The 115343-nt window shown below is 56.4% G+C and carries 97 protein-coding genes, 2 pseudogenes and 1 riboswitch (2 of these 100 cut by a window edge); of the genes and pseudogenes, 36 read left to right on the forward strand and 63 right to left on the reverse strand.

Going from position 1 to position 115343, the window contains the following annotated elements; genetic code table 11:
• Positions 1-164 carry the 5' portion of a hypothetical protein gene (locus AC1RKC_RS10530; RefSeq protein WP_116691740.1) on the reverse strand. Its footprint begins 151 nt before the window's first position, so the window shows 164 of its 315 coding nt (coding positions 1-164); the start codon lies at positions 162-164; the stop codon falls past the left edge of the window.
• A gap of 588 nt (positions 165-752) precedes the next feature.
• Positions 753-905, reverse strand: a pseudogene (locus AC1RKC_RS10535) (VENN motif pre-toxin domain-containing protein); the annotation flags it as partial.
• Between AC1RKC_RS10535 and AC1RKC_RS10540 the strand changes: the two are divergent.
• A complete protein-coding gene (locus tag AC1RKC_RS10540) occupies positions 862-1062 on the forward strand; it encodes a hypothetical protein (RefSeq protein WP_020828631.1) in 201 nt (66 codons plus the stop codon). The pseudogene AC1RKC_RS10535 and the gene AC1RKC_RS10540 overlap by 44 nt on opposite strands.
• A gap of 40 nt (positions 1063-1102) precedes the next feature.
• On the opposite strand, the gene AC1RKC_RS10545 is transcribed toward AC1RKC_RS10540, so the two are convergent.
• From AC1RKC_RS10545 to AC1RKC_RS10565, 5 genes are all read right to left on the reverse strand, one after another.
• Complete coding sequence (locus AC1RKC_RS10545; RefSeq protein ID WP_020828632.1) at positions 1103-1465, reverse strand: DUF596 domain-containing protein; 363 nt, start codon at positions 1463-1465, stop codon at positions 1103-1105.
• Positions 1462-1758 carry a hypothetical protein gene (locus AC1RKC_RS10550; protein WP_128865732.1) on the reverse strand — a complete coding sequence of 99 codons (297 nt, stop codon included), beginning with the start codon at positions 1756-1758 and terminating at the stop codon, positions 1462-1464. Before AC1RKC_RS10550 ends, AC1RKC_RS10545 begins: the two co-directional genes overlap by 4 nt.
• A gap of 17 nt (positions 1759-1775) precedes the next feature.
• A complete protein-coding gene (locus AC1RKC_RS10555) occupies positions 1776-2303 on the reverse strand; it encodes a hypothetical protein (protein WP_144079322.1) in 528 nt (175 codons plus the stop codon).
• A gap of 141 nt (positions 2304-2444) precedes the next feature.
• Positions 2445-2909: an SMI1/KNR4 family protein gene (locus tag AC1RKC_RS10560; protein WP_493092456.1), complete on the reverse strand. Its 465-nt coding sequence runs from the start codon at positions 2907-2909 to the stop codon at positions 2445-2447.
• 5 nt (positions 2910-2914) lie between these two features.
• Positions 2915-3196 carry an HNH/ENDO VII family nuclease gene (locus AC1RKC_RS10565; RefSeq protein WP_235437192.1) on the reverse strand — a complete coding sequence of 94 codons (282 nt, stop codon included), beginning with the start codon at positions 3194-3196 and terminating at the stop codon, positions 2915-2917.
• Positions 3197-3336: 140 nt separating this feature from the next.
• Here AC1RKC_RS10565 and AC1RKC_RS10570 point away from each other — a divergent pair.
• Positions 3337-3633, forward strand: a pseudogene (locus tag AC1RKC_RS10570) (AbgT family transporter); the annotation flags it as partial.
• Between the two features lie 45 nt (positions 3634-3678).
• Here AC1RKC_RS10570 and AC1RKC_RS10575 read toward each other — a convergent pair.
• The 6 genes from AC1RKC_RS10575 to AC1RKC_RS10600 all read right to left on the reverse strand — a co-directional run bounded on the left by AC1RKC_RS10575 (position 3679) and on the right by AC1RKC_RS10600 (position 17349).
• Positions 3679-4254: an Ail/Lom family outer membrane beta-barrel protein gene (locus AC1RKC_RS10575; RefSeq protein WP_020828635.1), complete on the reverse strand. Its 576-nt coding sequence runs from the start codon at positions 4252-4254 to the stop codon at positions 3679-3681.
• Positions 4255-4494: 240 nt separating this feature from the next.
• The gene (locus tag AC1RKC_RS10580) at positions 4495-5028 is read right to left on the reverse strand and encodes a hypothetical protein (protein ID WP_020828636.1); all 534 of its coding nucleotides are present in this window, start codon (positions 5026-5028) and stop codon (positions 4495-4497) included.
• A gap of 104 nt (positions 5029-5132) precedes the next feature.
• Positions 5133-5570 (reverse strand): hypothetical protein, encoded by a 438-nt coding sequence (locus AC1RKC_RS10585; protein WP_020828637.1) that lies wholly within the window; start codon positions 5568-5570, stop codon positions 5133-5135.
• A gap of 8 nt (positions 5571-5578) precedes the next feature.
• Entirely contained in the window at positions 5579-15082 is a 9504-nt protein-coding gene (locus tag AC1RKC_RS10590) for a hemagglutinin repeat-containing protein (protein WP_493092457.1), read from the reverse strand.
• 10 nt (positions 15083-15092) lie between these two features.
• The gene (locus tag AC1RKC_RS10595) at positions 15093-15623 is read right to left on the reverse strand and encodes a toxin-activating lysine-acyltransferase (protein WP_020828639.1); all 531 of its coding nucleotides are present in this window, start codon (positions 15621-15623) and stop codon (positions 15093-15095) included.
• Between the two features lie 10 nt (positions 15624-15633).
• Complete coding sequence (locus AC1RKC_RS10600) at positions 15634-17349, reverse strand: ShlB/FhaC/HecB family hemolysin secretion/activation protein (protein ID WP_493092458.1); 1716 nt, start codon at positions 17347-17349, stop codon at positions 15634-15636.
• 580 nt (positions 17350-17929) lie between these two features.
• Between AC1RKC_RS10600 and cscK the strand changes: the two genes are divergently transcribed.
• The 6 genes from cscK (at position 17930) to AC1RKC_RS10630 (ending at position 25262) form a co-directional block, all read left to right on the forward strand.
• The gene (gene cscK, locus AC1RKC_RS10605) at positions 17930-18859 is read left to right on the forward strand and encodes a fructokinase (RefSeq protein ID WP_262016782.1); all 930 of its coding nucleotides are present in this window, start codon (positions 17930-17932) and stop codon (positions 18857-18859) included.
• A 229-nt stretch (positions 18860-19088) separates the two neighbouring features.
• Positions 19089-20498, forward strand: coding sequence for a carbohydrate porin (locus AC1RKC_RS10610; RefSeq protein ID WP_128864568.1), 1410 nt, complete (start codon positions 19089-19091; stop codon positions 20496-20498).
• A gap of 64 nt (positions 20499-20562) precedes the next feature.
• On the forward strand, positions 20563-21933 hold the full coding sequence (locus tag AC1RKC_RS10615; RefSeq protein ID WP_020828643.1) for a sucrose-specific PTS transporter subunit IIBC: 1371 nt from the start codon (positions 20563-20565) through the stop codon (positions 21931-21933).
• Complete coding sequence (locus tag AC1RKC_RS10620) at positions 21933-23342, forward strand: sucrose-6-phosphate hydrolase (RefSeq protein WP_493092495.1); 1410 nt, start codon at positions 21933-21935, stop codon at positions 23340-23342. The genes AC1RKC_RS10615 and AC1RKC_RS10620 overlap by 1 nt, the downstream gene beginning before the upstream one ends.
• 21 nt (positions 23343-23363) lie before the next feature.
• Positions 23364-24407 carry a LacI family DNA-binding transcriptional regulator gene (locus tag AC1RKC_RS10625; protein WP_020828645.1) on the forward strand — a complete coding sequence of 348 codons (1044 nt, stop codon included), beginning with the start codon at positions 23364-23366 and terminating at the stop codon, positions 24405-24407.
• Positions 24408-24443: 36 nt separating this feature from the next.
• A complete protein-coding gene (locus tag AC1RKC_RS10630) occupies positions 24444-25262 on the forward strand; it encodes a shikimate 5-dehydrogenase (protein WP_261158761.1) in 819 nt (272 codons plus the stop codon).
• 50 nt (positions 25263-25312) lie between these two features.
• Here the strand turns inward: AC1RKC_RS10630 and AC1RKC_RS10635 are convergent, their stop codons facing one another.
• The 4 genes from AC1RKC_RS10635 to exbB form a co-directional block, all read right to left on the reverse strand.
• Positions 25313-25606, reverse strand: coding sequence for a type II toxin-antitoxin system RelE/ParE family toxin (locus tag AC1RKC_RS10635; protein WP_261158762.1), 294 nt, complete (start codon positions 25604-25606; stop codon positions 25313-25315).
• A complete protein-coding gene (locus tag AC1RKC_RS10640) occupies positions 25606-25866 on the reverse strand; it encodes a type II toxin-antitoxin system ParD family antitoxin (protein ID WP_046372621.1) in 261 nt (86 codons plus the stop codon). The genes AC1RKC_RS10635 and AC1RKC_RS10640 overlap by 1 nt, the downstream gene beginning before the upstream one ends.
• A gap of 138 nt (positions 25867-26004) precedes the next feature.
• Positions 26005-26427: a TonB system transport protein ExbD gene (exbD, locus tag AC1RKC_RS10645; protein WP_020828649.1), complete on the reverse strand. Its 423-nt coding sequence runs from the start codon at positions 26425-26427 to the stop codon at positions 26005-26007.
• A gap of 3 nt (positions 26428-26430) precedes the next feature.
• A complete protein-coding gene (exbB, locus tag AC1RKC_RS10650; protein WP_493092459.1) occupies positions 26431-27405 on the reverse strand; it encodes a tol-pal system-associated acyl-CoA thioesterase in 975 nt (324 codons plus the stop codon).
• 458 nt (positions 27406-27863) lie between these two features.
• Between exbB and metC the strand changes: the two genes are divergently transcribed.
• The gene (metC, locus tag AC1RKC_RS10655; protein WP_261440274.1) at positions 27864-29060 is read left to right on the forward strand and encodes a cystathionine beta-lyase; all 1197 of its coding nucleotides are present in this window, start codon (positions 27864-27866) and stop codon (positions 29058-29060) included.
• Between the two features lie 154 nt (positions 29061-29214).
• Positions 29215-29877 carry a DedA family protein gene (locus AC1RKC_RS10660; RefSeq protein ID WP_046372619.1) on the forward strand — a complete coding sequence of 221 codons (663 nt, stop codon included), beginning with the start codon at positions 29215-29217 and terminating at the stop codon, positions 29875-29877.
• 27 nt (positions 29878-29904) lie between these two features.
• Here the strand turns inward: AC1RKC_RS10660 and AC1RKC_RS10665 are convergent, their stop codons facing one another.
• Positions 29905-30825 carry a LysR family transcriptional regulator gene (locus AC1RKC_RS10665; protein WP_261136113.1) on the reverse strand — a complete coding sequence of 307 codons (921 nt, stop codon included), beginning with the start codon at positions 30823-30825 and terminating at the stop codon, positions 29905-29907.
• Between the two features lie 108 nt (positions 30826-30933).
• On the opposite strand from AC1RKC_RS10665, the gene AC1RKC_RS10670 reads away from it, so the two are divergent.
• A complete protein-coding gene (locus AC1RKC_RS10670; RefSeq protein WP_020828654.1) occupies positions 30934-31962 on the forward strand; it encodes a zinc-dependent alcohol dehydrogenase family protein in 1029 nt (342 codons plus the stop codon).
• Positions 31963-31982: 20 nt separating this feature from the next.
• Here the strand turns inward: AC1RKC_RS10670 and AC1RKC_RS10675 are convergent, their stop codons facing one another.
• Positions 31983-32870, reverse strand: a complete 888-nt coding sequence (locus tag AC1RKC_RS10675; protein ID WP_218167687.1) for an AraC family transcriptional regulator — start codon at positions 32868-32870, stop codon at positions 31983-31985.
• A 222-nt stretch (positions 32871-33092) separates the two neighbouring features.
• Between AC1RKC_RS10675 and yqhD the strand changes: the two genes are divergently transcribed.
• A complete protein-coding gene (yqhD, locus tag AC1RKC_RS10680) occupies positions 33093-34256 on the forward strand; it encodes an alcohol dehydrogenase (RefSeq protein ID WP_020828656.1) in 1164 nt (387 codons plus the stop codon).
• 268 nt (positions 34257-34524) lie between these two features.
• The gene (dkgA, locus tag AC1RKC_RS10685) at positions 34525-35349 is read left to right on the forward strand and encodes a 2,5-didehydrogluconate reductase DkgA (protein ID WP_046372615.1); all 825 of its coding nucleotides are present in this window, start codon (positions 34525-34527) and stop codon (positions 35347-35349) included.
• 48 nt (positions 35350-35397) lie between these two features.
• Here dkgA and AC1RKC_RS10690 read toward each other — a convergent pair whose 3' ends face one another.
• The 13 genes from AC1RKC_RS10690 to AC1RKC_RS10750 all read right to left on the reverse strand — a co-directional run bounded on the left by AC1RKC_RS10690 (position 35398) and on the right by AC1RKC_RS10750 (position 52356).
• Entirely contained in the window at positions 35398-36846 is a 1449-nt protein-coding gene (locus AC1RKC_RS10690; RefSeq protein ID WP_129941663.1) for an amidohydrolase family protein, read from the reverse strand.
• A 151-nt stretch (positions 36847-36997) separates the two neighbouring features.
• Positions 36998-37795, reverse strand: a complete 798-nt coding sequence (locus AC1RKC_RS10695; RefSeq protein WP_048759795.1) for an alpha/beta fold hydrolase — start codon at positions 37793-37795, stop codon at positions 36998-37000.
• Between the two features lie 384 nt (positions 37796-38179).
• Positions 38180-39583, reverse strand: coding sequence for a GH1 family beta-glucosidase (locus tag AC1RKC_RS10700; RefSeq protein ID WP_392457815.1), 1404 nt, complete (start codon positions 39581-39583; stop codon positions 38180-38182).
• Positions 39580-39909, reverse strand: a complete 330-nt coding sequence (locus tag AC1RKC_RS10705; protein WP_020828661.1) for a PTS lactose/cellobiose transporter subunit IIA — start codon at positions 39907-39909, stop codon at positions 39580-39582. The genes AC1RKC_RS10700 and AC1RKC_RS10705 overlap by 4 nt, the downstream gene beginning before the upstream one ends.
• On the reverse strand, positions 39906-41225 hold the full coding sequence (locus tag AC1RKC_RS10710; protein WP_493092460.1) for a PTS sugar transporter subunit IIC: 1320 nt from the start codon (positions 41223-41225) through the stop codon (positions 39906-39908). Before AC1RKC_RS10710 ends, AC1RKC_RS10705 begins: the two co-directional genes overlap by 4 nt.
• Before the next feature lie 85 nt (positions 41226-41310).
• Positions 41311-41622 carry a PTS sugar transporter subunit IIB gene (locus tag AC1RKC_RS10715; protein ID WP_020828663.1) on the reverse strand — a complete coding sequence of 104 codons (312 nt, stop codon included), beginning with the start codon at positions 41620-41622 and terminating at the stop codon, positions 41311-41313.
• Positions 41623-41767: 145 nt separating this feature from the next.
• A complete protein-coding gene (locus AC1RKC_RS10720) occupies positions 41768-42655 on the reverse strand; it encodes an aldose 1-epimerase (RefSeq protein ID WP_308530298.1) in 888 nt (295 codons plus the stop codon).
• A gap of 14 nt (positions 42656-42669) precedes the next feature.
• Positions 42670-43728, reverse strand: coding sequence for a zinc-dependent alcohol dehydrogenase family protein (locus AC1RKC_RS10725; RefSeq protein ID WP_046372612.1), 1059 nt, complete (start codon positions 43726-43728; stop codon positions 42670-42672).
• A gap of 48 nt (positions 43729-43776) precedes the next feature.
• Positions 43777-44757, reverse strand: a complete 981-nt coding sequence (locus AC1RKC_RS10730) for an ABC transporter permease (RefSeq protein WP_493092461.1) — start codon at positions 44755-44757, stop codon at positions 43777-43779.
• Between the two features lie 35 nt (positions 44758-44792).
• Entirely contained in the window at positions 44793-46316 is a 1524-nt protein-coding gene (locus AC1RKC_RS10735) for a sugar ABC transporter ATP-binding protein (RefSeq protein ID WP_392457824.1), read from the reverse strand.
• A 161-nt stretch (positions 46317-46477) separates the two neighbouring features.
• Positions 46478-47461 carry a substrate-binding domain-containing protein gene (locus tag AC1RKC_RS10740; protein WP_174574796.1) on the reverse strand — a complete coding sequence of 328 codons (984 nt, stop codon included), beginning with the start codon at positions 47459-47461 and terminating at the stop codon, positions 46478-46480.
• A 163-nt stretch (positions 47462-47624) separates the two neighbouring features.
• Positions 47625-49046 (reverse strand): sugar porter family MFS transporter, encoded by a 1422-nt coding sequence (locus tag AC1RKC_RS10745; protein ID WP_308530300.1) that lies wholly within the window; start codon positions 49044-49046, stop codon positions 47625-47627.
• A gap of 19 nt (positions 49047-49065) precedes the next feature.
• Positions 49066-52356: a DUF5107 domain-containing protein gene (locus AC1RKC_RS10750; RefSeq protein ID WP_046372609.1), complete on the reverse strand. Its 3291-nt coding sequence runs from the start codon at positions 52354-52356 to the stop codon at positions 49066-49068.
• A gap of 107 nt (positions 52357-52463) precedes the next feature.
• Here AC1RKC_RS10750 and AC1RKC_RS10755 point away from each other — a divergent pair, with 107 nt between their 5' ends.
• Together AC1RKC_RS10755 and AC1RKC_RS10760 are read left to right on the forward strand one after the other, a co-directional pair.
• Entirely contained in the window at positions 52464-53666 is a 1203-nt protein-coding gene (locus tag AC1RKC_RS10755) for an ROK family protein (RefSeq protein ID WP_493092462.1), read from the forward strand.
• A gap of 38 nt (positions 53667-53704) precedes the next feature.
• On the forward strand, positions 53705-54310 hold the full coding sequence (locus AC1RKC_RS10760) for a transglycosylase SLT domain-containing protein (RefSeq protein WP_041414972.1): 606 nt from the start codon (positions 53705-53707) through the stop codon (positions 54308-54310).
• Positions 54311-54373: 63 nt separating this feature from the next.
• On the opposite strand, the gene AC1RKC_RS10765 is transcribed toward AC1RKC_RS10760, so the two are convergent.
• Positions 54374-56539 carry a YgiQ family radical SAM protein gene (locus AC1RKC_RS10765; protein WP_048759807.1) on the reverse strand — a complete coding sequence of 722 codons (2166 nt, stop codon included), beginning with the start codon at positions 56537-56539 and terminating at the stop codon, positions 54374-54376.
• A 182-nt stretch (positions 56540-56721) separates the two neighbouring features.
• On the opposite strand from AC1RKC_RS10765, the gene AC1RKC_RS10770 reads away from it, so the two are divergent.
• Positions 56722-57609: a PfkB family carbohydrate kinase gene (locus AC1RKC_RS10770; RefSeq protein WP_048759808.1), complete on the forward strand. Its 888-nt coding sequence runs from the start codon at positions 56722-56724 to the stop codon at positions 57607-57609.
• Positions 57610-57647: 38 nt separating this feature from the next.
• On the opposite strand, the gene AC1RKC_RS10775 is transcribed toward AC1RKC_RS10770, so the two are convergent.
• Together AC1RKC_RS10775 and xapA are read right to left on the reverse strand one after the other, a co-directional pair.
• A complete protein-coding gene (locus AC1RKC_RS10775; RefSeq protein ID WP_041415706.1) occupies positions 57648-58907 on the reverse strand; it encodes a nucleoside permease in 1260 nt (419 codons plus the stop codon).
• Positions 58908-58988: 81 nt separating this feature from the next.
• A complete protein-coding gene (xapA, locus tag AC1RKC_RS10780; protein WP_046372607.1) occupies positions 58989-59810 on the reverse strand; it encodes a xanthosine phosphorylase in 822 nt (273 codons plus the stop codon).
• A gap of 151 nt (positions 59811-59961) precedes the next feature.
• Between xapA and AC1RKC_RS10785 the strand changes: the two genes are divergently transcribed.
• The gene (locus AC1RKC_RS10785; RefSeq protein ID WP_488765362.1) at positions 59962-60858 is read left to right on the forward strand and encodes a LysR family transcriptional regulator; all 897 of its coding nucleotides are present in this window, start codon (positions 59962-59964) and stop codon (positions 60856-60858) included.
• An 18-nt stretch (positions 60859-60876) separates the two neighbouring features.
• On the opposite strand, the gene ftsP is transcribed toward AC1RKC_RS10785, so the two are convergent.
• The 3 genes from ftsP to parC form a co-directional block, all read right to left on the reverse strand.
• Positions 60877-62292: a cell division protein FtsP gene (gene ftsP, locus AC1RKC_RS10790; RefSeq protein WP_020828679.1), complete on the reverse strand. Its 1416-nt coding sequence runs from the start codon at positions 62290-62292 to the stop codon at positions 60877-60879.
• A 132-nt stretch (positions 62293-62424) separates the two neighbouring features.
• Positions 62425-63159 (reverse strand): 1-acylglycerol-3-phosphate O-acyltransferase, encoded by a 735-nt coding sequence (locus AC1RKC_RS10795; protein ID WP_020828680.1) that lies wholly within the window; start codon positions 63157-63159, stop codon positions 62425-62427.
• A gap of 358 nt (positions 63160-63517) precedes the next feature.
• Positions 63518-65791 (reverse strand): DNA topoisomerase IV subunit A, encoded by a 2274-nt coding sequence (gene parC / locus AC1RKC_RS10800; RefSeq protein ID WP_020828681.1) that lies wholly within the window; start codon positions 65789-65791, stop codon positions 63518-63520.
• A gap of 315 nt (positions 65792-66106) precedes the next feature.
• On the opposite strand from parC, the gene AC1RKC_RS10805 reads away from it, so the two are divergent.
• Positions 66107-66688 (forward strand): NAD(P)H-dependent oxidoreductase, encoded by a 582-nt coding sequence (locus tag AC1RKC_RS10805; protein ID WP_020828682.1) that lies wholly within the window; start codon positions 66107-66109, stop codon positions 66686-66688.
• 159 nt (positions 66689-66847) lie between these two features.
• Positions 66848-67156 carry a putative quinol monooxygenase gene (locus AC1RKC_RS10810; protein ID WP_020828683.1) on the forward strand — a complete coding sequence of 103 codons (309 nt, stop codon included), beginning with the start codon at positions 66848-66850 and terminating at the stop codon, positions 67154-67156.
• Between the two features lie 27 nt (positions 67157-67183).
• Here AC1RKC_RS10810 and AC1RKC_RS10815 read toward each other — a convergent pair whose 3' ends face one another.
• The 6 genes from AC1RKC_RS10815 to nudF all read right to left on the reverse strand — a co-directional run bounded on the left by AC1RKC_RS10815 (position 67184) and on the right by nudF (position 72600).
• Complete coding sequence (locus AC1RKC_RS10815) at positions 67184-68080, reverse strand: LysR substrate-binding domain-containing protein (protein WP_128864549.1); 897 nt, start codon at positions 68078-68080, stop codon at positions 67184-67186.
• 80 nt (positions 68081-68160) lie between these two features.
• Complete coding sequence (parE, locus tag AC1RKC_RS10820; protein WP_020828685.1) at positions 68161-70056, reverse strand: DNA topoisomerase IV subunit B; 1896 nt, start codon at positions 70054-70056, stop codon at positions 68161-68163.
• A gap of 47 nt (positions 70057-70103) precedes the next feature.
• Positions 70104-70688, reverse strand: coding sequence for an esterase YqiA (gene yqiA, locus AC1RKC_RS10825; protein ID WP_261136099.1), 585 nt, complete (start codon positions 70686-70688; stop codon positions 70104-70106).
• Positions 70688-71515 carry a 3',5'-cyclic-AMP phosphodiesterase gene (cpdA, locus tag AC1RKC_RS10830; protein WP_020828687.1) on the reverse strand — a complete coding sequence of 276 codons (828 nt, stop codon included), beginning with the start codon at positions 71513-71515 and terminating at the stop codon, positions 70688-70690. The genes yqiA and cpdA overlap by 1 nt, the downstream gene beginning before the upstream one ends.
• Before the next feature lie 27 nt (positions 71516-71542).
• Positions 71543-71968, reverse strand: coding sequence for a DUF1249 family protein (locus AC1RKC_RS10835; RefSeq protein WP_493092463.1), 426 nt, complete (start codon positions 71966-71968; stop codon positions 71543-71545).
• The gene (gene nudF, locus AC1RKC_RS10840; protein ID WP_020828689.1) at positions 71968-72600 is read right to left on the reverse strand and encodes an ADP-ribose diphosphatase; all 633 of its coding nucleotides are present in this window, start codon (positions 72598-72600) and stop codon (positions 71968-71970) included. The genes AC1RKC_RS10835 and nudF overlap by 1 nt, the downstream gene beginning before the upstream one ends.
• Positions 72601-72886: 286 nt before the next feature.
• Here nudF and tolC point away from each other — a divergent pair, with 286 nt between their 5' ends.
• Positions 72887-74389: an outer membrane channel protein TolC gene (gene tolC / locus AC1RKC_RS10845; protein ID WP_046372603.1), complete on the forward strand. Its 1503-nt coding sequence runs from the start codon at positions 72887-72889 to the stop codon at positions 74387-74389.
• Between the two features lie 147 nt (positions 74390-74536).
• On the opposite strand, the gene AC1RKC_RS10850 is transcribed toward tolC, so the two are convergent.
• Positions 74537-75598 (reverse strand): mannonate dehydratase, encoded by a 1062-nt coding sequence (locus tag AC1RKC_RS10850; protein WP_493092496.1) that lies wholly within the window; start codon positions 75596-75598, stop codon positions 74537-74539.
• Between the two features lie 234 nt (positions 75599-75832).
• Here AC1RKC_RS10850 and dhaR point away from each other — a divergent pair, with 234 nt between their 5' ends.
• Positions 75833-77779: a dihydroxyacetone kinase operon transcriptional regulator DhaR gene (gene dhaR, locus AC1RKC_RS10855; protein ID WP_020828692.1), complete on the forward strand. Its 1947-nt coding sequence runs from the start codon at positions 75833-75835 to the stop codon at positions 77777-77779.
• A gap of 8 nt (positions 77780-77787) precedes the next feature.
• Here the strand turns inward: dhaR and dhaM are convergent, their stop codons facing one another.
• From dhaM to AC1RKC_RS10875, 4 genes are read right to left on the reverse strand one after another with little or no spacing between them, the layout of a single operon-like run.
• Complete coding sequence (gene dhaM / locus AC1RKC_RS10860) at positions 77788-79221, reverse strand: dihydroxyacetone kinase phosphoryl donor subunit DhaM (RefSeq protein WP_349525929.1); 1434 nt, start codon at positions 79219-79221, stop codon at positions 77788-77790.
• A gap of 11 nt (positions 79222-79232) precedes the next feature.
• Positions 79233-79865 (reverse strand): dihydroxyacetone kinase subunit DhaL, encoded by a 633-nt coding sequence (gene dhaL, locus AC1RKC_RS10865; protein WP_020828694.1) that lies wholly within the window; start codon positions 79863-79865, stop codon positions 79233-79235.
• Positions 79866-79874: 9 nt separating this feature from the next.
• Positions 79875-80945, reverse strand: coding sequence for a dihydroxyacetone kinase subunit DhaK (gene dhaK, locus AC1RKC_RS10870; RefSeq protein ID WP_041415710.1), 1071 nt, complete (start codon positions 80943-80945; stop codon positions 79875-79877).
• A 52-nt stretch (positions 80946-80997) separates the two neighbouring features.
• The gene (locus tag AC1RKC_RS10875; protein ID WP_493092464.1) at positions 80998-82104 is read right to left on the reverse strand and encodes a glycerol dehydrogenase; all 1107 of its coding nucleotides are present in this window, start codon (positions 82102-82104) and stop codon (positions 80998-81000) included.
• Positions 82105-82456: 352 nt separating this feature from the next.
• Between AC1RKC_RS10875 and AC1RKC_RS10880 the strand changes: the two genes are divergently transcribed.
• From AC1RKC_RS10880 to AC1RKC_RS10895, 4 genes are all read left to right on the forward strand, one after another.
• Positions 82457-83125, forward strand: coding sequence for a DUF1190 family protein (locus tag AC1RKC_RS10880; RefSeq protein WP_020828697.1), 669 nt, complete (start codon positions 82457-82459; stop codon positions 83123-83125).
• Between the two features lie 3 nt (positions 83126-83128).
• Positions 83129-84289, forward strand: a complete 1161-nt coding sequence (locus tag AC1RKC_RS10885; protein WP_020828698.1) for a glutathionylspermidine synthase family protein — start codon at positions 83129-83131, stop codon at positions 84287-84289.
• A gap of 123 nt (positions 84290-84412) precedes the next feature.
• Positions 84413-84976 (forward strand): glucose-6-phosphate isomerase family protein, encoded by a 564-nt coding sequence (locus AC1RKC_RS10890; RefSeq protein ID WP_261287041.1) that lies wholly within the window; start codon positions 84413-84415, stop codon positions 84974-84976.
• On the forward strand, positions 84969-85751 hold the full coding sequence (locus AC1RKC_RS10895; RefSeq protein ID WP_048759819.1) for a glucose-6-phosphate isomerase family protein: 783 nt from the start codon (positions 84969-84971) through the stop codon (positions 85749-85751). Before AC1RKC_RS10890 ends, AC1RKC_RS10895 begins: the two co-directional genes overlap by 8 nt.
• Before the next feature lie 94 nt (positions 85752-85845).
• Here the strand turns inward: AC1RKC_RS10895 and AC1RKC_RS10900 are convergent, their stop codons facing one another.
• Genes AC1RKC_RS10900 through AC1RKC_RS10920 form a run of 5 tightly spaced genes read right to left on the reverse strand, consistent with a single transcriptional unit; the run spans position 85846 to position 90197 of the window.
• The gene (locus tag AC1RKC_RS10900; RefSeq protein ID WP_020828701.1) at positions 85846-86667 is read right to left on the reverse strand and encodes a PTS system mannose/fructose/sorbose family transporter subunit IID; all 822 of its coding nucleotides are present in this window, start codon (positions 86665-86667) and stop codon (positions 85846-85848) included.
• Positions 86667-87467: a PTS mannose/fructose/sorbose/N-acetylgalactosamine transporter subunit IIC gene (locus AC1RKC_RS10905; RefSeq protein ID WP_020828702.1), complete on the reverse strand. Its 801-nt coding sequence runs from the start codon at positions 87465-87467 to the stop codon at positions 86667-86669. The genes AC1RKC_RS10900 and AC1RKC_RS10905 overlap by 1 nt, the downstream gene beginning before the upstream one ends.
• 22 nt (positions 87468-87489) lie before the next feature.
• Positions 87490-87984 (reverse strand): PTS sugar transporter subunit IIB, encoded by a 495-nt coding sequence (locus tag AC1RKC_RS10910; protein ID WP_020828703.1) that lies wholly within the window; start codon positions 87982-87984, stop codon positions 87490-87492.
• A 9-nt stretch (positions 87985-87993) separates the two neighbouring features.
• The gene (locus AC1RKC_RS10915; RefSeq protein WP_129941651.1) at positions 87994-88422 is read right to left on the reverse strand and encodes a PTS sugar transporter subunit IIA; all 429 of its coding nucleotides are present in this window, start codon (positions 88420-88422) and stop codon (positions 87994-87996) included.
• 5 nt (positions 88423-88427) lie between these two features.
• The gene (locus tag AC1RKC_RS10920; protein ID WP_493092465.1) at positions 88428-90197 is read right to left on the reverse strand and encodes a class I mannose-6-phosphate isomerase; all 1770 of its coding nucleotides are present in this window, start codon (positions 90195-90197) and stop codon (positions 88428-88430) included.
• A gap of 215 nt (positions 90198-90412) precedes the next feature.
• Between AC1RKC_RS10920 and AC1RKC_RS10925 the strand changes: the two genes are divergently transcribed.
• The gene (locus tag AC1RKC_RS10925) at positions 90413-91438 is read left to right on the forward strand and encodes a LacI family DNA-binding transcriptional regulator (RefSeq protein ID WP_020828706.1); all 1026 of its coding nucleotides are present in this window, start codon (positions 90413-90415) and stop codon (positions 91436-91438) included.
• Between the two features lie 16 nt (positions 91439-91454).
• Here the strand turns inward: AC1RKC_RS10925 and ygiD are convergent, their stop codons facing one another.
• Entirely contained in the window at positions 91455-92237 is a 783-nt protein-coding gene (gene ygiD / locus AC1RKC_RS10930; protein ID WP_493092466.1) for a 4,5-DOPA-extradiol-dioxygenase, read from the reverse strand.
• Positions 92238-92443: 206 nt separating this feature from the next.
• Between ygiD and zupT the strand changes: the two genes are divergently transcribed.
• Positions 92444-93211 (forward strand): zinc transporter ZupT, encoded by a 768-nt coding sequence (zupT, locus tag AC1RKC_RS10935; RefSeq protein ID WP_046372592.1) that lies wholly within the window; start codon positions 92444-92446, stop codon positions 93209-93211.
• Positions 93212-93277: 66 nt separating this feature from the next.
• Here the strand turns inward: zupT and ribB are convergent, their stop codons facing one another.
• On the reverse strand, positions 93278-93931 hold the full coding sequence (ribB, locus tag AC1RKC_RS10940) for a 3,4-dihydroxy-2-butanone-4-phosphate synthase (RefSeq protein WP_020828709.1): 654 nt from the start codon (positions 93929-93931) through the stop codon (positions 93278-93280).
• A gap of 110 nt (positions 93932-94041) precedes the next feature.
• Positions 94042-94203: riboswitch (FMN riboswitch) on the reverse strand.
• A 145-nt stretch (positions 94204-94348) separates the two neighbouring features.
• On the opposite strand from ribB, the gene ubiK reads away from it, so the two are divergent.
• A complete protein-coding gene (ubiK, locus tag AC1RKC_RS10945) occupies positions 94349-94630 on the forward strand; it encodes a ubiquinone biosynthesis accessory factor UbiK (protein WP_048759826.1) in 282 nt (93 codons plus the stop codon).
• A 28-nt stretch (positions 94631-94658) separates the two neighbouring features.
• Here ubiK and yjeH read toward each other — a convergent pair whose 3' ends face one another.
• From yjeH to AC1RKC_RS10965, 4 genes are all read right to left on the reverse strand, one after another.
• The gene (gene yjeH, locus AC1RKC_RS10950) at positions 94659-95912 is read right to left on the reverse strand and encodes an L-methionine/branched-chain amino acid transporter (protein ID WP_046374962.1); all 1254 of its coding nucleotides are present in this window, start codon (positions 95910-95912) and stop codon (positions 94659-94661) included.
• A gap of 111 nt (positions 95913-96023) precedes the next feature.
• Positions 96024-97454, reverse strand: coding sequence for a bifunctional D-glycero-beta-D-manno-heptose-7-phosphate kinase/D-glycero-beta-D-manno-heptose 1-phosphate adenylyltransferase HldE (gene hldE, locus AC1RKC_RS10955; RefSeq protein ID WP_020828712.1), 1431 nt, complete (start codon positions 97452-97454; stop codon positions 96024-96026).
• Between the two features lie 93 nt (positions 97455-97547).
• A complete protein-coding gene (gene glnE, locus AC1RKC_RS10960; RefSeq protein ID WP_261139585.1) occupies positions 97548-100385 on the reverse strand; it encodes a bifunctional [glutamate--ammonia ligase]-adenylyl-L-tyrosine phosphorylase/[glutamate--ammonia-ligase] adenylyltransferase in 2838 nt (945 codons plus the stop codon).
• Positions 100386-100430: 45 nt separating this feature from the next.
• Positions 100431-101738: a CYTH and CHAD domain-containing protein gene (locus tag AC1RKC_RS10965; protein ID WP_048759828.1), complete on the reverse strand. Its 1308-nt coding sequence runs from the start codon at positions 101736-101738 to the stop codon at positions 100431-100433.
• A 280-nt stretch (positions 101739-102018) separates the two neighbouring features.
• On the opposite strand from AC1RKC_RS10965, the gene AC1RKC_RS10970 reads away from it, so the two are divergent.
• Both AC1RKC_RS10970 and AC1RKC_RS10975 read left to right on the forward strand, forming a co-directional pair.
• Positions 102019-102639, forward strand: coding sequence for a TIGR04211 family SH3 domain-containing protein (locus AC1RKC_RS10970; RefSeq protein WP_020828715.1), 621 nt, complete (start codon positions 102019-102021; stop codon positions 102637-102639).
• A gap of 123 nt (positions 102640-102762) precedes the next feature.
• Positions 102763-104007: a multifunctional CCA addition/repair protein gene (locus AC1RKC_RS10975; protein WP_046372588.1), complete on the forward strand. Its 1245-nt coding sequence runs from the start codon at positions 102763-102765 to the stop codon at positions 104005-104007.
• Positions 104008-104046: 39 nt separating this feature from the next.
• Here AC1RKC_RS10975 and bacA read toward each other — a convergent pair whose 3' ends face one another.
• Positions 104047-104871 carry an undecaprenyl-diphosphate phosphatase gene (gene bacA / locus AC1RKC_RS10980; protein ID WP_020828717.1) on the reverse strand — a complete coding sequence of 275 codons (825 nt, stop codon included), beginning with the start codon at positions 104869-104871 and terminating at the stop codon, positions 104047-104049.
• Between the two features lie 131 nt (positions 104872-105002).
• Positions 105003-105362: a bifunctional dihydroneopterin aldolase/7,8-dihydroneopterin epimerase gene (gene folB / locus AC1RKC_RS10985; protein WP_046372587.1), complete on the reverse strand. Its 360-nt coding sequence runs from the start codon at positions 105360-105362 to the stop codon at positions 105003-105005.
• Between the two features lie 107 nt (positions 105363-105469).
• Between folB and plsY the strand changes: the two genes are divergently transcribed.
• The 4 genes from plsY (at position 105470) to AC1RKC_RS11005 (ending at position 112229) form a co-directional block, all read left to right on the forward strand.
• Positions 105470-106108 carry a glycerol-3-phosphate 1-O-acyltransferase PlsY gene (gene plsY / locus AC1RKC_RS10990; RefSeq protein WP_046372586.1) on the forward strand — a complete coding sequence of 213 codons (639 nt, stop codon included), beginning with the start codon at positions 105470-105472 and terminating at the stop codon, positions 106106-106108.
• Positions 106109-106359: 251 nt separating this feature from the next.
• Positions 106360-108555 (forward strand): ferrichrome porin FhuA, encoded by a 2196-nt coding sequence (fhuA, locus tag AC1RKC_RS10995; RefSeq protein WP_493092467.1) that lies wholly within the window; start codon positions 106360-106362, stop codon positions 108553-108555.
• 141 nt (positions 108556-108696) lie between these two features.
• Positions 108697-110493, forward strand: coding sequence for an ABC transporter ATP-binding protein (locus AC1RKC_RS11000; protein ID WP_046372585.1), 1797 nt, complete (start codon positions 108697-108699; stop codon positions 110491-110493).
• Positions 110487-112229 carry an ABC transporter ATP-binding protein gene (locus tag AC1RKC_RS11005; RefSeq protein ID WP_046372584.1) on the forward strand — a complete coding sequence of 581 codons (1743 nt, stop codon included), beginning with the start codon at positions 110487-110489 and terminating at the stop codon, positions 112227-112229. The genes AC1RKC_RS11000 and AC1RKC_RS11005 overlap by 7 nt, the downstream gene beginning before the upstream one ends.
• A 62-nt stretch (positions 112230-112291) precedes the next feature.
• Here the strand turns inward: AC1RKC_RS11005 and tsaD are convergent, their stop codons facing one another.
• Positions 112292-113305 (reverse strand): tRNA (adenosine(37)-N6)-threonylcarbamoyltransferase complex transferase subunit TsaD, encoded by a 1014-nt coding sequence (gene tsaD / locus AC1RKC_RS11010; RefSeq protein ID WP_020828723.1) that lies wholly within the window; start codon positions 113303-113305, stop codon positions 112292-112294.
• A 327-nt stretch (positions 113306-113632) separates the two neighbouring features.
• On the opposite strand from tsaD, the gene rpsU reads away from it, so the two are divergent.
• The gene (rpsU, locus tag AC1RKC_RS11015) at positions 113633-113848 is read left to right on the forward strand and encodes a 30S ribosomal protein S21 (protein WP_001144069.1); all 216 of its coding nucleotides are present in this window, start codon (positions 113633-113635) and stop codon (positions 113846-113848) included.
• 136 nt (positions 113849-113984) lie between these two features.
• Positions 113985-115343 carry the 5' portion of a DNA primase gene (gene dnaG, locus AC1RKC_RS11020; protein WP_046372583.1) on the forward strand. The gene runs 390 nt beyond the window's last position, so only the first 1359 of its 1749 coding nucleotides appear in the window; the start codon lies at positions 113985-113987; its stop codon lies beyond the right edge, outside the window.

Below are 115343 nucleotides of genomic sequence, written 5' to 3' on the forward strand. Positions count from 1 at the left end.
ATGTTCAACGCAGGATAACGCTGGCCCCGGTATACACGCCAACCTTGACTACTGCTCATTTGGTCGAACAGTTCAATATCAACCCCAGCGACATCCCAAGGCTCAGTACCGACAAATGCCAGCACCTCGTTAGCTATAAAGCTGTAGGCTTCTTCTATAGTCATCGTCTATCTCACTGTATAAATGTGTATGTTTTAGGCACACCATCTATGATGGCCGTCACCCTAAATGCATCGGGACGAACTCCTCCACCGTCCGGATATCCTACATCGAGTGTCCGCATTTCTTCGCGTGTGACAGCACCAGCACTCAGGGGGCTAAGCACTGCAATACCGATGTTCATCGGTAGCAAAACAGTCTTGCAAAGTCGTTTCATTTTTTCTTTTTTATCTCTTCTATCTTAGCAAACACCCAAACCCCAATGCCTAATGAAACGCCAGCACCTGCTCCAGCTTTGCAAGCAAAAATAAACGTATCTAACCGATACTCAAAAACTCCATTACGAACGAAGAAAATTATTGGCGCGATAAAACTAGCTAAAATAGCTATGCCTATTATCAATAATGCACACGAAAAAAAAATAAATATAAAAACATTGAGAAACCTACACGTTTATTTTTCATTTTTCATCCTCAGCTTTCATCCCAGCTTCAATTCCTGCCCCTACAACTGTCCCAGCCACACCGCCACCCACAACCCCAGATGCTTCAGCAGTAATGGGGGATATACCTTTAGATATAATTTTTCGGTTATTTTTTCACCACTTTTACTTTGTCGAAGATCGGGCTTAACGTCTGATTGGCGTGCTCCACGTCGCGGCTCAGGTCGTTGACGTCCTGTGTTTGTTTGTCCTGATCGCGGATGATGATGGTGCCGTCGCTTACCGCCGCTGGTCTGACAGAATTTCATTTCAGCAGATCATGCATCTACCTGCTTACTGCTCAGATAGTTATTCTCGACAACCGCAAGAAGGTGGCCCTGTGGCTGAAGGATTTTCCGGGCCCGCTGAACGATATCGGCGATGCGCCGGTGTTCAAGCGCCGTGACGGATGGTGCTGGTAACGGCTGATAAAAGGATCCCGGCTCGGTAGTCGGGATTATTTCAAGTCCATAGCTCTCCACCATCAGGTGTTAGCCAAACGACCCCAACAGGTGCCTTAACTAAAAACCACATTCCATATTCATCTAAATCATCATCTTCATATGGGTAAGCAGGCCAGGCCTCTTCCAACATTTTTATTTGTTGCTCAACAGGAGCAGTCAAAAGCACGCCATTCGTAGCTAGTTTAATTTTTTTATTATTCAATAAGTTACCCAAAACAACAAAAAATATTTTTTTCCTGAAAGAGTAGTTATCAGGCAACTCAGAACATTCAACACTGATATGTTGCCATATAGCCCCCAAAGACAATCCATAAGAACTTTCGGCAACAGATTTATATATCTCATTGATATTTTTAATCATTTAAATTTAATCTCCACCCTTCTTCCACCATTTATAGATGGAGTCATTAAATCTATGGTCCATTTAGCACCAGTTTGTTGTGCTGACGTTGAAAAGTCTCTCAATGTCAAAGTGCTACCAGCAGAAGGTCCTTCTGTGACTTTTAACGAATACACCGTACCTTTACCAGGAACCACCTTAGCTGATTGCATATTCTCTGACCTCGAAAGTTGCTTAAAGTAAGTCATAACATCAGCGTCAGTAGCTCCTTTAAATACAGGAGCACCTAAACTTAACGGTGGAGCTGCAACCATTATTTTCCCATTAATATTTAACTGGAAATCCTTCGGATGTACTGCCGGATTATTAAACTGAGGGGCAAGGCCATCAAATTTTTTTTCACTGCTTGCTGCTGTAATATCGCCCCAGATGGTTTTCCACTTAAATCAGAAATATTTTTCGCATTTTGCCCGATTCTTTCTAATGCTTCTTTTTCAGCTGATAATTTTCCAGCATTCATAGCTGTCGACTCAGCCTTACCCGCAACCTTAGCTGCAAACTTCTCCGTCAGTACCACTCCGCCCTTGGCCAGCCCAGCACCACCGGCAGCCAAAGATGCAATATCAGTCAGTAGTTTACCACCCTCGCCCCCTGCATTGAATGAGCCGCTGGCTCCCGCCTTTTGATACTCAGTAGTCAGCTTATCTATTCTGTCGATATAAGATTGTTTTACTGCGCCGCTAACATTACTTAATACACCATCACCGTCGAATAAGGCAGAGATTGAGCTCCATGTGTCCACTGGGCTTAAGCCCATTTTCACAATGCCTTCTACCGTTTCGTACAGTGAAGCAGGCACGCCCGCGACAATTCCCGCAGCAAAGCTGCCATCCTGGCCCGCATCTATTGCAGTCCATTTCGCCTGAGTACCCGCTTCGCATACCGCGAAAGGGTTTCAGGCTTAAAAATACTAACCCCGGCTAAAGCCGGGGGAATTAGATCAACTTATACTTTGCATTTGTTTATAAAAAAACTCGCCAAAATCATTTGCTAATGGCTTAAATGCGAGCTGATGATCATTCACTCCAGGAGACCATAGCTTAACAGGAGCTTCTGAGCCTGATTGAGCGCAATCCAAGACCACATAATCCCCATCTCCCGTAGCACTGACAATTATATAATTATCTGGTAAATTAGAGTTATTTCGTTCTTGGATCGTTATCCAAACAGCATCAGGAACACTTGAGTTAAAAAAATCAGATTTAATTAGCCCATAAAACTCTTGACCCGCGATATCCCCACATCCTAAATTCTCTAAAAAGAATCGATATGTTATAGGAAAGCTTAAGCCAAGTACCTTCTCAGCAGATTTAATGAGCGCATCATCTTTAGGCCCATCAAAGTCTGTCTCGTCAATCTTACCATTAATAATATCAATGGCATTTTTCATATCGTTCAAGCTCATATCATCTACCTTTTAAAAGCCTGAGCACGTTCTTTCCAGTAATTAGAACGCCATTTGTCAAACTCAGTCCGATTAATGCCAGAAGGAATACTGTTATCATTGATATGGATAACCCCATGATTCTCTTTATGGAAAGCTTGAGTTACCTCCGCTATAGGGCCATCTTGACGTTGCAACATATGATGTAAATTCACAGAGTTTCCATTTGCATCAAGTGGTGCCAACCCTTTTTCCATCCTTTGAATATTGCTTCGCCCCCTGGCATCTACAGCATTAGGATCAAACAAATCATTCCGCTGATAGACCTTGTTACCATTAAATTGTATTGGTTCAGCAGACCAATACTTCCTTTCTTGGCCGAAGTACTTGGCGCTGCTTACTTCATCACTGGCCTTATTGAGTAACTTCGATGCGTCAGCAACATCACCTTTTGCCAGCGCTTTTTGTGCCGATGTTTATGCTGCTCGGCTTCCACCCGGCATTCGCGCAGATGATCTTCCGCATTGCCGACTCCTCGGTGCTGCCGCTGGCACCGATGTCGCCATTCCTGCCGCTGTTCCTCGGTTTCCTGCAGCGTTACCGCAAAGACGCCCAGCTCGGCACCTATTACGTGCTGATCCTGCCGTATCCGCTGGTGTTCTTTGCCGTGTGGATTTTACTGTTGCTGACGCGGTACGCACTCGGCCTGCCGATCGGGCCGGGGGTCTATCCGAAGATGGGGTAAAGATTACCGGCCTCTTGATATCGGGAGGCCGGAAGCATGCAACTATCAGAAACGATAGCCAATGCCGATATTGAAACCGTTGATAGAGCGATTTTTACCACCGGCATCCAGTTTGGAGCCTTCATAACCGATATCTACCGCCAAATTTTCCATTGGGTTAACCTGGAAACCAACGCCGTACATAAAGGAGGTTTTCTTCTGGTTACCGCTCTCTTCACCCATATATTCGTAAGTGTTGTATGCGTAATTACTCCAGGATGACTTGTAATCCACCTTGTTATAATTCAAACCCAGCAGCCCGTAAACGCTGACAAATTGATTAAAACGGTATGCCGGACCAACGGACAGTGAGTAATATTTAACTTCGGCATGATTATTGACCTTGTCGCGATAGACATTGTAAGACTCATCCTTGTCACCGCTCATATAGGTAAATGAGCTGATAACGCTGATTGGCGAATCCCACTCGTAACGGTACTTAACGTTCACGCCATTGATATTCTTGAAGTCCTGTACCTTGCTCTGTGCATAACCGGCAGTGATGGTACTTTGCCCGGCATGGGCAGCCATGCCGAAGCCCAGAGTGGAAAGAACCAAAGTGGAGATGATTAACTTTTTCATGCAATCTTCCTTAATCGTAAGTGGAACAACATTGGTAAAAAAAATAACTATCCATGTCGTATTGGCGGCATAAATCATTAATTTTTCATTATCAACAAAAATTGGTTGATAAAATTAGATTATAGCAAACCCTGTTTATTATTAATTAGTTGAACGTGCAATTTGCTAACCGCCTTTTAGAAAGAACAATCACGCTGTCTTTAGTCGCTGGGAACTGTCTATTCGCTTTCAAACTATTCCCTACTCTACTTTATGGCAATAAAGGGGGGATTCACCCGGAGCCCTGACCACATAAGACGGAAAATCGGTGATTTCTGTCGTCTGATAGGGCTGGACTTCTTGCGTTGCTGGAAGCCGATCCCGAAATCCTTTGGCTACAATCACCTCACTCGAAGGACTGACCGGCATTGAGACTTTCAGGCTTTTCGGATCGATATAAACCCGCTGACCATTCTCTTCCATAATCACTTTCTGCCGATAGCTCAGAGTAATTGTTGCCGTTGATGAGCCATGAGGAATGAACATCACGCGGACATCGGCGTGGCTTAGATTTTCCGCTCTACTTATGATATGCCCACGAATTTTTGTGGTCATAGGCAATAGATTTTTACCATTCCCGGCAAGTTCGGCCTCGCAGTTAACAATACTGCCAGGCGGATAGGCGGCATCGAGTGTCCGCATTTCTTCACGTGTGACAGCACTAGAGTCCAAGGAGCCAAGCAATATAAAACCGCCAATCACCAATGGTAGGGCTGTCTTGTAAAATCTTTTCATAGCCTCTCCTCCTGACACCCGGCAATATATTTATCCAAAAAACGCTCCATAATAACTCTATGGAATTACCCTCTACTATATTAAGTTAAAATGAAGCATAAAACTCAACTTAAAAAATGAAAGATAATACCAACAACATATATTACCCTAATGCTCCACAAGGCCAAACCCCGTAAGCCAGCTCTTTTGGCAAAAAAAATCTCACTAAAGATTGCTGAGCTCTTTATTCTTCCCGGCTTAATCTCACCCTTGTAATAATAGCAATACATGAGAAAAGCCCATGCCCCAGCTATCAGAATAAATTGATATGTGTGTCTCGCCTCTATATCAAAACGCAGTAAAAAAGATGCAGGAATGACCAATAGAAGAACAATCCTCGCAGTCATAGCTGTAAAGTTTTCTTTACCAACAAAGAAAATGCCATCAAAGAACACTGACATTGATGAAGGAGCCCAATAAGAGAGCCCCGTTTTTTTACAAAAAACAATAAAAGAGACAAAAAAAATGGCAATAATTAATATTTGAAAGTAAATTAACATCATTATCTATCTCACTTTTTTTCAAAATCATAGTGATAGAACTCAGTCCCGGAGGAACCATTTATATCAACATTACCAACTCCAGTTTCTTTTGATATTCCGGTCCAGCCGATAGCTGGTCCTACACCCAAGCTTAACCCTACACCATCTTTGCCATACGAAATCCCCACACCGGCAATCCCAAAACCAAAGTCTAATGAGTTATTTCTTTCCATATCAAGCGTATTAGCAAAGTATGGCCCCAGCTGTATACCTATTTGGCCAGCTACTCGCCCGCCCAGAGCAAGTGTCTCCCCCTGATTAAGCGATATTTGCGTTGTGTCGACTGTCCCGTCTACATAAAGGCCATAGCCGGCACCAACCGCAGCCTCAACTTTACCGTAAGGTTTAACTTTATATGTAACACCAACTGAAGGACCAAGATGTGAGTCTTTGACTGCCTGATCAATAGCCTCTGGTCCGGCCCCTTGCTGTGCCATCCAAAATGCCAGCGATGCATCCTGCTGGACGGCTGGTGGTATAGGGAAGTTAAACTGGTCATTATTCTCAGAAGTATTCTTACCGGATTGTCCACCAACGACCGCACCCGCCGTATCGCCACTTGCCAAGCCGCCGGCCAAACCACCTGCGAGCGTAGCCAACGCGGAAACAGTCTGGCGCTGTTCTTCGCTCATTTTGCTGAAGTCACTGGTGCCGAACATCGCCTCGGCAATCGCTTTAGTGCCTAATGCAGCTGTCGCAGCGCCCGCAGCTCCCGCCGCGGCCGATTGGCCTTGCAGTTCAGCCAGTGCGCCAGCCACCACGGCATGTGCGATAATTCGGCTTTCCTCATTCGGTGCCAGGCGATGTATCTGTTCCGCCAGATACGGCGCAGCCCCACCGGCAATCGCGGCTTTTAGATCGCCACCGGCCAACCCTTGCACTGCGGCAACCGCCGCCTGCATACCCTGTTGAACCTTACCGCCCGTACCATAGCCCGACTCGCTGAACGCCTGGTTATACGCCGTCTGGTAAATCTGTTCGTTGATATCCTTATCGGTGATGACCTTGCCAGGTTTCTCTTTCGCCAGCTTATCCGCTGCTGCCTGGCGATCGGCATCGGTAACGTTATTCATTTTCTCGTTGGCGGCTTTGGTTGCGGCGATCGCCCCCTCGGTCCGCGCTATGTCCATCGCCTGATTGCCGATCTCGCCGATCAGCTGCGCCTGCTGTAGCCGTTTTTGCTCTTTCTCTTTGTCGAAGATCGGGCTTAACGTCTGGTTGGCGTGCTCCACGTCGCGGCTCAGGTCGTTGACGTCCTGCGTTTGTTTGTCCTGATCGCGGATGATGATGGTGCCGTCGCTTACCGCAGCAAAGGTGGTTGAGCTGTCGTGTCCGCTGTTGTTGGCGCCCACCAGCAGGCCGTTGGCCATGTTGCCGGCGAACTGGCTGCCAATGCTGCCGCCGGAGCTGATGCCTACGCTCTGGTGCTCCACGTCGAAATCGGCCTGATTGTGAATGTCCTTAAAGCCCAGCGTGCCGGTATCGAGCGTGTTTTTGTCGGCGGTGGCGGTGCTGCCGATCACCGCGCCGTTAAGCTGGGTATGTTCGCCCACCGTCAGGTCAAAGCCGCCCTTGCCGGCGAAAATGCCCGTCTGCTCCTGCACGCTGTCGTAATTGCTGTGCATCTTGTCTTTGCTCAGGCTGATGCTGCCCGAACCGGTCATCGAACCGAAGGTGAAGCTGCCGCCAGCGCTGGCATTCTGCTGTTTGGAATCGTAACGATCGCTGTCCTGCTGGCTTTCCAGCAGCAGATTGCGGCCAACGTCGGCCTTGACCGATTCGCCGGTGACCTGTGCGCCGATCAGGTTGGTATCGCGCCCGCTGGTAATGTTGACCTGATTACCGGCGTTAACCGTGGTTTCGGTGTGGCTGGTGCCGTTGCCCTTCTCGTTACCCTTGCCCTTGTTGACGCTGGCGGAAACGCTCAGCCCAATACCGCCGGAGCCAACACCGATACCCACGCCCAGCGTGCCGCCCTGGCTCTCGTTTTTACCGTCCAGATACTGGGTGTTTTTGGCGGAAAGCAGGTTCACGTCGCGGTTGGCATTCAGGGTGACGTCCTTGCCCGCCTGCAACTGGCTGCCCTGCACCAGGATGTCGCCGTCCTGGCCCTTCACGCCGTTGCCGCTGGCGGTAATGCTCAGGTTGTTGCCCGCCGTCAGGCTGCTGCCCTGCGCGGTGCTCTGCCCGCTGTTTTGAGTAGAGGTGGAAGACTGGGTACCGTAGGAAATGCTGATCCCCACCATGTTGTTATTGGCCGGATCGGCGCCCTGCGCCTGCGCCAAACGCGCCGCCTGCACCGCCTGTACGCCGCTCAGCGCCGCCTTGGTACCCTGCAATGCCGCCAGGCGACTGTCGTCGGTGGATTTCGCCTGCTGCGAGGTTTCTACCGCAGTGTTCAGCGCACTGCCGACCGTGCCGGACAGTGCCAGTGTCAGACCGGATTTCTTCTGTTCAACCTTGTGAGTCTGGCTGTTCTGATCCTGCGCCTGCGTCACCGACACATTCTTGCCGCTCAGCGCCATGTCCTTGCCGGCCACCAGCTCGGACCCGGTCACCGCCAGGTTATTACCGGCCCCCAGGGTGACGTTGCCGTTTACGCTGCCGACGGTGCTGCCCTGATTGGTCAGCCCCTGCGCGGTATCCGTGGTTTTCAGGCTTTCGGTGCCGTAGCTGATGCCGATACCCCCGCTGCTCATCAGGCCGGATTTTTTCTCCTGCTTGAGGTGCAGTTCGCTGTTGCTTTCGGTCGCGCCGGTGATGCTAAGATCGTTCCCTGCCAGTAGTTTCACGTCCTGAGTCCCGGCCACGCTGCTGCCCTGAACGCGTAAATCATTGCCCGCCAACACATTAATGCTGTCACCGCTCAGGGTAGTGCCCTGTACGGTCTGGCGATCCAGAGTGTCGCGGGTGGTGGTCGTGGTTTTCGACATCAGGCCGTTACCGCCGGTCACCTTGTGTCGCTCGTCCAGATCGAGAGTGTTCTCGCCGCTGAGAATATTGATGTCATGGCCGGCATTGAGGTTCAGCGCATCGCCGGCCGAAACCGTTGCCGCATGGGCAGTAATATCGTTCCCGGCATTGAGGGTCACGGCCCCTTTGCCCACCACTTCGCTGCCGACCTGCTGGCTGTTGCCCTGTTTCAGGCTGTTGTCGCCATTCCAGATCAGGTTGTCGCGGCTGGCGGTAGTCACCGTATTCAGGGTGAGATCGCGGCCGGCACTCAGCAGGGTTTGGCCATTCTCACCGCTGTTAACCACCTGCGCCGCATCCAACTTGATGTCGCGACCGGCCTGCAGCATCAGCTTGCCGTCGGCTCCCTGCACGTACATGCCTGCCACGCTGTCGATGTTGGTGCGTTCGAAGCTGTTGGCACCGTTAACGCTCTGCGCCGTACGGGTAGTGCTGATGGCGTTGATATCACGCCCGGCGCTGGCCAGCAGCGAGTTGTTGCCCTGGATCACCCCGCCGATATTGTTAATGTCGGTACGGGCAGTCAGGCCAACGTCGGCCCCCTGAATCTGGCCCGCCACGTTGGTGATGTTGGCGGCGCTCAGTTTCACCACTTCACGCCCGGCGATATGGCCGCTGTTGAACAGGCCTTCGCCCAGATTGAGATTGACGTTACGCCCGGCAATCAGCGCACCGGAGCCGTCCAGATCGCCCGGTTGCATGCGGGCATACACTTGCGGTACCAGGACGTTTTGCTGGCTGCCGTCCGGCAAGGTGACTTTGGCGCTCACCAGCCAAACGATATCTTGGGTCAACAACCCCATCTGCTCAGCCGTCAGCGCCACGCCCACCTTCAGGTTATATTGCTGGCTGAATGCCAGCCCCTGATCCATCAGCGCCTTAAACTGCTCTTCGTCGTTGTTGAAACCGTCCAGATAGCGCTGGCCGGTCAGGTTGATCACCTGTTCGCGGATCAGCCGCTGCTCGTAGTAACCGTCACCCAGGCGCTTCAACACGTTATCCGGATTATTGGTCACTTTACCCATCATGTAATCCGAGCCCAACCAGGATTTCTGGTTGGTGAAGCGCGGATCGGTCTCAACCAGATACTGGCCGTCCGGCGCCGGATTGGTCTTGAACAGGCTGTTGTCCGGCAAACGGGTGTCTGGCCCGACAATGCGCACCACGCTGTCCGCCGCGTCACCCTGCTGGTTATTGACCTTGTTGGCGACCTCGAACTGCTGGCCCGGCTGCAACGCTACGGCCTGGATCACCGGCAGAGCGCCGCTGCCAATGGTCTGCAGGCCGGCGGAAATATCACTGCCGCTGACCACCGCATTGACCCCACCGGCAGCGCCGATAGTGGTATTGGTGCCCTGCTGCGTCAGCGGGGCAATGGCGATTGGGTTACCTGCCACCTGCCCGTGGTCAATCAGCTGGCTCGGCTTCAGCGAAATGGTCTGAATGGTGGTCGGTGGCGTATAGGCCGTGGCATTGTGCCCCTGCTTATCTTTACCCTTTTTCTTGATGCGGTAGTAACTGGTCACTTCGCCGACGTCGGTGGTCAGGCGCTGGCCCGGCACCGCCACGTTATCCACGCTGCCGGCATTAATCGCCAGCGTGCCGCCCGCGATCACCTGGCTCTTGTCGTTCAGCAGATGCCCGGCGTTGATCGCCATATCGCCACCCGCGATGATTTTGGCCGGATCGCTTTCCTTGATCTGGGTTTCCTGCACCGTGCGGTTGTAGTCGTATTGCGTAAATCTGTCGTTGTTATGCCCAGTTTTCCCTGGGGTATTCAGGTTCAACAGCGAGTCTGATGAATTGCGGTCAACGAAAACGCCCGGTTCTCCGGCCGTCCAGCGTACCGGGTCGCCCGATTGCTGATACTCGGTGATTTTTCCGTTGGAAACGGTGACCAGTTCGGTAGTAAAGCGGTCGTTGACGTTGTTGATCTGTCCGGCCGAAATAGCCATGTTGCCCGCAGATTCAAGGGTCGAACTGTGATTGTTGAGGGTGCCGGCCTGGCCGGTGGCCAGGTGGTTGGCGTCAAGCTGGCCGCCAATCGCCATGTCCCCGCCGCTGTAGATCAACCCATGATCGTAGTTATTCAGCGTTTGGGTGCCGATATCCACCCGTTCGCGCCCGGCCAGCGTGGCAGCGGTGCCGTTTTCCGCCAGGTTGTTAAAGGTGACGGTTTGCACGCCAATAGCATCGCCATAAATACGACCGGTGCCAATGTTGGTCAGCGTATTGGCCTGGATCAACGTATGTTTGCCGTCAATCAGACCATAGTTGGTCAAGGTACCGTTGACCGTCAGCCAATCCTGCCCGGCGTTTATCTCGCCGCTGGCGGCATTGAACAGATTATTGGCGCGCAGATCGAGCTTGGCACCTGCCAGCAGTTTGCCGCTGTTGGTCACATCGCCCCGCGTGGTGAAGTTGAAATTACCGTTGGCAATCATCTCACCGCTGTTATTGATGCCCTGTGCGCTGACCAGGTTCATATCGCCCAGCGACAGCAATTGCCCGTCGCCGCCGACCGCTGCTGCGTTGATGTCCAGCAGCTTGCCCGCTTTAACGATACCGCCGGTGTTCAGCAGGTTAAGCGCCGCGCCCTGCAACCGCAGGTTTTCGCTGGCGGCCAGTTGGCCTGCGCTGTTATCCAACTGACCGCCGTTGGTGATAGTCAGCTGTTGGTTAGCCAGAATGCTGCCGCCACGGTTGCTCAACGAGCCGGTGTTCAACGCCACGGCTTGGCCTTCCAGCCCTTTATTTTCCGCCTTGGTGTCGTCGTTGATGAACTGCAGGGCATTGAGCGTCACGGTGGCGCCGCTGCGGATCAGCCCCAGGGCGTTGTCGATAACCCCCTGAGCGCCGTCCAGCAACAGGTTGCCGACCGCCTGAATTTGTCCGTTGCGGTTATCCAGACCGGCGCTGGCGAGTTGAACCGCCTGTTCGCCAACAATCCGCCCGCCGTTACTGTTGTCCAATTTCAGCGCCGCCAGGGCAAAGTCACCTTTGGCCCCCAGCGTTCCGCCCTGATTATTGACGTCGCCACTGCTGAGCTGCAGTTTACCCAGGCTGTGCAGGGTACCGTTCTGGTTATCCAGCAGCTGGCCGTGGGTATCGACATGCATATCCGCGCCCGACTGCACCAATCCACCCTGGTTATTCAGGCCACCTGCGCCGGTGGTATTCAACACCAATGCCTGCTGTGCCACCAGTTTGCCGCCACCGTTCAGCAGCGCTTCGGCATCGAGCTGCAAGCCCTTGCCGGCAATCACCACGCCCTGGCCGTTATCGAACACGCCGGTAGTGAGGTTCATCGCACCCTGGCTGGTGATGCCGCCCTTGTCGCCGCTGTTGGCGTTGGTCAGCCGCTCAACGGTCAGATCTAACCCCTCACCACTCTGGATCAGGCCACCGTCGTTGTTATTGAGGCTATTGCCGTGCAGCTCCAGCGCCGTCTGTGCCGCCAACTGGCCGCCCTGATTCTCCAGCAGGCCGAAGTTAATCTTCGCTGCATCGGCGCTGACCAGCGTGCCCTGATTGTTCACCAAATGGGCGCTGTCCAGCTGCAGTTTTTTGCCTGCGCCAATCACCCCAAGATTGCTGTTATCCAGCAATTCTTTGGCATCCAGCGTCATATCCTGACCGGACTTGATCGCCCCACCCTGGTTATTGATCACCCTGGCGGTGGCCGACAGCTGCTTCTCTGAAGCCAGCGTGCCGCGGCGATTATCCAGTTGCTCGCCATACAGCTGCAGGTCACCCGAACTGGCGATAAAACCGGCCTGGTTATCCACGGCACCGCTGGCGATCGTCAGTTTGCCCAGGCTGCTGATACCGCCATTCTTGCCGCTATCACGATTGCTCAACGCCTGACCGTGGGTATCGATGCGCGCATCGCCGCCCGCCTGCAACAGTCCACCGTCGTTGGTCAGTGCCAGGCTGTCGATATTCAGCTTCTGCTTGCCGACCAGAGTGCCCTGGCTGTTATCAAGCTGGGCGGTGAACAGATCGGTCGTCCCGGCGCCCACCAGCATGCCCTGGCTGTTGTCCAGCGCGCCGCTGTGGATCGTCAACGTCCCCTGGCTGAGGATGCCGCCAGTTTCACCGCTCAGGCGGTTGCTCAACGCCGCGCCCTGGGTGTCGATATTCATATTGCCGGCGGATTGCAGCAGGCCACCGTCATTGTTCAACACACCGCTGCTCAGGCCCAGATCTCCGCTGGCGGCGATAACGCCCTGTTGGTTGTTCAGTGCCCCTTTGCCCAGCGCCAGCGAAAGCGCGCCGCCCACGACCTGCCCGGCCTGATTCTCCAGCCCGGCACCGGTCAGTTGCAGAGCCTGGTTGGCCTCAATACGGCCGCCGCGGTTATCCAGCGCCTGTCGCGCCGTGACCTCAGCATTGCCCGTCGCGGCGGAAACCAACCCCTTGCGGTTATCCAGCTTGTCCGCCCGCAGCTGAGTATGGCCGCTGGCCGCCAGTTGTCCCTGTCGGTTATCGATAGCGCCGCTGACCTGTGCCTTCAGGCTGCCGTCCTGCGCAGCAATCACTTTGCCGCTTTGGTTGTTCAACCGCGCGGCGTTAAGCGCGACGTTGCCGTTTGCCGCCAGTTGGCCGCCCTGGTTATCAATCCCCTCGCGGGTAGTGAGGCGCATCTCACCCTTGCCGCTCTGCACCAGTTGGCCGCTGCGGTTAGACAGGCTACCGGCATCCAACGCGATCTGCTGTGCCGAAGTGGTGCCGCCGTCCAATACGTAGTCGCCGCCCTGCATGCTGAGCTGGCCGTTGGACAGCAGCTTGCCACCATCGCCCTGCAAGCGACCGGTATTCACCGCCAGCGCACCTTTACCGGCATGGACGATTTGCCCGCCCTGGTTGTCGATCAGACCCGCTTCCAACGTCAAGTCATTGCCGTTGCTGGCAATACGGCCACCGGCATTATCCAGTTTGCCCTGTGGGTTCAACCGGAGGTTGTCTTCGCCAAGCTGGGTGATCTCCCCCTTGCGGTTGGATAAGTCATGTGCGTTAAGCGCCAGTTTATTCGCCGCCAGCTTGCCACCGTCATTATTGAACCGCTTGCCGCTGCTGGCGGTGAGCTGTTGCGCGGCTTCAACCTGCGCATTGGCCGTGGACAAATCGCCGGCCCCGGCTTCCAATGTGACCTGAGTAGCCGCGGTACGGCTGCCGCTGATGTCCACGCCCTGCCCATTGGCACGCAGGTTGCCTGCCGCCAGATTTTGGCCCTGCGCAGTCAGTTTGCCGCTGGTGGTTAGCGCCAGCTCGCCGCTGCCGCCAAGCCGACCATCCTGTTGCACACCGGCCGCCAGCGTACTGCCTTTGCCGCTGTTCAGGCTGGCTGCCTGGATACGCACATTATTGCGGGCCGCAATAGAACCGCTGTTTTGTACCTCACCGTCGCTGCTGACATCGGCATGGCCCGCCGCGAACAGCGAACCGCTGTTGCTGACGCCGCCCTTCGAGGCCAGTTGCGTATCAGCGCCGCTGCTGATTTTGCCGCTGTTTTCAATACGGCCATCGGCAGTGACTATCACGCTGCCGGCCTGCGCACCGATGTTACCGGCGTTACGTACCCCAACGCCGGTTTCGGTACCGATCATGCGGATCTTACCGGCGTACATACCGCCCAGCTTAGCCACATCCACCGCAAGTTGTGGACGGGTGGCCGGCTCGTCGCTTTGTTTGTCGATCTGTTGATGCGCGGCATCCACCTTGTTGCGCCCGGTGGTGACTTTGAGATCGTTCGCCCACAGTCCGGCATTGATCTTCGTCGAACGTGCAATGATTTCGGTGTAATCCTGGCGCGAACTGTCCATACCGGCGCCTTCAACCACCACTTCACCGCGTTCGACGTTAAAGCCGGTCAGGTTACCGTTGTTCATCTGCGCCTGCCCGGTGGTCAGGGTGGCGCGGTTGGCGTTGATAAAACCGCAACCGTTACAGGTAATGCCTGACGGGTTGGCGATCACCACCTGAGCACGCTGCCCGGCAACCTCGATATAACCATTCAAACGGCTGGGATCGCGGGAGTTGACCTCGTTGAGGATCACCTTGGCTTCGCCTTTCGCTAGCCACGGGTTACCGTCGACCCAGCCGCCCTGCTGGGTTTGAGTCATTTTGTGGGAGTTGTTGAGGATCGCACCCTGTTTGTCGACATCAAACTGGCTGTAGGTATTGCGAGAAACCCCACCGGCGCTTGGCGTCTGGATATTGACCTGTGGCGTACCGTTAGCGCTGTTGACGATGGTCGGCTGCTGGCCGCCCGGCGCATTGCCGTCAGCAATAATCGCCGCCTGCACCGGTTGGATAGCCCCCAGCGCCATCAGCAGGCTAAAGCTGACGGCGTTCATCTTGCCTGTGCACTGGCTCAGGGTATGCCCCAAACCAGACGAACGGGCTGACCCGGCACGGCCGGAGCGGGCGATATCCGCCACCACCATCAGCATGCCACGCGCTTTGTTGAAAACGATACGATACAGGTTCTTGTTCATGGCAATGTCCTTATTGGATTTCTGACGGCTCGACGGCTAACGGGTGGCTCGCCCACCATTGCTGCGCCTGTTGATGGCTAACCTGCGCGCCTTTAAAGTTCACCACGCGCTTTCCGCGCTGCTCTCCGCGGTGATACAGCGCCCGCATGCACAGGTGCGGGAAGATTTCCCGAGCGATCAGATTGCGCATTTCTCGCGTGTGCCCAAAGGGCGCTATCCAGTCGCAGAACCACAGACGATCGCCACTGTTCCAGTCACTTTCCAGCATATTCACCGCAGGTTGCGTCAAATACCGCGCCTCGGCCTCTTGATTCATCCAGGCCCAACTGAGGAAAAACACCGGCTGATTCTGGTGCGACGCCAGCACATATTGCTGTCGCTTGATGATCGGCAGCAGCAGGGTCGGCAGGGTGTGCAACGGGGCGTCGCGGTGCATCGGTGAATGCATCCACAGCCATACCGCCGCACCAAAGGCTTCCGCCTCACTGTCTTCACCGCCGAGGATCAACGGCGCCCTGATATCGTATTCGCCTATGCGCATGGTCGTGCCCTCAGTAGTTCCAGCTCAGGTTAAAGCCCAGGGTGACCGGGCTGGTGCTGAACCCCTCGGGTTTGGAGAACGGCACGCCGGCGAACAGATCGTAACCGACCTTGAAGGCGTAGCCGCGCAGCCCCACCACGCCACCGGCCAGGTGCTGCCCAGCCAGATAGTCGGAACCGTAACCGCCCACTTCGCCGTAGTCGACGCCGAGGTACAACTCTTGCCCCTGCAACGGTGTGCGCCAGGCCAGATCGTTACGGACGAACCAGCCATGATTGGCGTTCAGGGTGCGTTCGCCATCAAAGCCGCGCACCGTCCAACGGTTGCCGATAGCGAACTGATCCTGCGGCGTCAGCGGCGTATCGCTGATCTGACGCTGGTATTGCACGTTGTAGCGGAAATTCTGGCTGAACAGACTGAATGGCACGTCGAGCTGGGCGTTAAGCTGCACAATTTTGCTGAGCGCCGTGGCCTCGCCAAAGGTCTCTTCCGGCGCAGGCAATGCGCCGAACCAACGGGTACCGCGCTGATAGCTGACACCCGCGTCCAGCGTAGCTTGTTGAATGTAGTGGTGGTGCTGCAGCCCCAGGCGCCAGCCCGAGGTGCGTCGGCGCTGCACTTCCACTTCGGTATCGTTGATGTAGTTACTGGACTCGCGCGCCAGCACGTCATACGTCAGCGTAGTTTTCTGGCTGCCGTTGCGGTGCAGCACCCGGCTGAGTTGGAAATCCAGATTCTTGCTTTTGCCGCTGTAGCGGTAATCCTGATTCTGACCGGCAATGGTCTGGTGGTAGTCATAGCTGTTGGCGGTAACCCCGGCCATCCAGTAACCGAACGGGACCGAATAGTGCCCGGTGATGTTCTTCGATCCCTTGCCGCCCTGGTTTTGCAGATCGGTAGAGCCGGAGATATAGAACAGATCGCTGAGCGAAAACGGGTTATCCAGCGACAGCGTTAAACCACCCTGATAGCGCCCGGTACTCTTGGTGCCGGAATCATCCAGCGAGGCGCCAATACGCCACATGCGTTCCTGCTTCCAGCTCAGGGCGATGTCACTTTCGCCGGGCTGTTCGCCGGGGATGATTTCCATATTGGCCTGCACCGTCGGCAGGCGCTGCAGGTTCTCCAGCCCCTGTTCGATATCGCGCAGGTCCAGCAGGTTGCCCGCATGGGCCGGGAAGCTGCTGTAAGGCTGAATGTAATGGCCGCTGTCAGGCGTCAGTTTCACCTGCCGCACGTAACCCGGCACCACCACCAGCCGCAGCTTGCCGCTTTTCAGATCCTGCGTCGGCGCCAGCACGCGCGTAGTGATGTAGCCGTGATCCACCAGCCGGTTTTGCAGGGTACTCATCAACAGGTTAATGCCCTGCCCGCCCAGGCAGCGCCCCTGCGCCTGATTAGCGATGCGCTGTAACGGCAGCCAATGAGGGAGTTTGTCCTGGCCGCTCAATTCGACCTGATAGATAGGGAAGCAGGGTTTTTCCTGCGGGAAAGCAATGCGTCCAAAACTGGATGAAGGTGGCGACAAGCGCACATCCGGCGTCGGAGGGGTCAGCTGTTGCTCCAGCGCCTTTTGCCGCTGCTGCTGTATGATCAGCTGTTCGCTGTTTGATGTTGCCGCCAGCAACGGTTGGCTGAATATAAATAGCGGCAAGACAACGGAGCCAAATGGAATACAGCCCTTGCGCACAGCAAGGCCGAGCGAAGAGTAAGCGGAGTGGCGCATTACTTTTTCCCTGTCGAAAGACAAATAAAAGATAAGAATTGTAAATAAACGCAAACATTATGCGCACGAATAGCTTACGATCAACTTAATTTTGCTCGGTAATGGGCGCTGGGTAACAAAATGCTTAATAAGAAGGATCTGCAATGCTAATGCCAGCGCTGTTAAGCCAAGTCAAAAATAACAACTAACAAACTGTTTTTAATCACTATATTTATATCTCCATTTTAATCGACATTCATATTCATGAATAATTGCATCTAAACAATGCAATTATTCATCACCGAGTCATTAACGCTAAACAGGTCATGACCTTTAAGAAATTTCCTATTTCAAATACGATTAACCACTTTATTAGCTCCCACCAGAAATCAAATTCGCGATTAATTGCCATGCTGTTTTTTAATTATATTTGTCAATGCGTTACTTATTCACAATCGATATAACTTATTCCGCCATAAAGTCATAGCCACCTCGCAGTCTGCTGCCTTTCGCCTGGTGCGACAGATTCTTTCGTTGCAATGCTAAACCGGTTCTTCTATTTTAGCTCGCCATCTGACACGGGTGAAAACAGAGGTTGAACATGGTTAATCGCGTATGGGTTCTGGGTGATGCAGTCGTCGACCTGGTGCCTGAAAACTCAAACAGTTACCTTAAGTGTCCCGGTGGTGCGCCTGCCAATGTGGCGGTCGGCATTGCCCGCCTGGGCGGCGACAGCGCCTTTATCGGCCGGGTTGGCCAAGACAGTTTCGGCACCTTCTTGCAACAGGTACTGAGCGAAGAACAGGTGGATATTGGCCATATGTTCCAGGACCCCGCTCACCACACCTCCACCGTGGTGGTGGACCTTGATTTGTCGGGCGAGCGCTCCTTCACTTTCATGGTCAATCCCAGTGCCGACCTGTTCCTGCAGCCTGAAGATCTGCCTGAATTCAACGCCGATGAATGGCTGCACGTCTGCTCTATTGCCTTGTCGCAGGAGCCCAGCCGCAGCACCACGTTTGCCGCCATGGAGAACATCAAGGCGGCCGGCGGCTGGGTCAGCTTTGACCCGAACATTCGTGAAGAGGTCTGGCGTCAACCGGATGCGCTGCGCACCTGTTTGCAAAAGGCCCTGCTGCTGGCAGACGTGGTGAAAATCTCGCTGGAAGAGCTGAGTTTTATCAGCAATATCGGTGAGTTGGAGAGTGCCATTGACTGGATGATGCAACTCTACCCGCTGCGTTTATTGCTGGTGACGCTGGGCGGCAACGGCGTATGCGTACACGACGGCAAGCAGATCCGGCATTTCCGTGCCCCCACAATCACCCCTGTCGACACCACCGGTGCAGGCGACGCTTTTGTTGCCGGCCTGCTGGCGGCGCTGGCACAGATCGGCGCTTTGCCGCAGGAGGAACAATGGCCGGCGGTGATCGCTCAGGCTCAGGCCTGCGGCGCATTGGCGACTACCGCCAAAGGTGCGATGACCGCGCTGCCGCATGCCGACGAGCTCAGGGCCTTCCTTCGCCGCTGAGCCGCCCACAGTAAAACTGGCCCCGACAGACCCGAGATTAAGCAAACAATATCGGGGCCACATTCGCCCTTGCCAGTTCAGGCACAATTTGCGGAGTCGATCACAATAGCTGAATCGGGTTAGCAAACTTGATTGCCAGCCGCACAGCAACTCACTATCTTTCATCCTGAAAAACCGGTTTAGCAATTTAGCAAAAAATAATAACAACCTTCCCGGATGATAGAAAATCATGAAAAAACTTAGCTATCTGGCCATCACTACAGGGCTTCTCATCTCTACCTCTGCCGCAGCGGCAGGCGCCAACGACAGCATCGAAGCGCGTCTCAATGCGTTGGAACAGCGGCTGCAGCAGGCCGAACAACGGGCGAGCCAGGCAGAAACGCGCGCCACGGCGGCGGAGCGCAAGGCTCAGCAGTTGGAGCAGCGTACCGCCAACACCGAGCGGCAAACCGTACAAGTGGCGCAGCGTACCGCGACGCTGGAAACCCACGCAGCACCGGCCAGCAACCTGAAGCTCACCGGCTTAACCGATCTCAAGCTGTACGGCGACGTCGAATTCAACCTGGACGGCGCCAGCCGCAGCGGCCAGTTGACGTCGCTGAAAGGCAGCGACAACAAGGACTGGAAGCCCGGTAACAAAGAAAAGTGGGATATCAACGGTCGCATACTGGTCGGCGTGGACGGTTATCGCCGCAACCCGGATGGCAACTTTTCTGGTTTCAGCGTGCAACCGCTGGCAGACATGACCGGCAAAATGAACCTCGACGATGCCGCCTTCTTCTTCGGTAACGAAAAGAACTGGCAAACCAAGATTGGTCGCTTTGAAGCCTACGACATGTTCCCGCTCAATCAGGACACCTTCATCCAGTATTCCGGCAATACCGCCAACGATTTGTATGCTGATGGCTTCGGTTATATCTACATGATGAAAGAAGGCCGCGGTCGTAGCAGCAGCGGCGGTAACCTGATGCTGAGCAAGTACGCCGGCGACTTCTACTTCGAGCTGAATACGCTGGTCGAAGACGGTACTTCGCTGTTTCAGGACGACGCCTATCACGGCAACAGCCTGGATAACAAAAAGAATGTCGCCTACCTGCGGCCGGTGATCGCCTGGAAAAAAGATCGGCTCAGCGCGGCGGTGGCGATGGAAAGCAACGTGGTCAACAACGCCTATGGCTACCATGACGGTCAGGGACAATTCGTCGACCAATCCAAGCGCAACGGCTATGGCATGACCCTCAGTTGGAACAACACTGCCACTCATCCGGACAACGGCGTGGTCGCCAACCTGAGCACTGCCTATCTTGACGCCTCCGGCGAGCAGGACTTTACCGCCGGGGTCAACGTGCTGTGGCGCCGCTTTGAAGTGGGTTATATCTATGCTCACAACAACATCAAAGAGTTTAACACTGCCGGAATGACGGCCGATATCAGCAACCCGCTCAGCGAACCGGGCAAGTATGACATCCACACAATCCATACTTCGTATCAGATACCTAACATCATGAATATGAAGAATTTCAATTTGTACCTCGGCGCCTACGTTTCGATGCTGGAGGCCAATGCCGAGAACAAGATAGCCAACGCCAATAACGATCAGCGCTATGGCGTACGTGCCAGATTCAAGTACTTCTTCTGACGCGGATGAACTGATTTCCGCCGCGAAAAACCGCGGCGGCATTTTTATTTATGAAGGGAGTGACATGGACATAACCGCAACCGCCAACGCGCTATTGCCGCTGCTCGGCGGTAAAGAAAATATCGCCAGTGCCGCCCACTGCGCCACGCGCCTTCGTCTGGTGCTGGTGGATGACAGCAAGGTAGACAAAGTGGCGATCGGCAAGCTGGACGGGGTGAAAGGCTGCTTTAGCAACGCCGGGCAGATCCAGGTGATTTTCGGTACCGGGCTGGTCAACAAGGTGCACGCGGAATTTATCAAAGCGGCCGGCGTCAGCGAATCCAGCAAATCGGAAGCTGCCGACATAGCCGCTAAAAAACTTAATCCGCTGCAACGCATCGCCCGCCTGCTGTCGAATATCTTCGTGCCGATCATTCCGGCCATCGTCGCCTCCGGCCTGCTGATGGGCCTGCTCGGCATGGTGAAAACCTACGGCTGGGCCGATGCCAACAGCGCCCTGTTCGTGATGCTGGACATGTTCAGTTCGGCGGCGTTCATCATTTTACCGATCCTGATCGGTTTCACCGCGGCGCGCGAGTTCGGCGGTAACCCCTATCTGGGAGCCACGCTCGGCGGCATTCTGACGCATCCGGCGCTGACCAACGCCTGGGGCGTGGCAGGTGGTTTCCATACCATGGATTTCTTCGGGCTGGAGATCGCCATGATCGGCTATCAGGGCACGGTATTCCCGGTGCTGCTGACGGTGTGGTTTATGAGCGTACTGGAAAAACAGCTGCGTAAGGTGATCCCCAACGCGCTGGATTTGATCCTGACGCCGTTCCTGACGGTGGTGATCTCCGGTTTCGTCGCCATGCTGTTTATCGGCCCCGCCGGGCGCGCACTGGGTGACGGCATCTCCTTTGTCCTCAGCACGTTGATTACCCACGCCGGTTGGTTTGCCGGCTTGCTGTTCGGCGGCCTCTATTCCGCTATCGTGATCACCGGCATTCACCACAGCTTCCACGCCGTCGAGGCTGGACTGCTCGGTAACCCGAATATCGGCGTTAACTTCCTGCTGCCGATCTGGTCAATGGCCAACATCGCCCAGGGTGGCGCCTGTCTGGCGGTGTATTTCAAAACCCGTGACGCAAAAATCAAAGCCATTGCGGTACCTTCGGCCTTTTCCGCCATGCTTGGCATTACCGAAGCGGCGCTTTTCGGCATCAACCTGCGCTTTGTGAAGCCGTTTTTGGCGGCTCTGGCGGGCGGTGCGCTCGGTGGAGCCTGGGTGGTGGCCAATCATGTCGGCATGAACGCCGTCGGGCTCACGGCGATTCCGGGAATGGCAATCGTGCAGGCCAGTTCGCTGGTGAGTTATATCATTGGTCTGGTGATCGCCTTTGGCAGCGCCTTTACCCTCTCGTTGTTGCTGAAATACAAAACGGACAGTGAATGATGGAAGAACTAAACCTGATGAAACAGGCCGTTCAGGCGATCATGAGCGGCATGCCCAAGGCGCTGCGCGATCCGCACCGACCGGCGTGGCACCTGGCCCCCAGCGTCGGGCTGCTCAACGATCCCAATGGCTTTATTCAGCATAACGGGGTTTACCACCTGTTCTATCAGTGGAACCCGCTGGGCTGCGATCACCGCAACAAATGCTGGGGTCACTGGCAGTCGACGGATCTGGTCCACTGGCAGCACCAGCCGGTGGCGCTGGTGCCGGGAGCCTGCTACGACAGCCATGGCTGTTATTCCGGCTCGGCGATAGTGGCAGACGGCAAAATCATGCTGGCCTACACCGGCAACGTAAAATATCCCGACGGCTCGCGCACCGCCTATCAATGCCTGGCGCAGGAAAATGCTCACGGCGGTTATGACAAGCTCGGGCCTGTATTGCCGCTGCCGCCGGGTTATAGCGGCCACGTGCGCGATCCGAAGGTCTGGCGCCATCAGGACAACTGGTACATGGTGCTCGGCGCCCGTGACCTGCAGGATCGCGGTAAGGTTTTACTGCTGCGCTCCGCCGAGCTGCGAAACTGGCAGTTGCTGGGTGAAATCGCCGGCTCACAGCTTAACGGCATCGGTGACTTCGGCTATATGTGGGAATGCCCGGATCTGTTTACGCTGGACGATGCCGAGGTGCTTATCTGCTGCCCGCAAGGCCTGGCGGCGGAGGCCGAACGCTATCTCAATGTTTACCAGGCGGGATATTTCACCGGCAGGCTGGACTATCGACAGGCCACTTTCGACCATCAGGATTTCCACGAATTGGATGCCGGGTTTGAATTCTACGCGCCGCAGACCACCCTGACCGAAGACGGTCGCCGGCTACTGGTTGGCTGGATGGGCGTGCCGGAGCAAGACGAGGATTGCCACCCGACCCTGCAGTATGGCTGGATCCATATTCTGACCTGCCCACGGGAGCTGTCGTTGCATAACGGCAGACTCTGCCAACGTCCGGCACGTGAACTGCAACAGCTGAGGGGCGAAAACCGCCAATGGCAGGGCACCGCCGACGACGCGCCCTGCTGGCCTGTCGACAGCGCGGAACTGCTGCTGGCGCCAAACGGCGCGTTCAACGCCGACTTTGGCGGGGCGATGGCCCTGAATTGGGATGGCACCGTGCTGCGGCTGACGCGCAACAACCTGCGCAGCGGGCAGCCGGAGCACCGTTACTGGCGCGGTGAGCTGACTCAGCTGCAGATACTGTTCGACCGTTCGAGCGTGGAGATTTTTATCAATCACGGCGAAGCGACCATGAGTTCGCGCTACTTCCCCGGCCCACAACCCTTGCTGCACCTGAACGGTAAAGCGCAGCTGGCGCTCGAGCACTGGTCGCTGACGCCATGCATGCTAGAATGACGCATCCTTCGATGAATTCAGATGCCGTCAGTGAAAAAAAATAAACGCATAACCATCAGTGATATTGCCGCACTGGCCGGCGTGTCGAAATCGACCGCCAGCCTGGTGCTTAATGGCCGCAGCAAGGAGTATCGGGTGTCCGACGATACCCGCGATCGCATCCTGGCGCTGGCCGGCGAGCACCATTACCAGCCCAGCTTCCATGCCCGTTCGCTGCGTTCCTCCCGCAGCCATACCCTGGGGCTGGTGGTGCCGGAAATGACCAACTACGGTTTTGCGGTGATTTCACGCGAGCTGGAAACCCTGTGCCGCGAGGCCGGTTTGCAGTTGCTGATCGCCTGTACCGACGAAAACCCGGCGCAGGAAATGATGGCAGTGAACAGCCTGGTGCAGCGTCAGGTCGACGGCCTGATTGTCGCCTCCAGCCAGCTCAACGATGCGGAATACCAAAAGATTAACGCCAGCTTGCCGGTAGTGCAGATGGACCGCTTGATTACCGGCTCCGAACTGCCGCTGGTGATCACCGACTCGCTGACCTCGACCGCTACGCTGGTGGAGAACGTCGCGCGCCAGCATCCTGACGAGTTCTATTTCCTTGGCGGGCAACCGCGCATCTCGCCAACCCGCGATCGATTGGCCGGTTTTCAGCTCGGCCTGGAGCGCGCCGGCGTGGCGTGTAAACCGGAATGGATCATCAACGGCAATTATCACCCCAGCTCCGGCTACGAGATGTTCGCCCAGTTGTGCGCACAGTTGGGCCGTCCGCCAAAAGCGTTATTTACCGCCGCCTGTGGTCTGCTGGAAGGGGTGTTGCGCTACCTGAATCAGCACCAGTTGATGGAGAGCGACCTGCATTTGTGCAGTTTCGACGATCACTACCTGTTCGATGGCCTGACGCTGAAAATCGACACCGTGGCCCAAGACTGTCGTGCCCTGGCGCAACACAGTTTCGACATGGTCAGCGCGCTGATTGACGAGCGGCCCCTGGAACAGAACGCGCTTTACCTGCCGGGCAATATCCACTGGCGCCACGCCGGTTCGAAGGCGCTGCTCGGCCAGCCCTGACTCGAGTTTTTTCTTTTCCCGCTTAAGGAGCTCAGCATGAGCCGTGAGATTAACAAAGATACCCAGCTGTGCATGTCGCTGGCCGGTCGCCCAGGCAACTTCGGTACTCGCTTTCATAACTATCTGTATCAGGAACTGGATCTGAACTTTATCTACAAGGCGTTCACTACCCAGGATATCCAGGCGGCAGTGGGCGGAGTACGGGCTTTGGGCATCCGTGGTTGCGCGGTTTCCATGCCGTTCAAAGAGAGCTGCATCCCTTTCCTCGATGAGCTGGACGCTTCCGCAACGGCGATTGAATCGGTCAATACCATCGTCAATGACGCCGGTTTTTTGCGGGCCTATAACACGGATTATATCGCCATCGCCAAATTGCTGGCCCAGTACCAAATCCCGACAGAAACCTCCTTTGCCCTGCGCGGCAGCGGCGGTATGGCAAAAGCGGTGACCGCGGCACTGCGTGACGCCGGTTTTAAAAATGGCCATATCATCGCCCGTAACCCGCAGGCCGGACAGGCTCTGGCCAGTGCATACGGTTATCAGTGGCAGGCGCAAGTCGATGAGCTAAAAGTGGATATGGTGATCAACGTAACGCCAATCGGCATGGCCGGCGGTGCAGAAGCGGAGCAATTGGCTTTCGCGCCCGCGACTGTCGATGCGGCGAAAATCGTCTTCGACGTGGTGGCACTGCCTGCGGAAACCCCGCTGGTCCGTTACGGACGTGAGCACGGCAAACAGGTGATTACCGGGGCAGAAGTGATTGCGTTGCAGGCGCTGGAACAGTTTGTCCTCTACACCGGCGTACGTCCTACCGATGAGCAAATCGCCCGTGCTGCAGCGCACGCTCGCGGTTAAAAACGCTAAACAACGCCAGGGCCGCGGTTCGTTTGAGTGGCCTTGATGGCCTAGCGATGAGCCAGCAGACGCAAAATATTTCTCGCACCGTGAAGTACTCGCTCGATCCTGACATTACGTTGTATCGCTGTGAAAACGATTAGGTATTTGCCGTAGGCGCTGATCCTGACGTCCCGACCAAGCTCAGGTCGCTTTTGGTAGGTTTCCAGCGACTCGCCGATTCGCTGGCATTGGTTATACAGTTCAGAAATAAAACTCAGCGCCCGGGCCGGGTTATCCTGTGCAATATGATCGCCAATACTTTCAATGTCATATATCGCTGCCGGCGATATTGTTAGCCTCATCAGTCACTTCCGTTATCCACCATCCGTTGGTATTTAGCCCGCAAGCGCGCAAACGCCTCATCCGCCGGGACTCCCTCACCACTTTCAACTCCCTGTACAATGGCCACTTGCAACTCTTCAATTTTCATCGCGCGCTCATGTTCTTCAAGCAGACGCAGCCCTGCCCGTATCACTTCGCTGACGTTGCCGTAACGTCCGCTGTCAATTTGCTCATGAACGAACTTTTCAAAATGAGGGCTTAAAGCAATGCTAGTTGGCATGGCCGACTCCGGAAAGTAGTGTTAATTACTATCTATTAGTATTTTCATTTGTCGGCAATGCGTCAAGCCCCTGTACGAAATTCAGTCAATAAAAAAGGGCGCCTGAGCGCCCTTCTAATCCTGGGTGATGCCAGCCCGCTACTTGGCGGTGCCTTCCATCCCCACCAGCCCCACTTTCAGGTAGCCGGCTTTACGCAGCGTATCCATTACGCTCATCAGCGTTTCGTAGTCCACACTCTTATCCGCCTGGAAGAAGATGGTGGTCTCTTTGTTCGCCTGCGTCCGTTGATCCAGCACCGACGTCAGTTGATCTGCACTGACCGCCTGCTCACCAACGTAGAGCTGTTTGTCCGCTTTCACCGACAGGAACACCGGTTTTTCCGGACGCGGCTGAGGTTTGGCGGAGGACGCCGGGAGATCGACACGGATATCTACCGTTGCCAGCGGCGCGGCCACCATAAAGATGATCAACAGCACCAGCATGACGTCGATAAACGGCGTCACGTTGATTTCATGCAGTTCGCCGCTGTCGTCCAGATCTTCATTTAAGCGCATCGCCATAACTCACCCCACCCGCAGTTGGTGTGAATGCTGTGAACGTTTGGCTTCCGCCGTGGCGGCCAGATCCAAATCACGGCCCAGCAGCAGCAGAACCTGTGCCGCTACGTCGCCAACCTGAGCGCGGTGACCACTGATCACACGGGCAAAGATGTTATAAATCACCACCGCAGGAATAGCGGCGACCAGGCCCAGCGCGGTAGCCAGCAGCGCTTCTGCGATGCCGGGCGCAACCACGGCCAGGTTGGTGGTTTGTGAGTGTGCGATGCCGATAAAGCTGTTCATGATGCCCCAAACGGTACCGAACAGACCGACAAACGGCGAAATGGCACCGATGGTCGCCAGGAAGCCATTGCCGCGTCCCATGTTACGGCTGTAGCCCGCTACGCGACGCTCCAGACGGAAACCGGTACGTTCCTTGATGCCGTTGTTGTCGTTGGACGCCGCCGACAGCTCCAGTTCGTTTTGCGCATCGTTCAGCAACACGGAGCTGATGCTTTCTTCCGAGAAGCTCTGCGCCAGTTCGGACGCTTCGTCCAGCGAGCGTACGTTGGCCAACGCCAGCTGTTCGCGGCGCAGACGGCGCTTGGCGCGGAACAGTTCGCTGCCCTTGGAGAACAGGATGGTCCAGGTGACGATAGACGCCAGCACCAGGCCGATCATCACGATTTTCACCACGATGTCCGCATGCTGGTACATACCCCAGACGGACAGGTCCATACCGCGGGTTTCCGGCGGCTGGATGGTCGGTTGCGGGTTGACCGGAGTGAGGGTTTCAGGCGCTGCCGCGGCAGGCGCGCTGGCTGCCGGAGCCACGCTTTCGGTAACGGCCGGATTAGTCGCCGGTGCCGCATGAGCACTGCCGGCCAGACCTGCCATCAATACCATTGAAGCTAACAGACCACGGCCGAACGCCTGGCCCCATTGCGCCCGGCCCTGACCGAACGATCCTTGATTTAAATTCTTGCCAGCCGTTTTCACGCTGTGCCTCCACCCGTTACCGATCAAAATTGAGGAATAATTCAGCGTGCGATCATATCAAACCAATCAGGGATTGATAGTAGTTCTCATTATTATTTACCAAATAATCGGGAAAATTACTCCTGCGGCGCACTTATGGCTCCCTGGCGAACCCATTCGCCGCCTGTTCGGGCCTATATGCACCCTTTATAGGGCTATTTCGTCACTTTTACCGCACAGGGATGCAACATAGACAGGGGATTTGTCGCATTTTACTGTTACATCCCGGACTCACCGATAAACTCGCTTGGTTATCGTCGTCAGGCAGAAGGATGGCATGCGAGAGCACGATTGAGCAGAAGATTATAGCCGTTTCTACATTTGGATGTTAAAACGTCTGGATGGCTATAAAGCGTCATGCTAACGTAAGGGCTATTGCAAATGGCCCGTGAAGATCAAGCAAAGGTGAGCCCGCTCCTATGACGTCTAAAAACATCGAAACTACCCTGATTGGCGCCGGGCGCAGCAAGCGCTATACCCAGGGCTCCGTCAACCCCGTCACCCAACGCGCTTCTTCATTGGTATTTGACTCCGTGGCGGCCAAAAAAGAGGCTACCGCCAAACGTGCTCATGGCGAGCTGTTTTACGGCCGACGCGGCACCCTGACCCACTTCGCGTTGCAGGATGCGATGGTCGAGCTGGAGGGCGGCGCAGGCTGCGTGCTCTATCCTTGCGGCGCGGCGGCGGTCTCCAACGCCATTCTGTCCTTTGTCGGCGCGGGCGACCATCTGCTGATGACCGGCTCCGTCTATGAGCCGACGCAGGACTTTTGTACCCATATTCTGAGCCGCATGAATGTGGAAACCACCTATTTCGACCCGCTGATCGGCGCCGATATCGCCGGACTGATTCAACCCAATACCCGTGTGGTGTTCCTTGAATCACCCGGCTCGATCACTATGGAGATCCAGGATATCCCGGCGATGGTGCAGGCGATTCGCGCCGTGGCACCTGAAGTGGTGATCATGATCGATAACACCTGGGCGGCCGGCATCTTGTTCAAGGCGCTGGATTTTGATATCGACATTTCGATTCAGGCTGGCACCAAATATATTATCGGCCATTCCGATTACATGCTCGGCACCGCCGTGGCTAACGAGCGCTGTTGGGACCAACTGCGTGAATACTCTTATTTGATGGGCCAGATGGTAGACGCCGATACCGCTTATATGGCCAGCCGCGGTTTGCGCACCCTGGGCGTACGCCTGAAGCAGCACCAGCAGAGCAGCATCGAAGTCGCCCAGTGGCTGGCCCAGCGACCAGAAGTGGCGGTGGTCAATCACCCGGCGCTGCCTGGTTGCAAGGGCCACGAGTTTTACCTGCGCGATTTCAACGGCTGCAACGGCCTGTTTTCTTTCGTGCTGAAACAGCGCCTGAGCGACGTGCAGTTAGCCGAGTTTCTGGATAACTTCAGCCACTTCAGCATGGCCTATTCCTGGGGCGGCTTTGAATCCTTGATCCTGGCTAACCAACCGGAAGAACTGGAAGCCATTCGCCCAGCGGGTGGCATAGACTTCTCCGGTACTCTGGTACGCCTGCATATCGGCCTGGAAAATGTGCAGGATCTGATCGCCGATCTCGCCGCCGGGTTCGACCGAATTGCCAATACGCGCTAACAGAACGCCTGCTTGCATCGGCAACTTTATTCGCCTTGTTTAATGTGTGCTTAAGCTATTAGCGTTACACTAGGCGGGTAACTGTCAGATACGGCCAACACTGTGCCCTGGATACCCTGAAGCCAGGCGCAACCGGTATGCAACAGGATAAATAATGGATGTATTACGAGAGATTGTTCATGCGCTTTGGCAGCAGGACTTCATTGCCCTTGCCGATCCCAGCGTAATTTGGGTGGTTTATGCGGTGCTTTTCACCACTCTATTTTTAGAAAACGGACTACTGCCAGCTTCCTTCTTACCCGGCGACAGCCTGCTGCTGTTATCCGGCGCGCTGATCGCCAAGGGCGTGATGGCCTTTGTGCCGACGCTGATCATTTTGACCGTCGCCGCCAGCCTGGGCTGCTGGCTGAGCTACCTGCAGGGCCGTTGGTTGGGCCATACCAATCTGGTCAAAGGCTGGTTGCTGCAACTGCCCGCTCAGTATCACCAACGTGCACACAACCTGTTTAACCGCCATGGCCTAACGGCGCTGGTCATCGGCCGTTTTCTGGGTTTTGTTCGCACCCTGCTGCCCACCATGGCCGGGATTTCTGGCCTGAACAGCACCCGTTTTCAGTTCTTTAACTGGCTAAGCGCGGTGATTTGGGTAGGTGCAGTGGTCGGCCTCGGCTACGCCTTCAGCCAGATCCCTTTGGTTAAACGCTATGAGAGCCAGGTGATGACCGGGCTGATGATCCTGCCGTTGGTGCTGCTGCTGGTTGGCCTGGTGGGCGGCATGCTGGTTATCTGGCGTAAAAAACGCGCCGCCTCTTCCTGATACCCGGACGGGCGGCCATCGTCGCCCTTAAAGCGCTTTTTCAACCAACGCCAGTCTGGGAGGCAGCTTGCTCACCAGCGTATCCACCGCCAATCGAACCTTCAAAGGCAAATGCGGCGTTTGCGGCCAAACCGCGTGAACGTCGAATGACATGCCGGGCCGATTGCGCATCAGCCTGACCAATTCCCCTTTCAACAACGCTTCGCGCACTAGCCAGCAAGGTAACCAGGCGATGCCAAACCCCGCTACCGTGGCATCCGCAATCGCCTGCAGGTCATCCATCTGTAACCCTTTCTTCGGTATCACCTTCTGCTCTTTTCCGCAGGCATCCAGAAGCGTCCAGTTAAGAACCACGCCGGCGCGCATGTAGGTCACCGCATCATGTTGTGCCAGCTGCTCGAGGGTTTTGGGTTCGCCGCTGCGCAACAGATATTCCGGAGCCGCGCACAATGTCATACGGTGGTCGCCAACGCGCCGTGCCACCAACCCACTGCTACTGACCAGCGTACCGTTGCGGATCGCCAGGTCAAAACCGTCCTCAATCAAATCCACCACGCGGTCGTTGAATGACAGCTCCAGCTCCAGCCCAGGATGCTCACGCGCCATACTGGTCAACAGCGGCGCAATGCACATGCGGCCAAACAGCACCGGCATCGACACCCTCAGCCTGCCGTTAACCTGCTGCTTCCCCGACTCCAGCAGCATTTCTGCGGTACGTATCTCTTCCAGTGCCCGCAGACAACGTTCGTAAAACAGCGCACCGTCGTCGGTCAGGCTCAGGCTGCGGGTCGTGCGATGAAACAAGCGAACGGCCAACCGTTGCTCCAGGCGGGCGATGGTTTTCCCCACCGCCGAACGCGAAAGGTGTAGCCGGCTGGCCGCCAGCGCAAAACTGCCTGCCTCCACCGCGGTGACAAATACCGAAATGCCGTTCAATCGATCGCTCATGATTTGTAGCCCTGAAAGAAACAATCAAAGGAAATCTTATCGCCACTGGCGAACTTCTATCAACGATATTATCAGCAGGTCTGTTTATCGCTGACTTTGGAGTCAATCATGGCCGAAACAATGCAACGCTGGACAATGGACGCCCTGGGGCGCCAACACCTGCAACTGAACGAAAGCGTCATACCGCAACCGGGACCGCACCAGATCAGAGTGAAAGTGAATGCGGTATCGCTCAATTACCGCGACAAACTGGTCATTGAAACCGGCATGGGGCTAGAACTGCCGCAGCCCTTCACGCCAGCCTCCGACATGGCCGGTGAAGTCGACGCCATTGGGCCCGACGTCACCCGCTTTCAGCCCGGCGAACGGGTGATTTCCACCTTTAGCCCCGGCTGGATCGATGGCCGGCAAAAACCCTATGGTAATGCGCGCATCCCACCCTACCGCACTCTGGGCGGCTTTTATCAGGGCATGCTGGCGGAATACGTGGTGCTGCACGAAGACTGGTTGGCGGCTGCGCCCACCTCGCTGGACGATGCGCAGGCCAGTACCCTGCCCTGTGCCGGACTGACCGCCTGGTTCGCGCTGGTGGAACAGGGCCAGCTGCACGCCGGAGAGTCGGTGCTGGTACAGGGCACGGGTGGCGTGGCGCTGTTCGGGCTGCAAATCGCCAAAATGCTGGGTGCCGAGGTCTATGTTACCTCCGGCAGCGACGAAAAACTGGCGCGAGCCAAAGCCTTGGGTGCCGATCATGGCATTAACCGTCTGACTGCGGACTGGGTAGAAAAGGTGTACCAGTTGACCCAGGATCGCGGCATCGACCACGTGATTGACACCGTGGGTGGCCCTAATCTCGGTAATTCGGTGCGCGCCGTTGCGGTGCACGGGCGTATCTCGGTGATCGGGGCGCTGGAGGGCTTTGAAGTTTCGGCTCCCGCAGGGCCGCTGCTGATGAAATCGCCGGTCATTCAGGGTATTGGTGTCGGCCACCGCCGCGCACTGGAAGATCTGGTGCGTGCGGTGGACGTTAATGCCCTACAGCCGGTGATCGACCAGCGCTACCGCTTTGATCAATTGCCGCAGGCGCTCGATCACCTCGATCGCGGAGCATTCGGTAAAATTGTGCTGACGCGCTGAATCACTGCCCGGCAGCGAGATTAACCTTCCATCATTAAAGGAGGGTTTTCGCGCAGTCGGGCAACTTCGTCACTCGGCGTCACGCCAAAGAAACGTTTGAACTCGCGGCTGAACTGCGAAGCGCTTTCGTAGCCGACACGGATCGCCGCGGTACTGGCTTTCAAACCGTCGTGTACCATCAGCAAACGCGCCTTGTGCAAGCGATAGGATTTCACATATTGCAGCGGCGAGGTGTTGGTCACCGCCTTGAAGTTATGGTGAAACGCCGAGATGCTCATATTCACCTCCCCCGCCAACTGCTCAACGTTGAGATTGTCCGCATATTGGTTCTCAATACGCCGCAGCGCCTTGGCAATTTGGCTGAAGTGGGTATGGCGGTTAACCAATTCCTGCAATGAGGCGCCACAGGCTCCGCGCAGTACGTGGTAGAGAATTTCACGTACAATCTGCGGCCCCAGAACGCGTGCATCCAGCGGTTTGGCCATCACATCCAGCAGGCGTTCGGTGGCGCACAACAATTCTTCCGACAGCTCGGCCAGGTTCACCCCGCTGCTTTCTCTGCGCGGCTTCACCAGGTAGTCGTCATCGCCGATGTCGATCAACAGGTCCTGCAGCATTTGGCTGTCGATATTCACCGACAGCCCCACCAGCGGCAATTCCGGGCTGGCGAAGGTTTCACACTCAAACGGCAGCGGCACCGTCATCAACAGATAATTGCGCGGGTCATACTGGAAAACCCGATTACCGCAGTAGCCGACCTTGTGCCCCTGGAAAATGATCACTACACCCGGCTCATACATCACCGGCTGGCGCGGGCAATGACGATCGACATAAAGAATTTTCACCAGCGGCACCGGCGAGGGCGTGTAACCGTTGCTCTCGGCAAAGCAGGCCGCCTGGCGCGCCATGCGGCCGCGCAGTTCATCGATTTCGCTCACGGAAACACCCTCTTACATTAAGAATAATTCGGCATAAATAATAGTTTAAAACTCTATTTTTCTACAACGCTTTGTAGGAATAGGCAAGACTCGGGCAGGAATGTGCATTGTGCTGCTGAGCCAAGTTACTGACAATACACCTCAGATATTTTGCGCCAGCGGCGCTTGCCACATGCAGAAGAGAAATTACCCATGCAAAACTTTATTCTTCATACCCCAACCAAAATCCTGTTCGGCCAAGACCAAATCGCCGGCCTGGCACAGCAGATCCCTGCCGACGCACGCATTCTGATCACCTACGGTGGCGGCAGCGTGAAGAAAAATGGCGTGCTGGATCAGGTTTATGCCGCACTGGCGGGCCGCAACGTGCAGGAGTTTTCCGGCATTGAGCCTAACCCAACCTACGAAACGCTGATGAAAGCGGTAGAAGTGGTGCGCGCAGAGAATATCGATTTCCTGCTGGCGGTCGGCGGCGGCTCCGTGGTTGATGGCACCAAGTTTATTGCCGCAGCGGCCCACTATCAGGCGGATGCCGATCCATGGCACATCCTGAAAACCGTGGGCAGTGAAATCAAAGGCGCGGTGCCAATGGGCTGCGTACTGACACTGCCGGCCACCGGCTCTGAGTCCAACAGCGGCGCAGTGATCACCCGCAAAAGCAGCGGCGACAAACAGCACTTCTTCTCGCCACACGTGCAACCGCTGTTCGCGGTGCTGGATCCGGTAGTGACCTACTCTCTGCCGCCGCGCCAAATCGCCAATGGCGTAGTCGATGCCTTTGTCCACACCATTGAGCAGTATTTGACCTATCCGGTCGACGCCAAGGTGCAAGATCGCTTTGCCGAAGGCCTGCTGCTGACGCTGCTGGAAGATGGCCCGCGCGCGCTGTCCGAGCCGGAAAACTATGCGGTGCGCGCCAACGTGATGTGGAGCGCAACCATGGCCTTGAACGGTCTGATCGGCGCCGGTGTGCCGCAGGATTGGGCAACCCACATGCTGGGCCACGAATTGACCGCCATGCACGGTTTGGATCATGCCCAGACGCTGGCGATTGTTCTGCCTGCGCTGCTGATCGAGAAAAAAGCGCAGAAACGCGAAAAACTGCTGCAGTACGCCGACCGCGTTTGGGGCCTGCGCGATGGCAGTGAAGACAGCCGTATCGACGGTGCCATCGCCGCCACTCGTGCCTTCTTCGAACAAATGGGCGTACCGACCCGCATGGCGGATTACCAGCTCGACGGCAGCTCTATCCCGGCGTTGCTTGATAAACTGCATCAGCACGGCATGACAGCACTTGGCGAGCATCAAGACATCACCCTCGAAGTCAGCCAACGCATTTATAACGCGGCGCGTTAATCGCAAACCGCCTATTTCCTGCTAGGCTTTAGTTTCAACTTCTCTCCTGCGCCCGACGCTTCATCGGGCGCAGTTCAATGCGCTATTCGCGCTGCCGATCTTCATCTGATTAACCCATGGGAGAAAACATGACCTGTAGCCGCCCTATCCCGACAGCGCTGGAATTTGGTTAGCAAACTCAGCACTCCCCCAATTTGCCAACTAGAATTTATTAATAGCCGTTTCCGGTGCATGCAGCACTGGGCAATCCGTTGACAAGGAGATACGCATGACAACGCAACAACCCATCATCAAACTCCACGATGGTAATCTGATGCCGCAGTTGGGTCTCGGCGTTTGGCAGGCGAGTATTTCAGAAACCACCCAGGCGGTGCTTAAAGCACTGGAGGTGGGCTATCGCTCGATCGATACCGCTGCAATCTACAAGAATGAGGAAGGGGTTGGCGCAGCACTGCAATCCACCTCAATACCACGCGATGAGCTGTTTATCACCACCAAACTGTGGAACGACGATCAGGGCGACCCGCAAGGCGCGCTGGAAACCAGCCTGGAAAAACTCAAGTTGGATTACGTCGATCTGTATCTGATCCACTGGCCAAAGCCGCAGCAGGACCAATATGTCGACGCCTGGCGCGGGCTGATCAAACTGCGCGAGCAGGGGTTGGTCAAAAGCATCGGGGTATGCAATTTCCACACCCCGCACCTGCAGCGCCTGCTGGACGAAACCAATGTCGCACCGGTGATTAACCAAATTGAGCTGCACCCGTTGCTGCAACAGCGTCAGCTACGCGCCTGGAACGCAACCCACCATATTGCGACCGAATCCTGGAGCCCACTGGCACAGGGTGGCGAAGGGGTATTCGACCAACCGGTGATCAAAAACCTGGCGGAAAAATACGAGAAAACCCCGGCGCAAATCGTGGTGCGCTGGCACCTGGACAGCGGGCTGATCGTGATCCCGAAATCGGTCACGCCAGCGCGCATTCGTGAAAACTTCGAAGTCTTCGACTTCAAACTGGATAAAGACGAACTGGGCGAAATTGCCAAACTGGATATCGGCAACCGCCTGGGGCCGGATCCGGACTCACTGTAATCTCCCTGCGCCCGGCTTCGGTCGGGCGCAGCATCATCCAAAATACGCTTATCGGCGATAGGCCTCCGCCAGATTTACCGACGCTCTCCGCTCCGCCTCCCTAAGCCAGGCAACCGCTTCTGCTCCGGTGATCTCTGCACGCCCGAGTGCCGCCTGCTGAATACGCGCCAGCGTCTGAGCGGCACGTTGCCGGATGGCGGCCATATCCTGTCCCACCAGTTCGCCATGCCGCTTGCGGATCTGGCCGTTGATGATCACCGTATCTACATCGGCGGCATGGGACTGCAACACACTGCTCGCCCTTGGGAAAGAAGAAGGCACCATCGCCCGCTGATGTTTAAGCATAATCACATCGGCCTGTTTTCCCGGCGTCAGCGAACCAATACTTGTCTCCATTCCCAACGCAGCCGCGCTGCCGTGGGTCGCCCAACGCAACGCATCCCCCACCGAGAGAGAAAGTTCAGAAACCACTTCACCACGGATATGGTGCTGATGGTTATCCAGGCAGCGCTGGGTTTGCAGCCCCAGCCGCATCTGCGAAAACAGATCCCCAGACCCCACGCAGACAATGTCAGTGCTGATCGCCGGGGCTATCCCGTGATCCAGGCAGGCTCTGATGGGAGGAAAGCCCATGCCCATTTGCATTTCAGTTTCGGGGGCAATGCTGACTTTAGCGCCTGTTTTAGCCAACAGCCGCCATTCGGGATCGGTCAGACCGGAACAGTGAATATGCAGGTGACCGGGCTGCAGCAATTGATGATCGTCCAGCTCCTGTAACCCTTTCAATAACCGGCTATTCGGCAGTGCGCCGGTATGAGAAGCAATCAGGATATCCTGCTGCTGCGCCATGCGGATCTCCGCCGCTGTCTGCGTAAAGGGCACGGTGCCGAAATCGCTGAGCAAGGTCCCCATGCGCAACAAACCCTGATCGTCGCTAAAATAACGCTCGCGCAATTCAGCGGCAAAATTGACGCGTTCTTGATGGCTGGAAAAACCGGCGGGCTGAAAATCATAAACCTGAAATCCATAGGAATACACGCCACGGATACCGGATTGTTGCAGTGATTCGATCGCCGCGACGGCATGATCCGGGCTATTCACACAGTCACAGCAGTCGAGGATGGTTGTGACCCCGCTGTCTATGGCCTCGAGCGCCCCCACCAGGGTGGCAGCGGACAAATCCTCGGCGGTCACCAAGGCCCCCAGCCCATAAAACGTATTTGCCAGAAATTCCGGCAACGACATATCGCCGGAGATCCCCCGAAACAACGACATCCATGTGTGGCGATGACTGTCGATCATACCCGGCAACACGATCGCACCACGCGCATCGATCACTTCGGCATCCAGATGACTAAACGCCTTTGCGTTTTCCGCCAGCGCTGCGATCCGGCCATTTTCAATCAGCAGCGCCCCCTGGGGCAGTTCCCCATACTCTGCATCCATGGTGATAATATGACCGCCAGTGATGACCTTACGATCGACCTGCATGCTCATGTTTTACCTCCTGATTACCCACTGGAAAACAGGCGTGCACAATGTCGGTGGTTTAATCACGGCAGACAGGCCGAACGACATAAATACGGCTACGCACATTCTTATGAATCTGCTCATCATTAGGAGCGCTGTTGCTACGACGGGATGTTGCCTAGCCAATAAATGACCGGATTTCCATCACCACTTTGTCCGGCGATTCCAGGGTGGGGAAATGACTCGCCCCCGCAATTTTTACCGGATTGAACCAGCGGTGGCGTTGGGCGAACTCGCGCTGTAACTGGTCATACTCTGCGCTATGCGGTTGTGAATAGAGGTGCATTACCGGACGCTCAGGGGTGAGCTGTTCCAGGCGTTGCAGGGGAGAGCCAAATTGCCCATAGGCCAACTCGATTTCCCGACAAGAACGGATCCACATCTCCTGATCGAATCCGGCCATTTCCTGTTGGACATGGTTGATCACATCCTGGTTATCCGTATGGGCTACCCATTCCGCAAACAGGGCATCTCGCGCCTGTTGCCAGCTTTCCGGCCGCTGGCTCTGCTGTAAATTCTGCAGCAGATCGGTAAAAGCTCCGGTCATCAACCAGTCCACCACGATGGTTTTCGGTACCCGCAACGGGCCCAGTTGCTGGCTTAAAGCGATGTTGGCCCAGCCGCCATGGGATGTAGAGAGCGGAATCAAGCGCTCAACATCCAGCCGGTCAAGAAACAGAACCAGATCGGCCGTGAGATCATCCATACCAAAATCGCCGTCATAACTGCGTGCGGCATTGTGCCCGCGCCAATCAATATTCAGTACGCGATAGTGTTGCGCCAGCAGCGGTATTAGGTGTTTAAAAAGCCGGTGATCCTGGCACCAACCGGAAAGCAACAGCAGGGTGGTGTCCCCGCTGCCGCTGTCTTGATAGTCGAATGTATTGCTGCCCAGCGTTATCGTTTTCATGCTCATGCTTGTTCCCTCATCATGCAGAAAGTGGGATGCAGGGGGGAATGGCGATCCGGCCAGATTTGGCCGTTTCCCACAAGAACTGTAGTAGATGCTTATGCTCTGCCAGCCGGCGAGGAAAATTGTGTGGCGGTTCAAGCGGGAAATCGCTCATCTCCCCCCTCCTGTTTATGATGGTACGGTAAGGCAATAATTTGACTATATGGCGTTTTTATAGGCGGTGAGTAATGAATAGTCACAACACGGGTATGCCGAAATGGAATAGCAAGAGGGGATTTTGAGAAGGGTATGATTGACAGACAGATCAGAAAAAGAGGGTAAGTACCCACCCAGGCTAAAGTGTTGCCTATCAGCCTGGGACATACTGAGACTTACCCCTTTAGCGAGTTACAACCGTTCGCCGTTGGTGGCGATCACCCGCTGGTACCAGCCAAAGCTCTGCTTCTTCTTACGTGCCAGATTGTTGTCGTGATCGACATACACAAAGCCGTACTGTTTCTGATAGCCGTTGAGCCAGGAGAGCAGATCGATAAACGACCACGGATAATAACCACGAACATCCGCGCCCTGCTCGATCGCCGCGCCGATCGCCTGGATATGATCGCGTAAATAATCAATACGTGGTTGATCGCGCACCTCACCTTCGACGATCGGATCCTTGGCTCCCAGCCCGTTCTCGGTAATGTAGATTGGGATATTGCCGTAGCGTTTGACGATGCGACCAATGGCATCGGTCAACCCCTGCGGATAGACCTCCCAGTCCCAGTCAGTGTAGACGCCGTTCGGATTGCGAACCTGTTTAAACAACCCCTTGAAGCCCAGCTCGCGCCCGCTGCCCTTCTGCCCGCTGGTGTTGATGGTATAACCGTCCACGTCATCGTTGTGCGCGACCATTTCACGCTTGTAGTAATTCAGGCCGATAAAATCGACGATATTCTCTTTCAGCAATGCCTCATCGCCCGGTGCGAAATGCGGCACGCCAAAGGCCTGCTGCGCCATCGCCAGCAGCTCTGACGGGTATTCGCCCTTCAGCACCGGATCGTACAGCCAGTGGGTGAAGATCCCTTCGGCTATTTCGCAGGCGCGGCGATCCTGCGGTGAATCGCTGATCGGATCGTTCGGTTGCAGCACGTTGACGAAGCCGATCTGGCCGTTGATCTTCATTTCACGGAAGCTTTTTACCGCTCGGGCGTTGGCCAGGAACACATGGTGACACGCCTGAATGCCCTTTTTCGGATCGGTCAGTTTGGGTGGGTGCGCCCCGGTGAAATAGCCCATGCCGATAAACACAATGGTTTCATTGAACGTGGACCAGAGTTCGACCCGGTCGCCAAACCGCGAGTAACACAGACGCGCATATTCATCAAAAGCATCGATGATCTCTCGTGATTCCCAACCACCAAATGCGTCCTGCAACGCCTGCGGCAGATCCCAGTGGTACAGGGTGATCATCGGTTTGATATTGTGCTTGAGCAGTTCGTCGATCAGATCGCTGTAGAATTGGATCCCGGCCTCATTCACTTCTCCCCGGCCTTGTGGCAGCAGCCGTGGCCAGGAGATCGAGAATCGGTAGGTCTGCATACCCAGCTCGGCCATCAGCGCCACATCTTCACGGAAGCGATGATAGTGATCGACCGCCACGTCGCCGTTAGTGCCCTGATAGGTGGTGCCTGGCAGGTGAGAGAACAGGTCCCAGTTGGACAGGCCTTTGCCGTCGGCATCATAGCCGCCCTCGACCTGATAAGACGCGGTCGCGGCACCCCAGAGAAAGTCTTTCGGAAATACGCTCATTGGTTTTTCACCCCGTTTTGCTCCAGTAATCGGTAAATTCTCACCAGTTCCTCCACCAGATCGCGCGCCAGCATGGCATTCATGATGTGGTCCTGCGCGTGCACCATAATCAGGTTGACCGGCAACTTGCCCTCCCCCTCGTCAAAACCGATCAGCTCGGTCTGGGTGGCGTGGGCGCGCTTCGCCGCCAGTTGCGATTCCGCCAGCAGAATATCCACCTGGTCCCATTGGTACTTACGCGCCGCATACAGCGCCTGCATGGCGCAGCTGCGCGCCTCTCCGGCGTTGATGATCAGCTCCATTACCGCCGTTTCCATGTCCATCATTCGGTGACTCCTTGTGTCTGTTCAATCTGCTCCGCTTCGTTCACTTCCTGATCCAGCAGCTGTTGCTCATAGACTTTGAAGAATGGGTAGTAGATCAACGCCGAAACCGCCACCAGCAGCAGCACCAACAGCGCGGCGCGGAAATCCCAACCGGTAGCCCAGGCGGCACCAATCGGCGCCGGAGCGGTCCAGGGCACCACCGAGATCACCCGCCCGATCAGATCCAGCTTCACCGCCGCGTAGGCGATGATCGAATTGACGATCGGCGCGGTAATAAACGGAATAAAGAAGGTAGGGTTCATCACGATCGGCGTGCCGAAGATCACCGGTTCGTTGATGTTGAAACAACTCGGCACCAGGCTCAGCTTGCCGATCGAACGCAGGTGCGCCGAACGGCTGCGCAGATAAAGCAGTACCAGCCCAAAGGTGGCGCCGGATCCGCCGATGACGATAAAGAAGGTCCAGAAGGCCTCCATAAAGATGTGCGGCATCGGTTGGTTGGCGGCCAGCGCGTCTTGGTTAATCCCCAGGTTGGTGAGCCAGAAGGCCTGCAGCATACCGGAAACGATCACCGCGCCGTGGATACCCGCAAACCACAGCAAATGGCCGATCAGCACCGCCAGCAAGATCGCCGGCAGCGAATCCGCAGCGGAGATCAAAGGCTGGAACAGCGCCATGATCGCCTGCGGCAACAGCAGGTTGAACTGGTGCTGCACCAGCAGGCTCAGCGGATACAGGGTGATCACCACCGCCAGGATCGGGATCAGCAGATCGAACGACTGCTTGATCTTGGCCGGCACCTGCTCCGGCAGTGAGATGCCGATATTGTGCGCCTTGAGGAAGCGGATCAGTTCGGTGGTGTATATCGCCACCAAAATGGCGGTGAAGATCCCCACGCCGCCCAGTGCGGCGGTCGGCAGCATTTTTTCGCTTTGCGGCGCGGCCACCAGCAAGAACGACATCAATGCCAGCATCGCCGCCATAAAGGGATCGAGCTTATAACTCTGCGCCAGGTTGTAGGCAATGGCAGCGGTGATATAGATGGACATAATGCCCATCGTCATATTAAACGGGGTGAGAATAGCGACCTGATGTTTTTCCGCCGCCCCCAGCCACCATTGGGCAATGCCCCAACTGCTGTCGGCGGAAAAGGGCGGATAGGCAAACACCAGCAAGAATGAACCGACGATCATAAAGGGCATCGCGGAAATAAAACCGTCGCGGATCGCCATAATATGTCGCTGAGTCGATAATCTCCCGGCAATCGGGCTGATGCGGTTTTCGATAAAATTGAATGCGGCCTGGCTGATACTCATGGTCCAACCCTCGGGAGGTGCTGAGTCAATGGTCACAGGATGGGAAAACCGGCGGAAACGGCCTGATGCCGGCGGCCCGGTGGGATCAGTGTTGTGCGATCATCTGTAAGGCTTCGGCGAGAATTTTATCGCCGCGCATCATGCCGTAATCCATGCTGTTTATTACCGCTATCGGCTTATTTTCCCTGTCGGCAATCTTTTTAAAATCGGCGAACTTATATTTCACCTGCGGCCCAAGCAGGCAACATTGGTAATTCGCCAACGTGGATTCAAATTCCTCCAGGCCGACGGCGATAATATCAACCTCAATCCCCTGCTGTTCGGCAGACTTTTTCATTTTATTCACCACCATGCTGGTCGACATTCCTGCGGCGCAGCATAAGAATATTTTTTTCATCCGTTCTCCTGGAGGCATAGGTACAAATGATTCAGTTGAAGAATGAGTATGGTTTCAAAAACGAGAAAACCGCAACCGGTTTCAGTAACCGGTTGCAGAGTTTGAATGGGTTCTGTGAAGGAGATCCGAATTTTAATTTTCGGGCTTAAAACGCGGAATAACGGAGCAACATCGTCTGGCTAAACCGCTGCCCTTTAGCCAGGCGGCGCAGCCCGCCCAGGTCAGCCATGTTATGCCCGTTAGCCGCGTGGGACATGGGTTCCAGACAGAAAAAGTCGAATTGATAACCCGGATCGAACGCCGGATCCGAGACGAACAGGAAATAAACCGGACAGGCCGGCTGAGTGTTCATTCGTAACCGAGCTCCCTGCTCCGGCCACTGGATCTCCGCCTCGCCGTTCCAGCCGCTAAAGCCGTTGTTCACCCAATGACGCGGCAATGGCCCCGGCTGGTTGAAATCCATTTCTTCGCTCAGCGCCGCCTGCTCGCCCGCCAGCCAGTCTTCGGCTTCCCGCCAATAGGCCGCAGCGGATGCCTGTACCCGGGTATGCGCGGTTAACGGAAAGTACGGATGCCAACCCAGCCCATAGGGCATCGGCCTTTCTCCGGTGTGCTCTACCGCCAGTTCGATGCTGAGTTGGTGCTGATGCAGGGTAAAGTATTGTTCTACCTGATAACGATAAGGGCCATTCTCATGCTGATAGCGCAAGTGAAGGACTTCGTCGCCTTGCTCTACACATTGCCATTCCTGCAGCCAGCCGTCACCATGCAGATGATGCCGATCCCAGTCGGTATTGGCGCTGAGCCGGTAGTCTTGCTGCTCGAAGCTGAAGCGGTTTTGATTGACCCGATTGCCGAAGGGGACCAGAGGAAAACATCCCGATTGCAGCGCTGGCGTAGCGTCACTCACTACCGCAGGCCGCAGCAGAGGGAGCTCTCCCTCCGGTGTGTAAGCGGTAAATTTCAGCACGCTGCCACCCAACGAGGAAACCACCAGCGAGACGCAGCCGTTATCCAAACTAAACAGTGCCATAGTGCCCCCTGGCGTTAATCGGCGAAGTTAATCACCACCTTGCCACACTGCCCGGAAGCCATCAGCGCATAAGCATCGGCAGCCTGTTCAAGGGCAAAGCGGTGGGTAATCGCGTGATGCGGATGCATTTTCCAGTCGTGCAGGTCGGTACAACATTTTTCCATATGGTGCAGGCTGGTGACCCATGAGCCGATAATTCGTCGTTGGTGATGCATCAGGTCTGCACTGACCTCAAATTCCACCTTGCCGGTTTCACCGATGTAGACAACCCTTCCCCAGTCCGAGGAGGCCTGCAGCGCCAGCAGCCGTCCTTTAGCGTTACCGGAACAGTCGAGGGTGACGTTGGCGCCGCCCGCGGTCAATTCGCGAATGCGCTCTGTCACCCCCTCGCCGGTCAGAAAACCGTGATCCATCAGCCCCAACCGCTTCGCGGTCGCCAGACGTTCCGGTATGACATCTACGCCAATCACCGTTTTCGCCCCCCGCCCCTTCGCCAGCATCATCGCCATCATGCCGACCGGGCCCAGCCCTACGACCAACACGTGATCGCTGCCGGACACCTCGCCACGCACAATGCCTTCATAGGCCGTGCCGACGCCGCAGGAAATAAAAGCGCCGTCTTCGTAGCTGAGCGAATCCGGCAGGTGGATCAGATCCTTTTCCTCCGCCAACAGATAGTCGGCGTGGCCGCCATCCCGTTGCCAGCCATAGGCTGCCTTGCCAACGCCGGTACAGGAAATCGGATAGCCCCGGCGACAGTTGCTGCAAAAGCCGCAGCCGGAAATGTGGTACACCAGCACGCGGTCACTCTCGCGAAAGTGCCGGCAACCGGCCCCCAACGCGACAATCTGCCCACAAGGTTCGTGACCGTTAATAAATCCCCGGTACAAGGGCTGATCCGGTGCGGCAGCCGTGCCACGGTGCTGATGATAAATATAATGAATATCGCTGCCGCAAATACCGGACGACTTCATTTTAATTAATACCTGGCCAATACTCGGTTGCGGAATATCCACCTCGCGCAGCTCTGCCGTGGAATTTCCGGGTAAATAAGCCGCCAACATTTTTCCCATAATATTTTCCTTCCAGATTTAATGCGTTATTTTTAGTGGCATATGAGGCTATTGCTTATTGTTCTTCTGCATCACGATAATATTGGCCAGCACCGCCAGTACGATAATCCCCCCTCTGACCACCTGTTGGAAAAAGGAGTTAATTCCCAGTAAGACCAGACCGTTGCCAATCAGGGTGATCACCAGCACGCCGAGCAGAGTGCCGAGCATCGAACCGCGCCCGCCGGACAAGGCTGTCCCCCCGACCACCACGGCGGCAATCACGTCAAACTCCAGGCCACTGGCCGCACCGGCATTGCCGGAGCCCAGGCGCGCCGCCAACAGAATACCGGTGACGGCCGCCAACAGGCCGGCCAGGGTAAACAGCAGGACACGAATGCGTTTGACGTTAATGCCGCACAGCTGGGCGGCGCTGGCGTTGCCGCCAATGGCGTACACCGAGCGGCCAAAGGCGGTTTTCTTGCTGATAAACTGAAAAACCACGAACAGGATCAGCATAATCACCGCCGAAACCGGCAGGCCCAGTACCTGCCCACCGAGCCAGTCCAGCACGTCATTTTCGTCGATCGGCACCGGCAAGGCGTTGGTCATAAACAATCCCATCCCGCGCAGGGCGCTCCAAAGCCCCAATGTGGCGACAAAGCTGGGCACGTTAAACCAGCCTCGCAACACCCCGGCGACCGAGCCTAACGCCGCCCCCAGACACAAGGCCAGGATCAACGCGAACGGCAGCGGGATCGCATACTGCATCAAATAAGCCAGGATCACCGAGATAAACGCCACCATCGGGCCTACGCTAACGTCGATTTCCCCGGAAATAATAATCAGCGTCATGGCCCAGGCGGCAATGCCGATGGTGGCGGCATCGCGTAAGATATTCATTTGGTTATTCAGCGAAATAAACCCGGTGGCATAAATAGAAAATACCAGGTAAAGCACGACAATAATTGCCAGCAGGCCCAGTTCATTGGCGTGCTTCGATAATTTTCGGGTTCGGGTTATTTTTACTTCCGGTACCAATGTGGACATTGTATTACCTCCGGTGCCTTCGAATGCGGGCAGAATTATTGGATCATCAGCACTTCAGACATCAGCTGTTCAACATCCACGGGCGAGATAAACTCCTTCACTATCGTGCCTTGCTGCAACAACAAGATCCGGTCGCAGACCTGGGGTAATTCCTCCACTTCGCTCGATACGAAAATGATGCTTTTTCCCTCTGCCGCCAGCTCACGCGCAATACGGTAAATTTGGTTTTTCGCTTCGACATCCACGCCGCGCGTCGGCTCATCCAGCAACAGGATCCGGCTTCTGGCGTAAACCCAACGGCCGATCACCACCTTCTGCTGGTTACCGCCGGAAAGCGTCATGATCGGCGTGCCGGTTTCTGCGGTTTTCACCCGCATCCGGCTGACGATCGCCGAGGTTGCCTGTTTGATCTTCGGCCAATTCAGCACGCCAAAGCGGCTGACGGAGCGGCTGTCTGTCATCACGGTATTTTCATCCACGCCCAGCAACGGCATGATGCCCTCCGCCTTTCGGTTTTCCGGCGTGTAGGCCATACCGCGCTGGAGCATCTGGGCGTAATTCGGGCAGATCAGCGTTTCACCGTCGAGGATCAGCTCGCCTTCGGTGAACGGCGTCAGACCAACGATGGCCTTGAGCAATTCACTGCGGCCTGCGCCCAACAACCCGGCAATGCCCAGTACTTCGCCACGCCGCAGCTCAAAACTGACCTGATGCAATTTGGGCGGCAGCGATAATTGTTTAACTTCAAAAACCTTGTCACCGCCCTTCGGGGCCGTGACGGTTTGCGTATGGTGGTCCTGATGGCCCAGCATCAGGTCGACAATTTGCTGGGTGGAGGTGTTGTCCAGCGCCACGTCACCCGCCACGCGGCCGTCGCGCATAATGGTGCAGGACGATGCCAGCCGGCGGATCTCGTTCATTCGGTGGCTGACATACACCACTGCAATCCCGGCGGCGGAAAGGCGCATCACTGCCGCCGCGACCAGATCGGCCTCGGCGTTGGCCAACGAACTGGTTGGCTCGTCGAGGATCACCACTTTGGGATCCCCCTGACAGGCCCGGGCGATCTCCACCAGTTGCTGCTGCGCCGGGCTGAGATCGCGAACCCATTGTTGAGGATCGATGTCCACCCCGAGCAGCGCCAACGCGTGCCGGGCTTGCGCTAGCATGCCTGGTGCGTCAATTACGCCAGCGCGCTGCGGCCAGGCCCCCAAACACAGGTTTTCCGCCACGCTCATGTCCTGTACCAGGCTTAGCTCCTGATAGACGGCCCGCACGCCAAGCTCACCGGCCCGGCGTGTCAACAGCGCATCTGGCCCCTCCAGCAGTCGATCGCCGATAAACACCTGCCCGGCGTCCGGCCGCTCACTGCCGGTCAACATGCGGATCAAGGTGGACTTGCCCGCGCCGTTTTTCCCCAGCAGAGCGCGCACCTCGCCACGCCGCAGCGTGAAATTCACATCTTGCAGCGCCACCACTCCCGGGTAACGTTTATGCCCCGATTGAATGCGGGCCACGACCGGTTGCTGCGCCAATTCGTTTAAGGCTCTGTCACTCATGCAAGCCACCGACATTAAGAGCCTATCCCAGTAGGCGTCATTGTTGCAGGCAGTTTGGACAAGGACAGCGCGGAAGAACCGGAGCGTACACAGAGTACGTGAGGATTCTGAGCACTGCCCAGGGCCAAACTGACAAATAAAATAGCCTAATGGAATAAGCTCTAAGGTAAGCCGTCTTTGTGAGTCACTAGCCAATCAGTAGCGCTCTGCGACGAGGCGTAGAGATCGATCGGCACCTGCACCACCTTTTGGCCGACCGGTCGCTGGTTGATGGCGTTCATCGCCTGAGTAAAGACCAACGCCCCCATTTTCTTGCCCGAGATATCCACCACCGCCTGCAGTACCTGACGGTTCACCAGTTCCTGTGCGATTTCAGTGGTCATGTCCGAGCCGAATACCACCGTTTGGCCGACCTTGTTCTGGTTGCGCACGGCTTTAACCGCCCCGAGCGTAGCGCCGCCGGATTCGCCGAAAATGGCATCGACTTTCCCGGAGGAAATCAGCAGTTTCTCGCCGACCGATATCGCCTTGTCCAGCACGGTGCCTTCCTGATTAGCGACGATTTTCATGCCCGGTACTTTCGCTTTTAACGCCTCTTCAAATCCTTTACGCCGTTGCACGCAAACTTCGAAGGCTTCGCAATTAATAACGGCGATTGCAGGCTCGGTTATTTTCTTTTCAATGAAGTAATCGGCGGCGGTATTACCCAGTTTTTTGCCAAACTCGTAGGGATCGCCGACCAAATAGGCATAAACATATTTATCTACGCCTTTCTCATTAATGCAGGTGTTGTAACAAATCACCGGAATACTGGCTTCGTTGGCACGCTTGATGGCCCGCACGCTGCCATTCACCGAAACGGCAGAAAGCACGATGGCATTCACGTCGCGCGCAATCATGGTATCGATAAACGAACTTTCTTTAGAAACATCCCCCTGCGCATTGGTTTCTATGATTTCAATTTTCCCTTTGTCCTTGGCGGCGCCATCTTGCACGCCCCAGCGGACCCCTGCGTAATACCCCTGGGTATCGAGATAAATAGCGCCGATGGCGGTTTTGTCATTTTTAGCCTGTGCGCCTGCACTGAAAATAATCAGGCCCCCGGTAATGGCTAACAGCACGTGTTTTATTTTTTTTAGCAACATCGTTATTCTCCAGTTAATGTTCATTAACCTCTTGCTGCCTATTTTTATTATCCCGCCTGAAGGCTTTACCGCTGTTCGCCCTCAGGCGGAGCACAGACTCATTACACTAAATGATCAAACTGATTACTTACCGCCACAGGATCACGCATTAAACTAAACAGGGTTAAGTAAACTTTTTCTCCCTGGCGCGATCCGTGCCTACTGCACTGAGCTGTTCCTCCAGTGCTTCCAGAGTAATGCCTTTGGTTTCCGGCACTCTGGCGTAAATGAACCCCGCACCGGCCAGGCAAATGACGCCATACAACAGGAAACTACCCGCGGCGCCCAATGCGGCATTCAGCAACGGGAAGCTATAGGTCAGGACAAAACAGGCCACCCACAGCGCAAAGGTGCCGGCGGCCATGGCCGCTCCGCGAATGCGATTGGGGAAGATTTCAGACAGCAGTACCCAGGTAACGGGGGCAAGCGTGACGGCATAGATAGCGATGGCGACCAACACCAGTAACAACACCGGCAGCCCCAGCAAACCATAGGCGTAAGCCGCCGCCATCAGCAGGTAGATCACCGTTAATCCACAGGCGCCTATCAGCATCAGCCGGCGTCGGCCAATGCGATCCACCAGCGGTAAAGCCAGCAAGGTGAAGATCAGGTTGATCAACCCGGTGGCGACGATCGACTTCAACGTATCGTTAATATCGAACCCTGCCGACGCGAAGATCTCCTGCGCATAGTTAAAGATCACGTTGATACCGCACCACTGCTGAAATATCGCCAGCACAATGCCTATCACCAACACCGGCCGTACATCGCTGCGCAGCAGCGCACTGAGCGGCACCTTGCCGCTGTCCTTATCCAGCGTATGACGGATCTCCTTTAGCGTTTGCTGCGCATAGCTTTCATTGCCGATGCGTCGCAAGACCTTCTGCGCCTGCTCGTGGCGGCCGACCTTCGCCAGCCAGCGCGGCGACTCCGGCACTGCCAGCATCAGCAGCAGGAAGGCCAGCGCCGGTACCAGTTCGGCGCCAAACATATAACGCCAGCCAACCTGTCCGTTCCAGCTGGCCAACAACTCCGCCTGACCGGCATTGGCCGCCACCGGATCGGCGATCAGCAGGTTGATCAACTGCGCTGCCAATACCCCGATCACAATGGTCAATTGGTTCACCGCAACGAAGCGACCCCGCTGTGCCGCCGGGCTGATTTCGGCGATATACACCGGCGACAGCGCCGAAGCCAGGCCAATGCCAACCCCGCCGACAATGCGGTAAATGATAAAGGCGTCAAAACTGGTGGCCACGGCGGTGCCCCAGGCCGAGATCACGAAGGTCAAGGCGGCAATCGCCAGCGGCAGCTTGCGGCCAAAACGATCCGACAGCAGGCCCGAGATCACCGCGCCGAAAATACAGCCCACCAGCGCCGAACTCATCGCCCAGCCTGACTGGGCGGGATCGGTGATGCCAAAATAGGCCTCGTAGAAAGGCTTGGCCCCGCCTATGACCACCCAGTCGTAGCCGAATAACAGGCCACCGCAAGCGGCGACCAGGCAGATAGTCCAGACATAGGGCATGTTCAGTTTATTCGTCACATTGGTCCCCTTTTGGGCATCAGTTGGCTAAAGTCTCGGCCAGCACGGTGAATAAACGCGCTTTGTCATGCGCAGGATTTATCGCCAGCAGCTCGCTTAACGTTTGCTGCGCTGCGGCTAACTGCCCTAACCCCAGTTGCGCCAAAGCCGTCACCAGCAGGCAGTGCTGTTGATGCGCCTGTTGCAGGTCATTGTCCAACGCCATCAAATCCGGCAGCGAAACGGCAAAGAAATCGGCGCCAGGCAACATCTCAGACTGCTGGCTTGCCCACTGCTGCATTTGGGTGAACTGCTGTTCGGCCTGTGCCGACTGCCCCAGTTGCTTGAGCGCCATGCCGCGATAGAACAAATAATCCACCGGTTGGTCGTTGTAGTAGCGGCTTTCAGCCAGTTCGCCGTGCCCCGCGCAGGCCTGTTGCCAGCAGGTGGCCGCTGCCTCGAGTTGGCCTTGCCGGGCAGCACAGATACCCAGCCAATAGTAGATATCGTTGTCGCTTTGCCCGGCCAGGCGCCCTTCCCCCAGATTTTGCGGATAGTGCAACGCCGACTGCAGCAAATGTTGCGCCTGCTGCGGCGCTCCCTGTTGCAGCGCCTGGAATGCCAACCGCTGCAGATTGATCAGATACTGGCCGGTGACTTTGCCTTCACCACCTTCCCACGGGTGAAACTCACGCTGCTGCAGGATCCGTTGCGCGTCACTCAACCGATCGCACTGGTTGTAAAGGCTCAGCAATTCGGCGGTAAGGTCGTCACGCCGGGCCACTACCGGCAAATGTTGCTCTAACATCGCCAGCCGCTGAGCAGGTGCAGTACCGAGGCGTTTGTTCAGTTGATCCAGTTCAAACAGCAGCCGAGCGTCATCAGGTTGCAGAGCAAAGGCCTGCTGCAGATGCGCCAGCGCCACGTCATGCTGCTGGAGTTTATTGAAGGCGTAGATCCCCAGATTGCGCCAGGCGTCGGCAAACGTCGGCTCCCGCTCCACGCATTGCTGCCACAGCGCTACCGCCTGCGAGTAGTTGCGCTTGCTGTAATGGAAACAAGCCAACAGATACTGTGCAAAAACGCACTCCTGCAGTTGGCTTAGCATCTGCACTTCATTCAGGGTATTGGGGAAGCGCACCTGGTGGCCGAAGCCGTCGCGCGCCTGCGCCAACAGCTGCCGATATTCCCGGTCACTTACCGCGCCTTTGCGCAGGCTGGCCAACATATAGCGCGGCAAGGTTTCCTGGCTGTCCAACAGCGTCAGTAACTCAATCGCCTGCTCTTTGGCTCCCCATTCACAGAGTTGGCCGGCAATGTTTAGCGCATTGATCCCACGGCAACCGGTCACCGACCGCAGCCGTTGTAAATCGGCCTCGGCGTGAGTTTGCGCATAGCGCAGGTAATACAGGCTGTAATGCAGCGGACGGGCGACAAGCTGGTCATCGATATAGTCCAGGCTCTGTGCCCCTTTCCCCAGGCGTTGCAACAGCAGCGCTTTTAGGGCGATCAGCGGATAATGGCTGGCGTTAACGCTCAGGCTGCTTTCACAAAACGCCAGCGCCTGCTGATACTCCCCGCGCCGCGTCGCGACCCGCGCCAGACCATAGAAACCGCCCGGTTTACCGTTACCGCTCCAGATGGCGCGGTAGAAATCCTCGTAGGCCGCGTCGTCGTTACCCAATTGTTCCTGAGCGCAGGCACGAATCAGGCTGGCTAACCCGCACTGTGGGTTGCGGTTAAGGTTATGGGCTCGTGCCAGCGCGTCATCCGCGTAGGCAATCGCACGTTGGAAATTGGCGCGGTTATATTCCAACGTGGCCAGAGCCAAATTGCAGCGATAATCAAGAGGATCCAGCGTCAGACCCCGCTGGTAGTAATCGAACGCCGAACGGCTGGCATGGTGGTATTGCTCCAGATGCTGGCCGATAAACCAGGCTTCATCGGCACTGACGATCTGTTCTGCCGCCAGTGGCGCTTTGGCGGGCTGCGGCAACTCGGTGCTTTCGCTCGCCTGATGCTGGCGATAACTGAGTACGCTGCGGCCCTGCGCGTCCTGCAATTCAATCGTCAGGCGACCGGAGAAATCGCCGGTCATGGTCTCCAGCAGGGCCGCACCGGGGGTGAGATCAACGCGGCGGTCGAGCAGCAGCTGCTGATCGCTATCGCTGCGGATCACCAACCGGTGCTGCGCCAGCGGCGCGACCGCATACAATCCCCACACCAGTTGTCGCCCGTCGCTTTCCAGTTTTAGTGCAGCACGGGTGTTGGCGTTCTGCACCATGCCCAGGGTGTTGTAGGGCAGGAAATTCTGCACAAAGCATTTTTCTTCGTAGGCGTCGAGCCAGGTGAAATCCGGTTGGTTATCGGTGTAAACCCCGGTCATCAGCTCAATGTAAGGGCCGTTATTGTCGGTCAGATTGCGATCCCAGGCCTGGCCAAATTCGCCGTGGCCCCAGCTCCACTGTTTCTTGCCGGGCGACACATGGCGATCGGCGATGTGCAACAATCCGCCCTGCTCATCGTGGCTGTAAGCGCCTACAAAGTCATAGTCCGACTTATGCGCCATGTAAGACGTCGGTACCGGGATATTCTTGTAGCGCGAAATATCCACACCGGCCGAATAATCCACCTTGTAGTAGGTGCCGGTGGCAATAGGGAACGAAGAGACATCGCGCTTGCCATGGTCAAAAACGGCGGTCACATCCGGCGGGAATACGCTCTGGTGATCGTCTCCACCTTTCACCGCCGGGTTGGCCCACCACAGGAAATGGCGCGGCGTCGGGTTAGGGTTAAAGATCTTGGCGCTGATTTCAATCAGCGCGCGGTCAGGATACAGCGTGAAACCGGCCATCACCTGCAGCCCGCGCATCGGCTCCACCTCCCCCAGCCAGACGGTCTGCGCCCCGTTATCGTGCTGCTGGATCTGGCAGTCCACCGGCATATAGGTGGTCGGACGGTGGTGTTGCGGCCAGTTGAACTCGATCCCCCCTGAGATCCACGGCCCCAATAACCCCACCAGCGCCGGTTTCACTACCTCGTTGTGATAGACAAAATCGCGCTGCTGCACTTTGTCGTAAGCCCGATGAATACGCCCGCCCAGTTCCGGCAACAGCATCACGCGCAGGTAGTCGTTTTCCAGATATACCGCCTGATAGCGACGCAGGGATTTTTCACCGCTCAGGGTGTCAATAACGCCATAGGGATAAACCGCACCGGACGATCCCTGATAGACGCGGTTTTCCAGGAACATCGGGTGCGAATCCTGCTCGCCCGTGCCGTAAGTGGGTAATTCAACCTGCTCTTGCCAAACCTTGACTGTCCCGTGCATGTTTTCCTCGCTAAAAATACTGAAGGTTGCTTTTCAGGCAGTCTAAATGACAGAATCGGCTACTTTACGCGCTACCATCACGCAATACAGTAAACGGGGTTTAATGAATGGCATTGCAAGGGTTGAATAACCAACGGGTGCGCAATTTTAATAAACGGGTGCTGTGCGCGTTGCTGTATCGGGAAAAGGTGGCCAGTAAATCGACGCTGGCGCGGCTTTCACAGCTGTCTATTCCTGCCGTCGGCAAAATTCTCGATGAGCTGCAGAAAGAACGCCGGGTTGAGCACGACCAGCAGAATTTGCACCGCCGCGGTCTGGGCGGCGGCAGTTACCGCATCGCTGCCTCTGAGCAACGGATCCTGTGCCTGAACGTGTCGCCCTATCTGATTGAAAGCATCGTGGTGGATGGCCTGATCACGCCGTGCAGCGCCTTCACGCCGCAACCGATCGTTGCCACCACGCCACAGGCGATGCTGCAGGAAATGGTGCAGATCTATCACCTGCACAGCCGACAACAGGGGATGCCGCTGAAAATAGCGCTGTCGATCCACGGCCAGGTAAACCCGCTCACCGGGGTGTCGCAGCGCATGCCACAGGCCCCCTGGGAAGGCCCGGTGGAGATAAAATACCTGCTGGAAGAGCGCCTGAAGACCGAGGTCCTGCTGGATAACGACTGCGTGATGCTGGGGTTGGCAGAAAAGTGGCAAAATAACGCTAACGCGCAGGACTTCTGCGTGATTAACGTCGATTACGGCATCGGCTCGTCGTTCGTGATCAACCAGCAGATTTACCGGGGCAGCCTGTTCGGCAGCGGCCAGATTGGCCACACCATCGTCGATCCCGATGGTGGCCTGTGCTCCTGCGGCCGTTACGGCTGTCTGGAAACCATTGCATCACTGTCGGCACTGAAGAAAAAAGCGCGCATTCAGCTAAAAGTCACCCCCAGAGCGCAACACGAAGGCGAAAGGCTTAAAACCCCCACCACCGCCGAGCTGATCGCCCGTTATCATCAAGGGGACCCCGCGTTGCAGGTGTTGGTGCAACGCGCCGCCCAAGCGATTGGCCTGAGCCTGTATAACTTCCTTAACATATTAAATATTAACCGTATTTATCTTTATGGCCGCAGCTGTGGCTTTGGTCAGGCCTGGCTGGAGACCATCATCAGCCAGACCGGGTTCAACCCCTTCGATCGTCACGATCAGATCCAGACTCAGGCCACGCATATCGGCTTTGGCCAACTCACGCGCGCGCAGCAGGTGATGGGAATTGGCTATCTGTATGTCGAACAGGCACTGACGGAGATGCTATGATGCCGACTTTTATCCCAGCAAAAACAATACGGAGCACCATGAAACCCACCCTACGACACTGGTCGCGCGCAGGCGTGATATGCCTGATGCTGATCCTGGCCGGTTGTTCCAGCAAAAAACCGCGTACCAGTTATGATGCTCATGCCTTTGACGACGCGATTGAGGATGCTGCGGATAAATACGATGTCGATCAAAAACTGATCGCTGCGATGATCAAGGTCGAGTCCGGTTTTAACCCGGCGGCAATCAGCCGCTCCAATGCTATCGGGTTGATGCAGTTGAAAGCCGACACCGCCGGCTGTGACGCCTATCGCTACAAAGGGAAACGTGGCTGTCCGGACGACGACGATCTGCTGGATCCGGATACCAATATCGACCTCGGCGCAGCCTATCTGGCCGTGTTGCAAAAACAGCAGCTTAAAGGCATCGACGATCCTGTCACGCTGCGTTATGCCACCATCATCGCCTACGTCAACGGCACCGGTGCGCTGCTGCGGACCTTCTCCAGCAACCGCCAGCAAGCCATTTCGATGATTAACAATCTGTCACCGGAAGCCTTTAACTGGCACGTGCGCAAGTATCATCCCGCCCCGCAGGCGCCGCGCCACTTGATGAAGGTAGAAGCGGCCTACGAGCAGCTCTGATTTTCAAAAGCAAAAAAGGAGAACCCGAGGGTTCTCCTTTTCGTTTAAGCCAGTGCCGAGCCGTTATGGCTTGCCGTTACGAATCGGCTTGCGCGGCGACTTATTGGACGGCGTACGCTGACGGGTGATGTCGGTGTGCTTGGTCAGCGCCGGGCGGGTATGACGCTGCAAGCGCTTGGCTTCGCGCTGTTCGTCAATGCTCGGTGCCGGCACCAGACACTCGCGACGGCTGCCGATCAGGTGCTTCATGCCCATTTCTTCCAGAGCGGTACGGATCATCGCCCAGTTGGCCGGATCGTGGTAACGCAACAGCGCCTTGTGCAGGCGACGCTGACGATCGCCTTTCGGTATCACCACATCTTCACTCTTATAACCCACTCTGCTCAACGGGTTCTTGCCGCTGTAATACATGGTGGTGGAGTTCGCCATCGGTGACGGATAGAAGTTCTGCACCTGATCGAGACGGAAACGGTTTTTCTTCAGCCACAGCGCCAGATTCACCATATCCTCATCGCGGGTGCCCGGATGCGAGGAGATGAAATACGGGATCAGATACTGCTCTTTGCCCGCCAGCTTGGAGTAATGGTCAAACAGCTGTTTAAACCGGTCGTAGCTGCCCATGCCCGGCTTCATCATTTTCGACAGCGGGCCTTCTTCGGTGTGTTCCGGCGCAATCTTCAGGTAGCCGCCAACGTGGTGGGTAGCCAGCTCTTTGATATAGCGCGGATCTTCCACCGCCAGATCGTAACGCACGCCAGAGGCGATCAGGATCTTCTTGATGCCTTCCAACGAACGCGCACGGCGATACAGCTTGATGGTCGGTTCGTGGTTGGTGTCCATGTAGGTGCAGATTTCCGGGTACACGCACGAGGCGCGGCGGCAGGTCTGCTCAGCGCGCGGGTTGGTACAGCGCAGCATGTACATGTTGGCGGTCGGGCCGCCCAAATCGGAGATCACACCGGTAAAGCCCGGTACTTTGTCACGAATTTCTTCGATCTCGCGAATAATGGAGTCTTCCGAACGGCTCTGGATGATGCGCCCTTCGTGCTCGGTGATCGAACAGAATGAACAGCCGCCATAGCAACCGCGCATGATGTTGACCGAGAAGCGGATCATGTCATAGGCAGGAATGGTTTCCTTGCCGTAGGACGGGTGCGGAATACGCTGGTACGGCAGGGCAAACACGCTGTCCATTTCCGGCGTGGTCAGCGGGATCGCCGGTGGGTTGATCCACACGTAACGGTCGCCGTGCGACTGCATCAGCGCACGGGCACAGCCAGGGTTGGTTTCATGGTGCAGAATGCGCGAAGTGTGCGCATACAGGACCTTGTCGGCCTTCACCTTTTCAAATGACGGCAGCAACACGTAGGTTTTTTCCCACGGCTTGGGCTTGGCGGCGCGCACGGTGACCGGTTTGGCCTCCGGCTCCGGTTTACCGCCGTCAGCACACGGCAGATCGTCGCCGTAAGGGTTCGGGATAGGCTCAATGCGGCCCGGCTTGTCCAAACGGGTAGAATCCACCCCGGTCCAGCCCGGCAACGCACCCTTGCGCATCACCGCGGTGTTGCGGATGTCGTGGATCTCGCTGATTTTCTCGCCCGCAGCCAGGCGGTGCGCCACTTCCACCAGCGGACGCTCGCCGTTGCCGTAAATCAGCATGTCAGCTTTGGAGTCCACCAACACCGAACGGCGTACGGTATCAGACCAGTAATCGTAGTGAGCGATACGACGCAGGCTGGCTTCGATGCCGCCCAGCACGATCGGCACGTCTTTATAGGCTTCTTTGCAACGTTGACTGTAAACCAGCGTCGCGCGATCCGGACGTTTGCCGCCCACGTTGCCGGCGGTATAGGCATCATCGTGACGCAGTTTTCGATCGGCGGTATAACGGTTGATCATCGAGTCCATGTTGCCGGCGGTGATGCCGAAGAACAGGTTCGGTTTGCCCAACCGCATGAAATCTTCTTTATTGCTCCAGTCCGGCTGCGCAATGATGCCGACGCGGAAGCCCTGCGCTTCCAACATGCGGCCGATGATCGCCATACCAAAACTCGGGTGGTCGACATAGGCGTCACCACTGATAATGATCACATCGCAGCTATCCCAGCCCAGTTGATCCATCTCTTCGCGCGACATCGGTAAAAATGGCGCGGTGCCATAACATTCGGCCCAATAAGGCTTATAGGAAAACAATTCACGATCGGGTTGGATCAGGCTGGTAGTGCTCATTCTGGTGCTCTTTCACAGGTTAATTAATCGCCGGGCGGCGATTATACGCACTAGTGACAAAAAGAGCATGGTTATTTCACGCCTTCGCCACAGCATCTCGGGCTTCCCTCTCGACTCCACGCGCCTGCGCGGTCATCATAGCGCATTCTGTTCGGCCCACCGGCCGACAGCGGAGGAGATCAATGAGTGAGTTTTTAGCAGTAAAACCGATTCTGGCCCTGGGCAGCGCGATCGTTGAGGTGACGCTGACGCAGGAGCAAAAAATAGGTGGCTGCGCGTTTAATGTTGCGCGGGCGCTGAAGCGCCTGCAGGTCCCGGTGCTCAACGGTATGCCGGTCGGCAATGGGGTATGGGGCGCGGCGATTGAAGCCGAGATGGAAAGTTTAGGCCTGCAGGTACTGCTGCGCCATGGCCAAATGGACAACGGCCGCCGTCTGACACAGATGCAACCCAACGGCGAGTCGCTGTCGGTGATCGAGCCCGGCTGCGAAACCCAGTGGAATAAAGCCCAGTTGGGCACGCTGCCCCTGAGCGAAGACACGCTGATTTACATCAGCGGCGAGCAGTTGGCCGGAGAAAGCGGCGAGGCGGTACGTGAGTGGTTAACACGTTTGCCGTTTGACCAGTGGCGGCTGATTGATCCCGGCCCGGGCATCGCTCAATTGGATGAAGATTTCTTTGCCATGCTCAGCGACAGCCACACCCTGCTGACGCTGAACCGAAATGAAGTGGTCACGCTCTGCGGCGCGGGCGATGCGCTCACCCTGGCCCAAGAGTTTGCCACCGCGCACAATATCACGCTGATATGTCGGTTGGATTGCGATGGCGTCTGGATTTGCCGTGGCGACACCCCGCCGCTCCAGATAGCGGCCTATCCGGTGAACGTCGTCGACACTCTGGGGGCGGGCGACGCCCACTGTGCCGGCCTGCTGGCCGGGCTCTCCGCCGGTTGGCCATTGCCCCAAGCGGTCGATCTGGCTAACCGCGTGGCCGCCTGCGTGGTAGCAACCCAAGGTGCAAGCGACGGGCCAGACTGGCAACAGCTACAACAGCGTTTCCCCGACGTTTGATGCCAAATGGGCGCGGTTTGCGCGCCCCTCTTCTTTTTCTAATGCGCTCGCTCTACCGGCCCGACATATTCTTCCGGCCGGTGCTGATAGTTGAAGGTCAGCGCAAAAATGATCCCCAGCACCAACGTATACAGCGCGAAGATCAACCAGATGCTCTGCCAATCTTTTACGCCGTCGTGGGTGAAGAAATCCACCACTTCGCCGCTGGCTATCGCCCCCAGATAAGCGCCGATACCGTTGACCATGGTCATGAATAACCCCTGCGCACTGGCGCGGATGCGGCTATCGGCCTCTTTCTCAACGAAGATAGCCCCGGAGATATTAAAGAAATCAAAGGCACAGCCGTAAACGATCATCGACAGCAGCAACAGCACAAAGCCGAAACCAACCGGGGTCCCATAGGCCAGGAACAGGAAGCGCAGCGTCCAGGCCGCCATGCTGATCAGCATTACCTGTTTGATGCCGTATCGACGCAGGAAGAACGGAATGGTGAGGATAAAGAACACCTCGGAGATTTGTGACAACGACAACAGCACCGCCGGGTATCGGACGCTTATGCTGTCCTGATACAGCGGGTTGCTCGCGAAATCATGCAGGAAGGGATTACCGAAGGTGTTGGTGATCTGGAGTGCCGCGCCCAACAGCATGGCAAACAGGAAAAACAGCGCCATACGCCGCTGGCGAAACAGCACCAACGCGTCCAGCCCCAGCACGCTGAACCAGCTTTTCGATTTTTCGACTTTGCTGGTCGGGCAATTCGGCAGCGTCAGAGAATAGCAGGCCAGCAACAGTGACACGGCAGAAGCCAGATACAGCTGCATATTGCTCAGCTCAATTCGGCTAAAGCCGATTAGCCACATCGCCACAATAAAGCCCAGGGTGCCGTATACCCGCACCGGGGGGAAATCTTTCACCGTGTCGTAACCGTGCTTTTCCAGGCAGAAATAGGCAATGGCGTTGGAAAGCGAAATGGTCGGCATATACACCATGGCGTTGAACAGCATGACCCAGAACATCACCATCGGCTGCTCAACCTGGGCGGCGCAATACAGCGCAAGCGCACCGAACAGATGACACAGCGCGTACAGGTAATTGGCCCTGATCCAGCGGTCGGCAAGAATGCCCGCCAGCCCCGGCATAATCAGCGCCGCGACGCCTTTGGCGCTGTACACCATGCCCACCTGCAACCCGCTGAAATGCAGGGTATTAATCATGTAAGATCCCAGCGTAACCAGCCAGGCACCCCAAATAAAAAACTGCAGAAAAACCATTATCTTCAGTCGCGTTTTTATTGCCATCACCATCACCTTATTATTTTGATTAAAACGATGATTCACGCGGCCAGGCCCCTGCACCTCGCCGCGGGGGAATTTGCAGCGTTACAGCGTTTTGAAGAACTCACGGATCAGGCGCATAAAGTCTTCTGCCGCCAGGGCCGCGCAGCTCAGCGTTTGCTCGTGGGACAGTGGCGTATCGGACAGCCCTTCGGCGTAGTTGGTCATCGCCGAAACCACCAGTACTTTCAGCCCGCAATGGCGCGCAGAGAGCACTTCCGGCACGATGGACATGCCGACCACGTCGCACCCCAGCGTTTGCATCATGCGAATTTCAGCCGGGGTTTCGAAGTTGGGCCCGGTGTAAGCGGCAAACACCCCTTCCGCCAGCGGAATACCCACGCGCTGGGCCACCTGCGTCAGTTGAGCACGCAAATCGCGATCGTAGGCATTGGCCAGGCTGAAAAAGCGCGGACCAAAACGCTCATCGTTATCGCCAACCAACGGCGACTCGGGCATAAAGTTGATGTGATCGGTGAGGGCCACCAGGCTGCCCGGCGGCACCGACTGGCGCAACGAACCGGCGGCGTTGGTCGCCAGCAGGAATTCGCAGCCCAACAGTTTGAAGGTACGTACGGCAGTGGTCATCACCTGCATACCGCGCCCTTCATAGTAATGACCGCGCCCTTTCATGCACACGACAGGAACACCTTCCAGCCAGCCGGCAACCAACTGGCCGGCATGCCCCACCACGCTGCTGACCGGGAAACCCGGCAGTTCGGCGTAGTCGATGGTCAGGGTGTCGGTCATCACCTCCGCCAATGCCCCCAAGCCGGAGCCCAGAATCAAAGCCGCTCGCGGTTGGAAGCCCGGCAGGCGGGCGCGGATAGTTTCAGCACAGGAAAAAGCATCTTCTTGATTAAACATAGTATTCTCTTCTGTGGAAGGGTGAAATAATCCCCATAGTAGAGAGCGATGCGCACCGGCGACCAATACATTATTGGCGGCTGATTTATTCCATTCATCTATAAATTGCTCGCATCAGGAGGCCATCATCAACCTAAAGCAGCCACAACAACTGCCGGATCCCAGCCGGATTAACTTCCGCCTGCTGCACTATTTTCGCGTGGTGGCGGAAGAGATGAACTTCACCCAAGCCGCACTGCGGCTGAACATCTCCCAACCCCCGCTCAGCAAACACATCAAAGAGCTGGAGAGCCAACTGGGCGTAGAGCTGTTCAAACGCACCACCCGCTCGATGGCGCTGACGCTGGCGGGCCGAACCTTGTTTCACAACGTCGAGATGCTATTGGATCAGGCGGGTAATGCACTCAATCAGGTGCAGCAATTGGGGCGTGGCGAAGCGGGCCATATGGTGATTGGCATGGTCGGCACATCGGTGTGGGGTGGGCTGATACCGGCGCTGAAGCGCTTTACCGAAAAAACGGCCAACGTCACCTGGGCGTTGAACGAACTGACACCCGGCCAGCAAATAACGGCGCTGCAAAAACGTCATATTGATATCGGCGTGTGGCGAGAAGCCAGGGAACAGATATTACCGGGGCTGGCATGCCAACTGCTGGCACGGGAGAACATTGCGCTGGTGCTACCGCTCGATCACCCGCTGGCACAGGCGGAAAGCCTGCCGCTGGCGGCGCTGCGGCATGAAAAATTCATCGTGCTGCCGCCTCATGAGGCCAGTCTGGGGCTATATCTGCACAACCTGTGTTTGCAGCAGGGGTTCAAACCGGATATCGCCTATCAGGTCAACGAACCGCAAACCCTGATGGCGCTGGTGGCCGAAGGCTATGGCATCACGCTGTTGCCGGACAGCTACGGCCGCATTCCGTGGCCCGGCGTGCGTTTTTGCCCGCTGCAGCAGGCACCGTCAGCGGATTTGTACGCCATTTACCATGCCGACAGTGCGACGCCGGTGGTGCAGGCCTTTCTGACGATGTTGGGTACGGCAGCTTAGCTGCCGTACCCAGCGAATTTACAGCGCAGGCTGCACCATAAACTGGCCTGCGCTGCCGCGATCTGCCATTTCCAGCGTCTGGCTGTAGTAGAGGAACGGGAAATGTTCTGAGGTGGACTGATTGAAGTAAACCAACAGCTCAACGTCCCCGTCGATCCACACCGTGTCTTTCCAACCGCGATCTTCTGCCATTGGCTGCGCACCGTTAACGCGCTTGACCAGGAACTGTACGCCCTGAATGTGGAACGCCTGCGGGGTATCCGCATGGATATTCCAGCGCTCCCAGCTCCCCTGCTGAGTTTGCACATCGATGCGATTCATGTCCCAGATCGCCCCGTTGATCCCGGCCTGGCTGTCGCCCAAACGGAACTCGCGGGTGCGGCTGACGCTGCCGTCCAACAGTTGATCGGCCAACAAGCGCATCGGCAGGTTATCGGTCACCAACGGCAACAGCCCGGTCGGTTTCAGCGTCAGCACTTGGGTAGAGACCAAGATGCTCGAAGGTTCAAACAAGCCGCGCAGGCGATCCATAATGCCTGCCGCTTCGCCGGCGGTGATCGTCACCTCATCGCCTTTTGACATGTCGATCAACACTTCACGACGTTCGCCCGGTGCCAGCGAAAGCTGCTGTACCGCGACCGGCGCAGGCAAAAAGCCCTGATCGCTGGCGATCACGTTGAGCGGTCGCCCGTCACTCAGTTGCAGCATGTAGCGACGTGAGTTGGAAGCATTAAGCAGGCGCAAGCGCACCCAGCCGCGGGAGACTTCGATATAAGGATTTTGTACGCCGTTAACCAACAGCGTATCGCCGACAAAGCCCCCCTGCGACGGCGGATCGTATTCCGGCGTGCCGAAGTTATCGAGGCGCTTGTCCTGAATGATTAGCGGGAAGTCATCTACGCCATAGTGATTCGGCAAAGGCAGCGATTTGCTGACCTCGTCTTCGACCAGCCACAGCCCGGTCAAGCCATTGTAAACATGCGGCGCCATGCGGTTAGGGGTGCTGGCATGATACCAGCAGGTGGCCGCATTCTGGCGGATCGGCAGCACCGGCGACCAGTCAACGTTGGGAGACATCATGCGCGGCGCGCCCCCCATCAACGTACCCGGCACTTGCAGGCCGCTGATGGTCATCGCCACCGGCTCCGGCAGGCGGTTGCTGTAAATCAGCTTTACGTCATCACCGTTGTAAACCCGCACCGTCGGCCCAAGGTACATGCCGTTGATGCCCCACACCGACGCCTTGCGGTTATCCATAAATGCCCAGTGGGCACGCTGTAAGGTTAAAAACAGCGGTTGCCCACGGCGGGATTCCAGCAACGGGGGAACAGGTAACGGGGTCTGCGTTCCGCTCGCCTCAGCCCTCAGCGGCACGGCTCCCGCGCACAGCGCCAAGCCCGATGCCTGAATAAACTGACGTCGACTGAGTGACATATTTTCTCCATGAAAAGCAATGACTAAACCGTGTGCAAAGACCGGGCCCCTGTTAATCAGATTAGCAGGAGCCCCGGCGTTAACGGCATTTGGCGCCGTTTAAAAGTTCATTCTTTGAAGCCGGTAGGAATATTATTTTCCGGCGGCATTGCGCTGGGCGACTTCCGCATCCAGCTCGGCGATTTTCGCCAGCATCAGCTCATGGCAATGGGCCGCCAGCTCACGCACATTTTCTCTACCGTAGCCGCTGATATCGACCGGCTCCAACATTTCGACGATCGCATGACCATTATTCCAACGGTTAAGATTAATTTTACCGCTGGTGGTGGAAACGCAGATGGGCACAATCGGCACCCCGGCGGCGATTGCCGCATGGAATGCGCCGGTTTTAAACGGCATCAGCCCGCGCCCGCGGCTGCGGGTGCCTTCAGGAAACATCCAGATCGAAATGTCGCGTTTTTTAAACTGTTCGGCGACCTGTGCAATGGTGCCGTGCGCTTTGGCGCGGTTATCACGGTCAATCAGCAGGTTACCGGTCAGCCAATACAGTGGACCAAAGAACGGTACCCACAGCAGGCTCTTTTTACCCACGGTCACGGTACGCGGCTGCACCGCTTTGGCGGCGGTCACCATATCGTAGTTATTCTGGTGGTTGGCGATATAAATGCAGTTGCCATTTTTGGCCGCATCGGCCGGTACGCGGACTTCCACCTTCAAACCGAATAACCCGGAAAGGCGGCCAAACAGATGACCGAAGGTCGCCACATGGCGAGGATCGCGCGGGCTGAACAAACAGTAAATAGAACCGAAGATGCACACCAAAATACAATACAGAGTGGCAAGAATGGCACGCAAAATTAATAACATAACAACCTCATTAGCACACTGCCGACACAGCCTGAAACGCTGCGCAGGTCCCTTTTTCACTTCATACTTGAAGCTGCATCTGTGTTGGCTGCGTCCGCGCACCCCAGTCACTTAGTTTACTAAGCTCCCAGGGATTTACGGCCTTGCCGCCTTGATGCAACTCCAATTATTTTGGGTAAACTCATTCTTTGATTGCAGGGGCTGAAAACCTGCCCTGCATTTTTTTGCTATTTTCCCGCCAGCCGGCGATACGCACAATAATTTTATGCAGAGAAATGTTAACTATTTGAAAATAATTGCCGGTTGAGTGAAAAAAAGCGGGCGCAATATGCTGCGCCCGCTTGTTATTCCCTCAGGGTTACTCTTCGCTGTCGCCCGTCGGCGCTCGTGCAGGCGCGTCGATCTCTACGCGATCGATACGCTGCAGGCCACGTGGCAGTGAGGTGCCTTTACGGCCCCGCTCCGCACGGAACTTCTGCAAATCTTCCGGACGCAGCGTCAGCTTGCGTTTACCCACATGCAGCGTCACAGAGGTCTGCGGCGGCAACACGAACAGCCATGTCAGCTTGTCTTCACCGGAGGCGGCCTGCGCCGACGGGATAGAGACAATCTTGTTACCTTTGCCCTTCGACAACTGAGGCAGATCGGCAACCGGGAACAGCAGCATGCGACCGGCTGCGGTGATCGACAGCAGCATATCGTCGTCGCCGTGGATCTCCATCGGCGCCAGCGCTTTAGCGTTGTCCGGCAGAGTAATCATCGCCTTGCCGGCACGGTTGCGTGCCACCAAATCGTTGAAGGTGCAAACGAAGCCGTAGCCGGCGTCGGAAGCCATCAGCAGTTTTTGGTCGTCCGCCGCCATCAGCACCTGCTCAATGGTGGCGCCCGGCGGTGGCGTCAGCTTACCGGTCAGCGGCTCGCCCTGCCCGCGTGCCGAAGGCAGCGTCAACGGATCAAGCGCGTAGCTGCGTCCGGTGGAGTCGATAAACACCACCGGCTGGTTGGTTTTGCCGCGCGCCGCGCTGCGGAAGCTGTCGCCCGCCTTGTAGCTCAGGCCGCTTGGGTCGATATCGTGGCCCTTGGCGCTGCGCACCCAGCCCATTTCAGACAGCACAATGGTCACCGGCTCAGAAGGCACGAAGTCGTGCTCACTCATTGCCTTGGCTTCCGAACGCTCGGTAATCGGCGAGCGGCGATCGTCGCCGTAGGCCAATGCATCGGCCTGGATCTCTTTCTTGATCAGAGTGTTCAGCTTGCGCTCGGAGGCCAGCAGCGCCTGCAGTTGATCGCGCTCTTTGGCCAGTTCGTCCTGCTCACCCCGGATCTTGAACTCTTCCAGCTTCGCCAAATGGCGAAGTTTCAGTTCGAGGATGGCTTCGGCCTGAGTGTCTGAAATACCAAAACGCGCCATCAGCACCGGCTTGGGTTCGTCCTCAGTACGGATGATGTTGATCACTTCATCGATATTGAGGAACGCCACCAGCAAACCTTCGAGGATGTGCAGGCGTTTCAGCACTTTTTCCAGACGGTAATTCAGGCGACGGCGTACCGTATCGCGACGGAACGCCAGCCACTCGGTCAGGATTTCTACCAGCCCCTTGACCTGCGGGCGGTTGTCCAGACCGATCATGTTCATGTTGATGCGGTAGCTGCGTTCCAGATCGGTGGTCGCAAACAGGTGGTTCATCACCTGTTCCAAATCGATACGGTTGGAACGTGGCACGATCACCAGCCGCGTTGGGTTCTCGTGATCGGATTCATCACGCAGATCTTCAACCATCGGCAGCTTTTTGGCGCGCATCTGGCTGGCAATCTGCTCCAGCACCTTGGCGCCGGAAACCTGGTGCGGCAAGGCGGTAATCACCGCGCTGCCGTCTTCTTTCTTCCAAACGGCGCGCATACGCACTGAACCGCGGCCATTTTGATAGATTTTGCGAATTTCGTCGCGCGGCGTGATGATCTCGGCTTCGGTCGGGAAGTCCGGCCCCTGCACGAACTCGAGCAGGTCTTCAAGCGAAGCGCCCGGCCGCTCGAGCAGCTCCACCGCAGCGGCAGCCACTTCACGCACGTTGTGCGGAGGGATATCGGTCGCCATGCCCACGGCAATGCCGGTGGTGCCGTTCAGCAGAATGTTGGGCAGACGTGCCGGCAACATCTTCGGTTCTTGCATAGTGCCGTCAAAGTTCGGCACCCAGTCAACGGTGCCCTGACCCAGCTCGGCCAGCAACACTTCCGCATATTTGGACAGGCGCGATTCGGTATAACGCATCGCGGCGAAGGATTTCGGATCGTCCGGCGCACCCCAGTTCCCCTGGCCGTCTACCAGCGGATAACGATAAGAGAATGGCTGCGCCATCAATACCATAGCTTCATAACAGGCGCTGTCGCCGTGCGGATGGTATTTACCCAGCACATCACCGACGGTACGGGCGGATTTTTTGAATTTGGCGCTGTTGCTCAGCCCCAGTTCCGACATGGCGTAGATGATGCGGCGTTGTACCGGCTTCAAACCGTCACCGATGTACGGCAACGCCCGATCCATGATGACGTACATGGAATAGTTCAGATAGGCGTTTTCAGTGAATGTGTGCAGCGGTAAACGCTCTACACCGTCATGAGTCAGATCACTCATTACTCAATTATCCTCAGACCGTGGCTTGGCAATCCCTGGACGACAAAGGGTTGATTCTGCCTGCGATAGTAACCCATCAGCAGGGTAGCTGTCACAGATGGCGCAGCAATCATCCGGCGAAGCCGGTGTATCAGGCAGTTTTGTGCAAAATAGCGCTATGCGGTGGCGCATTTATTGACTCACAGTCAACACTGTTGTGCGCTGGATCGCATTTTTACTTGTATTGCTAACGATTACACTGCTTCTCAGCGAAATGTTTCCCGCCCCCGGCGCGGAGAACATCACACATTCTAATTCTGACAGGAGCCGTGAATAATGAGCAATATCCTGATTATCAATGCTAAAAAGCAGTTTGGCCATTCCAACGGCGAACTCAATCAAACCCTGAGCGACGTGGCGGAAAGCTTCCTGCGCGATGTACCGCACCAGGTGCAGGTCACCGTCGTCGACGACGGTTACGACATCGAAGCCGAGGTGCAAAAATACCTGTGGGCCGACGTGGTGATTTATCAAATGCCGGGCTGGTGGATGGGCGAGCCGTGGATCCTGAAAAAATACATCGATGAAGTGTTCACCGCCGGGCACGGTAGCCTGTACGCCAGCGACGGTCGTACCCGCTCTGACGCCGGCAAGAAGTACGGCTCCGGCGGCCTGATCCAGGGCAAGAAATACATGCTGAGCCTGACCTGGAACGCCCCGCTGGAAGCCTTTACCGACCCGGATCAGTTCTTCCATGGCGTCGGCGTCGACGGCGTGTATCTGCATTTCCATAAGGCCAATCAGTTCCTGGGAATGGAAGCGCTGCCGACCTTTATCTGTAATGATGTGATTAAACAACCGGATATCGACAGCGACATCGCACGTTATCGCGCGCATCTGACCGAAATTTTTGCTTAACTGATAGGTTATTCCCGAGATAATTCAAGTTGCATCAAGGCGGCAACCAAACGCATCCGCGGGAGCGTACAAGTGGTACGTGACCGGGGTAAGTACGGACAGCCAACAAAGAGGCGGCTTGAAGTATGATGGGAATACACGTCAACCAATGAGGTAATGATGATCACCGTAATTGCAGAAATCAAAACCAAGCCGGGCCACCGTGAAACGGTTCTGAAGGCGATTGAGAAACTGGTTCCGCTGGTACTGGCAGAGGATGGCTGTAGCGAATACACGCCGATGATCGACAGCCACACCCAGGCGCCATGGCAGAAGCTGTCGCCGGATTCGGTGTTTATGCTGGAGAAATGGGCCAGTCAGGCGCATCTGGAAAAGCATCTGGATATCGCTCACATGCACCGTCATCGTGACACCATCAAAGACAGCGTGCTGGGCGTGACCATTCACGTGCTGGGCAACGCCCTGTAAGACCGGTTGGGAACAGCCAGCCGTTTTCTACAGCGTCTGCGCATCAATATGCGCACTGACGTAGTCCAGAAAACAGGTAATACGCGCCGCCAACTGGGTATTGCGGTAATACACCGCATTAATCGGTTGGCGCACATCCAGCGTTTCCTGTTCCAGCAAGGGTATAAGTCGCCCCGCACGCTGATCGTCTCGCGTCATGAAATCCGCCAATTGCACTATCCCTTCCCCCCGTAACGCCAACTGACGCAGGGTTTCACCGCTGGAAGCCGAGATTGTCGGGGTAATGGCAAAATGCTGCGCTTGCTGATAGCGCAACGGCCACAGGTTGAGCGACTCCGGCTGGGTGAACCCGAGCAGGCAGTGCTCGCGCAGCGCTTCCACGCTGCCCGGTGTACCATTGCGCGCGAGATATTCCGGGCTGGCAAGAATACGCAAGCGGCTGGAGCCCAACAGACGTGCATGAATGGTCGAGTCCCGCAGCGCGCCAATGCGAATGGCAATGTCGGTGCGCTTTTCCAGCAGATCGATGATCAGGTTATCGGTATTCAGTTCCAGTTCAATCTGCGGATAGCTTTGCCGGAAGCCGGCCACCAGCGGCACGATCACGTGTTCCATAAACGGAGCGGCAGCGTTGACCCGCAGTTTCCCGGCAGGAATCAACCTGCGCAACGCCATTTGCTCTTCGGCATTTTCCACCGAATGGATAATCTCACGCGCGTGGCTGAGAAAATTCTGGCCTTCTTCGGTCAGCTCCAGTCGACGCGTGGTGCGGCGCATCAGGGTCGTATCGAGTTTTTTTTCCAACCGGCTGAGTGCGCGGCTGATGCCGGAGGTGGTCTGGCCGAGCTGTTCGGCTGCGGCAGTGATGGAGCCGCTGTCAACGACGGTGGTAAAGGCAAGTAACTCTTCGAGGGTGATTTTCATGCATGCCGCCCAGAGTGGTCGGGTGCCGCACGCAGCGCCCCTGCGGAAAGAAGGCCCGGCAGAGAAGCCGGGCCTGACAGTCAGACAGAAAGCTCGGCCATATCGCCTTTGTCCTGCAGCCAGTTACGGCGGTCTTCTGAACGCTTCTTGGCCAGCAGCATGTCCATCATCGCCAGCGTCTGATCCACATCGTCGTCACTCACCGTCAATTGCACCAGACGGCGGGTATTCGGATCGAGCGTGGTTTCACGCAGCTGCAATGGGTTCATCTCGCCCAGCCCTTTAAAGCGCTGAACGTTAGGCTTGCCTTTTTTGCGCTTCAACTGCTCCAGCACGCCGGCTTTCTCTTCTTCGTCCAGCGCGTAGTACACCTCTTTGCCCAGATCGATACGGTACAGAGGCGGCATCGCCACATACACGTGGCCGCCCTTCACCAGCGAACGGAAGTGACGCACGAACAGCGCGCACAGCAGCGTGGCGATGTGCAAACCGTCGGAGTCCGCATCCGCCAGGATACAGATTTTACCGTAACGCAGTTGGCTAAGATCTTCGCTGTCCGGGTCAATGCCGATCGCCACGGAAATGTCGTGCACTTCCTGCGAGGCCAGCACTTCGTCCGAAGACACTTCCCAGGTGTTGAGAATTTTGCCTTTCAACGGCATGATCGCCTGATATTCGCGATCGCGCGCCTGCTTGGCTGAACCGCCCGCCGAGTCCCCTTCTACCAGGAACAGTTCGGTCATGTTCAGATCCTGCGACGTACAGTCGGCCAGTTTGCCCGGCAATGCCGGCCCGCTGGTCAGCTTCTTGCGCACCACTTTTTTGGCGGCACGCAAACGCCGCTGGGCACTGGAAATCGCCAACTCGGCCAGTTGTTCCGCCGCCTGAACGTTCTGGTTCAGCCACAGGCTGAAGGCGTCTTTCACCACGCCGGAAACGAAGGCCGCGCACTGGCGCGACGACAAACGTTCTTTGGTCTGGCCGGCGAACTGCGGATCCTGCATCTTGACCGACAGCACATAGGCGCAGCGGTCCCAGATATCTTCGGCGGACAGCTTAACGCCGCGCGGCAGAATATTGCGGAATTCGCAGAACTCACGCATCGCGTCCAGCAGGCCCTGACGCAGGCCGTTGACGTGGGTACCGCCCTGCATGGTCGGGATCAGGTTGACGTAGCTTTCGGTCAGCAGCTCACCGCCTTCCGGCAGCCACAGCAACGCCCAGTCCACCGCCTCGGTATCGCCGGAGAAGTTACCGACAAAGGCCGCTTCCGGCAGGGTGATCAAGCCGTTGACCGCTTCCATCAGGTAATCGGTCAGGCCGTCCTGATAGCACCAACGTTGCTCGGTGTTGTTCAGCTTGTCGATGAAGTAAATTTCAACGCCGGGGCACAGCACCGCTTTGGCCTTCAGCAGGTGGCTGAGGCGCGATACCGAGAAACGCGGGCTGTCGAAGAACTGCTCGTCAGGCCAGAAGTGGATGCTGGTGCCGGTATTGCGCTTGCCGCAGCTGCCGGTCACCGCCAATTCCTGCACCTTGTCGCCGTTTTCGAAGGCAATGCTGTAGACGTTACCGTCACGCTTGACGTTGACTTCCACCCGTTTCGACAGGGCGTTAACCACCGAGATCCCCACGCCGTGCAGACCGCCGGAGAACTGGTAGTTTTTATTGGAGAATTTACCGCCGGCGTGCAGACGACACATGATCAACTCAACCGCAGGCACGCCTTCTTCAGGGTGGATATCCACCGGCATGCCGCGGCCGTCGTCGATCACTTCCAGTGACTGATCGGCGTGCAAAATCACGTCGATGCGCTTGGCGTGACCGGCCAAAGCTTCATCGACACTGTTATCTATCACCTCTTGGCCGAGGTGATTGGGGCGCGTCGTGTCGGTATACATGCCGGGACGACGGCGCACTGGTTCTAGACCGCTGAGTACTTCAATGGCATCAGCGTTATAGCTGGATTGAGTCATCGTTGATTATTTTTTCGTGGTTAAAGGAAGGTGCCGGAACCGTCTGCTCAGACAGCGTTGAGCCCTAAAAAATCCACAATCTGGGGGAAGTAGTGCTCGAAACCGATGAAAGCGTGGTTTCCACCCGACTCCACCGTCTGACGGCACGCAGTGTAATAGGCCACCGCTTGCCCATAATCGAGAATTTCATCGCCCGTTTGTTGCAGCAACCAGATTAAATCCGGTGACTCCAAGGGATCGATCTGCATCGTTTTCAGATCGTAAACGTGTCGTGACTCTAACACATATTGCTGGCCGGTGTAGGGGTTCTCGTTTTCGCCAAGGTAGTCAATCAGCAGCTCAAACGGCTTCACGGCAGGGTTAACCACTACCGCTGGCAGTGAAAAACACTGCGAAAGCCAGGTCGCGTAGTAGCCACCCAGCGAGGAACCGACCAGGCCCATCGTCTGCCCGGCACGCTCCATCACCAGATTCTCGATCATTTCGGCGGCTTCAGCCGGAAAAACCGGCAGCTGTGGCACCAACATTTCGATATGCGGATGATGCTCGGCCAGCCACGCCTTGAAGGACGTCGCTTTGGCCGAGTACGGCGAACTGTTAAAACCGTGCAGATAGAGCAGCGTAGAAGGCATCAGTACCCATCCGAATCCATGTCGGGGCGGAAGTCGTCGTTTTCCAATCGGAAAACCTGCGTCTCGATACGGCCGTCCGGCAGCAAGTCAAGATAGCGCCAGCCGGGCGAAACATCGTCGATGGTAAAATTGGTGCAGTGCGGTTTGAACTGCACGCAGGTAGAGGGCGACGCCAGCAGACGACGCCCCTGCCACTCCAGATCCAGCTCCTGGTGAATATGCCCGCACAGCAGCGTGTTCACTTTCGGGTAGCGCAGCAGCACCGCACCCAGCATGTGTGGGTTGCGCAGGCTGTGCTGATCGAGCCAGGTGCAGCCGGAAGGCAGCGGATGATGGTGCAGCAGCATCAGGGTATAGCGCTCGGGATAGGCCTGCAGGCAGCGCTCCATCCACTCAAGCTGGTACTCGCTCAGTTCGCCGTGCGGCACGCCGAAAACCTGACTGTCCAGCAGCAACACCTGCCAGTGGTCGCCCACCAGCACCTGCTTTGACGGGGCGATACCGGCGGCGGCCAATGCGTCGACCATCGCCGGCTGAAAGTCATGGTTACCCGGCAACCAGACGCAAGGCGCCGGCAGACGGGCAATACCTTCGGCAAAATGCCGGTAGGCAGCCAATGAATGATCCTGGGCCAAATCACCGGTGGCGACGACCAAATCAAAATCACGCTGCTGCGCCAAAATGGCGTCCAACACCGCGTGATAGCTGCGATAGGTATTGATGCCGAGCAAAGTCTCATTTTCGCCGGCAAAAAGGTGGGTATCTGTTATTTGCAGAATCCTGACCCTGGCCCCACTTGCCACGGTCGGTTTAAACAGGCTTTCCAAATGGTGTCCTTTGTTATCTCAGTCTGTCTAACAAACCGGAACCGCCATCGCTCCATGCGCCAAACAGTAGCGCAACCAATCAGCAAGAAACTGGTTAATTTGATGCTTTTCGTCGCGTTGATGCAACTTTTTGTTGGGATAATCATAACGCGCTTTAAAGCGATAGATCTGCTGACTTGAACACACTTCCGCAACCATCGCGTCATGATACAGGCGCACCGTCATGGCAGGCAGGCTCCAGTAGCAGACCGCCGGGACGGTCTGCTCAATCTGCACCAGCGAGGTATAACGTGTGGATTCAACAATAGTCAGACGATAACTGGCGCCACTCACCTGATAAGTCACCGTTTCGCCCACTTCATCGTTGCGCGGCAACAAGCGGCGCAATTGCGCGAAGTTGGTTTCGCACAATCTCATCATTTCGGGGAAATCAGGGGTATAGCGCTGTTTCATTAGTTGGCCCACTCTTTTCTCAACGATTCATGGTGCAACGCCAGCCACTGCAATGCAATCACTGATGCCGCGTTATCAATCGCGCCCTCTTCAACCCAGCGGTAAGCCTGTTCGCGGCTGACCACATGGACACGGATATCTTCATGCTCTTCTTCCAGTCCATGGATACCTTCCGCCGTGGTGGCGTCCACCTCGCCGACCATGATCGACAAGCGCTCGCTGGTGCCGCCTGGGCTCGCCAGATAACTCAGCACCGGCTTGCAGCGTCCGACCGTCACGCCGGCTTCTTCCTGCGCTTCGCGGCGGCACACGTCTTCAACGCTTTCGCCGGTTTCGATCATACCCGCCACCATTTCCAGTAGCCAGGGCGAGCTACTGGTATCGACCGCAGCGATGCGCAGTTGTTCAATCAGCACCACCTCGTCACGCACCGGGTCATAAGGCAGCAGCACCGCCGCGTGCCCACGCTCGAAAATTTCGCGCTTAATCTCCGGGCTCATATCGCCGTTGAATAAACGGTGACGAAAGCGATATAAATTGAGTGAAAAAAAACCACGGTAAAGTGTCTCACGTGCAATAATTTCTACATCATTTTTATCGAGAGTAACGGGCGATGGCTGCGAGTGGCTCATAAGCGAATTCTCCTGCGTGAGTATGCCGATAAAATAAACAGTTTTGATGACAGAAACGGCGGGATAATCTTCCGCGGCTTTATGATAGATTGTGAGCCATGATATCAGGTGTGACGTACGCAGCCAGTTGAACTAAGGTAAACAGGCTGCCTGAAAGGTAAAAGTTACGCAAGATGGCACATTCCGCCACCTTATGCGTACAACAGACTCTGTTAGAATCGGCAACTATTTCGTCTATCGTCAGCGCTAACTACATAGCAATATTGCTGCACAACAAGGAATGCAAATGAAGAAACTGCTCCCCCTTCTTATCGGACTGAGCCTGGGCGGCTTCAGTGCAATGAGCCAGGCAGAGAACCTGCTGCAGGTCTACAAACAGGCCAGGGAAAGTAACCCGGATCTGCGCAAAACCGCCGCTGACCGTGACGCCGCATTCGAAAAAATCAATGAAGCGCGCAGCCCCTTACTGCCACAGTTGGGGTTAAGTGCGGGTTATACCCACACCAATGGCTACCGTGACAGTCGCGATCAGAACAGCGATGCCACCAGTGGTTCACTGGCGTTGACCCAAACCATCTTCGACATGTCGAAATGGCGCGCGCTGACGCTGCAGGAAAAAACTGCCGGCATCTCCGACGTGACGTTTCAGACTTCGTCGCAACAGCTGATCCTCGATACCGCCACCGCCTATTTCAACGTGCTGAGCGCCATCGATTCACTGTCCTATACCCAAGCGCAGAAACAGGCGGTATATCGCACCCTGGATCAAACCACTCAGCGCTTTAACGTTGGTCTGGTAGCAATCACCGACGTGCAGAACGCCCGTTCCAACTACGATACGGTGCTGGCGGCGGAAGTCACTGCCCGTAACACGCTGGATAACGCCTTGGAAAAACTGCGCCAGGTCACCGGCACCTTCTACCCGGAACTGGCTTCGCTGAATACCGACCGTTTCAGCACCCAGCGTCCGGAAGCAGTGAATAATCTGCTGAAAGAGGCCGAAAGCCGCAACCTGAGCCTGTTATCCGCTCGCCTGAGCCAGGATCTGGCCCGCGAGCAGATCCGCTCTGCGCAAACCGGCTATATGCCAACGATTGACTTCAATGCGTCAACGGCAGTCAGTAACACCAAAAACAACGGCTCGCGTAATTCAACGCCAGACGCCGATATTGGTCAGAACAAAGTGGGCCTGAGCTTTAATATGCCGCTTTACAGCGGTGGCCAGACCAACTCGCAGGTGCAACAAGCACAGTACAACTTCGTCGGCGCCAGTGAGCAACTGGAAAGTGCACACCGTAACGTGGTGCAGACTGTTCGTTCCTCATTCAATAACGTGAACGCCTCGATCAGTAGCATCAACGCCTACAAACAGGCAGTGGTGTCGGCTCAGAGTTCACTGGATGCAATGGAAGCAGGTTATCAGGTCGGTACCCGCACCATCGTCGACGTGCTGGATGCCACCACCACGCTGTATAACGCCAAGCAACAGCTCTCCAGCGCGCGTTATACCTATCTGATCAACCAGTTGAACATCAAGTTCGCACTCGGTACCTTGAACGAGAACGACCTGATGCTGTTGAACGGTGCATTGGGCAAACCAATCTCTACCTCGCAAGACGTGGTAGCGCCACCGACCACGGCGCAAGACGCTTATGCCGACGGTTATCAGGATAATGCGCCTGCACAGCAAAGCGCAGCGCCGGCACCGGTTGCCGCTACCCGGACCTCTGCGCCGGTGAGCACAACCACTCCGCCTGTACGCAACAGCGGTAATCCATTCCGCAACTGATTCGCGCACAGCATTGAAAACGGGGTATGGCATCTGCCAGCCCCGTTTTTTTTGTCTCGGCTTATAGATTTGGATCCTCAGCCCCAATAGCAGGAATTCACTTCTGTGTGTTTGGGCAGAAGAACTGGCTGAAAATCGAGAAAAGGCTCAAATAACCTGCATAAGTGCTTTCATGTATCCCATCGCATAGGCCATACCCGAGTGCCATGGCGCCTCACAGCTCATCTGCGGCGAATGATCGGGGATCAATACACCGTTAAATTTGCACTCTTTTAGCACTCGCAACACCTTCGGCATGTCTATATCACCTTCATCGATAAAGGTTTCATGGTAGTACGGCACTTTGCCTTTCACATTGCGAAAGTGGATATAAGCAATGGCATCCTGCTGTGCGTACTGCTCCACCGCCTGGTAAACATCCCCCTCTGACATTTCGGCGATAGTGCCAAGGCAGAATTCCAGCGCATTCGCGTGGCTGGGTTGCAAATCCAGCAATTTTTGATACAAATGCGGTTGATTGACCAACCGCGGCTGACCGCGTACAAACTCGAGCGGTGGATCATCCGGATGCGCTGCCAGCCTGACGCCAGCCTCTTCCGCCACCGGGACAATCTGCGCCAGGAACCACTCAAGACGCTGCCAAAGCTGCTCTTTCGTCGCCACCTCTCTCAACCCTGTAGCATCTTCATCCACCACCATATTCCACGCCATGCTGGCCGGTAGCGGGCTTTCTGTTTGCTCATTGGCTCCGTTTAGCCCAACGGTTTTTGCTCCGCCACGCGCTTTATTTTCCTCTATTCGACCGGCGACCCCGGCCAGGCTGAAGTTATAGCCAAAAACGGGAATACCGGCGGCACCCACATTGCGAATAATTTGTTTAACCGTTTCTATCTGCTGAGTTTTTTTGGGGCCATCAAACAGAATGTCGTCCCAATGACAGGGATCGAAGTTTTCGATGGCAAAAAATGTCAGGCCGAATTTCTCCATCCGGGCGCGAATATCGAGCAGCTCTTCCGTGCTCCAGATCTCCGCCTGTGCCGTTCCCCACCCTTGAGTATCGCCCACGGGCTGATTCGAACGAGAAAAACGATCGTTTCGATGAAAGTAATCCACCATGTGCACCACGACATGCGTCGCACCGCACTGGCGAGCAAAGGCAAAGTGCTCATCATCCAGCATATGCTTGTACAGACCGAAACCCAGTTTCATCACCTTATCTCCTGAAGAAAAAAATTTTATTTATCACCGATTACGGATTCGTACCCTGCCCCTCAGGCAGAAGCTATCAACCTGTATGACAGGTTATGGGAAATAAAAATAACAGAAAAGCGGCAAATCACTGCGATGTGATCTTCATCGTCAATATGGCAACGACAAACCGTCGAAAAGAAGAGGGGGTGATATCATCACGGCTATCGCTTTATCTCGTTTGGATGGGATCCGATGGAGAACACTTCACGCTGGCAACGCCTGATCGAAGGCGAACTGCCGCCGGCCCAGCGCCCTGCTCCGGCAATTTATGCTTCCTGGCTACGTTGTCGCAGCCTGATGCAGCCTGCGGTGTGGAAAGCCCCCCACTGCGCGCTGGGCGCGACTTTTACGTCAATCTGCCAGCGTAAGAACGATCTGCTGACGCTCGGCCAGGCAGCGTTGGAGGACGCCTGCGAATACATGGAACAGCGCCGCTGCCTGTTGGCTATCCTCGACGAAAGCGGCTGCATGCTGTGGCTGTGCGGCGATGTCCTGACTCGCGAACGTCTGCAGCTGTTGGGGTTTACCCCCGGCGCCTATTGGGCGGAAGGTGATATCGGCACCAATGCACCGTCGCTGGCAGCATCGGAGGGGCATCCGATACAGGTACGCGGCAGCGAGCACGTGCGTCAGGCGCTGCACGACTGGTCATTCTGCGCCACCCCAGTCTATGACAACAGCGGCCGTCAACGCGGGTCAATTGCGCTGGGCTGTCTGCTGGCCGACTGCGCCGCCGGCGATCTGTCCCTGACGCTGGCGCTGGCACGCGAAATCGGTAATTCGCTGAATGCCGATGGCCTCCTTGCCGAGTCCAACCGCCACCTGAACCAGCTTTACGGCCTGCTCGACGGCGTGGATGACGGCGTTATGGCCTGGGACCATCGCGGCTATCTGCAGTACATCAACCAGCGTGCCGCCACCCTGTTGAAACTGGATGAGCAGCAAAGCCAGGGCAAACCGCTGACACAGCTGCTGACGCTGCCCGCGTTGCTCAACCGAGCTATCGCCCAGCGTCAGGCGCTGCAGCACGTTGAAGTCACCTTTGAGAGCCAGCGGCAGTTTATCGCAACGCTATTGACCCTGAAGCCGATCTTCGACGGCGAGCGCTGCAGCTTTATCGCCCTGCTGCACCCGCTGGAAAGGCTGCGCCAGTATGTCAGCAGCCAATTGGGGCGCGTCAGCCACAGCTTTGAACAGATGCCGTCCGCCTCGCTGGAGATGCGTCGCTTGATCCGCTATGGCCAACAGGCGGCGAAGGGGCAGCATCCCATTTTGCTGTGTGGCGAAGAAGGCGTCGGCAAGGAACAACTCAGTCAGGCGATCCACAATGCCAGCGATCGCGCCGCCGGGCCCTATATCGCCCTCAACTGTCAGCTATTGCCGGAGGCCCAGGGGCTGCGCGAGCTGCTGGGCAGCGACGCCAACGAAGAGGAAGCGGGCCAGCTCAGCAAGTTTGAACTGGCCAACGGCGGGACGCTGTACCTGGAGCAGATTGAGTATTTGCCGATGGAAATGCAGTCGGCACTGTTACAGGTGCTGAAAACCGGCGTGGTAATGCGGCTCAACTCTAACCGAGTGATCCCCGTCGACGTGCGGGTGATCGCCAGCAGCGCCGCCGATCTGCCATTGCTGGTGCAGCAAAATCGCTTTCGCCGTCAGCTGTTTTACAGCCTGCAGGCGTTCGAGATCCAGATCCCGGCGTTACGCCAGCGCCTGAGCGATATTCCACTGTTGGTGAAGCATCATCTGCGTACGCTGGAACAGCATTTCCAGTGCCGCTTCCGGGTAGACGACGAGGTGATGACCCAACTTGGGCTCTATCTGTGGCCCGGCAACGATCTGGAGCTGAAAGGCGTGGTGGAGCGCACGGCGATGATGTGCCACGGCCACCACCTGCAGCTGGCCGATCTGCCCGAGCACCTGCTCGGTCAACAGCCCTTACTGGAAAGCGATCCGCAGCCGGGTATGCCGCTGTTAACATTGGCGGAAATGGAGCGCCAGGCGATCATTCGCGCGGCCAACGTCAGCCGCGGGCAATTGAATGAAATGGCGCAGCTGCTGGGGATTGGCCGCACTACGCTGTGGCGGAAAATCAAACAGTATCAGATTGATATCCGCCAGTTTAAGCTGCGCGCCTGAGGCGGCCGTCAGTGGCTGAGCTGCAATACCCCGCGTGCCGCATCCAGCATCGCCTTTTGGCCGTTGCGGGTTTTGCTCATGCAGTCGTGCATGCCAATCACCATCGGGATCCCCATCGCCTTAGCGAGGATCGCGCTGTGCGACAGCGCATTGCCACCGCTCAGGCAGATGCCCAGCACCAGTCGGCGATCTAACATCACCACGTCAGACGGCATCAGTTCGTCCATCACCAGAATCGACGGTGTGGTCAGCGTGATTAACGGCAACGGCTGCTGCTGCAGATGGCTCAAGGTGCGGCGCAGCATGTCGCGCACATCCAGCTCACGCGCCCGCATATATTCGTCGTCCAGTGCGCGATACTCCTCGGCTATCGCTTCCATCTCCTGCTGCCAGGCCTGCTCGGCGCTGCATTGCTGACGGGCAATGCGGGTATAGGCCGCCTGTTGCAGGTCCGGATCGTCCAGCAACATGCTGTGTGCGCCGAAAATCGCCGCCTGTGGCTTGCCAATCAACGAGCCGGTGCGCTCCGCCAGGCGGTTCAAATCGCTTAGCGTATGTTGCAGCGCTTCACGCAGCCGCTGCTGTTCGTTGAGTACGTCATCGGCGCCAATCTGGCGTTCGGTGATCGCCGGGCAGAAGCTGTACGCCTGCCAAACCGGGCCGCTGGTGACGCTTTCCGCCACCGGTATACCGTGCAGCGAAGGTAAACTTTGCTCAGAGACGGTTTCACCAAAGTGCTGCTCCGCCAATGCGCTAAAGGCCGCCAGCGCCTGGTCGGCCTGCGCACCGTCGGCAATCAGCCGGATGGTGTCGCCATAACGCACCTGCAACAATGCCAGCTGGTTAAGGCTGCGAGGATTGGCGCACTGCCCCTGCTTTTCCAGCACCAGTTCGGCATCGAACGGCGCCAGCGCTTCCGCCAGCCGGGCCGCCGGGCGGGCGTGCAGCCCATGTGGGTTCTGCACCGTCCAACTGACGCTTTTCCCCTGAGTGAGCGGTAATTCAACCTTTTTGACCACGGGCGCAGTACCCTCGCCCAGTTGCGCCTGCTTGGCCTGCAGCGCGCCCTGCGCCTCGGCCAGCACCTGCTCCAACCCGGCGCCGGCATTTGCGGCAACCACGGCGGCCAGCGTCCCTTCAACCAACGGCGCCGAACACAGCCTGACTTTGGCGGCCAGCGCCGGATCCAGCAGATCGATGGCAGTTTCCGCGCTCAATAGCGCGCTGCCCAGGTCCATCAGCACCACAATGCCCGCGCCCTCGGCCACCGACTCTATCGCCTCCATCACCTTGATCGCATCGGTGCCTATCGGGTGCTCCGCATCATCGACACCCGCTGCCAGCGCCAGCTTGCAGCCGTCGCCACGCATCATCTGCAATGCCAGTTCCTCAACGCCGCGAGCCAACTGTGCGCTGTGTGAAACAACAACGATATTGATCATCTCGCCTCCTGCTATTGGCCGGCGACCTCTGCCAGCGTTTTCATCATCAGCATCACCGAAGTTGCGCCCGGGTCCTGATGACCGATGCTGCGCTCACCCAGATAGCTGGCTCGCCCTTTGCGCGCCTGCATGGTGATAGTGCTTTCGACCGCCTGCTCTGCCCGCTCACTGGCGCGCTGCAGGGCTTCCGCGACGCCAAGCTGCTGCTCAACCGACTGACCAAGGCTGTCCACCACCGCCCACCAGGCATCGCACATGGTTTTATCACCCGGTTCCGCCTTGCCGCGCATCACTACGCCATCAACGCCTTCCTGCATCAGTTGATGCAGCTCTGCCAGATCCAGACTCTGTTTGGCATTCGCCGCCTGCGCCGCACGAATGAAGAAGGTGCCAAACAGCGGACCGCTGGCGCCGCCCACGCTGGACAGCAGCGTCATGCCGGTGTTTTTCAGGATAAAACCAATGTCTTTGTCCGCCACCGAAGGCAGTTTCTCCACCACCTTGTTGAAGCCGCGGTTCATATTAAGCCCGTGGTCGGCGTCGCCGATCTCGGTATCCAGCCGGGTCAAGAAATCGCGCTGCTGAGTAAACACTTCGCCGCAACGCATCAGCCAATCGACCACTTGTTGTTTGGTTAACGCCATAATTCCTCCTCAGCAACCCCAACGCAGCGCAGGCGTTTTCACCGGCGCATCCCACAGCGACAACAACTCGTCATCCACCTTCAGCAGCGTGATTGAAACCCCTTGCATGTCCAGCGACGTGCAGTAAGAACCGATCAGGCTGCGTTCGACGATCAAGCCTGCTTCGGCGCAACGTTCCGCCAGACGGTGATAGACGCCATACAGCTCGGACAGAGGTGTCGCACCCAGGTTATTCACCAATGCAATCACGCGATCGCCGCGCGTCAGCGGCTGCTTGGTTTGCGCTTCATCACGCCATTCCCCCTGCTGACGATCCCAAACGCGGAGGGTGCGCTGGTAATGGCCATGGTCTATCAGGGTATGGAACATGTCGTCCACCGCCGCATTGAGGGTGGTAAACGGACGCCGTGCAATGCCCGGCTCGCCGTGAATGCCGACGCCAAACTCCATCTCGTTTTCCGCCAGAACGAACGAGGGCTTGCCGGCGGCCGGTACGGTACAGGCTCCCAATGCGATGCCGATCGAATGCCCGTGATTGTTGATGCTGTGGCCCAGCGTCACCAGGCTATCCAGATCGTCGCCGCGCGCCGCTGCCGCACCGAGCAATTTTTCCATCAGCACGGTATTGGCCACCCCGCGACGTCCGGCGGTGAACAGGCTGTCTTTGACCGCCACGTCATCGTCCACCAGCACCGTCGCCACCTGGACGCCGCTGTCATGCAGCAGCTCGGTGGCAGTTTCAAAGTTCAGCACGTCGCCGGTATAGTTTTTTATTAGCAACAACACCCCGGCACCACCGTCGATCGCCTGGCCGCACTCGTACATTTTGTCCGGCGTTGGCGAGGTGAAAATTTCGCCCGGGCAGGCGCCGTCGAGCATGCCTTCGCCGACAAAACCGCAGTGCATCGGCTCATGGCCGCTGCCGCCGCCGGACAGGATCGCCACTTTGCCCGCGACCGGCGCGTCGGCGCGAGTGACGAACACCGGCTCCTGATGCACCAACAGCTCCGGGTGCGCCTCTGCCAGCCCCAGCAGTTGCTCTTCCAGTACCGATTCCACCTTATTAATCAGTTTCTTCACGGTTATTTCCTCGTTTGGCCCACGGGACGCAGCCTGCTGCGCCCCTGCGGCATCAGCTTGAGTGTCGTTGCAGCCAGGCATTGCCCAGCCGATCTGCCGTCAGAATGGCCGCCTGAACGCTGTCCGGCGTGACCTTGAACGGCATATTGTGGATAGTTTCGCCGGCAGCGCAGCTGGCTTCGGCAACCGCCATGATTTTCTCTGCCGCATCGCCGCTAACCCCCATTTGCGCCAGCGTGATCGGCAAACCGAGCTGCTGACAGAAATCCAGCACCGTTTCGATCTGCTCCATGCTGCTGTTTTGCAGCACCAGCTGCGACAGCGTGCCAAAAGCCACTTTCTCGCCGTGGTACAGATGATGGCACTCTTCGAGCACGGTAAAGCCGTTGTGGATGGCATGCGCTCCCGCCAATCCGCTGCTTTCAAAGCCGATGCCGCTCAGGTAGGTATTGGCCTCGATAATGCGCTCGACCGCCTCCGTCACCACTCCGGCCTCGACCGCCAGCTTGGCTTTGACGCCCTCCGCCAACAGCGTCTCATAACACAAGCGCGCCAAACTGAGGGCTGTCAGCGTCGATTTGCCGCCCGCCATACTGGTGGCCTGCGCATCGAAACACGCCTGCGCCTCAAAATAAGTCGACAGCGCATCGCCCATGCCCGCCACCAGCAGCCGCACCGGGGCCTTGGCGATAATTGCACTGTCCATCACCACCATGTCGGGATTGCGTGGGTAAATCAGGTATTCGGCAAATTCGCCCTGTTCGGTATAAATCACCGATAACGCGCTGGTCGGCGCATCGGTGGAAGCGATGGTCGGGATCAGCACCACCGGCAGATGCTGGTAATATGCAATCGCTTTGGCGGTATCCAGCGTTTTGCCGCCGCCGATGCCAATCACTCCGCGACAACCGTGAGCCTTGAGTTCCCGGCCGAGCCGGTCGATTTCCTTATGGCAGCATTCGCCGTTGAACACGCAGGCATGGTGCTTCACCCCGTGCTGTTGCAGGCTGCCCATCAGGGTATCGCCCGCCAGCTTCATCACGAAGTCGTCGGCAATCACGAAATAATGGTCGGCAAGGTTTTTGGCGTATTCGCCCACGGCGGCCAATGCGTTGGCGCCCTGAATGTACTTGCCTGGAGACTGGATGATTCTCAACATAACCGGATCCTTGTAGGGAAATTGGCGATGGTAACGTTCAGATATCAGGTGATGCTGCGTCGGTCTTGTGCCGCCGCGTTGTTATGGACTGACTATAGGGCTTGCCGCTTGCTTTGCGATCTCGGGATTTTTCGTTTCATTATGGAACATTACTTTCCCCTTCACGTTCCATAATGAAACCCTGACGCCGCTTTTTTAGTCAGTAAAGCGAGCTGGCGCACAGCCCAACGTATAACTGCGTAAAGAGTGGATTCTGTGGGCGTTTCAGCTTTAATTTTGACCATCTTTCCCCTATTCTTACGGCCACTACTGGGAAAGGGCGAAAACAGCCCGACTGATGGGATTACTAACGATGAAACGGACAAAAAACATCAACCAAGAGACGTTCCGCAAATCCTGGCGCAACTACCGTGTTGCCCCCGTGGCTTTGGCGATCAGCGCAGTCTTTATGCTGGCCGGCTGCGAGAAGAGCGATGAAACTGTCTCCATGTATCAGAATGCCGACGACTGTTCGCGCAACAACCCTTCCATGAGCGAGCAGTGCACCACCGCCTATAACAACGCCCTGAAAGAAGCCGAGAAAACGGCGCCGAAATACGCAACCCGCGAAGACTGCGTCGCCGAGTTCGGCGAAGCTCAATGTACTCAGGCACCTGCTCCGGCCCAGGCCGGCATGGCCGCAGAGTCGCAGAGCAGCGGCAGCTTCTGGATGCCGCTGATGGCCGGTTACATGATGGGCCGCATGATGGGCGGCTCCGGTTTTGCTCAGCAGCCGCTGTTCACCTCCAAAAATGCAGCCAGCCCGGCAAACGGCAAGTTTGTTGACGCCAGTGGCAAGAGCTACGGCCCAGCCACAGCCGGCGGCCGCACCATGACGGTGCCGAAAACCGCGATGGCGCCAAAACCGGCAGTGACCAATACCGTCACCCGCGGTGGCTTCGGTGAATCCGTGGCCAAGCAAACCAGCATGCAGCGCAGCAGCGCAACGTCCAATTCCGGCTCACGCAGCATGGGCGGTTAATGCATGAAACGCGTTGCGATTACCGAGCGTCCGGACTGGCGCGAAAAAGCCACCGAATTTGGCTTCCGCTTCCACACCATGTACGGCGAACCCTACTGGTGTGAGGATGCCTATTACCAATTCACGCTGGCGCAGATTGAAGAAATTGAAAACGCTACCGCTGAATTGCACCAGATGTGCCTGCAGGTGGTAGAGAAAGTGGTCAGCAGCGACGCGCTGATGACCAAGTTCCGCATCCCGAAACACACCTGGGAATTTGTGCGCAGCTCATGGCGCACCAACCAGCCTTCGTTGTATTCGCGTCTTGATCTGGCCTACGACGGCGTTAACCCGCCCAAGCTGCTGGAGAACAACGCCGATACGCCAACTTCGCTGTATGAAGCAGCCTTTTTCCAATGGCTGTGGCTGGAAGATCAGATCAATGCGGGCAACCTTAGCCCGGAATCCGATCAGTACAACAGCCTGCAGGAAAAGCTGATCGAGCGTTTCGCCGATCTGAAAGCGCACCACGGTTTTGGCCTGCTGCATATGGCCTGTTGCCAGGACAGCGAAGAAGATCGCGGGACAGTGCAGTATCTGCAAGATTGCGCGCTGGAAGCCGGCGTGCCGACCGAATTCCTGTTTATGGAAGAGATTGGCCTGGGTGAAAAAGGCCAGTTTACCGACCTGCAGAACCAGGTTATCGGTAACCTGTTCAAGCTTTATCCGTGGGAGTTCATGCTGCGCGAGATGTTTTCTACCAAGCTGGAAGACGCCGGCGTACGCTGGCTGGAGCCAGCATGGAAAAGCATCATTTCCAACAAGGCACTGCTGCCGATGCTGTGGGAAATGTTCCCGGATCATCCAAATCTGTTGGCGGCCTACTTTGCAGAAGACGAGCACCCGCAGCTTGACCACTACGTCACCAAGCCGCTGTTCTCACGCGAAGGCGCCAATATCCAGATTGTGCAGAACGGCCAGCAAGTCGCGAGCGTCGATGGCCCTTACGGCGAAGAAGGCATGATCGTGCAGCAGTTCCACCCGCTGCCCCAGTTCGAAGGCAGCTATACGCTGATCGGCAGTTGGCTGGTGGACGATCAACCCTGCGGGATCGGCCTGCGCGAAGATCGTGAACTGATCACCCAGGATCTATCGCGTTTCTATCCGCATATCATTCTCGGCTAACGGCTCAGTTCTTGGGTAAAAAGCGCGATCTTATCGCGCTTTTTTTATGCCTTCCATCTGGTGATTAATCGATTAACCTTCTATACTCGAAGCGTCTGTTCTCCTCGGGCGGAGCAACCAGATATGAAACTGACGTCCATGATCCCACCGCAGGTCAACCTGGCGGACGGATGCTTTACCGCACCTGATGTTCAACGCAAATCCACGACGCTGGGCAGCCTGGCGGGGATCTTTGCCGATGCCGTGGCCTGGCAAAGCTTACCGGCGGAGCTTGCCGTCTATCAGGTTGAAATGTTGCCTTCCGTGCAGCAGGAAGGCGAGCTGTTTGTCGGCACCACTCATCTGCAACCTGGCCGGGTGGGCGACGAATTCTTTATGACCCGTGGGCATTTTCACCAGCGGCCAGAACAGGCCGAGTTCTATTTTGGCCTACGGGGCCAAGGTTTGCTGTTGCTGCAACACCAGGACGGCGCTTGTACGCTGGAACAGGTTTCCCCCGGTAGCGTTCACCATATCCCCTCCTTTACCGCCCACCGTTTGATCAATACCGGTAATGACGTGCTTTCTGCGCTGGCGGTGTGGCCAACGGTCGCCGGCCACAACTACGATGCGTTGCAGCCTCAGGGTTTCAAGCTGCGGGTCTTTGCCGATGGCGATGACTGGAAGGCGGAGGCGCAATATGAGTGACTCAATGCTGCGATTTGGGCTTGATGTCCGTATTAGCGACTGTCCGATGGGATTTGGCTATGGCAATGACGTGATTGGCCCCTTGCCGGAGATACGCACGCTGGAGCAAATCCGCCGTTCCCTGCGCGATCCTGACAGCCAGGGACCTGAGCAGGTTTATGCCATCGCGATGGACGTCGCAAAACAGCAACATTTGGCCGAATTGAAGAAACGCATGCTGTTGTTCGGCATTGTCACCTATGCTCAAGGGCAATTGGGCCAGGAGCCGATACGTAGCCAGGGACACGTACACCGTATCAGCGCGCACAGCGGTTGGTCACCACCGGAGCTGTATGAAATCTGGCAGGGAAAGGCGATCATTTACATGCAGGAACGGGTGGAATATGAACCGGGCCGCTGCTTCGCCGTCCACGCCGGACCCGGCGAGAAAGTACTGGTGCCGCCGGGTTGGGCCCACGCCACGATTTCTGCCGATCCTCACCAGCCGCTGACCTTCGCGGCCTGGTGCGATCGTGAATATGGCTTTGAATACGATGCCGTGCGTGAATACAAAGGACTGGCGTGGTACCCGCTATTGCAGGGCGACAATATAATCTGGCAACAGAACCCGCGTTATCAATCCGGCCGGCTGCACGCCATCGGCCCACGCCAATACCATGAGTTCGGTCTGAGTGATGCCCCGCTCTACTCGCAGTTTGAAACCGATCCGGCGCGCTTCCAGTTCATTTCCAAACCGGGCAGCGTAGCGGAAAAATGGCAACGGTTTGAGCCCTAAAGATTACTGTCTAATTCAATAATAGGAAATTTCTACCCTATGAGTTTCAAGCTGCAGCCTAGGCGCCTGGCTGCAGCTTGAAAGGCGACGGGTATCAGGAGAACAAGCCGCAGGCCACCCCCGCCGCTGCCAGGGCCAACAGCCCCAACATCGCTTTCACCGGTGACAATCCCCGCTTGGCCATCAGATACCAGGTCATCAGCACCACGATCAGCGGCATCAGGTTAGGGAAAATGCCGTCCAGCATTTGCTGCAGGTGAATATTCACCCCGTCTTTGGTGATGAACTCCAGGCCGGTGCCCAGTTTGACGTAGCTCGCGGCTACGCCGCCCATAACGAACACTCCCAGCAGGGAAAGCGCTTCTCGCAGGCGTGAGGACTTGCTGCTGACCAGCATTTCCACCGAGCCGGAGCCCATATGGTAGCCCTTCATAAACAGCCAGTAAGACCCGGGAATGACGATCAGGCTGAACGCCATAATGTAGAATAACGGGCCAATCACGCTGCCGCCGGCAGCCAGCGCCATACCGATGCTCAACAAAATGGGCAGCAACATGCCCGGCACCATGGAGTCGCCGATACCGGCCACCGGCCCCATCAGGCCGACCTTGAGCGTATTGATGGTTTCACCGTCGATCGGCTCACCGTTGGCACGCTTTTCCTCCAGCCCTATCACCATGCCGTTAACAATCGCGCCCAGCTGCGGCTCGGTGTTATAGAACGAAGTATGGCGGCGAATGGCCTCAATGCGCTGTTGTTTTTCCGGATACAGTTTTTTCAGCGCCGGCATCATGCTCAGGCAGAAACCGTAAGATTCCAGACGTTCAAAGCTCATCGACGACAGGTTGTACATCATCCAACTGCGCCAGCAACGACGCAGGTCCTGCTTATTCAATTTTGGTGTTGGCGTATCCATCAGAATTCATCCTCATCGTCAGCCTGAGGCGCGGCCTGTGCGGCAGCCGCCTGCGGCTCTGGCTTATAGTTGTAGTGAATCAATGCCAGCAGCGCGCCGACAATCACCAGCGCCACCATATTCAGCTTGAGGAAAACAATGCAGATGAACCCCACCAGGAAGTAAATCAGCATGCTGTAGCTTTTAATAATCTGCTTAAGAAGAATGGCGATACCGACCGCAGGCAGAATGCCGCCGACCACGTTCATGGTAGTCAGCACCAGCGTCGGCAAGCTGTCCATAAAGGCGTTGATATAGCGCGCCCCGAAAAAGACGGCGATAAACGTCGGTACAAAGCGCAGCAGGAAGTTGGTGACCTGCGGCCAGATGGCGCTGTTGAGGTAAATGCCCTGTTCGTCCCCGCGCTCCACCGCCAGATCCGCGCGGTGGTTCCAGTAGGAATTGAGTACCATCATGGCATTGAACAACACGGTGCCCATGATGCCGATAGTCGCTGCCAGGGCGACGGCCACCTCGGGTCCTTTACCGGAAAGAATGCCCAGCGCAATCGCCGGGAATGCTACAAAATTGAGGTCGGCCGGCATCGATCCGCCCGGTGTAACCATGGCGATATAAACCGCCTGTACCGCCACACCAATGATGATGCCGGTCTGTACATCGCCGAGGATAGCCCCCACCAGCATGCCGGAGACCAGTGGACGGCTGAGAATATACCAGCCTCCAGTCAGTCCCAGCAGCCAGGGGCTGCTCAGCGCGCCGAGATAGCAAAGTATCCCGATAAGCGTCGCTTCAAACCACATAGTTCACTCCCGCCGTTCAGGCTTATTTGAGTTTCTTTTTTGCATCCAGCCAGCTGAAATGGCTGGCATCCGGGACTAAACGGAATTCGATGGCATGGCCGTGTTCGGTCAGGAAATCAAAGGCTTCCGACTCTGTTACCGTCACGGATTGATTCGGGCCGATAGTCACCGTGTCTTTGCGGGCAGACATCGGGCCGACGTTGATTTTCTTGTTGCGATTGCTGAGGTCGATTCCTGCTTCCATCAGCCGTCGCAGCGTGACCGGCGATTTGCCAATCACGAAGTACTGCTTGTCGCTGGCAATCACCTTCGGCAATTTTTCTATCGCCTGCTGTACGGTGAACAGCCATACCTTGGTATCCTGCACTGCCCCTTTCATCACCGATGACAACAGCGGATCTGCCGCGACCTCATCATCAATCGCCACGATGCCGTCGCAGGGCAGCTCTTTCGCCCAGCGGGTCACCAGTTGACCGTGAATGACCCGGTCGTCGATACGTACGAATGAAATAGCCATACTCTCTCCTCAGAAATCGTCCATTTGCGCCGTCACCGCAGGACGGGCAAGCGCAATCGCCTCACCGCCCTGCGCCACCAGCTCTTGTGCCGCCAGTTGAACATCCTTTCCTTCCAGCAATTCGGCACTCATCAGCAACATCGGGAAATTCACGCCGGTCACTACCGCCATCGGCACTGGCGCATTGGGATCAAAGGCGTGACGACAGGCCACGTTGTACGGCGTACCGCACAGCATGTCGCACAGTATCAACACACCGTCAGCCCCTGCGCTCACCCGACGCAGTTCGTCGGCAAAGTCCCGCTTAAAAGCCTCGATGCCGGCGCCTTCACTCAGACCGACATGACTGGTCCCCGGCAACTCACCGTAAACCATGCGCGCGCTGCTCAGTAACGCCTCGGCCAGCGGCCCATGAGAAGTCACAATCACTCTCAACATAATGTTTATCCCCTTACCCAGGCTTTGATGGTGCCCAGGGTTTTACCCAGGCTGCGGCCATGTGGGCTGATGCGATACGCCCCGACCGCAGCCGGGACGATGAAGGTTTCCGCGTAATGCACCACAAAGGGAGCAAAATGGCCCCCAGGGCTTTCAACCACTGCCTCTTCCCCTTCCACCAGGTTCAGCACGTTCACTCGCCCTTCGGTATGGTGCAACACCGGTTCACTGAACCAGTGGCGGCGGGTTTCGATAAATTCGCGCTCGTGCAGGCCGGTTCGCTCTTCCTGCCAGCCTTGCCCTTCAGCAACCGGTTCAACGTGGTTGACCAGGTGCTCCGTTGCCCAACTGGTGTCGCATTGCCAGTTGATCACCTGCTCACCGTGCTGCAAATGCACCGGACGTGGCAGGCCATCTAATCCCACACGGCCCCAGTCCCACAGTTTGAAGGTGAAAATGTACGGCGTAGCGCTGATCTCCAGCACCATGGTGCCCGCACCTGAGCAGTGCACCGTCCCAGCTGGGATCAGGAAGTGATCGTGTTTACGCGCCGGGAAGCGGTTCACAAAACGGCAATCGTCGAACGCCTTTTCGCCCCTTTGGGCGGCCGCCAGATCGGCCATCATCGCCTGCGGATCGGTACCGTTTTTCATCCCCAGATACACTTCGGCGTCTTGCTCTGCCGCCAGAATGTAATAGCTTTCATCCTGGGTGTAATGCATGCCGAAATGCTGTTGGATGTATTCCGTCAGCGGGTGCACCTGGAAGCTGAGGTTTTGCCCGCCGACGGTATCCAGCAGGTCAAAACGGATCGGGAATTCGGCGCCGAAACGGGCGTGTACGCGCTCGCCCAGCAGGGGCCTCGGGTATAACAGCACCAAATCCTGTGAGGGGATCTCGACCCGAACGTCACCAAAACGCATTAGCAGGCTGTTTTCCTCGGGCACGCAGTCAAAACACCACGCGTAGTTGGCTGCCGTCGGGTCGAGATCGAACTGTTGTTTCATCCATTGACCGCCCCAAATACCGGGGTCAAAAAAGGGCACGACGCGGAATGGACGTTGGGTGACCTGCTGCAATCCAGCGTGGAATGCCTCGCCACTCACGGCCTTGGGCTTACCTGCCTGGTTGGTGTCCAACACCAGGTCAGCACGCTGCAACAACGGGGTTTTATGGCGATCGAACACCCGCCATTCCACAAAAAAGGCCCGCTTGTAACGACGCAACACGTCTTCGTCCACATTGGTGACGCCCCAGTTGCCCAGTTCACCACGGCGAAAACGCTGCTGGATTTCCCAGCGAGCCATGTCGGCATACACCAGCACATCGCCCTCGGCGATCAACGCCGCGCCCGGTCCATAAATCACTACCAGGCCACTGTCGACGCTCGCAATTTGATCGCGTAGCTGCTGCACGCGCTCATCATCAAAAAATTCAGGCAGTTGATGGCATGAAAGCACGCCAAAAACGCGGTCATCGGTTAAGTTGCGCTCAATCATCGCGTGAATATGCGATTCATCATATTTGGCCAATTCGGCGTTGATACTGTTGGCTGGCTTCAGCGGATGGATAAGATTCTCGCTCAGTTCTGCCAAATTCACCCCAGGGTAGCAATCCACCACCAACAGGGTTTTGCGTAACCCGAGGGTGGCAATCTTGCGGCTGACTGCCTCGACCACCGCCGGCCAACCTTGCCAGGCGCCATGATCAAAGCCCTGAACCGCCACTTCCGGGTGTTTGTCATAGCTTGTTGCGTTGCGCTGTTGCTCTGTCATATCCTTCTGCCTATGCACTGAATAGATAGAAAAAGATTAATCGATTAACCTTATAACAAACAGGCTGATTAACGAGATTAACCTCATATAATGGATAATAACCTACTAAAAAGCTTATAAATCGCGATCGTCGTCACACTCTATTTAACGAAATCACACAGAAAAAGGTTAATCGATATACCTTGATGTAAAAGCCAGTATCGACAGGAGATGAAATGAGCACCATAACCTTGGCGGATGTCGCCGCATACGCAAAAGTCTCCACCGCTACGGTTTCGATGGTATTGCGCAACCGTGGCCGCATATCGGATGAAACACGCAAGCGTGTGCTGAGCGCCATCGATCATCTGGGCTACGTTTACAATCAGACCGCGGCAAACCTGCGCAATCGCAGCAGCAATCAGGTCGGCCTGCTGCTACATGACATCACCAACCCTTTTTACGCCGAGATGACCGCCGGGCTGAGTCAGGAAATGGAACGCCATCAACTGATGCTGTTTCTGGCCAACAGTGAAGAATCGGCCGACAGGCAACAAAAATTTGTCGACTCGCTGCTGCAAAACAGCGCCAGCGGCATGGTGCTGTGTGCCGCTCGACAAACGCCGAGCCTGTTTTTTGAAACGCTGAAACGCCGCAAGATCCCGGCCATCATGGTGGTCAGGCCGGTGGCTGATGCGCACTTTGACTTTGTCGGCACAGATAACTTCCTTGGCACACAGTTGGCAACCCAGCATCTGTTGGATCTTGGCCATCGCAATATCGCTTTCATCGGAGGATCCATCAACTCCACCACCCGCGCGCAGCGGTTGGGGGGTTACACCAGCAAGCTGCTGGAACGGGGGATTGTGGTCAAGGGCGAATGGATCGTCGACAGCGAGGCCAGCCAAAGCTCCGGCGCCAAAGCTGCAGAGCAGTTGTTGATGGCCCATCCGGAAATCACGGCGGCGTTATGCTATCAGGACATTGTCGCGTTGGGCGTGATGCAGACATTACGCAAACTCGACCGCCAGATTGGCCGTGATTTCGCGCTGATAGGATTTGATGATATTACCGAAGCGTCGCTGGTGCAGCCGGGTTTGACCACCGTATCGGTGGCTTCCCGCGAGATCGGCCGCAAGGCGGGGGAACTGCTGTATAGCCGCATTCAAGGCAATGATGAGCCGCCAAAACGCATCATCCTGCCGCCTTCGCTGGTGATCCGTCAATCCTGCGGCTTTGCCGATCAATCTACGCCAGCCTGAGGCCGGCGTAGAGCCTTTAGCCAACCTGCACCGACAGCATACTCAGTGCGCTCATCTCGATGCCCTCCACCGGAAGGGTTATCGCCTCTTTGCCGTCCCAACTGCCCAGTACGTATAACAGTGGGAGATAGTGTTCCGGCGTCGGGTTAGACAGCGCCGCGCCTTCGTGCTGCATAAAATTGACCAGCGGATGGTTATCCCCCTGATAATTCAGGTTATCACGCACAAACCGGTCAAACGAAGTGGCCCACGGATAAGGGATGGCGTCCCCCTGCCATTTTACCATCCGCAGGTTATGCACCACGTTGCCGCTGGCGACAATCATCACCCCCTGGTCACGCAACACCGCCAGTTTACGGCCCAGTTCATAATGGTATTCCGCCGGTTTGGTGCCGTCGATGCTGAGCTGCACGATCGGAATATCCGCCTCGGGATACATTTTGATCAACACGCCCCAGGTGCCGTGGTCCAGGCCCCATTCGCTGTCGTCTGCCGTGACAGTAATCGGCGCCAACACGTGCTGGATCTGCTCCGCCAGCGCAGGGGATCCTGGCGCCGGATACCGGGTATCGAACAGCGCCTGCGGAAAACCGCCAAAGTCATGAATGGTTCTTGGTTTTTCCATCGCAGTCACCGCGGTGCCACGGGTGTACCAGTGAGCAGAAACGGCAATGATGGCCTTCGGGCGCGGCAGCGTTTCACCCAGATGACGCCAGGCCTGGGTATAGCGGTTTTCTTCCAGCGCGTTCATCGGGCTACCGTGGCCGAGAAAAAGTGCAGGCATACGAGAGCTGTTCATACAAGATCCTTGGTCAGTCGCAAACATGATGGGGACTAGACTACGCCGTTTGCCACGGCGACACAGCCGGATAACCGTGATGATGATCTTCAATAAATTTGAACGGTTAAAACGATAGAAACAATCAGCCAAATCCACTCGATTTATGCCTTTACTCTGTTAGTATCAGAAAATAAACGATAATTTCAGCATATAAGGAGACGACCATGTCCGTACCGCTGCTCCTGACCTTGCTGGCCGGCGGCGCCACCTTTGTCGGCGCCCTGTTCGGCATTATTGGCCAGAAGCCTTCCAACCGAATGCTGGCTTTTGCTCTTGGATTTGCCGCCGGGATTATGCTGCTGATATCGCTGATGGAAATGCTGCCCGCGGCGCTGCACACCGTCGGCATGTCGCCGATGATGGGTTACGGCATGTTCATGCTTGGGCTGCTGGGGTATTTCGCGCTGGACCGCATACTGCCGCACCAGCACCCGCAGGACCTGATGCAGCAACCGCTGAAACCGCACAACCTGAAGCGCACCGCGGTGCTGTTGACGCTGGGCATCAGCCTGCACAACTTTCCGGAAGGCATCGCTACCTTCGTCACCGCCAGCGCCGACCTGGAACTGGGCATGGGCATTGCGTTGGCCGTGGCTATCCACAATATACCTGAAGGTCTGGCGGTGGCTGGCCCGGTGTATGCCGCAACCGGCTCCAAGACCAAAGCCCTGCTGTGGTCCGGTATTTCCGGCATGGCGGAGATTCTCGGCGGCGTATTGGCGTTCCTGCTGCTTGGCCCGATGATTTCGCCGGTGGTAATGGCGTCGATTATGGCGGCGGTTGCCGGCATCATGGTGGCGCTGTCGGTTGATGAACTGATGCCGTTGGCGAAAGAAATCGATCCGCACAATAACCCGAGCTACGGCGTCCTGTGTGGAATGGCGGTGATGGGATTCAGCCTGACGCTGTTGCAAAGCGGCGGCATAGGTTAACGGTTTTCAGCCACAAAAAAAGCCGCATTACGCGGCTTTTTTCATCGTCAGAAGGTCAGATCATTATCAGCTGGCTTTCTTTTCGTGAGCCTGGCGGTAAGCCACCAGATCTTCGATGGTCAATACGGTCATATCATGCTGTTTGGCAAACACGATCACTTCCGGCGCATGCGCCATGCTGCCATCGTCGTTAGTCAGTTCACACAGCACACCGGCAGGTTTGAAACCGGCCATAGAGACCAGATCGATAGTCGCTTCAGTGTGACCACGACGGCTCAGCACGCCACCTGGCTGCGCGCGCAGCGGGAAAACGTGCCCAGGACGATTCAGATCGCTTGGCTTGGCGTTATCGGCCACGGCCGCACGGATAGTGGTCAGGCGATCGGAAGCAGACACGCCGGTGGTCACGCCCTGCGCCGCTTCGATAGTCACGGTGAAGGCCGTCTGGAACTGGCTGGAGTTGTTGGTCACCATCATCGGCAGTTCGAGCTGCTGACGACGCTCTTCGGTGAGACACAGACACACAATACCGCTGCCGTGGCGAATGGTCAGTGCCATCTGCTCAACGGTCATGGTTTCTGCGGCGAAGATCATATCACCTTCGTTTTCACGATTTTCATCATCAAGCACCATTACACCGCGGCCATTGCGCAATGCTTCAATAGCTCGCTCTACGCGTTCTACCGGCGTGCCGAAATCTGAAAGTAGGGTCTGATTCATGGTAAAAAACCTCATTAAAAAATTATGGATTACCAGAACCAGGGCGATCTTGAGGAGTAGCTAGCAATAGCTAAAAAAATAACGCAAGCGGGCGCAAGCCCGGCAGATACCGTTACTCTCTCCCATCCGGACTATAACCGTCGGCCCCGGAATTACACCGGATCTGCTGACCTCTAACCAAACTGCAAGAGACTGGCTGAGCGCTCGCGGGCTTTCACCGTAGAAGGTGATTTACCGCCGGTGGGGACTTGCACCCCGCCCTGAGAATAAGCTTCTCGACTATAACGCTAATGATTAATCAGGGCAATTGGCAAAAGCACAATTCGGCCAATCACAGGGAATGCGGTTATTAGTTTATCCGGCGGGCAACTCGCATTACACTAGACGACAGCTATTAAACTCTGAAAGGGATACGCCATGATTGACCCGAAAAAAATTGAACAGATCGCACGCCAGGTGCATGAATCCATGCCTAAAGGCGTACGTGAATTCGGGGAAGACGTTGAGAAGAAAATCCGTCAGGTGCTGCAGTCGCAGCTTACCCGTCTGGATTTGGTCAACCGCGAAGAGTTCGACGTACAGACACAGGTGCTACTGCGCACCCGTGAAAAGCTGGCGTTGCTGGAACAGCGCATGAACGAGTTGGAAAGCAAGCTGAACGCAGCACCAGCCGCCGCACAACAGCCAGACGCAGAATAGTTACCGCTAAGGGCGCGGCATCGCGCCCTTACTGCCGTTTTAGCGCAGCCTTCGGCCTGCGTGGCAACACCAGCCAAATCAACGCGAACATCCCCAGCGCATACAGGCTTTTCCAGCCGATAATGACCATCAGCAGCAAACACAGCCCCAGCCCTACCGCCGCCATTAACCGCGAACGTCCGTGCAAAATTCGACAGCCCGCCAGCATACACAGCAGGTAGATCAGCACAAAGATGCCATTGGCATACACCAACAGCATATCCAACGGCAGTTTCAGCGTATAAATCAGCAGGGTAAACAGCAGGCAACAGCCCACCACCGCGCTTAATGCATTGACCGGTGCCTGTCCGGCGGACAGTTTAGCCAACGCGCTGGCTGGCCGATCCTGCGCCTGCGACCACACCAGCCGGGCGAAGCTTTGGGTATAGATATTCACGCTGGCAAAGCAAGCCAGATAACCTATGACGCAGGCTACCCACAACGCATGTTGCCCAAACAGTTGCACCACGATACCCGGCAACGACGCGGCCGCCGCCTGATGTTCACTGTATGCATGAAAGTGCAACACCGCCACGGTACAACCCCAGTACACCGCCCCGGCGACCAGCAGGCCAAACAGCAGGGCACGCGGGAAATCGCGCTCAGGGTTGCGGAACTCGGTTGCCAGATGCGCAAAGGCTTCCAAACCGACAAAGCACCAGAACATCACCGCCAACGCGTGGAACAAATTAGGGGGAGATATTTCGTCGAGTGCTGGCCAGGGGATTTGAGCAGGAGAGATGCCGCCACGCCACCAAATTGCGGCGACCAGCGCCACCACCAGCATGGCGATCAGCGTTTGAATATTGGCGCTGGAACCGGCGCTGCGCGTACCCAGCAGCCAAATCACCATCAGCGTAGCTATTTGCACCAGCAGCAGGCCATTGGCGCTCCAGCCGAACGCGGCCTGCCAAAAACCGGCGGCAATCTGTAACGCCGCGGGCAGGCCCACCGGGATCACCGACAAAAACAGCCAGCCGGTCACTTTCGCCATACGCGGGCCAAAAGCCAGACCGACAAAATGCGCGGCGCCACCTGCGCTGGGGAAATGCCGGCCCAGAGCAGCAAAAGCGATGGCAATAGGGAACACCAGCGCAATCAATACCGGCCAGGCCCAAAGGCTATCGCCCTGCGCCACCTGGGCCGCCAGCGCAGGAACGGCGAACACCCCCGTTCCCAGCAATGAAGTGGACAATAGCCCAACGCCCTGCGCCAAACTCAATTCCTGCTTCAGTCCACTCACTGCCACCGCCGTTTTATCCGCCATACTTCAAGTTGCATCCGCGTCGGCTGCTTTTACTCACCCGATTACTGCCTTGATACCACTCGAATTATTTAGGCTAAAAAGAGTCTGTTAGCCACGCCCGTCTTTGATTGCCTTGATAATATTGGTGGTCGACAGGCCGTCTTCAAAGTTCAGTACCTTGACGTCGCCGCCGTTGGCCCAAACCTCGGCGCTGCCGGCAATATCTTCAGGTTTGTAGTCGCCGCCTTTCACCAGCAGATCCGGCAGGATATCGGCGATCAGGCGTTGCGGCGTGTCTTCTTCGAATGCCACAACCCAGTCCACCGCTTCCAACGCACCCAATACGATCATGCGGTTTTCCAGCGCGTTGACCGGACGGGTCTCGCCTTTCAGGCGCTTGGTAGAAGCGTCGCTGTTGACCGCCACAATCAGGCGGTCGCCCAGTTTGCGGGCATTCGCCAGGTAGGAAACGTGACCGGCATGCAGAATGTCGAAGATACCGTTGGTCATCACCACTTTTTCACCGCGCTGACGTGCTTGCGCCACGGCGGTTTTCAACTGGGCTTCGGTCATGACGCCAAAGCCGGTTTCGGCACGGCCACGCACCGCATTTTCCAGCTCGATCGGGGAAACGGTAGAAGTCCCCAGTTTGCCCACCACAACGCCGGCGGCGGCATTGGCCAGGAAACAGGACTCTTCCAAGGTGTTACCGGCGGCCAACGCGGCGGCCAGCACGCCAATCACGGTATCGCCGGCGCCGGTAACGTCAAACACTTCCTGCGCCTGGGTTGGCAGGTGCAGTGGCGGAACGCCCAATTGCAGCAACGTCATGCCGTGTTCGGAACGGGTGACCAGCAGCGCGGAAAGCTCAAAGTCCGCCACCAGCTTCATGCCGCGTTCGACCAGCTCGGCTTCGTCTTTGCAGTGCCCCACGACCGCTTCGAATTCAGACAGGTTTGGCGTCAGCAGCGTCGCGCCGCGATAACGCTCAAAATCGGAACCCTTTGGATCGATCAGCACCGGCACCTTGGCGGCCCGCGCCAGTTGGATCATGCTCTGTACCTGGCTCAGCGCGCCTTTGGCGTAGTCAGACAGCACCAGCGCACCAATTTGCGGCAGCGCCTGCTGGATGCGTTCCAGCATAGGTTGCGAATCGACGTTGGAGAACCCTTCTTCGAAGTCGAGACGGATCAGTTGCTGGTTGCGTGACAGCACGCGCAGCTTGGTGATGGTCGGATGCGTCGGTACCGAAACGAAATCACAGCGCACGTTCACTTCGTTCAGCTTGGCGCTCAGTGCACGCGCCGCGTCATCAATACCGGTCAAGCCCACCAGGCGTGAGTTGGCACCCAGCGAAGCGATGTTCATCGCCACGTTTGCTGCACCGCCGGGACGCTCTTCAATGGTTTCAACCTTGACCACCGGCACCGGCGCTTCCGGTGAAATACGGCTGGTCGGCCCATACCAATAGCGATCCAACATGACGTCACCCACCACCAATACCCCGGCGCGGCGAAAATCAGGCAGTGTAACTTTCATCCGATAACTCCAAAAAAGTACAAAATTTTAGTGGCGCAGATATTACCACAGACGTCTGTAATAGCTGCAAAACGTATTGCGCAACCGGCCTGCCTAACCCAGCCACTTCGCCCAACTGGTGCGAACCTGTTCACGCTCGGCGGCAAATTGCCCCTTGGCAACCTTGCCTGAATGCTCCTGCAACGCCAGGTGGTGAATTTCATCGCGCATGGTGACGTAGGCCTGAGTGAGCGCCTGCGCCTCTTCTTCCGGCATGATGCCGTAATTGGCCATCAACTCGAAAATGCGTACGTTATCAGACCAACGCGTCAGACGGGGCTCGGTGCTTGCATAGCTTAAGACCAGATACTGGGCAATAAATTCGATATCGGTGATACCGCCCTCGTCGGCTTTGATATCAAAGAGTTCACGCTGCTTGTTACCGAGGTGATTGCGCATTTTCTCGCGCATCTCGCGTACCTCCAGCCGCAGCGTTTCGCCGTCGCGTGGTTTGCACAAGATCTCACGGCGAATCGCGTCAAACTGCTGATGCAGCGCCGGATCGCCATGGACGATACGCGCCCGCACCAGTGCCTGGTGCTCCCAGGTCCAGGCCTCGTTCTGCTGATAATCGGCAAAGGCTTCAACCGTGCTGACCAACATGCCTGCTGCGCCCGAAGGGCGCAGGCGAGCGTCCACCTCGTACAAAATGCCGGAGGAGGTGCGGGTACTGAACAGGTGCATGACGCGCTGCGCCAAACGCAGATAAAACTGACGGCCGTCGATGCAGCGATCGCCGTCGGTCATCACGTCCGGAGGACAATCCAGAATAAACACCAGATCAAGATCGGAACTGTAGCCTAGCTCCCAACCGCCCAGTTTTCCGTAGCCAATCACGGCAAAACCGCGCCCTTCCCGTTCCTGCAAATGGGTCGGTTGACCATAGCGAGCAACCATGTCGTTCCACGCTTGCTGCACCACCGCGTCGATAATGGCCTCGGCCAGATAGGTGAGGTGATCGCTCACTTTCATCACCGGCAGCGCGCCGGAAATATCCCCAGCTGCGATGCGTAACTGCTGCGCCTGTTTGAATTGACGCAATGCCTCAAGTTTCTGCTCTTCGTCATCTTCCGGTACCCGCAACAGATACTGGCGCAGTTCGCTGCGGTAAGCGTCCGGGGCCACCGGCTGATACAGCGTCGCCGGATCCAGCAGTTCGTCCAGCAACAGCGGATAGCGCGACAGCTGGTTGGCGACCATCGGCGAAGCGGCGCACAGGCGAATCAGATGGCTGAGCGCCGCGTGGTATTCCACCAGCAGCTCAAGGTAGGTGGTGCGCGTTACGATGCTCAACAGCAGCTGGGTCAACCGCAGCAGCGCCGTCGGCGCATCCTGACGCGGACACACTTCCGCCAGCAGACGCGGCATCAATTGATCAAGCACATCGCGACCGCGCGGGCCGATAGTGCGTTTGTCGACATCGTGACGAAACTCGGCGATGGTACGCAACATCTGCCTGCGCGCTTCTTCATCCAGGTGTGGCGTCAACGGTGCCAGCTCGTGTTCTTCCAGTGCGTCCTGCCACAGGCTGTGGTAGTGCTGATAATCGGGATCTTCGCCCACATCGGGGCTATCGTCGCCAATCAGGTCGTTAAATACCGCTCTCACCGCCTGCATATGCTCGTCCAGCGCCGCGAGCAGCGTCGACCAGTCGTCGAACCCCATGCCCCAGGCCAAACGGGCCTGATCGAGCTCATCTTGTGGCAGCGTCTGCGTTTGTTGGTCGGCAATGGCCTGCAGCAGGTTTTCCAGCCGGCGCAGGAACAAGTAGCTGGCGCTCATCGCCTGTACCTGCTGCGGCTCCAGCAACCCCAGTTCCCCCACCGCCTGCAGCGTGGGCAGCAGCGATCGCCCCTGCAGCGCCGGCTCTCGCCCGCCGCGGATCAATTGGAATACCTGAGTGATAAATTCAATTTCGCGGATGCCGCCGGCACCCAGCTTGATGTTGTCTTTCAGCCCACGCCGCCGCACTTCGCGGGCAATCATGCCTTTCATATTGCGCAGCGACTGGATCACGCTGAAATCGATATAGCGACGGAAAACGAACGGCCGCAGGGTTTTGCGCAACTCTTCACTGTAGGCGTCTTCCGAACCGCCCATCAGCCGCGCTTTCACCATCGCGTAACGTTCCCAGTCGCGCCCCTGCTCCTGGTAGTAGTCCTCCAGGGCGGCGAAGCTCATGACCAGCGGACCACTGTCGCCGAAGGGCCGCAGCCGCATATCCACACGATAAACAAAGCCGTCGATAGTTTGCTGATCCAGCGCCTTGATCAGCCGCTGCCCCAGACGGGTAAAGAACTGCGCGTTATCCAACTCGCGCCGTCCTCCCTGGGTCTGACCGTTTTCCGGGTAGGCAAAAATCAGGTCGATATCGGACGAGAAGTTCAACTCGCCGCCGCCCAGTTTCCCCATGCCGAGGATCAGCAACGGCTGGGGTACGCCCTGGGCGTTGCACGGGGTGCCCCACTCACGGCAGCAGGTTTGATACAGCCAGTCGCGAGCGCTGACGATCAGCGTTTCCGCCAGCCCGCTCAGCTGCAACAGCGTCTCTTGCGTGCTGCACAGATTCTGCGCCTGCGCCCAGGCGATCCTCACCAGCGTCTCGCGGCGGAACAGACGTAACGCGCGCATCAGTTGCGCTTCGTCGCGCACATCTTCCAGCGTGTCTTGCAACCAGGCGGCGTAATGTTGCCACTCGTCCGCGACCGGTGGCTGTTTGCGCAACGTCTCCAACCATTGCGGCTGACTGAGCAACATGTCGCAGACAAAATCGCTCGACGCCAAAACCTGCTGTTCCTGGCTGCTGAGCACGCAGTCCGCGCCCTGAGTTTCCTGAAAACGCTGCACGATGCTCTGTGCCTGAACCTGTAACCTGCTCGAGAGTGGCAACATAGTGAAGGATCCGTTCTGCGGCCTGCGCCTCGCAGGCCAGCTTTATTAGCGGAGCGCGCCGTTTAACCAGAATGGCGCATGCGATAAGGCCTGCTTGCGGCTGGATTCGTACCAGCCTTGACGACGTTCGGCCAGCGCCTGCTGCAGTTCGCGCCAGCTTTCGATATAAGGACCGGTTTCGTCATCGGGATAAGCACCGGACAGCAGGATAAATGCCGACACCTGACGGGTCAGGCGCGGCAACTGTTCCTCGTATTCATCCTCGTTCAACGTGCGCGTGAAGGCCTCTTTCAACTCGGCCGCGCTGCGCCCCAGCATAATGTCACTGAAACGTTTGAATGAACCGTCGAGCTTGGTTTGCGCCTTGGCGTCGATAAAGGGTTTCCAGGCGCCGGTCACCAACCATGATGTGAGCGCTAACTTACACTGCAGGTATTCTGCGCTGTAACACAACACCTGCGGTTGAGTGCTCTTATCAATCAACAGCGGCTCCAGTGCGGTCAGGCGGGCGCGCAGATCGGCGCTGGCTTTGCGTGGTACCAGACCACCGAAGATCACCAGTGCCTGACGGATCAGCGCAATCGCCTCCATAACCGAGCGACGGGCCTGGGTATCACCGCGCAGCCACAGCTCTTCGTGATACTGCCAGTGGCTCAGGCCCAGTTCGAAGCTGGCAACCATACCCTGCTCTACGCTGGATTTGGCCGCAGGCTTCAATACCGCCAGCGGGCGGCGCTCACGCGGAGCATTGCCCTGCGCCAGATGATAGCCGCGCGCCGCTTTGCTCAGGTTGCCCTGACGCAGGCCACCGTGCATCGCCAATTCGTTGGCCAGCGCCAGCAGATCGTCGGTATTACCCGTTTTAAGCTCCAGCTCAATCTCGCACAGCGCTTCACTCAGCTCACCAGCGCTGACCTCGCCCTGGTCAAGCCCAACCTCAATCTCGCTCTTACCGTAAGTGACCACCCACTTCTCACGCACGAAGTCGGTGCGGAACAGGGGCTGCAACGCCTGCTGCAGCGCGTCGACATCACAGCCTTGCGGCCAGATATCCGCCGGGAACCGTTCCAACGCCAGCTCCGGCGTAGTGATAGCCACATTATATTCCGGGCGCTGATGCAAACCCGCCACCACCTTACCGGCGGTTTTGATGGTCATTTCATAACTGTCGTCGAAGCCGCGGATACGCAGCCCCATATCCTGACTGCGCAGGAAATTATCGGCGGTTTCGAAGTAGATATTGGTCAGTTTTTGCGGCGCGGAATGCTGATGAGGCCAGGCAGCCAACTGCTGCGGCAAAGCGGCAACCGCATCCGGGGTAGCAATAAATTTCAGTTCTATTTCAACGGTCATAAGTCTTTTACACCAATAAGTTACGCATTCGCGTCAGCCTTCACGGCGGCGGGCCTCGCCTGCCGCGCTCTGCCCGATGACGCACAGTTGCCGTTATCTTACCGCGATTCCCTGCACCTTAACCCTGCTAACTGCAGAAAAAACCTGTTACGTTATAAAACACTGCGCAACTCACAGAATCTGCCACAGTAAGATAGTTCTCATTCCGGTTTTTGCGTTGCGTCGTCAGACTGAACGCTCTACTATCGTTCCCATAAATTCACACAGAAACGATGAACTAATGCAGAAATTACGCCTAATTTGCCTTGCCGTGCTGAGCTTCAGCATCACTTGGGGCGCCCATGCCGAAGATAAACGCTATATCTCCGATGAATTGAATACTTACGTCCATAGCGGCCCGGGTAATCAGTACCGTATCGTCGGTACCCTGAACGCCGGTGAAGAAGTCACCCTGTTGAGCGTAAATGACAGCACCAACTATGGCCAGATCCGCGATGCGAAAGGCCGCACGACCTGGATCCCGCTCAATCAGCTGAGTCAGACGCCAAGCCTGCGCACCCAAGTGCCGGCGCTGGAGCAACAGGTAAAAACCCTGACCGACAAGCTGGCCAACATCGACAATAGCTGGAACCAGCGCACGGCAGAAATGCAGCAGAAAGTGGCCGGCAGCGACAGCACCATCAGCGGTCTGCAGCAGGAAAACCAGGATCTGAAAAATCAGCTGGTGGTCGCACAGAAAAAGGTTAACGCGGTTAATCTGCAGCTCGACGACAAACAGCGCACCATCATCCTGCAGTGGTTCATGTACGGCGGTGGCGTAGCCGGCGTAGGCCTGCTGCTTGGCTTGTTGCTGCCACACCTGATCCCGCGGCGCAAAAGCAACAACCGCTGGATGAACTGATTTCAGTCTCCTTCTGTTTGAGATCGGGCGCCTGCGGGGCGCCCTTTTTATTGGCTGCGGCACCGCCCGGCTAATTGAGGTAATCTGGTCAGCAGAGCCTTAAGATAAATTCAGGAGTTAACAGTGAAGACTTACCTGGTCGGCGGCGCCGTCCGCGACAGCCTGCTTGAGATACCGGTATTCGACCGCGACTGGGTGGTGGTGGGCGCCGCGCCGTCAGAGCTGATCGCGCTGGGATATCAACAGGTCGGTAAAGACTTCCCGGTGTTTCTAAATCCCAAGACCCATGAAGAATATGCGCTGGCGCGCACCGAGCGGAAATCCGGCCAGGGCTATACCGGTTTTACCTGTTACGCCGCGCCGGACGTGACGTTGGAACAAGATCTGCAGCGCCGGGATCTGACCATCAACGCCATCGCCCGCAGCGCCGACGGGGAGTTAATCGATCCTTTCAACGGCGTGGCCGACCTGCAAGCGCGGGTGTTACGCCATGTATCTGAAGCTTTTGGTGAAGATCCGTTGCGCGTGCTGCGCGTGGCGCGCTTTGCCGCCCGCTTCGCTCATCTGGGTTTTACCGTCGCCCCGGAAACCGCGGAGTTGATGCGTCAGATGGCGAACAGCGGCGAACTGGCGGCGCTGACCCCGGAACGGGTCTGGAAAGAAACCGAGAAGGCGCTGCAGAGCCAAAGCCCGCAGGTCTATTTCCAGGTGCTGCGCGACTGCGAGGCGCTCAGCGTACTGTTCCCGGAGATCGATGCTTTATTCGGCGTGCCGGCCCCCGCCAAATGGCACCCGGAGATCGATACCGGCATTCACACGCTGATGACGCTGGCTATCGCCGCCCAACTCAGCCCCGAGGTCGACGTACGCTTTTCGGCGCTGTGCCATGATTTGGGTAAAGGGCAGACACCAAAAGAGCTGTGGCCTCACCACCACGGCCATGGGCCTGCCGGTGTTGTGCTGGTCGATGCCTTGTGCCAGCGGTTGCGCGTCCCCAACCCGGTACGCGACCTGGCCAAACTGGTGGCCGAGTATCACGACCTGATCCACACCGTTAACAAACTGCGCCCGGAGACCCTGTTGAAACTGTTTGATGCGGTCGATGTCTGGCGCAAGCCTCAGCGGTTGGAGCAGATGATCCTTACCAGCGAAGCCGATGCTCGCGGCCGTACCGGATTTGAAAACAATCCCTACCCGCAGGGTGACTATCTGCGCCAGGCGTTTCAGGTGGCGAATGCCGTCTCGGTAAAAGAAGTGGTGGCCAGCGGCCTGCAAGGGCTGGCGATCCGTGATGAGCTCAAACGGCGTCGTCAACAGGCGTTGGCCGACTGGAAACAAACCCAGGATATCCTGAAAGACCAGGCATAAAAAAACCCCGCAGCGCGGGGTTTTTTATTGACGTGTCGCTTACATGAAGACCATGTAAACCACGGCGGCAACGATAAAACGATAGATGGCGAACGGCACAAACGAAATGCGTTTGATCAGCGACAGGAAGGTTTTTATCGCGATCAGCGCTACGACGAAAGCGGTAGCAAAACCGACGGCGAACATCGGTAAATCGCCCATCGTCAGGAAGTGCAGGCTCTTGTACAAGTCCAGCCCGCTGGCACCGATCATCATCGGCACCGCCAGAATGAAGGAGAACTCGGAGGCCGCATAACGGTTAACGCCCACCAGCATACCGCCGGCAATGGTCGAACCTGAACGGGAAAAGCCCGGCCACAGCGCCAGACACTGGAAGCAACCAATCATAAACGCCTGGCGGTAGGTGATGTCATCCAGCCCTTCAGCGCTCGGTTTTTTCGGCTTCAGCCATTCTGCCGCCAGCAACAGGAAACCACCGACCACCAACGCATACATCACGTTTTTCGGTGCGAACAGCGATTTGATGAAATCATGGAACAACAGCCCCAGCACTACTGCGGGGATCATCGCCAGCAGGATATGGCCCAGTTTCAACCGGCCCGCCGTTTTGCCTTCGTGCTCAACCGGCTTACCGCCGAAATGAATGCCGATCAGCCCAAACAGACGGCGCCAGAACATCACCACCACCGCCAGAATCGACCCCAACTGAATGATTACTTCAAAGGTTTTGGCCTTATCGCCGGTAAAACCCAGCCACTCGCCAACGATGATCATGTGCCCGGTAGAAGATACCGGCAAAAATTCAGTTAACCCTTCAACCACCCCAAGAACAAACGCAATAAACAGTGAATGCATGTCCGCCATGTGCTTCGATCACCCCATAAATTTACGGCTATAAACATAAAAAAGCGGCAGTGCTCAATACATTGCCGCTAAAACAATTCTCAGGTTCAGACCAGACTAACGGTCTTTAGTTGCACCTGTATGACAGAACATCACACCGGACGGGTACCACGCTCAATAATCACCCCAACCCGGCTGGCATGTGCAACGGCCCCCGGTTTGCTGACCTTAATACGGACCCAGGGGGAATTGAAGCGCTGGAGCAATATTTCAGATATTTCCTCTGCCACACGCTCCACCAACGCAAAGCGATTTGGCTCCACGTGCTGGATGATGGCTTCACTGATATCGGCATAGCTCAGACAGTCGTTCACGTCGTCGCTGGTGGCCGCCTGGCGGTTGTCCCAACCCATTTCGATATCGAACACCAGCTTCTGGCGAATGTTTTGTTCCCAATCATAAACGCCAATGGTGGTGATTACGGTAAGTTCTTCTATAAATACGATATCCATCACGTCATTCTCTGTTTTTGGCCTTGCCGGATACCACTTCCAGCGGAATATGCGTATTATCCCTTTATGTTGCGAGTAAAACGACCCTTATTAAACGGAACCGCGTTATGAGTGCTACCGCGCTTGGCATGATTATCTTCGCGTATCTGTGTGGCTCAATTTCCAGTGCGATCCTGGTTTGTCGGATCGCCAGGCTGCCCGATCCGCGTGAACATGGCTCAGGGAATCCAGGGGCTACCAACGTCCTGCGCATCGGCGGTCGCCTGGCGGCGGCGGCGGTGCTGGTTTTCGATATTCTCAAAGGAATGCTGCCGGTGTGGCTGGCATACAAGCTTAATGTCCCACCGCTGTACCTGGGGCTGACGGCAATTGCCGCCTGCGTTGGGCACATCTATCCGGTGTTCTTCCATTTCCGTGGCGGCAAGGGCGTGGCAACGGCATTTGGTGCCATAGCACCGATAGGCTGGGATCTGACCGGTCTGATGACCGGTACCTGGTTGCTGACCGTGTTGCTCAGCGGTTACTCTTCGCTGGGCGCGATTGTCAGCGCGCTTATTGCCCCCTTCTACGTTTGGTGGTTCAAACCGCAGTTCACCTTCCCGGTAGCTATGCTGTCATGCCTGATCCTGATGCGGCACCACGACAACATTCAGCGCCTTTGGCGTGGCCAGGAAGGAAAAATTTGGGGCAAATTCCGCAAGAAAAAGCCTGAAGCGGTTGAGCAGGAAACCAAAAAAGAAGAGTAACTCATAACGCCAGGGCAGGTCAGCCTGCCCCGAATTAACCCGGTTTCTGTTCCCCACGGTGCCCGTTTTTTTGAGTTATCACTCTATCGTCGTGAATATATTGCGTTTTCCCGCCAGAGTAACGCCTCTGCAGTAATAATATCCCTCTTTCAAAATCGCATGAATTGCCAAATGGCCCCATCGCTAATGATTATCATTAGCGACAATTAAATATTGTCATTCCCTAAAGATGGATCATCAATAAAATGCCTATGAAGACTATTCGGCGCCTGATAATAAAACAGCCTAACCTTTTTATGCTGCTGGCAGGAATATGTACCAGTTCATTGGCTTATGCCGCAGGGGAAAACGAAAGTGTCATTACCGTTTACGGCGAGGGAAATACGGCAGAAGAAGCCATAGGATCCAATGGAACCTATGCCGCCAAACAAAGCGTTACGGCAACAAAAACCAGCACGCCATTAATCAAAACCCCCCAGTCTATTTCCGTTATTACGCAAGAAGAATTACAAATCAAACGCCCAGCCACCATTAAAAATGCGCTCAGCTATACGCCGGGTGTAATGACAGGCAACAGCGGCAGTTCGAGCATATTTGATAGCGTCATGATCCGGGGATTCAATAACGTCAGCCAGAATATCTATTTGGACGGTTTGAAATTACAAGGGGATATGTATGCCGACAGCAAAGTGGATCCGTATTTTTTACAGCGGGTAGAAGTTTTGCGCGGTCCGGCCTCGGTGCTGTATGGCAAAAGTAACCCTGGCGGCGTTATTTCCAGCGTCAGCAAGCGTCCACAAAAGCAGCCATTGCATGAATTACAACTGCAGGCCGGCAACCATCACGAATGGAAAACCCAATTCGATTTCAGCGACGCTCTTGATGATGAAGAAGCATTGGCTTACCGCTTAACCGGTAATTATTACGAAGCGCACAGCCAGCAAAAGGGCGAGCGTGAAAAACGCTATGCCATTGCGCCTTCTTTGCTTTGGCAGCCGTCGGATAAAACCTCGCTGTTGTTTCAGCTGTCTTTGCAAAACGAACCACGCACCGGTTATTACGGCTGGCTGCCGAGCGAAGGAACTTTGACTGCCGGCGAATTCGGCAAATTGTCTCCTTCGTTTAACGAGGGCGAGCCCAGCTATAACCGTTTCGAACGCCAGCAGCGCGCGGTGGGCTATCAGCTTGATCATGCCTTCAACGATACCTGGTCCTTCCATCAGGGCGTCCGCTATCAGCATACCAAGGTCAACTGGCGCAGCATCTATGGCAACGGCCTGTGCAACCCAATGACCTGCATGGGAGTAGCCCCCCAGCAATACGGCACCACCTTGTCCCGCACAACCATGGTCAGCGACGAGAGATTGAATGGGTTAACCACGGATACCCGGCTGGAAGGGAAATTGAACGCCGGCAGTTGGCGCCACACCCTGTTGATGGGGATCGACTATTCGCAGCTGCGCAACGATCTGCAAAACAAGATGGGCTCTGCCGCGCCGCTCAATCTGGTGAACCCGCAGTATGGCAACCATGATGTGCTTTATTTTGGCGACACCCATACGATTAACAAAAACCACCAGTTAGGCACTTATCTGCAGGATCAGGCCGAATGGCAGAACTGGGTATTCACGCTGGGTGGCCGCTTTGACCACAGCGTCGTAAAAACCCATGAAAGCAGTAATATGACGGGCGCGGAATCCTCATCCAGCATCACGGATAATGAATTCACCTGGCGTGGCGGCGTTAACTATGTTTTCAATAACGGCATCGCACCTTACGTGAGCTATAGCGAGTCATTTGAACCCAATAGCGGCAACAGTTTATCAGGCCAGGCTTTCAAACCTTCCCGAGGGAAGCAATATGAAGCAGGGATTAAATTCATCCCTGATAACGCACCGGTTTCTGCCTCTATCGCCGCATTCCAACTGACCAAAGACAATAATTTACGCCGTGATGCCATTAACCCTTATTACAATGTGCAGGAAGGCAAAATCCGCTCTCGCGGGATTGAAATTGAAGGTAAGGCCGCACTCACTTATAACCTTAATTTAATCGCAAGCTATACCTATACCCATGCAGAGTTCCGCGATAACTCCGGTAATAATGGTCATACTCCAGCCATGGTGCCTAAACATATGGCTAATTTGTGGACCGATTACACCTTTAATCAAGGCTGGCTAAATGGGCTGAGCCTCGGCGGTGGCGCACGTTATGTGTCAAGCACCCCAGGTGACGATGGGAATAATTTCAAAGTCCCGAGCTATACGGTTTTTGATACCGCCATAAAATATCAACTGGATGATATCCCCGGACTGGAAAACGCAGAAATTGCTTTAAACGTAAATAATCTTTTTGATAAGCACTATGTTTCCTCTTGCTTTACCAACAATACCTGTTCATGGGGTGCGGAACGGCAAATCCTCACCACATTAACCTTGCATTGGTAATAACAAATATTACAGCCCTATTCTTCCGAAATTATATTGAGCTACATGTCGTGCTTTAATTATGGCGTTTAATTTTCGCCACTCTATTTCTTGGCCAATCTTGGCCAAGAATCCTTATTGATATTCCTCAGGGGAGTTATTATGAGTAGTCATCAAACGGGGGCCGGTAAGCCTGGTCCTATCGGGCGACTGCTGCGGCCTATACGTGGGAGCCTTATTGTCGCCGGGGTACTGGCAGCTATCGGCACAATATTCACGCTGGTGCCGTTGGCGGGCATTGCCCATATTGCCGTCATTGTTTTGGGTCATCAGGAACAAACAGGAGCCGCTACTCCGTTGCTGGCGGCGGGTGGGATTGGCGACAGCGTCGTCGTCTGCCTGGTCAGCTTGTTTGTCGGCTTAATCATTGTCACCCTGGCCGAAGTGCTCGCACACCTGGCCGATAACCGCATTACCCATGGCCTGCGCATTACGGCGGCCCGGCGTCTGGCACAGGTGCCCTTGGGGTGGTTTAGCGACCGTGCCTCAGGCGAAGTGAAACAGGCGATGCAGGACGATATTGGCACTCTGCACGATCTCACCGCCCACTTTTTCACCACCCTGGGACGCACAATCGGCGCGATGCTGATCTCGGTTATCTACATGTTCGTCATGGACTGGCGGATGGCGATCGTCTCGATCATTCCTTTCTTCCTGTTCTTCTTCATTTTCGGCAAGGCTCAGAAAGCCGGAGCGCCCCATATGGGCGAGTTTGTTAAGGGGTTAGGCCGTATCAATAATGCCGTAGCCGAATTCGTTAACGGCATCCCGGTGATCAAGACCTTCAGCGGCGGCGGCAAAGCGCACAGCAGCTACCGTAAAGCGATCGCCTCCTTTACCCAGGTATTCACCCGTACCATGAGCCCGGTGATCAAGACCATCGCGCTGGCGAATGCCATCGTTGCTCCGGTGACCGTATTGGGGGTGGTGTTGGTTTTCGGTACCTTGTTTGTGGCATTGGGCTGGCTTGAACCGCTTAACGTCTTGCCGTTCGCCCTGGTCGCACCGGGTATTTCCGCCCCGCTGCTGCTAATGGGCTTTATTACCCACGGCCTGCGTAATGCCACAGGGGCAGCGGAACGCATACAATCGCTGCTGGACACGCCGATCCTCACGCAGCCGGAAGTGCAGCCAATGCTGAAAGACGCGGAGATCCGTTTCGAACAAACCGGTTATTCCTACAATAGTGACAGTCACGTGCTGGCAGACATCAACCTCAGCCTGAAACCCGGCAGCGTAACCGCCATCGTCGGCCCATCCGGTGCGGGCAAATCCACTCTGGCGCGCTTGCTGTTGCGCTTCTTCGATCCGACGCATGGGCGCATCACGCTTGGCGGCGTCGATCTGCGCGAAATGAGCTCGACCCAGCTTTATCAACACATTGGTTTCGTGTTGCAGGAAGTGAAGCTGATCCACGCCAGCCTGCGAGAAAATATTGCGTTGGGTCGCCCCAATGCCAGCATGCAAGAAATCGAAGCCGCCGCCAGGGCTGCCAATATTCACGATCATATCCTGAGCTTGCCACGGGGCTACGACTCGGTAGTCGGGGAGGATGCAAAACTCTCCGGGGGTGAACAGCAGCGCGTAAGCATTGCGCGCGCCGTACTGTTGAACCCACCGATTTTGGTACTGGATGAAGCCACCGCCGCCGCTGATGCGGAGAACGAATACCTGATTCAGGAAGCCCTTTCCAACTTTGCCAAAAATCGTACGTTACTGGTGATTGCCCATCGGTTAGACACCATCATGCACGCCGATCATATCGTTGTGCTTGAGGACGGCACAATCCGCGAACAAGGCAACCATGCCGAGTTGTTGGCCGGCCAAGGCCGCTATGCTCGCCTCTGGGCTGCGGGGGGTTACGAAAACATGACGAAACAGGCGGATCAACCATGTTAAAAACATTTATGCAGTTGCTCGGCAACGATGCTCCCATATTCCGTCGTTATATCGGCATGGCCGCGCTTTACGGTGTGTGTTGCGGCCTGACAGTCACCACCTTGGTGCCTATTGTCGGCTATCTACTGCAAGGTGAAGTCTACACGGCTGCCGGTTGGCTGATAGCGCTTTTCGCCGGCGTACTTTTGAGCTGGCTGTTGCGCAGGCGCGTCGATTTCGCCGGCATGAACGTAGGTTCATCGCTGTTACTGACCGCCCGTCAACGCATTGGCGACCATGTGGCTACCTTGCCTATCGGCTGGTTCACTCCTGATAATACGGCGCGACTCAGTCATGTGGTTTCTCAGGGGATGATGGATGTGGCGCAACTCCCGGCGCACCTTTTTACACCGATCGTCAGCGGTGTCGTCACGCCGCTGGTGCTGGTGATAGCGCTCTGCACCCTGCAGTGGCAAATGGGGCTGCTGGCGCTGGCGGCCCTCCCCCTGATTGCCGGTATTTTCCTGCTCTCAGCGCGGCTCGGTACCCAGGCTGACGAAGCCTTCCATCAGGCATCCGCCCACACCAGCCAACGTATGGTGGAGTTTGCTCAGGCACAGTCCGTACTGCGCGCCTTCAATGGCGAAGGCGGCGGGACCCGTTTCCTCGAACAGGCCATCGATCGGCAGTATCAGTCAGGCAAGCGGCTTATTTATATCTCCACGGCCTCTGTGGTGCTCAACTCCTGGGTAGTGCAACTGGTGTTTGCCACCCTCTTGGTCACCGGAGCCACGCTGCTGAGCCATTATCAGGGGAACCTGCCGGCTATCGGTAGCGCCGTGGGGACGGTGATCGCCCTGATGCTGGTTAGCCGCTTTATCGACCCGTTGCTGGACGTTGCCAGTTATGGCGAAGCCCTGCGAAACGCCCGCGGCCAGTTAAATGCCGTCAGCGAAATTTTAGCCATTACCCCCTTGCCCGAACCTCAACAGGCGCAACGGCCACATGACGGCTCGCTGGAGCTGCGCGATGTTTCGTTCAGCTATTCGCCAGAACAGGCTGCCGTACTGCGCGGGGTCAGCTTTAAGGTTGAACCCGGCACCATGACCGCACTGGTTGGCGCATCCGGCTCGGGTAAAACCAGCCTGGTTCGTTTGATTGCGCGTTTCTTTGACGTCACCGGCGGGGTAGTGATGATTGGCGGAGCCGACGTACGCCAGATCTCTAACGAACAATTGACGGATCAGATCAGCCAGATTTTCCAAAATACCTACCTGTTCCAAGGCAGCATTGGCGAAAACATCCGTCTGGGTAAGCCGACGGCCAGCGATGAGGAAGTATTGATGGCCATCGAACAGGCCGGTGCGGCGGAAATCATCGAACGGCTGCCCCAGGGGCTGGATACCCCGGTAGGGGAAGGCGGCGCACGGCTTTCCGGCGGCGAGCGCCAGCGTATTTCTATCGCCCGCGCGCTGATTAAAGACGCCCCTGTTCTGCTGGTTGATGAAGCGACTGCGGCACTGGATCCCGAGAATCAAGCGATCATTGCCGACACCCTGGCACGGCTGCGCGGCAAGAAGACGTTGATTGTCATTGCGCACCAGCTGTCGACGGTAGCGATGGCCGATCAAATTCTGGTACTGCAAGACGGCGAAATTGCTGAACGCGGCACCCATGCCCAGCTTGAAGCCCTGGGGGGACGCTACGCGCATTTCCTGACTCAGCGGCACAGAACCAAAGGTTGGCGTATTGCCTGACTGAAAACTGAAAAGGCTCCCACTGGGAGCCTTTTGTTTGGCTATGGCAATGTCCAGGCCAATTAGACGGCAGGCAGCTCAGCCAATGGCCAGCGCGGCCGTACCGAAACGCTCAGCTCCGGATTAGCGCCGCTTTTCAGCCGCACCATGCCTGCGTAAGCGATCATCGCGCCGTTATCGGTGCAGAACTCCGGTCGGGCGTAAAACACTTCACCGCCGCGCTTATGCATCATTTCTGCCAGCTTGGTTCGCAGCGTACGGTTGGCGCTGACGCCACCGGCCATCACCAGGCGCTTAAAGCCGGTTTGTTCCAGCGCGCGTTTGCATTTGATCGCCAGCGTATCCACCACTGCATCTTCAAACGCCCGGGCTATGTCAGCACGCGTCTGATCGTCATTGCCGTTGGAGCGAATGGTATTGGCGGCAAAGGTCTTCAGCCCGGAGAAGCTGAAATCCAGCCCTGGCCGGTCGGTCATCGGGCGTGGGAAGGTGAAACGCCCCGCCGTGCCCTGTTGCGCCATCTTCGACAGCATCGGCCCGCCAGGGTAGTCCAGCCCAAGCAGCTTGGCGGTTTTGTCGAAAGCTTCCCCGGCCGCATCGTCGACCGATTCGCCCAGCAGTTCATATTCGCCGATACCGGTCACGCTGATCAGCTGCGTATGCCCGCCAGACACCAGCAGCGCGACAAACGGGAACGCCGGCGGGTTATCTTCCAGCATCGGCGCCAGCAGGTGGCCTTCCATATGATGCACCGGCACCGCCGGCACATTCCAGGCAAACGCCAGTGCGCGGCCAATGGTGGCTCCGACCAGCAGCGCCCCCACCAGGCCCGGCCCGGCGGTGTAGGCAACGCCGTCGATATCCGCCGCGGTCAGGTTCGCTTCCTTCAATGCCGCCTGAATCAACGGCACGGTTTTGCGCACGTGATCGCGGGAGGCCAGCTCCGGCACCACGCCGCCGTAGTCGGCATGCAGCTTCACCTGGCTGTACAATTGGTTGGCTAATAAACCGGCCTGATCGTCATACACTGCAATTCCGGTTTCATCGCAGGAGGTTTCTATGCCCAGTACTCGCATTACATTTCCCATCATTCACGTGCGGCCGCCAGTTTAGCACAATCGAGCCTGTTTACCGCCAGCGTGGCGCACGCTTGTCACCATTATTGGGCTATGTTGATGATTACAGCCACAAATGCCGATTTGATTAAAAACGAGCATTTTTTTCTGATTAGTCTATAATCAGCGCCCGATGCAAAATTGCGCATGTTTTACCAGGGTGGCCGCAGGTTTCAATTTGCTGTGGTGCTTTACAAAGCAGCATCCGTTGAAGTAAAATTCCGCACCATTTTGAAATTGCTGGCGCTTGGCCAGCAGCAAACCGAATTTTATTGAGGTGAGAGGCACATGCCTGTAATTAAAGTACGTGAAAACGAGCCATTTGACGTTGCTCTGCGTCGTTTCAAACGCTCTTGCGAAAAAGCGGGCGTTCTGGCTGAAGTTCGTCGTCGTGAGTTCTATGAAAAACCGACTACCGAACGTAAGCGCGCTAAAGCTTCTGCTGTGAAACGTCACGCGAAGAAACTGGCTCGCGAAAACGCACGCCGCACTCGTCTGTATTAATTCTTCGGGGGCAACCCCGCCGCGTGAATTTCTGATTTTAAAAATCGCGCAGACCGAGTAGTTGCATACGAAGGCCGTGCTTTCCGAAAGGAATGCGCGGCTTGTTCTCGTTTATAGGCTAGTAAAGTAAGGGCTTATGGCTGGACGAATTCCGCGCGTATTTATCAATGACTTGCTGGCTCGCACCGACATCGTCGATCTGATCGATGCCCGGGTAAAGCTCAAGAAGCAGGGCAAGAACTATCACGCGTGCTGTCCGTTCCACCACGAAAAAACGCCTTCATTTACGGTTAATGGCGAAAAGCAGTTTTACCACTGCTTTGGTTGTGGTGCGCACGGTAACGCCGTCGACTTTCTGATGAATTACGACAGGCTCGAGTTTGTCGAAACCATCGAAGAGCTGGCCACCATGCACGGACTGGAAGTGCCTTACGAGGCGGGTTCCGGACCGACGCAAATCGAACGCCATCAGCGTCAAAGCCTGTATCAACTGATGGAACAGCTCAGCGCGTTCTATCAACAGTCACTGCATCAGTCCTCCGGCACGCCGGCGCGCAATTATCTGCAACAGCGCGGGCTGAGTGACGACGTTATCCGTCATTTCGCCATCGGTTTTGCACCTGCCGGTTGGGATAACGCATTAAAGCGTTTTGGTCGTGACGCCGAGTCACGCCTGGCATTGAACGATGCAGGCATGCTGGTGACTAACGATCAAGGACGCTCGTACGATCGTTTCCGTGAGCGCGTAATGTTCCCTATCCGCGACAAACGCGGGCGAGTGATCGCCTTTGGCGGACGCGTATTGGGTGACGGCATGCCGAAATACCTGAACTCACCGGAAACCGAAGTTTTCCACAAGGGTCGTCAGCTGTACGGCCTGTATGAAGCGCAACAGAGCCACCCTACCCCGCAGCGATTGCTGGTAGTGGAAGGCTATATGGACGTGGTGGCGCTGGCGCAATACGGCATCGATTATGCCGTCGCCTCGCTTGGCACCTCGACAACGGCCGAACATATTCAGCTGCTGTTCCGCGCCACCGACAACGTTGTCTGTTGCTATGACGGTGACAGAGCCGGTCGCGAAGCGGCATGGCGTGCACTGGAAACCGCGTTGCCCTATCTCAATGACGGGCGTCAACTGCGGTTTATGTTTTTGCCCGACGGCGAAGACCCGGACACATTGGTACGCAAAGAAGGCAAAGAGGCCTTCGAACAGCGAATGGAGCAGGCGCAGCCGCTTTCCACTTTCCTGTTCGAAACCCTGATGCCGCAGGTAGACCTGAGCAGCCCGGACGGCCGCGCCAAGCTGAGCACGCTGGCACTGCCGCTGATCACTCAGGTGCCGGGCGAAACGTTGCGCTTGTACCTGCGCCAACAGCTCGGCAGCAAGCTGGGTTTGCTGGACGACAGCCAGTTGGACAAGCTGATGCCCAAGCAAGCCGAAAATGCGAATACTTATCAGGCGCCCCAGCTAAAACGCACAACCATGCGTATA

It is taken from the genome of Serratia sp. GW822-FHT06E05, assembly GCF_058799445.1.

Coding starts and splice junctions, on each gene's coding strand:
- AC1RKC_RS10540 (WP_020828631.1), top strand. CDS start 862: ATGATGATGGTGCCGTCGCTTACCGCCGCTGGTCTGACAGAATTTCAT.
- AC1RKC_RS10545 (WP_020828632.1), bottom strand. CDS start 1,465: ATGATTAAAAATATCAATGAGATATATAAATCTGTTGCCGAAAGTTCT.
- AC1RKC_RS10550 (WP_128865732.1), bottom strand. CDS start 1,758: ATGGTTGCAGCTCCACCGTTAAGTTTAGGTGCTCCTGTATTTAAAGGA.
- AC1RKC_RS10560 (WP_493092456.1), bottom strand. CDS start 2,909: ATGAGCTTGAACGATATGAAAAATGCCATTGATATTATTAATGGTAAG.
- AC1RKC_RS10575 (WP_020828635.1), bottom strand. CDS start 4,254: ATGAAAAAGTTAATCATCTCCACTTTGGTTCTTTCCACTCTGGGCTTC.
- AC1RKC_RS10580 (WP_020828636.1), bottom strand. CDS start 5,028: ATGAAAAGATTTTACAAGACAGCCCTACCATTGGTGATTGGCGGTTTT.
- AC1RKC_RS10585 (WP_020828637.1), bottom strand. CDS start 5,570: ATGATGTTAATTTACTTTCAAATATTAATTATTGCCATTTTTTTTGTC.
- AC1RKC_RS10590 (WP_493092457.1), bottom strand. CDS start 15,082: ATGAACAAGAACCTGTATCGTATCGTTTTCAACAAAGCGCGTGGCATG.
- AC1RKC_RS10595 (WP_020828639.1), bottom strand. CDS start 15,623: ATGCGCATAGGCGAATACGATATCAGGGCGCCGTTGATCCTCGGCGGT.
- AC1RKC_RS10600 (WP_493092458.1), bottom strand. CDS start 17,349: ATGCGCCACTCCGCTTACTCTTCGCTCGGCCTTGCTGTGCGCAAGGGC.
- cscK (WP_262016782.1), top strand. CDS start 17,930: ATGGTTAATCGCGTATGGGTTCTGGGTGATGCAGTCGTCGACCTGGTG.
- AC1RKC_RS10610 (WP_128864568.1), top strand. CDS start 19,089: ATGAAAAAACTTAGCTATCTGGCCATCACTACAGGGCTTCTCATCTCT.
- AC1RKC_RS10615 (WP_020828643.1), top strand. CDS start 20,563: ATGGACATAACCGCAACCGCCAACGCGCTATTGCCGCTGCTCGGCGGT.
- AC1RKC_RS10620 (WP_493092495.1), top strand. CDS start 21,933: ATGGAAGAACTAAACCTGATGAAACAGGCCGTTCAGGCGATCATGAGC.
- AC1RKC_RS10625 (WP_020828645.1), top strand. CDS start 23,364: ATGCCGTCAGTGAAAAAAAATAAACGCATAACCATCAGTGATATTGCC.
- AC1RKC_RS10630 (WP_261158761.1), top strand. CDS start 24,444: ATGAGCCGTGAGATTAACAAAGATACCCAGCTGTGCATGTCGCTGGCC.
- AC1RKC_RS10635 (WP_261158762.1), bottom strand. CDS start 25,606: ATGAGGCTAACAATATCGCCGGCAGCGATATATGACATTGAAAGTATT.
- AC1RKC_RS10640 (WP_046372621.1), bottom strand. CDS start 25,866: ATGCCAACTAGCATTGCTTTAAGCCCTCATTTTGAAAAGTTCGTTCAT.
- exbD (WP_020828649.1), bottom strand. CDS start 26,427: ATGGCGATGCGCTTAAATGAAGATCTGGACGACAGCGGCGAACTGCAT.
- metC (WP_261440274.1), top strand. CDS start 27,864: ATGACGTCTAAAAACATCGAAACTACCCTGATTGGCGCCGGGCGCAGC.
- AC1RKC_RS10660 (WP_046372619.1), top strand. CDS start 29,215: ATGGATGTATTACGAGAGATTGTTCATGCGCTTTGGCAGCAGGACTTC.
- AC1RKC_RS10665 (WP_261136113.1), bottom strand. CDS start 30,825: ATGAGCGATCGATTGAACGGCATTTCGGTATTTGTCACCGCGGTGGAG.
- AC1RKC_RS10670 (WP_020828654.1), top strand. CDS start 30,934: ATGGCCGAAACAATGCAACGCTGGACAATGGACGCCCTGGGGCGCCAA.
- AC1RKC_RS10675 (WP_218167687.1), bottom strand. CDS start 32,870: ATGGCGCGCCAGGCGGCCTGCTTTGCCGAGAGCAACGGTTACACGCCC.
- yqhD (WP_020828656.1), top strand. CDS start 33,093: ATGCAAAACTTTATTCTTCATACCCCAACCAAAATCCTGTTCGGCCAA.
- dkgA (WP_046372615.1), top strand. CDS start 34,525: ATGACAACGCAACAACCCATCATCAAACTCCACGATGGTAATCTGATG.
- AC1RKC_RS10690 (WP_129941663.1), bottom strand. CDS start 36,846: ATGAGCATGCAGGTCGATCGTAAGGTCATCACTGGCGGTCATATTATC.
- AC1RKC_RS10695 (WP_048759795.1), bottom strand. CDS start 37,795: ATGAGCATGAAAACGATAACGCTGGGCAGCAATACATTCGACTATCAA.
- AC1RKC_RS10700 (WP_392457815.1), bottom strand. CDS start 39,583: ATGAGCGTATTTCCGAAAGACTTTCTCTGGGGTGCCGCGACCGCGTCT.
- AC1RKC_RS10705 (WP_020828661.1), bottom strand. CDS start 39,909: ATGATGGACATGGAAACGGCGGTAATGGAGCTGATCATCAACGCCGGA.
- AC1RKC_RS10710 (WP_493092460.1), bottom strand. CDS start 41,225: ATGAGTATCAGCCAGGCCGCATTCAATTTTATCGAAAACCGCATCAGC.
- AC1RKC_RS10715 (WP_020828663.1), bottom strand. CDS start 41,622: ATGAAAAAAATATTCTTATGCTGCGCCGCAGGAATGTCGACCAGCATG.
- AC1RKC_RS10720 (WP_308530298.1), bottom strand. CDS start 42,655: ATGGCACTGTTTAGTTTGGATAACGGCTGCGTCTCGCTGGTGGTTTCC.
- AC1RKC_RS10725 (WP_046372612.1), bottom strand. CDS start 43,728: ATGGGAAAAATGTTGGCGGCTTATTTACCCGGAAATTCCACGGCAGAG.
- AC1RKC_RS10730 (WP_493092461.1), bottom strand. CDS start 44,757: ATGTCCACATTGGTACCGGAAGTAAAAATAACCCGAACCCGAAAATTA.
- AC1RKC_RS10735 (WP_392457824.1), bottom strand. CDS start 46,316: ATGAGTGACAGAGCCTTAAACGAATTGGCGCAGCAACCGGTCGTGGCC.
- AC1RKC_RS10740 (WP_174574796.1), bottom strand. CDS start 47,461: ATGTTGCTAAAAAAAATAAAACACGTGCTGTTAGCCATTACCGGGGGC.
- AC1RKC_RS10750 (WP_046372609.1), bottom strand. CDS start 52,356: ATGCACGGGACAGTCAAGGTTTGGCAAGAGCAGGTTGAATTACCCACT.
- AC1RKC_RS10755 (WP_493092462.1), top strand. CDS start 52,464: ATGGCATTGCAAGGGTTGAATAACCAACGGGTGCGCAATTTTAATAAA.
- AC1RKC_RS10760 (WP_041414972.1), top strand. CDS start 53,705: ATGAAACCCACCCTACGACACTGGTCGCGCGCAGGCGTGATATGCCTG.
- AC1RKC_RS10765 (WP_048759807.1), bottom strand. CDS start 56,539: ATGAGCACTACCAGCCTGATCCAACCCGATCGTGAATTGTTTTCCTAT.
- AC1RKC_RS10770 (WP_048759808.1), top strand. CDS start 56,722: ATGAGTGAGTTTTTAGCAGTAAAACCGATTCTGGCCCTGGGCAGCGCG.
- AC1RKC_RS10775 (WP_041415706.1), bottom strand. CDS start 58,907: ATGGCAATAAAAACGCGACTGAAGATAATGGTTTTTCTGCAGTTTTTT.
- xapA (WP_046372607.1), bottom strand. CDS start 59,810: ATGTTTAATCAAGAAGATGCTTTTTCCTGTGCTGAAACTATCCGCGCC.
- ftsP (WP_020828679.1), bottom strand. CDS start 62,292: ATGTCACTCAGTCGACGTCAGTTTATTCAGGCATCGGGCTTGGCGCTG.
- AC1RKC_RS10795 (WP_020828680.1), bottom strand. CDS start 63,159: ATGTTATTAATTTTGCGTGCCATTCTTGCCACTCTGTATTGTATTTTG.
- parC (WP_020828681.1), bottom strand. CDS start 65,791: ATGAGTGATCTGACTCATGACGGTGTAGAGCGTTTACCGCTGCACACA.
- AC1RKC_RS10805 (WP_020828682.1), top strand. CDS start 66,107: ATGAGCAATATCCTGATTATCAATGCTAAAAAGCAGTTTGGCCATTCC.
- AC1RKC_RS10810 (WP_020828683.1), top strand. CDS start 66,848: ATGATCACCGTAATTGCAGAAATCAAAACCAAGCCGGGCCACCGTGAA.
- AC1RKC_RS10815 (WP_128864549.1), bottom strand. CDS start 68,080: ATGAAAATCACCCTCGAAGAGTTACTTGCCTTTACCACCGTCGTTGAC.
- parE (WP_020828685.1), bottom strand. CDS start 70,056: ATGACTCAATCCAGCTATAACGCTGATGCCATTGAAGTACTCAGCGGT.
- yqiA (WP_261136099.1), bottom strand. CDS start 70,688: ATGCCTTCTACGCTGCTCTATCTGCACGGTTTTAACAGTTCGCCGTAC.
- AC1RKC_RS10835 (WP_493092463.1), bottom strand. CDS start 71,968: ATGAAACAGCGCTATACCCCTGATTTCCCCGAAATGATGAGATTGTGC.
- nudF (WP_020828689.1), bottom strand. CDS start 72,600: ATGAGCCACTCGCAGCCATCGCCCGTTACTCTCGATAAAAATGATGTA.
- tolC (WP_046372603.1), top strand. CDS start 72,887: ATGAAGAAACTGCTCCCCCTTCTTATCGGACTGAGCCTGGGCGGCTTC.
- AC1RKC_RS10850 (WP_493092496.1), bottom strand. CDS start 75,598: ATGAAACTGGGTTTCGGTCTGTACAAGCATATGCTGGATGATGAGCAC.
- dhaR (WP_020828692.1), top strand. CDS start 75,833: ATGGAGAACACTTCACGCTGGCAACGCCTGATCGAAGGCGAACTGCCG.
- dhaM (WP_349525929.1), bottom strand. CDS start 79,221: ATGATCAATATCGTTGTTGTTTCACACAGCGCACAGTTGGCTCGCGGC.
- dhaL (WP_020828694.1), bottom strand. CDS start 79,865: ATGGCGTTAACCAAACAACAAGTGGTCGATTGGCTGATGCGTTGCGGC.
- AC1RKC_RS10875 (WP_493092464.1), bottom strand. CDS start 82,104: ATGTTGAGAATCATCCAGTCTCCAGGCAAGTACATTCAGGGCGCCAAC.
- AC1RKC_RS10880 (WP_020828697.1), top strand. CDS start 82,457: ATGAAACGGACAAAAAACATCAACCAAGAGACGTTCCGCAAATCCTGG.
- AC1RKC_RS10885 (WP_020828698.1), top strand. CDS start 83,129: ATGAAACGCGTTGCGATTACCGAGCGTCCGGACTGGCGCGAAAAAGCC.
- AC1RKC_RS10890 (WP_261287041.1), top strand. CDS start 84,413: ATGAAACTGACGTCCATGATCCCACCGCAGGTCAACCTGGCGGACGGA.
- AC1RKC_RS10895 (WP_048759819.1), top strand. CDS start 84,969: ATGAGTGACTCAATGCTGCGATTTGGGCTTGATGTCCGTATTAGCGAC.
- AC1RKC_RS10900 (WP_020828701.1), bottom strand. CDS start 86,667: ATGGATACGCCAACACCAAAATTGAATAAGCAGGACCTGCGTCGTTGC.
- AC1RKC_RS10905 (WP_020828702.1), bottom strand. CDS start 87,467: ATGTGGTTTGAAGCGACGCTTATCGGGATACTTTGCTATCTCGGCGCG.
- AC1RKC_RS10910 (WP_020828703.1), bottom strand. CDS start 87,984: ATGGCTATTTCATTCGTACGTATCGACGACCGGGTCATTCACGGTCAA.
- AC1RKC_RS10915 (WP_129941651.1), bottom strand. CDS start 88,422: ATGTTGAGAGTGATTGTGACTTCTCATGGGCCGCTGGCCGAGGCGTTA.
- AC1RKC_RS10920 (WP_493092465.1), bottom strand. CDS start 90,197: ATGACAGAGCAACAGCGCAACGCAACAAGCTATGACAAACACCCGGAA.
- AC1RKC_RS10925 (WP_020828706.1), top strand. CDS start 90,413: ATGAGCACCATAACCTTGGCGGATGTCGCCGCATACGCAAAAGTCTCC.
- ygiD (WP_493092466.1), bottom strand. CDS start 92,237: ATGAACAGCTCTCGTATGCCTGCACTTTTTCTCGGCCACGGTAGCCCG.
- zupT (WP_046372592.1), top strand. CDS start 92,444: ATGTCCGTACCGCTGCTCCTGACCTTGCTGGCCGGCGGCGCCACCTTT.
- ribB (WP_020828709.1), bottom strand. CDS start 93,931: ATGAATCAGACCCTACTTTCAGATTTCGGCACGCCGGTAGAACGCGTA.
- ubiK (WP_048759826.1), top strand. CDS start 94,349: ATGATTGACCCGAAAAAAATTGAACAGATCGCACGCCAGGTGCATGAA.
- hldE (WP_020828712.1), bottom strand. CDS start 97,454: ATGAAAGTTACACTGCCTGATTTTCGCCGCGCCGGGGTATTGGTGGTG.
- glnE (WP_261139585.1), bottom strand. CDS start 100,385: ATGTTGCCACTCTCGAGCAGGTTACAGGTTCAGGCACAGAGCATCGTG.
- AC1RKC_RS10965 (WP_048759828.1), bottom strand. CDS start 101,738: ATGACCGTTGAAATAGAACTGAAATTTATTGCTACCCCGGATGCGGTT.
- AC1RKC_RS10970 (WP_020828715.1), top strand. CDS start 102,019: ATGCAGAAATTACGCCTAATTTGCCTTGCCGTGCTGAGCTTCAGCATC.
- bacA (WP_020828717.1), bottom strand. CDS start 104,871: ATGGCGGACATGCATTCACTGTTTATTGCGTTTGTTCTTGGGGTGGTT.
- folB (WP_046372587.1), bottom strand. CDS start 105,362: ATGGATATCGTATTTATAGAAGAACTTACCGTAATCACCACCATTGGC.
- plsY (WP_046372586.1), top strand. CDS start 105,470: ATGAGTGCTACCGCGCTTGGCATGATTATCTTCGCGTATCTGTGTGGC.
- fhuA (WP_493092467.1), top strand. CDS start 106,360: ATGAAGACTATTCGGCGCCTGATAATAAAACAGCCTAACCTTTTTATG.
- AC1RKC_RS11000 (WP_046372585.1), top strand. CDS start 108,697: ATGAGTAGTCATCAAACGGGGGCCGGTAAGCCTGGTCCTATCGGGCGA.
- AC1RKC_RS11005 (WP_046372584.1), top strand. CDS start 110,487: ATGTTAAAAACATTTATGCAGTTGCTCGGCAACGATGCTCCCATATTC.
- tsaD (WP_020828723.1), bottom strand. CDS start 113,305: ATGCGAGTACTGGGCATAGAAACCTCCTGCGATGAAACCGGAATTGCA.
- rpsU (WP_001144069.1), top strand. CDS start 113,633: ATGCCTGTAATTAAAGTACGTGAAAACGAGCCATTTGACGTTGCTCTG.